Genomic DNA, 115,343 nt, shown 5'->3' on the forward strand with positions numbered 1-115,343 from the left:
GCCATGATCAAACTCTTCAATTTAAGATTTTGTCGGCTCAATGAATACTGAACATTACATAACGTAATGTTTGAATTGACTGTGCTGAATCCGAAGATTCAATGGTCACTTCGTWTCATTGAAACCTAATTTGAAGCCGAAGCTTCTAATTGGATTATCATCAACGAGTGCCCACACAGATTGATAGGTTTATATTGTTAAAGAACTATGTTTCGAGCTTAACTCAAAACGGACGGTCATTTTAGCGAGATAACTTATAGTGTCAAACACTTTTTCGTTATTTCTCTTAAAGTTAAATCAGATAACTCTAAGCCGTCTGTTGCCATCGCTTTTCAGTTCGGTATCCCGTGACAACGAGGGCGCATTATAGGGACTTAATCAGGTAGTACAAGCCTAAAATTAAAAAAAATGTCTCTTTTCAGTTTATTCGCTCGTAAATTAAACAAGACGGTATAAATAGCAGCAAAAAGGGCCACGAAGGCCCTTTTAGAATTACTGGTTATTGGTGTGCAATGATCTGATCTTTATTTACTAGAAGTTTAACCGGCTTATCAGGAACAACTTTCCCTGCCAGAATTGCTTTAGCTAATGGATTTTCAACGTTTTGTTGGATTGCACGTTTTAGTGGTCGCGCTCCAAAGACAGGATCAAACCCAACTTGAGCGATAAGCTCTAGAGCCTTGTCGGACACTTCTAACGAGTAGCCTCTCTCTTCCATACGTACGGATAGTCTATGCAGCTGAATAGATGCAATAGACTTAATGTGTTCCTGACCAAGTGGATGGAAAACAACACTCTCATCAACACGGTTTAGAAATTCAGGGCGGAAATGTTTGTTGACGACTTCCATCACCTGTTCTTTCATACCTTGATAATCTAAAGAGCCAAAGTTTTCCTGAATTCTCGCCGATCCTAGGTTGGATGTCATGATGACAACCGTATTGCGGAAATCAACGGTACGACCTTGGCCATCCGTTAAACGACCATCGTCAAGCACTTGCAACAGAATGTTGAACACGTCTGGATGCGCTTTTTCAACTTCATCTAATAAGATTACTGAATAAGGTTTTCTGCGCACTGCTTCAGTCAGGTAACCACCTTCTTCATACCCCACATAACCAGGAGGTGCGCCAACAAGTCTCGCTACGGAGTGCTTCTCCATAAACTCAGACATGTCGATACGAACCATGGCATCTTCACTGTCAAACATAAAGCTCGCCAGCGTTTTGCACAATTCTGTTTTACCTACACCTGTTGGACCTAAGAATAAGAAGGAACCAATTGGTTTATTCGGATCCGACAGCCCTGCTCGGCTGCGGCGGATAGCATTGGAAACCACTTCTACCGCTTCGGTTTGACCAATCACACGAGCATGCAGTACCTCTTCCATGCGTAAAAGCTTTTCTTTTTCAGCTTCTAACATCTTGGACACTGGAATTCCGGTCTGCTTGGACAATACTTCTGCTATCTCATTATCCGTAACTTTATTACGCAATAAGGTCATTTCCTGCATTTCAGCTTGAGTCGCCAAATCCAATTGTTTCTCTAGCTCAGGAATACGGCCGTACTGTAGCTCAGACATGCGGTTAAGATCACCAGCACGACGAGCAAACTCCATATCCATTCGAGCTTGTTCTAACTCAGCCTTAATATGCTGAGTCCCTGATAACGCGGCTTTCTCGGCGTTCCACACTTCTTCCAATTCAGCAAATGCACGTTCTTTATCATTCAGTTCTTCATTGAGATTACTTAAGCGCTTTTCACTGGCTTCATCATGCTCGTTGATCAGTGCTTGCTGTTCGATTTTAAGCTGGACAATTTTACGTTCCAGTTTATCGAGCGATTCGGGCTTAGAATCAATCTGCATACGGATACTAGACGCTGCTTCATCGATCAAATCTATCGCTTTGTCTGGTAACTGACGATCGGACACGTAACGATGTGATAAGCTTGCAGCTGCAACAATCGCTGGATCGGTGATCTCTACGTGATGGTGCAGCTCATAACGCTCTTTCAAGCCACGTAAAATAGCAACGGTATCTTCTACAGACGGCTCATCCACCAGTACTTTTTGGAAACGACGCTCTAACGCAGGGTCTTTCTCTATATATTGGCGGTATTCATCCAGTGTGGTCGCTCCCACACAATGAAGTTCACCACGTGCCAAAGCAGGCTTAAGCATATTGCCCGCGTCCATTGAACCTTCACCTTTACCGGCCCCCACCATGGTATGAATTTCATCAATAAAGAGAATGACGTTACCTTCTTCTTTAGATAATTCATTAAGCACCGATTTCAGGCGTTCTTCAAACTCACCACGATACTTAGCTCCCGCAACGAGCGCTCCCATATCAAGAGACAATACTCGTTTATTGCGTAAACCTTCAGGTACCTCATTATTAATGATACGTTGTGCAAGTCCTTCGACAATTGCTGTCTTACCGACACCAGGTTCACCAATAATGACAGGATTGTTTTTGGTTCGACGCTGTAGGACTTGAATCGTTCGACGAATCTCATCATCACGCCCAATAACCGGATCTAGCTTCCCTTGCTCAGCTCGCTCCGTTAAATCAATCGTGAATTTTTCCAAAGCTTGGCGTAATTCTTCCGCATTTTGATCATTCACTTTCTGACCGCCACGAATTTTATCAATGGCATCACTTAGCTTCGCCTCAGTTAAGCCTAACTCTTTTAAGAGCTCACCAAGTGGTCCACGGTCTTCAATCGCGGCCAAGAGGAAAACTTCGGAGGAAATGTAGGCGTCTTGCCGCTTTTGTGCGACTTTGTCACACAAATTAAACAGTGTTCCCATCGAACTGGATAACTGAACATCCCCACCAATACCACTAACTTTGGGCAAGCGATCTAGGATCTCACTTAGCTTAGAGCGTAAATGCGTAACATCGACATCAAGCATAGTCAGTAGTGGACGAATAGGACTGCCATTCTGATCCATCAGTGCCACCATCAGGTGTACAGGCTCGATGTATTGGTGATCACGGCCTAACGCCAGCGACTGTGCGTCAGATATCGCGATTTGAAATTTGCTTGTGAATCTGTCAAGACGCATATCTACCTTCCTAACCTCAACGGAATGAACTCTTATAATCAGTATGAGAGATGGATACGCAACAATCGATTTTCAAGGGGAAAGAACTAAGTTTCCTTAGTTAAAAAGAGGGTTATTTGTCTATCCAGATAAACGATGCCTGTCGGCCTGTGGCGCCATCACGGCGGTAAGAGAAGAAGCGTTGTTGATCAAGATATGTACACAGATCACTATAATACACATCAAACACTCCGACTTTGTTCAGGCGCTGAGTCACTAATAGATTCATATCTGCCAACCATTTCCCTTGCACCTCTCTCGACGAGAATGCTTGCTCGGCGGCGGGGTCAAAGGAAACAAATGCTTGAAGTACATCTTCACCGACTTCGAAGACTGACGCACCGATCGCTGGTCCAATCCAAGCCATCACTGGCCCATCAAACTTAGCTACAGCATTTTCAACAATACCACCAGCTAACCCTCGCCAGCCGGCATGAACTGCAGCCACTTGAGAACCTTGGGTATTGGTCAATAATACGGGTAAACAATCTGCCGTCATGGCAGAACATACCACTCCACGTTGCTGAGTAAACAAACCATCCGCATCTAACATATTTCGCGTTGGCTGGTCCGCTTCTAACACAAGCGTAGAGTGGGTTTGATTAAGCCAAATTGGCGAACTTGGCATGTGAGATTGATTCGCCAACCATTGCCGATTTTGCTCAACAATCTCTAATTCATCCCCAACGTGTGCACCGAGGTTCAAACCTTGATAAACACCCGTCGAAAACCCTTGCAGTCGAGTTGAAGCAAAAGCTTTCACGTTTTTTGGTGCAGGCCAGTTAGGGAGGATCATTTCCATATCAGAACTCGTCTTCTAGCCCATGCTGTTGAGTATCTTGACGAAGCGCTTCAGCCATTTCGACCATGTCATCAGGTACTGGCGCGTGGAATTCTAATTCTTCTCCAGTCACAGGGTGATCGAATTTTAACATCACGGCATGCAGTGCCTGGCGATCAAACTTGCGAATCATATCAGCCAACTCTTCCGAAGCACCGGAAGGAATGCGGGCTCGGCCACCGTATGCTGAATCCCCCAGCAAGGGATGCTGAAGGTAAGACATATGAACACGAATCTGGTGGGTACGACCGGTTTCAAGACGCAAGCGGATACGAGTATGCTCACGAAAATGTTCAGCAACACGATAATGGGTCACGGCAGGTTTGCCCATCGGACTCACTGCCATCAATGTCCGCTTAGTCGAATGGCGGCCAATAGGCTGCTCCACTCGGCCACCCGCAGTCATACGACCAATCGCAATCGCTTCGTACTCACGAGTAATATTGCGTTTTTGCAGTGCACGCACCAGACGCGTCTGAGCAGGCACCGTTTTCGCCACCACCATTAAGCCTGTGGTGTCTTTATCTAAACGGTGCACAATACCTGCACGCGGCACTTCGGCAATATCTGGATAATGATGTAAGAGTGCATTAAGAACCGTACCATCTGGGGTACCCGCTCCCGGGTGTACCACAAAATCACGAGGTTTATTGATGACCATAATATCATCATCTTCATAAACGATATCCAACGGGATGTCTTGCGCTTCCCAGCGCTCTTCGTCTTCCAACTCGGCTTGTAGCGTTATCGTTTCTCCGCCCATAACTTTAGTGCGGGGCTTAGTCACAACGTCTCCATTAACTTGGACTTTTCCATCCAAGAGCCACTCTTTCAGGCGAGAACGTGAAAAATCGGCGAATAATTCTGCAATTGCCTGATCAAGACGCTGACCTAATTGACTATCTTTTACTGTATTGGTTAATTCAATCTGCTGAGCCATATCGAACTTTTTTAAAAACTGTGAGACTAATTGTCACTAGTGTGGAAGAATATCGCTCCATTGTATCTGCTACCGACAAGAAAGTAACGGAAGCGACAGAAATATTTATCTCAAGGAATCGAATCCTGACATGAAAAAGCATACTTTATCTGGCTTATTGGCATTATCCGTTTTGGTTGGCTGTTCAAGCAGCGAAGAAATCGTCCCGGATGTACCGCCATCAGAACTTTACTCAGAAGCACAGGTATCGCTGCAAAGTGGCAATTGGTTAACGGCTATCGATAAGCTGGAGGCTTTAGACTCTCGCTACCCGTTCGGTGCTTACTCAGAACAGGTTCAACTTGACCTGATTTATGCCTACTACAAAAACGATGATTTAGCACTCGGTCTTGCAACTATTGAGCGATTTTCTCGTCTCAATCCAACTCATGAAAAGCTGGATTGGGTATTGTACATGCGTGGTTTAACTCACATGGCGCAAGATCGTAACTTTATGCATGATCTGTTTGATGTGGATCGTAGTGACCGCGATCCAGAGCCTGTAAAAAAAGCCTTTGCGGATTTCAAAAAGCTGCTCGAGCGCTATCCAAGCAGCCCATACGCCACAGATGCGCAAAAACGTATGGTTGCACTGAAAAACCGCTTGGCGGAATACGACCTTGCCACTGCTGATTTTTACCTGCGTCGTGAAGCTTGGATTGCAGCCATCAACCGAGCTCAGGAGTTACAAAAAACCTACCCTGATACGGAAGCTGCGCGTAAGTCTCTTGAGATTCAACTCGCTGCCTATGAACATCTAGGCTTAGAGGACGCAGCCAAGCGTACTGAACAGTTGATCGATTTAAACCCGCAATAACAGCAACGATATGAAAAAACCGCCTCTAATTACAGGCGGTTTTTTATTACTGTTTTTTGCTGAGTAATGGGTTAAGAACTACCTTTAATAGACGTTCTGTTGAGGGTAATTCATGAGTCGTACTGTATTGATTCTGATTTTGTTCACAGCTACATGGAACCATGCGACTGCTCTGTCTTTATCACCTTTACAAAAACACCTTACTTTGGTGATCTCGCTGAACTGGAAAAGAAAGGGGTGATTAGAGTTCTCGTTTCAGCCGATCTTGGCTTCTACTACATTGAAGGCGGTCAACCAAAAGGCATTCTCGCTGAGCTGTTATATCACTTTGAAAAAGAATTAAGGCAGCGCTCCTCTTACTTAAATCTGCAGATTATTCCCGTTCACAGAGACGAGCTGCTGCCCTCTTTAGAAAAAGGCTATGGCGATCTGATTGTTGCCAATCTGACAATCACCTCCTATCGCTCGGAGTATATCGATTTTAGTATTCCGGTTTTACAAGGCGTTAGCGAACTGCTCGTCACTCGTAGTACCACCCCAACAATCACTGACTTAAAACAACTCAGTGGTAAAGAGATTTGGGTCCGCGCCAGCTCTAGTTACTTCGAAAGCTTACAAAAAGTAAATCAAATGCTCGATGAGCATAATTTACAGCCTGTCACCATTCGTTTTGTCGAAGAAACGCTACAAGATATTGAAATCATAGAACTGGTCAATCAAGGTCATATTGATGCAACCGTGTTAGATAGCCATAAAACAGAGCTTTGGCTTAAAGTGATGGAAAACATCTCAGTGCACGATCAGGCCCCACTACGTACAGATGGGAAAATTGCCTGGGCAATGCGTAAACAAAGCCCTCTCCTCCAATCCTTCGTTAATCAATACCTCTAAAGAACCCGTTCAGGTACTCTACTGGGCAACGTTATTTACGACAAATACCTAGATCACACGGGCTGGTTGAAGCGCATTCTTAATCCAGAGCACGTGACGCGCTTAGATGCATTATCAGAAATATTCGCCAATTACTCAGCACAATACGATTTTGACCCATTGATGATCTCTGCCCAAGGTTTTCAGGAATCAGGCTTAGAGCAGAGCAAGGTGTCACACACAGGCGCAGTAGGCGTCATGCAGGTATTACCCAGCACAGCCAAAGATCCCAACGTCGCCATTCCTGACATCTATCAAGTGGACAACAATATCCATGCGGGCGTGAAATACATGTGTTTCCTTAAAGATCGCTATTTTAGTGATGATGACATCACGCCCGACAATCAGGTTTATTTTTCCCTTGCTGCCTACAATGCCGGGCCCGCCAATATTCGTAGAATGCGCCGCTTAGCTAGTCAACAGGGCTACGATCCAAATCAATGGTTTAGACACGTAGAAATAATCGCGCGGCGACACATTGGACGAGAACCCGTTCATTATGTTTCCAACATCAATCGCTATTTCATCATTTACAAGCAACTGAATGCATTAAAACAACAAGATCACACCCCATCAAGTAGTGCAGATATACCTGATTTATTTGTTCCTAACATCGACGAATAAGAACGCGAACGTGACAACACCATTCGTTACGGGGTGAAGAAAATAGCTGTGTGGATCTGATCACATAGAAGAGTGGACAATAAACAACCACCTGTTTTTGTTAGGTCGCATCTGAGCCCTAAAAAGCGGATGATTTTTAGTATGTTACCTCACCCCAATCTAGCGATATTTTTTATCCGTACAAGCTTTTTATCTGCTGAATACACTCAGTATTTGAGGTAGATCACGTTTAATTTCAATCCCAAAACACACTCACGAAACAGTGATTAATGTCACATTATTTTCCACTTAGACGAGTAACCTGAAGTTAAACCCATGAGGGATGCTACAGAGGAAAACATCTATGAAAGTAAATATCACTGGTAAAAACATCGACATCACCTCTGCAATCCGCGCTCATATCGAGAGCAAATTTAAAAAACTAGAAAAATGGCAAGTAGACATCATTGGATGTCAGGCAAGCTTCAGCGAGGAGCCAAACAAACAGAAGAAATTTGAAGCTGTTATTACTGTCCCTAAAGGCCAACTTGTCGCGTCAGCTACCCACGAAGACCTATACGTTGCTATTAATGACGTAGAACAGAAACTGGAGCGTCAGCTAAATAAATTGCGTCACAAACCAGAAGCCCGACGTACAGAAAAACCAGAGCTAGAAGAGATAGAAACGGAATAATGGTCCACTCACAATGATGAGTGACGTAAGATTTAAAAAGTAGCGCCAAACGGCGCTATTTTTTTGCTTGACGCTCACTAAGTGGTTGCTTATTGTGTTGACAGCATCACAACAAAGTAACGATTTATGGCTCTAAACACCCTGTTCTTTTTTGACTTCTTTTTTCTCCACTAAGTTTGGAGGCTCTCTCGTTTTCGAAAGAAAAGTCAAAAACGAACAGGAAGCCTCCCAAACGGGAGGCTTTTTTTATGAAGGAATACAGGATGACCGAACAAAAATACTCACTCGATGAAATTCGCTTACGTTTAAATGAGCTGGACGACGAAATGTTAAAGCTCTTATCCGAGCGAAGAAAACTAAGCATTGAGGTTGCCAAGAGTAAAGTTCAAACATCCAAGCCCGTGCGCGATGCAGCGCGAGAGCAACAACTGCTAGTCAAACTGATCAATGCTGGCCGTGACAAATATGAGCTTGATGCTCAATACATCACTAAATTATTTCATACCATCATCGAAGATTCTGTTCTATTGCAACAGTCTTACCTGCAGAATTTAGCCAACCCCGAGCTAAGTCGCAAACCCCTCGCTCGCGTCGCTTTTCTTGGTTCCAAAGGCTCATACTCTCATTTGGCGAGCCGCGAATACTTCAGCCGTAAAAATACCGAGCTTATCGAACTGAACTGTGAACACTTCAAAGAAGTGACCCAAACCGTCGAGTCCGGTCACGCTGACTACGGTGTTCTACCGATCGAAAACACTAGCTCTGGTTCAATTAATGAAGTGTACGACTTGTTGCAACATACCACTTTGTACATTGTGGGCGAAATGACGCTACCGATTGAACACTGCCTAGTCGCGACCTCAGACATTCGATTAGAAGAGATTAAAACTCTTTACTCACATCCCCAACCGCACCAGCAGTGCAGTGAATTCCTAAGCCGAATGAAAGGCGTAACGCTTGAGTCCTGTGCCAGTACGGCAGATGCCATGCAGAAAGTCAAAGAAATGAACCGCAGTGACGTGGCGGCAATCGGGAACGCCTCAAGCGGCAAACTCTATGGTCTTCAATCTATACAAGGCAACATTGCAAACCAAACCGAAAACCACACTCGTTTCATTATCGTGGCACGTAAACCTGTGGAAGTTTCTAGTCAAATTCCTGCGAAAACGACTCTTATTATGTCAACATCGCAAGAAGCCGGTTCTTTGGTAGCAACACTGCTAGTCCTGCAAAAATACGGCATCAATATAAACAAGTTGGAATCACGCCCAATTATGGGGAACCCATGGGAAGAAATGTTCTATGTTGATCTCGAGTCTCACCTCGAGTCAGAGGACATGCAGCAAGCGCTAAACGAGCTAACCCAGCTGACAAAACATTTAAAAGTGTTGGGTTGTTACCCAAGTGAGAATATCAAGCCAACCACAGTCAAACTTCAATAATTCAACAATACAGATCAAATAAATTACTGACAGGGACTGACACCAACCATAAATACACCTAATATTCCGCGCCTTGGTTGCATATTAGGTGTGGTGGCAGTCCTTCACTCTAATAGGCGTTATCTATTCATAGAACCGAAGGTCACTTCTTGGCTGATATGAGAACGATACTTCTATATTCCCTCACTCTTTTCGTACACAGCTTGCCTGCCCAAGCCAATCCCCCCCTCAATGTCTATATGTGGGAAGACACTCTCTCACCTAATGTCATCAATGACTGGCAATCCGCTACGGGAACACCGCTCAAGTTGTCCCATTTCGATAATGACGATGAGCGCAGTCTACTTATGATGAAAGGTGTACTGTTACCTTTTGACTTGGTCGTATTGGATAATGTTTCAGCACAAATTTACGGACGTTTGGGCTCTTTTGAGGACCTAACCCAACTGAGTAATCGTCAGCATAATGACGACAAATGGCTACGAGCCTGCGGTAATTATGCCGTTCCGTATTTCTGGGGCACGGTGGGGATAGTCTATCGAAAAGATATGGTCGAGAAACCTCCAACCAGCTGGCAAGAGTTCGTCAATCCGCCTAAAAATTTAGAAGGCAAGATTGGCATGATCAATGACAGCGTTGAAAGCTTCCTGCCTGTTTTTTACAGCTTAGGTATCGCTCCAACAGAGGAAAGTGAAACTCTTTTCCAGCAAGCCTACCCCGCTCTACAGGCATTTAGCGATAAAGTCCTAACCTACGAATATATTCTGAGTTACATCCGCAGTAATAAAAATGCTCAAAAGCTTGCTATGGCATTGGCTTATAGTGGCGATCAATATTCACTCAACCGATATTACGCAGGTAATCAGTGGGCATATACCATCCCCAAAGGTGAACTGTATCTTTGGGTCGATTGCCTAGCCATCAGCAGTCATTCAGAGAACAAACCAGCAGCAAAAGCCTTCCTAGAATACCTCATGGATCCCACTGTGGCTGCAAAAAATGCAACAGACATCAAAGCTGCAACACCAAACTTAACGGCGTTAAAACAGATGCCAGATTGGTATCTAGATGATGCATCATTGTTTCCAGAACAACAGCGAGTCGAGCAAGGACGTGTAGATAGCGAACTCTCGGCGTCAAACATCAGCTTACGAGCAAAAATAATAAATCGCATTCTGAAACACCATGAAGCTCAGTACTAGAGTTCTGTTGCTAGTCTCTCCAGTCATCCTAATCAGTGCTGCATTTTCTAGCTACGGTATCTACAACAACCAAAAAGACGCATTAATAAAGCGCGAATACAGCTACCTCCAACTTACGATGGAGAAGCTCGCCGGACACTTTCGTCAGTCGGTGGCATTACTGAACAGCTACTCTCTTACTCTGACAAAGAGTGACATTATTCGTCACTACTTCGGTCAACAAGATAACCCTTATCGAGAAATGGAGCTGATAGATAATCTGCAGACGACCATAGCTAACCTTCAGGCTAACCAACAGAATGATATTTCGGTCGCCATTTTAGACCATAATCGAGCCCCCAAGTTTTACGCAGATAATCAAACCGACCCCTTCTCTAAACTTGATCAAAATGTGTTTCATTTTGTCGATCGTACTTATCGTCGTACCGGCAATGCGTTCTACACTGGCTTTACAAAGAATCACCAAGGCCAAAGCATATTGGTTCGCTATGATGTACTGGATACCAACACGCTGATTTCCCCGCTCAGCTACAACACCGATAAGGTGTTCTTTATTGTGGTGTATCTGTCTTTGGATAAGTTTGATCAACTCAAGCACCTCATCGAGTTTGATAACGACAGCAGCATCTTTTTCACTGACCAGCCAGTCATTAAATCAGGCCTCACTCAGTCGGTCGAGCTCAAACCCAACTTATACGCAGTACTCGACCCTGCTCAGTATTTATTGGCAAAAAAACTCAACAAAATTGAACAAAGGTTGATGCTATTTTTTGGCGCATCCACCATAGCAACAATACTTATCTTGCTGTTCTTACTCCATCGACGAGTTATAAGCCCCATTACCCAACTTGAACGACAGCTTCAGGAAGTGGAACGGCATAAACGACAAAATATAGAGAAGCTCAATAGTAACGATGAAATTGGTCGCTTATCGGTGCGATTCTATGAGATGTACAAAGAACTCAATTCGAGTTATCAGAAAACCAAAGCGATGGCCGAAAATGATCACCTCACTCAATTAGCCAATCGCTATCAATTTCAAGTCTATGTGGAACGGACTATCGCGAATAAACTGCTGCATACTCATGCTTGGATCCTGTACATCGATTTAGATAACTTTAAATACGTCAACGATAAATATGGTCACCACCTCGGGGACTCGCTACTGGTTAATTTTGCCAATCATATTCGCGAGGTATGTCGTCAGTACGAACAGTCTCATGGCGTAAAATGTATTGCATCCCGGTTATCAGGCGATGAATTTGCCATTTTTATCGCCTCCGCTCATCAGAACGATTACCCTGACAAAGTGGCTCAAGCAGTGTTAGAGCCGATTCAAAATCCGCAAAGCTCATCGCTGGGCAGCTTTCCAATCACCGCCAGTATTGGGATTGCAACCTACCCTCAAGATGGCCAGGACCTCGCCAAACTGCTTTCTAATGCCGATACCGCTATGTATCAGGCAAAACGTGCTGGTAAGAATCAAGTCGCGCGTTATTCGGAGGAATTAGACCAAATTGTTCGTCGCCGAACTCAGATTGAGCATGCATTAAGAAATGGTGAATTTGATGACGAATTCCACCTAATGTATCAGCCCTACTTTGACCGCTCAGGGACAAAAATCGTCGGCGTTGAAGCTCTACTGCGCTGGGAGTCACCCAAGATGGGCAAAGTAAATCCTGGTGAGTTCATTCCTATTTCAGAAAAAACAGGGCTATTTGGAAAAATCGATCGCTGGGTCATAGAGCAAGCATTCAAGGACTTCGTCGTCTTGCAAAGCTGCTTTGAGTCGCCAATTCAGTTATCGATCAATCTCTCGTCTGCAGAGTTAGATTCACTACAACTGGCACGGGATATACAGCGCTCAGCCAAGCGACATCACGTTGTCCCAAGTCTGGTTGATTTTGAAATCACTGAAACCTTCGCCACCGATTCACAAAGCTATTCATTGCTACACGAACTTTCCTTAATGGGCTTTAAGCTTGCGATTGATGACTTCGGTTCCGGCTATACATCTATCACTCAGCTTGTAGAATACCCAGTACAGAAAATTAAGCTCGATCGTGAATTTCTCGCGGCACTGATCAAGACCAACAACCAGAAGGTGGTGAAACCACTGGTCGATCTGTGCCACTCACAGTCAATGATTGTTACAGCAGAAGGCATAGAGTCTAAAGAAATGCATCAATGGCTGGCGGAAAACCAATGTGACTACATGCAAGGGTATTTCCTCTCTCCGCCAGTTTCACTCTCCGAGCTAAAGTTCCTCAAATCATCAATACAAGGAAACCATCATGTCGATGAAGAAAGTTATTGTCGCTTCGCTTAATCCAGCCAAAATAAATGCCGTCAAAAGTGCGTTTCAAGCGACTTTTAGCTCCCAATCGTTTGAATTTGTTGGTGTGAATGTAGCCAGTGAAGTCGCTGATCAACCGATGAGCAATGAAGAGACACATACCGGAGCGCTCAATCGGGTTCGTAACGCCAAAGCCACTCAGCCTGATGGAGACTATTACGTGGGGCTTGAAGCTGGTATTGAAGATAACATCACGTTTGCCTGGATGGTGATCGAGTCTGACACCCACCGCGGCGAATCTCGCTCTGCCAGTTTGATGCTTCCACCGGTTGTCATTGAGAAGCTCGCTCAGGCCAACGAGCTCGGCGATGTAATGGACGAAATATTTGGCACAGAGAATATTAAACAAAAAGGCGGAGCGATAAGTTTATTGACGCAAGATCAACTGACTCGCAGCAGCGTCTATCATCAAGCATTGATATTGGCATTAATTCCATTTACCAATCCAGAGCATTTCCCCGCGAATCTCTGATAAGAATAAAGGTGCGAGAGCACCTTTATTTGGGTTCAAGTAACACTGAGATTTCAGCCTTTTCTGCTTCGCTCTTCGATTTCAGCTCATTGGATCCACGAGTAATAGTGGCGACCCCCACCCCTAACATCTGACTGATTTGACGCTGAGACAATTCACCTTTAAGCAATTCACGACATATATTGACCCTTGCGATTAAAGACTCTCTCTCATCAGGTGTCAGCAGCATCGTCAGCAACATTTCATGCTGATCGGACTCCACGCTACTTTTTATCAGGTCTAAGACCTGTTGCCAGTCAGTATACTCGGGTTGTGTTGCCATCTGTTCTCGCTACCTAGGAACGCCATAAAATCAGTACCTGGTGTCAATTTCATTTTGGTTGAGGAACGCACCATCGACCCCTAACAGGTTGCGATAATAGGTTTCAAACATCAAAACGTTTTGCACGTAACCACGAGTTTCCTTAAATGGAATAGCTTCGATAAATGCATAAGCATCCAACTTACCTTGGGTACGCTCGCGCCAGGTTTTCACTCGGTGTGGCCCTGCATTATACGCAGCAAACGCAAAAATTCGATTATTATCGTATCGTTCTAACAAGCCTTTGAGATAGTGGCTACCTATCTCGATGTTCTTACCGACCTCATATAAGTCGTTACTATTGCGATAGGCGAGTTGGTACTTACGTGCCGTATACTTGGCGGTTGATGGCATTATTTGCATAATCCCGCGAGCACCGACAGGAGAACGCGCTTCCACATCCAAACCACTTTCTTGCCTTGCCAAAGACATCAAAGTGATTGGGTCAATGCTGTGCTTTTCGCCATAGAAATTAAACCACCAACGATGCGCAACTGGAAAACGCAGCTCAAGGTTATCCCACATTTTCGCTTTAATGCTCGCAGTTACCGTCAAATGAGACCAATCTTTGTAAGAGGCATACGCTGCCAACATTTCCTTTTGCTGTGAATTGGCACGATTTAATAACCAGCGCCACTCACTTTTCGCTGCGGCTATTTTATCCCGCTCAATCAGCTCTTCAATACGAACTAAAGCCGTCCTAAATGGTTTGACCGTTTGCTGTTCAAAAGAAATGGTAGAGACAGGATAATTTATCGAGCGTTTAATCTCTTTAGCTGCCGCTACACTATAAAAATTCCGCTGACCAACCAACCCCTCAAGACGCTGACTGCCTCGAGTAGTGTCGCCTAGTACCACTTCGCTACGACCTAGCCAGTATTGCCAGCGTAAACTTTGCTGCTTTTCTTCAGACAAGTAGCTGATCCAACTTTCAACTCCGTGCCAGTCAGCTTCCTGTATCGCTAAGCGCACTCGCCGCTCTATCAGATTATCATTACTAGAGGTGGCTATCTTTTTATCACGCCATTTTGCCAGCGATTTAGACTCAGTATTCATTAGTCTAAAAGCAATATAATCCGCCAATTTCTGCTTTTCATCTTGGGGCATACTTTGGGCTTTAGTTGCTTTATCAAAGGCCTCTTGAGCCATTCGAACATCTTTTCGAGCCAGTTTCTTCAGCGCGAGACCAGTCTGAGCACGAGACAGATCGTTGTCCGGATGCTGGCGAGCAAAATTGACCACACTTTCTGGACGATTGAACAGTGCCTTCATGTCTAAAGCCTGTTGGCGAGCTTTATCTGAGTCCAATAGCTTCTTGAGATAGTTCATCAAAGATCCATTGCGCGCTTCGAACGCCAACAACATACGCTCAAGGATTTGCTGATCAGTTCTCAGCCCAGCTCTGTCCCAGGCATCAAATAGAGGGTCACAAGCATCAGCAATACTCTGCCCCGAATGCCAAAGTTTTTCCGCACCAGAAAATGCCTGATCTTTTTGACCCGTCTGGTAAAGCGCATGGTAGTAATGACATTGATAAGTTTCGCCACGAGGTTCAACCGTCTGAAACTCTATCAACTTCTGCCACTGCTTTTGTCTGGCAAGACTATCTATGTATGGTGCCCGAATACGACTTGAGAATGGCAAAGTACGGTTGCTCTCAATGAAAGCTTCAACTTCGGCTGGAGAACGCAGTCCAATATTCACTAAAAATGCACGATAGTCTGTGTAGGGTGTTAAAGGGTAGTCTTTGATCTGGTTACGGATTTTTTGATATTGAGTGACCTGATCATTATCGAGGTATTCTTGGGCCTGATCATAAATCTTCCGCTGTTGCTGGAGATCGCTCGCCATTGCTGAAGTGGCTATGCTTGCGCTGCAAACCATCGAAACCCAGGTCAGAATCGATGAAGGAATGCGATGCAGCGACTTTGAAAACGTCAGCATCATAAATTCTCGTCCCGTTGAGAATAAGTCATATGGTTATTCATTTATGCTTATTGTAAGCAGCCGTGTAAAGCGTATAGATGCAAATAATAATAAATTCACACAACTGTGACATAAGTTGCACCACAACAAATGATTTGTTCACTTATCCATCAATAACCTAATTAGTTCCTTGCCGACCTCATTTCGAAGGTAACAAAGCCCGTCATCTTGGTATAAAATGCTTCTTCTACGTGAATTGAAATTTTAGGAACGATCGGCAATGGCTGAATACGTATATACTATGTCGCGGGTGAGCAAAATCGTGCCACCTAAGCGTCAAATTCTGAAAGACATCTCGCTAAGCTTTTTTCCTGGCGCCAAGATCGGTGTTCTTGGTCTAAATGGTGCTGGTAAATCGACACTTCTTCGAATTATGGCAGGTATCGATACTGACATCGATGGTGAAGCACGCCCACAACCTGGATTGAACGTCGGTTACCTACCGCAGGAGCCTGTATTAGACGAGTCTAAGACCGTACGTGAAATCGTTGAAGAAGCGGTATCCGATGTTGCAGGAGCAATGAAGCGTCTTGACGAAGTATACGCAGCGTACGCCGAGCCAGATGCTGACTTTGATGCACTCGCAAAAGAGCAAGGTGAACTTGAAGCGCTAATCCAAGCCAAAGAAGGGCACAATCTTGAGAACGCCCTGGAGCGTGCCGCGGATGCACTGCGCCTTCCTGAGTGGGATCAAAAGATAGAACACCTATCTGGTGGTGAACGCCGTCGTGTTGCCATCTGTCGCCTGCTTCTTTCTAAGCCCGATATGCTGCTACTCGACGAACCAACCAACCACCTTGATGCAGAGTCTGTTGCTTGGTTAGAACGCTTCCTAGTGGACTACACAGGTACTGTTGTCGCTATCACCCACGACCGTTACTTCCTAGACAATGCCGCAGGCTGGATTCTCGAACTTGACCGTGGTGAAGGTATCCCATGGCAAGGTAACTATACGTCTTGGCTAGAGCAGAAAGATGCGCGCCTACAACAGGAAGCCTCTCAGGAAAAAGCTCGCCAGAAAACGATTGAAAAAGAACTGGAGTGGGTTCGTCAAAATCCTAAAGGTCGTCAGTCTAAATCTAAAGCTCGTATGGCTCGTTTTGAAGAACTACAAAGTGGCGATCGCCAGAGGCGTAACGAGACTAACGAGCTGTTCATTCCACCTGGTGAGCGACTAGGAGATAAGGTTATCGAAGTCAATAACCTGTCTAAATCTTTCGATGGTCGAGTACTGATTGATAACCTGTCGTTCAGTATGCCTAAGGGTGCTATCGTGGGTATTATCGGTGCTAACGGCGCAGGTAAATCGACTCTGTTCAAAATGCTTAGCGGTACTGAACAACCAGACTCTGGCACCATTGAAATGGGTGATACTGTTAAACTGGCCTCAGTTGATCAGTTCCGTGATTCTATGGATGACACCAAAACCGTTTACCAAGAGATCTCTGAAGGCGCAGACATCATTAAGATCAATAACTTTGAAATTCCAGCGCGCGCTTACTGCTCACGCTTTAACTTTAAAGGCAGTGATCAGCAGAAAGTCATTGGTGAGCTATCCGGTGGTGAGCGTAACCGCGTTCACCTAGCGAAGCTACTTAAAGCTGGCGGTAATGTTCTGCTACTCGATGAGCCGACCAACGATCTTGATGTTGAAACGTTACGAGCATTGGAAGAGGCCCTACTCGAATTCCCAGGTTGTGCCATGGTTATCTCGCACGACCGTTGGTTCCTTGACCGTATCGCCACACACATTATTGACTACCGTGATGAAGGACAGGTGAACTTCTACGAAGGTAACTATACTGAGTATATGGAGTGGCTGAAGAAGACCTTAGGTCCAGAAGCAGCGGAACCGCACCGAATCAAATACAAGCGTATTGCGAAGTGATTCTGCTTGAAGTTTGTGCAAAGGCCGCTAATATAGCGGCCTTTATTGTATATTGATTCACAATACGGGTGGTTTTTACCGTGTTTTAAATCAATAATGCGAACCGACGCGTATAGCAGTCAGTCCTGATTTGATAGCCTTATTGGATACCATTAAGAGAGACAACTATGATCGAACGCCGTCGTTTTTCGCGCATTGTTTACCAAACACAAGCCTTGCTATCTCAAGACAACAAAGTGGTGAAATCCTCTTTGTGCGATTTATCCTTGCATGGACTGCTGCTGACGTCGGATGACGCAGACTCGCTTGATGTCGACAGCATGGTAGATGTAACATTCTCGCTTCAAGATAGTGATATCACGATTGAGCTAGTCGGCAAAATTGTGAGCCTCCGTAACAATGTGATTCGTATGAGTATTGATCATATTGATATAGAAAGTATCGGACATCTTAAGCGGTTAATTGAATTGAATGTCGGTGATGATGAACTCCTACATAGAGACATCGAACACCTGTCAGACTTGGGTGAATACACCTAACCGAGCCGTATGTCCAAACAGATCATAATTTCTATCCCCTCGTCATCTGGGGAGCAACTTTTTCACGTTTCAAGAAAAGCCCTTCTTTTTACTATTATTGGCTCAATCAGTGTGCTTGGACTCAGTACGATGATCGCTTATTACAGCTGGTATCAACACAGCTCCTCCCGCTCTCAAGTGGCTCAATTACTCAAACAACTCCATCAAACCGAGCAACAATATCAGCAGCAAGTGGATGAAACTCACACCCTATCTCAGGAACTTGAAGAGAAGCGCGACCAGCTCCATACCTTAGGCAAACGAGTTTATGATGTAGAATCGGTACTCGGTCTAGCTGATGACACACAAGCAGAAGAAAACAACCTACTCAGTCGACTGGATGCCGCGGCTATCGACTCTGCAGTGCGAGCTACTATGTTTCGGATGATTCCCAACGACGCGCCAATGGATTACCTTCGTATCTCCTCCTCCTATGGTAAACGAACTAACCCTATCACGGGTAAACGTCATACCCATACGGGGATCGATTTGACCTGTAAGCGTGGAGAACCCATCTACGCTCCCGCTGATGGTGTTGTCGAAACAGTTCGTCCAAGCACAAAAGGCTTTGGTAACTTTCTAACTTTGAGGCACTCTTTTGGCTTTGTGAGTTCTTATGCCCACTTAGCTAAGTTTAAAGTTCGCAGTGGACAATTCGTCAGTAAAGGCGATCTGATTGCAGCTTGCGGCAATTCAGGTAACTCAACTGGCCCACACCTGCACTATGAAGTTCGCTTTCTCGGCCGTGCACTCAATCCGCAGTACATGATGGACTGGACACCAGAAAACTTTAATTACCTGTTTGAAAAAGAAAAGAAAGTGAAATGGGCACCACTGGTTAAGCTAATCAACAACACAGTTAGATTGCAGGTTAACCTGACTCATCAGCCCTATGAGGAGCAGTCGGTCCACACAGTAAAGAACCGATGAAGGGTAGATTAATCGACAAAAAAGAGCTGCCTAGGGCAGCTCTTACAATATCTGGTTAGGAGTTATAGGTTAGCCACGATGAATGGAATCATTTGCTTGCTTCAGTAGATTCTGGCTTTCATGCATAAACTGCTGCGAGTAGTCACCAAACCACTCACTCACTTTATTGAAGCTCGTAACAAACGCCTGCTTATCCTTACCATCCAGCACTTTTAGAGCTTCGCCAAAGCATTGATGGAAACGTTTGATCATCTCGATATTTTCATCGGAAGAAAGGATAATATCACCGTAAAGGTTAGGGTCTTGACCAAACAGTCGACCAACCATCGCCAGCTCTAATCGGTAAATGGGGGAGCTTAACTGCAGCAACTTCTCAATGTTCGGATTTTCACGGCTCAAGTGTAGGCCGTAAGCAAAAGACGTAAAGTGACGCAGAGCCTGAATCAAAGTCATACCATGATCGTGCTCTGAGGCATCAATCTGGCATAAGCTAGCACCCCAAATAGAGAACTGTTTCAGTAGCCACTGGTAATGCTCTTCACCGCGGCCATCACAGTACACAATTACCTGCTTTGCCAAGCTTGGAACATCGGGGCCAAACATTGGGTGAAGACCAACAACCGGCCCTTGGTGGACACTTAACATGCCTTGAAGAGGCTTAGACTTAATAGAAGTTAAGTCACACAAAAGACAATCTTTTGGTAGGTTACCCAGCTTTTCAATCACCCCCTGCGTTAGGTGAATAGGGACAGTTACGACAACCAACCCAGCCTCTGCCAACATTTCATCTGCTTTGTCCCAGTCCTGACTACCCAGCACTTTGACATCATAGCCAGACAATTTGAACATACGACCAAATAGCCCACCTAACTGGCCGTTACCACCCACAATCACCACAGAGCGCAATTCGGGGTTTAAGCACTTAAAACCAGAATCTTTTTCACTAGCGTACGATTCACGCATGGTGCGACGAAGAATGTCTTCAATCAACTGAGGCGGTACACCTTTCTTCTCCGCTTCTTCACGACGTGAAGCTAACATGGCCGCTTCACGATCTGGTGCATAAATCGGCAGGCCGTGTTCACTTTTCACTTCACCGACCTTCTCAACCAAAGTCAATCGCTGCGCTAATAAATCCAGAATCTGTTTGTCTACTGCGTCAATTTGATCACGCAATTCATTCAATTCAACGGCCATGATGTTCCTTGTTACTCTTCTCTTTTAACCTTTCAGACGGTCTTCCAAGAATGGGACCAGCTCTGTGTGTGCGTGACGCAATAGTGCCTCAGTTGTATCCCAATTGATACAGGCATCGGTAATAGATACGCCATATTGCATATCATTGAGAGGAATATCCGACGGCTGGTTACCTTCATTAATATGACTCTCAATCATTAGGCCGATAATCGATTTGTTGCCTTCGCGGATTTGATGGATGACGTCCTCTGCGACCAAAGGCTGGCGGCGAAAATCTTTGCGTGAGTTAGCATGGCTACAATCCACCATCAGAGAGGCATCAAGACCAGCTTTCGCCATATCCTGCTCACACTCAGTCACAGAGACTGAGTCATAGTTAGTTTGCTTTCCACCACGAAGAATCACGTGGCCATTTGGGTTGCCTTGGGTAGTGAGAAGCGCAACTTGGCCTTCACGACTGATACCCATAAAGCGATGACTTGATGACGCAGCCTGCATAGCATTGATGGCTGTTGCCAAGCTACCATCAGTACCGTTCTTGAAGCCGATTGGCATCGAAAGGCCGCTCGCCATTTCGCGGTGAGTCTGAGATTCGGTAGTACGTGCACCAATTGCCGCCCAACTGAATGTGTCCGCTAGGTATTGAGGACTGATCGGATCCAGCGCTTCTGTTGCGAGAGGGATTTCCATTTCAGCAAGCTCGATCAGAAGTTGACGCCCTACATGCAAGCCGTGCTCGATGTCGAAAGTGCCATCGAGATGCGGGTCATTAATTAAGCCTTTCCAGCCCACCGTAGTACGTGGCTTTTCAAAGTAAACACGCATAACAATGTAAAGTTGATCACTGAGCTGTTCAGATAAGGCTTTGAGTCGCTTCGCGTACTCTTTAGCTGCATCAATATCGTGAATTGAACAAGGGCCACAGACCACCAACAAACGGTGATCTTTCTTATGAATGATGTTGGCGATAGTCTGGCGAGACTCTTGAATGAAGCGACGTGCATTATCGCTCAAAGGCAGCTTAGTTTTCAGCTCTTCAGGTGTAATAAGAACTTGTTCTTCGCTAATATTAATATTGCTCAACTCACTTTTTTGCATAACTCAAACCTGTATTTATTTTTTTACACCCAATTAAATACATCTCTAATGGGCTGCGAATAAACATAAAATAACAGCCTAAAAACAAATTTCAAGGTGTACACATTAAAAAACATACTGTAAATTTAACTTTACATTATTATCATTTGAGCTAGTTAGTTGAAAAACTTCGACTCAAGCATATTTTCTTCCACTTATCTTTTCTAAAATAAGCCTATAACCCAGCATATTATTTCACTCATGGATCTCATTCTTTCCTTACTTCAGCAGATGTGTGTCTACTTAGTCCTTGCTTATATGCTAAGTAAAACCCCCATTTTCCTGCCATTGCTGAGTATCTCTAATCGCCTAACACACAAACTCAGTGTCTACGTACTGTTTTCCCTGTTTTGTGTCATGGGGACGTACTTTGGTTTGCAGATCAATGATGCGATTGCCAATACCCGAGCGATAGGAGCCGTGATGGGTGGTTTATTTGGTGGGCCTGTGGTTGGGTTCTTTGTCGGGTTAACAGGTGGTTTGCATCGCTACTCACTTGGCGGCTTTACCGACCTTGCTTGTGCTATCTCGACCACCGCAGAAGGTTTGATAGGTGGCTTATTACACACCTATCTGCTCAGGCGGGGCAAAGGTGCCCAACTCTTTAACCCAAGCGTGGTATTTGCGGTCACCTTGGTGGCGGAAATAGCCCAGATGGCGATCATTCTGATCGTCGCTAAACCATTTGATCAGGCATATTCATTAGTCTCTGCGATTGCAGCACCAATGATCATCGCAAACTCAGTCGGCGCAGCGCTGTTTATGAGCATACTGCAAGATCGAAAAACTATCTTTGAAGAGTACTCGGCGACCTTTTCACGCCGAGCATTAAACATTGCTGAGCGTTCGGTCGGTATACTCGCTTCGGGTTTCAATACCCATAATGCCGAGAAGATTGCGCGTATCGTGTATGAGGAAACCAACGTAGGGGCGGTTTCAATCACAGACAATGAGAAGATACTTGCCTTTGTCGGTATCGGCGATGACCATCACAAACCTGAAACCCCTATTTCATCACAAAGCACATTAGACGCCATTGCACGTAATGACATCATTTACCTCGATGGCAAAGACAAACCTTATCAGTGTTCCCTGTCTAAAAACTGCAAACTAGGGTCTGCTCTGATTATTCCTTTGCATGCAGGTGACAAGGTTATTGGCACCATTAAGCTGTACGAGCCTAAACGTAAGCTCTTTTCAACCATTAATATGTCCATGGCTGAAGGCATCGCTCAATTACTTTCCAGTCAGATCTTGTTTGGTGACTATCAGCAAAAACGTACCTTACTTTCCCAAGCTGAAATAAAGCTGCTCCATGCACAAGTCAACCCACACTTTTTATTTAACGCACTCAACACGATTAGCGCCGTGATTCGACGCGATCCCCCTAAGGCGAGGGAGTTGATTCAGCATCTGTCACATTTCTTTCGCAGCAACCTCAAACAAAATGTAGAAACGGTTACCCTTAAAGAAGAATTAGCGCACGTTAATGCTTATCTCACCATAGAAAAAGCGCGCTTTACCGACAGGTTAGAAGTAGACGTTGACATTGATTCCGCTCTACTGGAGAGAAAACTGCCCACTTTTACTCTTCAACCCTTAGTGGAAAATGCTATCAAACACGGCATTTCAAATCTTCTGGAAGGGGGAAGAATTCGGATTTACAGCCAGAAGTTGCCCCAAGGCTATCGGTTATGCGTTGAAGATAATGCGGGCATCTACACACCACCTGCAGATCATCAAGGCCTGGGAATGCAGATCGTCGACAAGAGACTGACTAACAAATTTGGCCCGGTAGCATCGATCAGTATCGAAGTGACGCCACACCAACTGACTCGAATGAGCTTCCTCATTCCCGAGAAAAATATCGATTAGGAAACAAACATGCTTTCTGCTTTAGTCATAGATGACGAATTATTTGCTCGAGAAGAGCTGACAGAGCTGCTTGAAGAATCAGGAAAGGTCACCGTCTTGGAGCAGGCAAGTAATGCTATTGAAGGCTTAAAAAAAATCAATCAACTTAAGCCCGATGTGGTGTTTCTTGATATACAGATGCCACAAATCACAGGCATTGAACTACTAGGTATGCTCGATCCAGACACCATGCCGAAAGTTGTGTTTGTCACCGCCTACGATGAGTTCGCTATTCAGGCGTTCGAAGACAACGCATTCGATTACTTGTTAAAGCCCATTGATACTTGTCGGTTAGAGAAAACCATTAAACGACTTCTTAGGTCTGTCACTCATAATACTCAACAACAAATCTCCGCTCTCACACCAACCAGCTTAGATCAGGTACCCTGTACCGGACTCAATCGGATTGTCATCATTCCAACTCAAGATGTAGAGTTTGCCTACAGTGATATCGGTGGTGTGCACGTCCAAACAGCAGAGCAGAAAGCCACTTCACAACTAACACTCAAAGTACTGGAAGAGAAAACCCCGTTAGTGCGCTGCCACCGCCAGTTTTTGGTCAACATCAAAGCCATAAAAGAGATCAAATTACTTGAGAATGGGCTAGCAGAAATCATCACAGTCAGTGATCACCCTATCCCCGTTAGCCGTCGTTATTTGAAAAACCTCAAAGAGATGCTTGGCTTCCACTAAAAAGAGCCGCGATTGCGGCTCTTGTTCACTCGTTACTTTCAACTTATCCAATAACGCGTTTCATGGCTTCGGATGCCTGCTTCCACTCGTCACTGCTACGCAGATCAGACAAAGTGAAAGATTGTTTCTTCAATAGCTGACTAGCTTGTGGTGTTTCCATTACAGGCAGGTTATCCAACACTTCAATCTGCGCATCACGCTGATTACACACTAGTACCATGTCACAACCCGAGGCCAGAGATTGATGCGCACGCTCGGCAGGGCCACCCATCACAGACGCGCCTTCCATCGTCAGGTCATCAGAGAAAATAATGCCATTGAAGCCCAATTGTTTTCTCAGCACATTCTTAAGCCAAAACTCAGAGCCACTGGCAGGCTGGTCGTCATAATGAGGGAACACCACATGCGCAGGCATCATGGCATCCAGCAAGCCAGCCTCGATCTGAGCTTTAAAAATCGCCATATCCTGTTCGAGAATGGTGTCTCGCTGATCATAGGGGGTTTCCAGATGCGAGTCCGCAATCACACCACCATGGCCGGGAAAGTGTTTACCTGTCGTTGCCATGCCCACCGCTTTCATGCCGCGCATGTAGGCATTGCTGTGACGGATGATGGTATCGACGTCTTCACCAAATGAGCGGCTACCAATCGCCTTACACTCATGGCCTTTATCGAGTACCGGAGCAAAGCTTAGATCAATGTCATGAGCAATCAACTCAGCTGCCATCAACCAGCCACCTTGCTCAGCCAACTTTTCTCCATTCGCTTGCTTGGCATAGGATTCCGCCGCAGGGATAAGGGAAAAGCCTTCCTTGAAACGTTGAACTCGCCCTCCCTCCTGATCAACGCCAATCAAGATGGGACGCTTCGCAGCCTGGCGAATCGACTTATTCAGTGCTAATAATTGCTCATTATCGTGGTAATTTCGTGCAAACAGAATCACTCCACCAACCGTTGGATGCTCAAGAATATTTTTATCTTCTGCGCTCAGTTCGCAACCTTCTACATCAAGCCATAAAGGTCCCATAATTATTCCTTACTGTTTTAAAGCCGCTACGGCGGATTTACTTTGTTCAATTAATTGATCCGCGCTCTCTTCCTGCTGAGTCACAGCAATGAAGAGCAGATCGGTCATCAAAAGCTGGCTATCACGCGCGGTAATAGAAGAGCTTCGAATCTGCTCTTCATCTGCGGCGGTCATCAGCTTAATGTCTGCGTATTTGTCCAATGGTGTAGGGGCAAGCTGGCTAATGATAATCACCTTGGCCCCCTTACTACGAGCCAGCTGAGCAATGCTCAAAACTTCTCGACTTCGCCCTGAGTAAGACAGCGCCACCAATACATCGTTTTCACTCAATGCCGCCGCATTCGCCACCTGAATATGCGTATCGTATTCACAATGGACGGCATGACCAATTTTGGTCAGTTTATAACTCAAGTCCTTTGCCACCAGCGAAGAAGCCCCTACTCCAGCGATTTGAATTTTACCCGCCAGATGCAAATACCCCGCTGCCCTCTGAATGGTTTGTTCATCATTGAGAGCAACGGTTCGGTCGAGCGATTGCTGCTTGCTTGAAAGGAGTTTAGCCATCACCAACGTCATGTTATCACTGCGTGAAATGGTGCCATGAATCGCTTTTTTTGAACTTGGCTGGTACGCCAATTCACTCTCATAGAGGCGGACTTTTAAATCGGAAAATCCGCTGTAGCCGATCTTTTGACTGAACTTAACTATCGTCGACTGGCTCACACCAATTGCTCTGGCTAGCTCTGGAGAAGAAAACTGTTTGACCTGTTGAGGATATTCGAGCAGATAACGGGCGATCTTGTTATCAGCAGGCGACAATTGTGGTAGCAATGCTCGAATTCGGGCTAAACCTTTCATCTTCCCTCTCCTTTTATATGGTTTGCAGTTTACTCAGGGCTATGTGGCTGGGGAATAGTTATTCCAAGTTAAACCCGTATTTGGAATAGGGTAACGCTTGAACTGAGAACAGGATCATAGAATCAAAGCGGTCATTATTCCACCATAGAATAGATTTAGGAATGAGTTATTCATATCAGCATACTGCTAAAAAACAATAAATAGATACCCTACATGATTCAAGCTATGGAGCTGCGATGAATTCTTTATTTACCTCTCTAGACTGGTTAGTGTTCGCCTTATATTTTGCGATCATTGCCTACACTGGCTGGCATTTCAGCCGAGTCAAAATCACCTCGACGAAGGACTACTTCCTCGGGGGAAATAGTATGCCTATGTGGGTGGTGGCAGTCTCTGTTCTGGCTACCTCACAATCCGCCGCGACCTTTTTAGGTGGGCCAGATTCCAGCTACCGTGGCGACTTAACTTACCTTGCAACGAACATCGGCGGTATTCTTGGCGCTCTGTTTGTGGCTTGGGTGCTGATTCCTCGTTTTTACCAAAACAAAGTCTCGACCGTTTATGAGTTGCTCAAAGTTCGTTTTGGTGAAAGAACCAAGCAACGGGCAGGCTTGATGTATCTTGTCGGGCGTGTGTTTGCTTCTGGCTCTCGCCTGTACATGGCCGCTATTGCCGTTTCTATGATCCTGTTTACCAATATTAATCCTGCCAGCGTTATTGCTTCCATCGTGATATTGGTTGTTGTCGGTCTCGCCTACACCTACATGGGGGGGATTCGCTCTGTTATTTGGAGTGATCTTATTCAGCTGATTGTGTACGTTGGTGCTGCTGTGGCTGTCATCATTTACCTGCTTGGACAAATTCCCGCCGATCTTAGTCAGATCATGCAGGTCTTAGACAAACCGGGGCCGGATCAGGCTTCAAAGCTTACCTTATTCGATTTCAGCCTCGATTTCTCACCCGCTGGTACATTTAGCTTCTGGGCCTGTATTACTGGCTTTGTGCTATTGAACATCGGTGCGTTTGGCCTCGATCAGGATATGACTCAACGTGTGTTAACCTGTAAGAATGCCAAGCAGGGCTCACAGGCCATGATCAATTCGATCATCTTTTCACTGCCAATTGTTCTGATTTTCATGACCATTGGTTTGCTATTGTACGTATTCTATCAACGTCCGGACCTAATGGGAGGAGAAGGGCAAGATGTAGTACAGAACTTCAATGGCGAGAGTGTCACCATCTTCATGTATTACGTTCTTAATGAGATGCCTGCGGGTCTACGTGGCTTAGTCACCGTAGGTGTGGTGGCTGCCGCGCTTTCAACATTAAATTCGGGTTTGAATTCAATGTCTTCTGTCGCCACTCAAGATCTTTACAAACCTTGGAAAGAAGCCCGTGATGGCAAACAAGATGATGCGCATTATGTCAAAGTTGGCCGATTGGGTATGGCAGCCGCAGCCATAGCACTTGGCAGCATGGGGATCCTGTGTTTTTACTGGCAACAATACACAGATATGCCACTACTTGCTTTTGCTCTCAGCGTGATGGTATTTGCCTACACAGGATTACTTGGCGTCTACTTCACCGCTTTGTTTACTGACCGAGGCAGTGAACGTTCCGTTGCCATGGCACTGGTGGCAGGCTTTCTAACCACACTGTTACTTCAAGCTTATGTCTGGGATAACACATTCGGCTTACTTAACCCTGACTGGGTTGGGCTGAGCCTAGCATTTCCTTACCAGCTGTGTATCGGTACTTTCGTTTCATTTGCGGTCTGCCTATGTGGCAAAGCACAGCCACAAGAGCAACTACAAGCGGCTCGCTTATGATTACGCACTTACTCGCTATAGATGGAGGCGGAACGAAAACCGCCTTACGTCTAACGTCAATAGACCCCCTAATGACGGACCCGATTTTTACTTTGACTCTGGGTCCGTCATCTCTCACACAACAAGGGGAGCAAGCTCATCAGCAACTACATCAAGCGATTGAGGCTTGCTTACAGCAAGTAAAACTAGCGGCCAGTCATGTTTCTATTGTGATTGGTGTCGCTGGGGCAGGTAACGCGAAAGCAAAGCTTGCTCTTGAACAATCATTGCAAATCTACCCTCATTGCGTAGTCACAACAGATGCACATATTTCATTGCTGGGCGTCAATCACGGTCAGGCCGTGAATTGCATTGCCATTGGTACAGGCAGCGTCGCCACACAACTGGATGCCGATGGGCACAGTAAGATGTATGGCGGCTGGGGGTTTCCAATTGGCGATCATGGCGGAGGTGCCTGGCTGGGACAACAAGCCGTTCAAGCACTCATTGAAGCGCTTGAACAAGAAACCTCCCACCCACTCACCGACTATTTGACCCAACACTTAGGTGGCCAACGGGGAGAGGTTTTACAATGGTTAACCACGGCCAATGCTTCACGCTTTGCTCAGCTTGCTCCTGCCGTATTGGACCACGCGCAACAAGGTTGCCCAGTAAGCACAGCAATCGTAAACAGAGGTCAACAACATATTGATAGCCTGGTGGCAAAGTGCTGTGATAATAACAAGCTAGACATCGCTTTTTTAGGCAGTTTGGGCGCATACTATCAACAACATCTCAGCCCCAAATGGTCCTCAAGACTCATCACTCCTAAAGGCGATGCACTTGACGGTGCGACTCTGCTAGCCAGACAACAGGTGGAAAATTACAATGAGTAAAGAACTTTATATTGGCATCATGTCTGGTACCAGTTTGGACGGTATTGATGTCGCTCTAATTGAAGTCATGAATGGACAGATTCAGTTAATCGACAACCAAGATTACCCGATTCCGTCATCAATAAAGCAACAGGTACTCGACATTTGTCTGGGTCAGCAAACTGACCTACAACAAATTGGGGCGCTCGACCATCAGCTAGGCCACTTATACGCCGAAGCAGTATTGGCTTTGCTTGAAAAAACAGGCCACAGTAAAGAGCAAATTACCGCGATCGGTAATCACGGTCAGACGGTTTTCCATCAGCCAACTGGAGAAACTCCGTTTACCACTCAGCTTGGTGATGCCAATATCATTGCAACACGAACCGGCATTACGACCATTGCGGATTTCAGACGCAAAGATATGGCACTGGGCGGACAAGGGGCGCCGTTGGTTCCCGCTTTCCATCGCGCTTTATTTGAATCAAACGAAGCCAGTACAGTGGTGCTCAACATTGGTGGTATCGCCAATATTTCCGTCCTTCGTCATGACCACCCTGTCATTGGCTACGATACGGGGCCAGGTAACATGCTAATGGATGCTTGGTGTGCGAAACACCGTGGTCACCCGTATGACAAAGACGCATTGTTTGCCCAGCAAGGTAATGTAGATTCAGATTTACTCAGCTCCTTACTCCAGGAGCCATACCTTGCAGCGAAAGCACCAAAAAGCACAGGGCGAGAGTTATTTAACCTACCATGGTTAGAAGCGATTCTCAGTCATCACAACTGCTCAGTTGAGGATGTTCAGCGTACCTTGTGTGAATACACTGCACGAACTATCAGCCATGAAGTCGACAAATACACTCAAGGTGAGCAACCACAGCTATTAGTATGCGGTGGCGGTGCCAACAATCCTTTATTAATGGCACGCCTTAAAGCCTTACTTCCCGGATGGAGTGTGAGTCCAACAGACTCACAAGGTGTCGACAGTCAAAATATGGAAGCGATGGCATTTGCTTGGCTTGCTTATCGCCGTATTCACAACCTGCCAAGCAATTTGCCAGAAGTCACCGGAGCAAGCCAAGAAGCTTCTCTTGGTGTGATGTACTTTGCCGATTAAATAAGGACGATTATGACCAACGATGCACTTATCGCAGCGCTTTCACATCTGGTTTCTGAAGGTCGTAACCCAGACACCATGGATATCGACTTGCTGCCCTCTCTGGAAATCGTTAAAAGAATTAACCAGCAAGATAAACTCGTTCCTCTCGCGGTAGAAAAAGTCCTGCCTGACATTGCTCAGGCTGTCGATAAAATCACTCAAGCCTTTCAATCTGGCGGTCGCTTAGTATACATGGGAGCAGGAACCAGTGGGCGCTTGGGAATTCTTGACGCCTCTGAATGCCCACCGACGTTTGGTGTCTCTGATCAAATGGTGATCGGACTGATTGCTGGTGGCCCAGAAGCGATCCTCAAAGCCAAAGAGGGCGCTGAAGATTCACCGGAACTTGGCGTTGCGGATCTCAAATCTATTGAGTTTAGCGAGAAAGATGTGGTGGTAGGTATTGCGGCCAGCGGACGTACCCCTTATGTTATTGGCGCACTGGAATACGCTAATGATATAGGGGCAACAACAGTGGCGTTATCGTGCAATCCAGATTCGGTCATTGCTGAAGTCGCTCAAATCGCCATCAGCCCAGTCGTTGGCCCTGAAGCGCTGACTGGCTCAACACGACTGAAGTCAGGTACCGCGCAAAAACTGGTACTCAACATGCTAACAACAGCAAGCATGATTCGTTTGGGTAAAAGTTATGAAAACCTGATGGTGGATGTCAAAGCCACCAATAAAAAGCTGGTTGCCCGCGCAGCGCGAATTGTCATGCAAGCCACAGACTGTGATAAGCAACAAGCCATCACGACACTTGAGCAAACTGATTATGACGTGAAACTCGCCATCTTAATGATTCTCACTGGGCTGGATGTCGACAGCGCAAAACAACAGTTAAGTCGTCAAGAGGGCTTTCTCAGAAAGGCAGTGGAAAACCACAGCAGCTAGAAATCTTACAAGTAAAATAGACAAGGCTTGGCCTCAACCAAGCCTTGTTTCATCAATAATACTTATTAGCGTGCTCATCCCAGCCACGCTTCCACTCCATGCGAAACTTCTGCGCCTCTTCAGTGCCCTCGCACACACCTTCATAATACTGCCCCGTTAAACCAATCTGATACGCAAAGTTAGGATTGCAGTATTCTTGGATTCCTGTCAGGTAGCCCTGATCATAATCCCCTTGTTTAACACTGCCTAAGCTGGCTAGCTCTTTAAAAGAACGCTGAGTGTGACCTCGGACACCATCTTGATAACCAATTTCGTACCAGTCTCCTTCCTCAGCCAATTGCTCTGGGCTTGCCGCACAGGCGACTAACGTAGATACCAACAACAAAAAAATGAGTTTTCTCATTGTTTTTCCTTGTTTTTATTAAAGCTATCTTAATCAAAACACTAAATGACCAACTTTGCCACCGAGATTGGTTAAAAACCGCTTAATGGTGTCAATTACCACTGGCACCGCCATACGACCACTCAACTCAAATTCGGATGAGCCTTGCTAATCAGAAGCGTAATATCGACGCTGAACTTATTAAATTATCACTAAGGAATGAGTGCTATGTTGTGGTTTCTAACCTGTGTTGCCGCTCTTATAGGCGGATACTTCCTCTACGGGGCTTTTGTTGAAAGAGTCTTCGGCATCAATGAAAAGCGCCAGACACCAGCTCATACCCAAGCGGACGGTGTGGACTACGTCCCTATGTCGACCAAGAAAGTCTATCTCGTTCAGCTTTTGAACATCGCAGGCGTAGGCCCGATTTTTGGTCCAATCATGGGCGCGCTTTACGGCCCAGCGGCTATGCTGTGGATTGTCATTGGCTGTATTTTCGCTGGCGCAGTACACGACTACTTCTCAGGAATGCTTTCCGTGCGCAACGGTGGCGCTTCCGTTCCTACCATTACTGGTCGCTATCTAGGCAATGGTGCAAAACATTTTATGAATATCTTTGCCATTGTCCTGTTGCTTCTGGTCGGTGTGGTATTCGTTTCAGCACCGGCAGGGATGATCACTAACCTGATCAATGACCAGACAAGCTTTTCTGTTAGCATGACTTCCATGGTCATTGCCATCTTTGCCTATTACATCATTGCCACGATTGTCCCTGTCGACAAAATCATTGGTCGCTTTTACCCACTGTTTGGTGCTCTACTTATCTTTATGTCGGTTGGCCTGATGACAGCGGTGGCACTATCAAGCGAGCACACCGTCATGGGTGATTTCCAAGTCACAGATATGTTTACCAACCTAAACCCTAATGACATGCCACTATGGCCTGCGCTATTTATTACCATTGCTTGCGGTGCTATCTCGGGTTTCCACGCCACTCAGTCACCTTTGATGGCGCGTTGTATGGAAAATGAGAAAAACGGCCGATTCGTTTTCTACGGAGCCATGATTGGTGAAGGTGTGATTGCGCTTATCTGGTGTGCGATCGCCTTGTCTTTCTTCGGCAACCTTGATGCACTGTCTGAAGCCGTGAAAAATGGTGGGCCAGGTAACGTTGTTTACAGCTCTTCATTTGGTCTGCTGGGGGTATTTGGTGGCGTGATTGCTTTCTTGGGTGTAGTTATTCTTCCTATCACATCAGGTGACACCGCATTCCGCTCTAGCCGTCTGATTCTAGCTGAATACTTCAATATGGAGCAGAAAACGCTGCGTAACCGTCTACTGATGGCTGTCCCTCTTTTCGTGATTGGCGGCATCCTAACTCAAGTCGACTTCGGTGTTATCTGGCGTTACTTCGGGTTTGCCAACCAAACGACTGCTGTCATGATGCTGTGGACGGCTTCAGCTTACTTGCTTCGCCATAACAAACTGCATTGGATCACCACAATTCCTGCAGTATTTATGACGACCGTTGTCGTGACCTTTATCCTCAATAACAGCACACTAGGTTTTGGTCTACCAATGAACGTTTCTACCATCGCTGGTATCTTGTTCTCACTTGGCGTGATGACTTATGTCATCAAGACCTCTAAGGGCAAAGGTGACTTGGATATGGCTGATGAAGAGAAGCCAAAAGCGATGACCAAGACTGCATAAGCAATAATTACAGAAACGTAAAGGGCTCCATTAGGAGCCCTTTTCTTTATCTCTATACTGAGTCATATCTATCTGACAAAGGCCAGAGACAAAAAAGGCGGCTTAGCCACCTTTTTAAATTCGACTATCGGTTAGTCGACTTGTTTAATCTGTAGCTCTTTTGGAACTTCAAAAAACATATTTTCTTCACGGCCCAATACTTCTTCTACTGATCGAGTGCCCACGAGTTCTTGAATTCGCTCTAAGATCTGATTCACCAATTCTTCTGGAGCAGAGGCACCCGCAGTGACACCAATCTTGATTTTTCCATCAAACCATTCAGGCTTAATATCTTCAGAACAATCGGTGAGATAGCCTGGTGTACCGAGTTTCTCCGCCAGCTCTTTCAAACGAGTCGAGTTTGACGAGTTCTTCGAGCCGACGACAATCACAACATCCACATCCGTTGCCATTTCACGTACCGCATCCTGACGATTCTGCGTGGCGTAACAGATATCGTCCTTACGTGGCCCCTGAATATCAGGGAATACACGACGCAGCTCAGTAATGACATCAGCGGTTTCATCTACAGACAGTGTCGTCTGACTGACGTAATGAAGATTACTCGGATCTTTGACTTTCTCTTTAAGAGAGACCACATCCGCTGGCGTCTCAACTAGGTACATACCACCTTCTTCGCTGGCATACTGACCCATTGTACCTTCGACTTCAGGGTGTCCGGCATGGCCAATCAAAACCACTTCCATATGACGGCGGCTTGCACGAGCCACTTCCATATGAACTTTGGTTACCAATGGGCAAGTCGCATCAAAGACCGTCAGATCGCGCTCTTTTGCTTCCTTACGAACCGCCTGAGAGACACCATGAGCAGAAAAGATCACAATATTGTCATCGGGCACTTCATGAAGTTCTTCCACAAAGATAGCGCCTCTTTGTTTCAGCCCCTCGACCACAAATCGGTTGTGCACGACTTCATGACGAACATAAATCGGTGGCTGGTACATTTCTAATGCACGCTCAACAATACTGATCGCGCGATCAACACCAGCACAGAAACCGCGTGGGTTGGCTAAAAGAATTTTCATTTCATTGCTCATAGTGATTATCTTATCGCTTCAGGTCGCTATTCTACTGACAAAATTTCAACTTCAAAAGTCACATCTTGCCCTGCTAGCGGGTGGTTAAAATCAACCGTCACTGAGTCACCGGCAATTTCAGTAATGATTCCAGGGATTTCCATACCATCAGGACCAGAGAAAGCCATGATTGTTCCCACTTCCACTTCCGCATCACCAACAAACTTCGCCCGATCCATATAGTGCACATTGTCTGGATTAGGCGCACCGAATGCATCTTCCGCTTTCAGTTCAATAGCCTTTTGCTCACCCACTTCAAGTCCCAACAGACACTGCTCAAAATTTTCACTCAAGCTACCATCACCGATGACTAGCTTAGCCGGCTTACCCATGTTGTGTGTACTATCGGCTACCGAACCATCTTTAAGCTTGATAGTAAAATGCAGTGTAACTGCGGATTCCTGGACAATTGTGGTCACAATAGTGTTTCCTTGTTATTGAAGATATCGGCTTCTATTCAATAGAGGCATCGTTATATTAAAAAGCGCTCTCTGAATCAACAGACAGCGCTTAGGGTTATTCGATCATTATCAGCTTACGCTTTTTTTTCAGCGTCTTTTTTACGAAATCCATCAAGAATAATCATTGCAGCGCCAATACAAATGGTACTGTCTGCCAAATTGAACGCTGGCCAGTGGTAGTCACCCCAGAAAAAGTCTAGGTAATCGACAACATAACCGTGTACCACACGATCAAACACGTTACCCACCGCACCACCGATGATCATGGCATAAGCCACATTGTTCCATTTCTCTTTTGCTGGCAGTTTACTCATCCAGTAAGTCAGCATAGCGGTTACCGCAAAAGCGATCCCCGTAAACAGCCAACGTTGCCAGCCAGCCTGATCGCTCAGAAAGCTAAATGCAGCACCGTAGTTATGTACGTAAAGCAGATTAAAGAAAGGCAATACCTCAATGCGGTTCGCCCAACCATAACCCATGTTATCCATCACAAACAGCTTAATACCGATATCCGCTAGAAAGATAACCAATGCTAGCCACAACCAGCGCACGCCTGATTGCTTCAAAGTGAATGCTTGTTCGCTCATACGATTCCTAAAAGTAACCCCAGTCAGTACTGGGGCTATATTATCTCAATAAAGTTCAACTTCTAGTTGCTATAAATTACGCGAAGCGACGTGTTTCACCTTCGCCATCAACGTTAGACACACAACGACCACAAATCTTCTCGTGACCTTCGATTGTGCCTACGTCTGGAGTGTGGTGCCAACAACGGTCACACTTCTCGTTTTCCGTTGCTTTCACTTCAACAAACAGACCTTCAACATCGGTTGCTTGTGCAGTCTCTGACTTCTCGCTTAGAGGCTTCACAACCGCGGCTGACGTCAGTAACGCAAAGCGTAGCTCATCTTCAAGCTTGCTTAGTTTAACCGCTAGAGCATCATCAGCATAAAGCGTCACTTCTGCTTGCAGAGAGCCACCAATGGCCTTCTCTTTACGAGCATCTTCTAGCAGTTTGTTCACACCGCCACGAACCGCTTGGATTTCAGCCCAAAATTCGTTGTTCAGCTCTTCACCTTCAGCTAGACCAAACAGATCTTCGTACCACTCGCCTGTGAATACAAACTTATCGCGTTCGCCCGGCATCTCGTTCCAGATCTCGTCTGCAGTGAACGACATGATTGGCGCCATCCAACGAACAAGCGCTTCTACGATGTAGTAAAGCGCAGTCTGACAGCTACGTTGAGCGTGGCCGCCACGTTTCGCTGTGTACTGACGATCTTTAATTACGTCTAGGTAGAATGAGCCCATTTCGATAGAACAGAACTGCATTAAACGCTGTGTTACTGCGTGAGTGTTGTACTCACCGTACGCTTTCACGATCTCTTCTTGAGCAGCCAGTGCACGACCTACAGCCCAACGGTCTAGAGCCACCATTTCTTCAGCAGGGACGAGATCTGTTGCTGGGTTGAAGCCGCTTAGGTTGGCAAGGAAGAAACGCGCAGTGTTACGGATACGACGGTACGCGTCTGCAGAACGTTTTAGGATTTCATCTGAAACCGCCACTTCACCCGTGTAGTCCGTTGAAGCAACCCATAGACGCAGAATGTCAGCACCTAGCTTGTTAGTCACATCTTTTGGCGCAACCACGTTACCGATAGATTTCGACATCTTACGGCCTTGACCGTCAACTACGAAACCGTGAGTAAGCACTTGCTTGTATGGCGCTTCGTCTTTCATCGCGATAGATGAAATTAGTGATGACTGGAACCAACCACGGTGTTGGTCAGAGCCTTCTAAATATAGGTCTGCCGACGCGCCTTTTTCTTCATTAGGGAAAATGTACTCTTCACGCGCATCCACTACTGAGTAATGAGTCACACCTGAGTCGAACCATACGTCTAGTGTATCCAGTACTTTCTCGTACTTATCCGCTTCTTCACCAAGTAGGTCAGAGATTTCTAGATCCCACCAAGCTTGAATGCCTTTCTCTTCAACTAGCAGAGCTACTTTCTCTACTAATTCGCTTGTATCTGGATGAAGCTCTGCTGTTTCTTTATGAACAAACAGAGCGATTGGCACACCCCAAGTACGTTGACGAGAGATACACCACTCTGGGCGACCTTCAATCATACCTTCAATGCGGCTTTGACCCCACTCAGGCATCCATTCAACACCTTTGATTGACTCAAGTGCTTTTGCACGTAGACCTGCTTGGTCCATAGAGACAAACCATTGTGGCGTTGCACGGAAGATGATTGGCGTTTTGTGTCTCCAACAATGTGGGTAGCTGTGCTCGTAAGCGTGGTGATGTAGAAGCGCACCTTTCTCTTTTAGCGTCTCAACCACTGCATCGTTCGCTTTGAATACATGCTGACCAGCAAATAGCTCAGTATCCGGTAGGTAAACACCGTTTGAACCTACTGGGTTAGCGACTTCTAGGTTGTACTTGTTACCGACCGCAAAGTCTTCTTGACCGTGACCAGGCGCTGTGTGAACCACACCAGTACCAGAATCCGTTGTTACGTGATCGCCAAGGATTGCAGGAACGGTGAAGTCGTAGAATGGGTGATTAAACTGAGATAGCTCAAGATCGCTACCTTTGGCAAAACCAAGGTTATGGAAGTGCTCGATGCCCGCACGATCCATCACGTCTTTCGCAAGTTCAGAAGCAACGATGATTCGCTCTTTAGAATCACCTTCAACTTGGATCAAGACATACTCTAGATCATCACGTAGACAGACTGCGCGGTTTGCTGGCAGAGTCCATGGTGTAGTTGTCCAGATAACGATAGAGATATCGCCTTCACCTTCATGCCCTTCGTTCAATGAGAACTTAGAAAGAAGCGCTGCTTCATCGGCCGCTTTAAAGCGCACGTCGATAGATGGCGATACTTTATCTTTGTACTCTACTTCTGCTTCAGCAAGCGCTGAGCCACAGTCTGTACACCAGTGAACAGGTTTGAAACCTTTCAGTAGGTGACCATTATCAGCAATCTTACCTAGAGCACGAATGATGTTTGCTTCGGTAGCAAAATCCATAGTGCGGTAAGGCTTGTCCCACTCACCCATGATACCAAGGCGTTTGAAGCTCTCTTTTTGACCTTCAACCTGGCCCGCTGCGTAATCACGACATTTCTGACGGAACTCAGCCGCGGTCACTTTTTGACCTGGCTTACCCACCTTTTTTTCTACCATTAATTCAATAGGTAGACCGTGGCAGTCCCAGCCAGGAATATAAGGCGCGTCAAAACCTGAAAGTGTTTTGGATTTAATAATAATGTCTTTAAGAATCTTGTTTAGTGCGTGACCAATATGAATGTCACCGTTGGCGTATGGAGGGCCATCGTGTAGAACGAAAGATTTTTTGCCTTTCTTCGCTTTACGGATTTCGCCGTAAAGGTCTTCTTTATACCAACGCTTAAGCATTTCTGGCTCGCGGTTCGCCAGATTGCCGCGCATCGGAAACCCTGTTTCAGGAAGGTTCAGGGTATCTTTATACTCACTCATCGATTCTTAATTCCGTTGTGTTGGGCGAATGTTAGACATTATGCCAAGCGGTGGACTAGACCGTTTAGCTATATACGCTGACGCAGCCACACCCTTGCTGCTTCAGCATCCAATTCAATTTGTTGTTTCAATGCTTCAAATGAGTCAAATTTATGCTCATCGCGAAGCTTATTTAAAAGTACGATTTCTAGCTGCTTGCCATATAAATTGGCTTGAAAGTCAAATAAATGTACTTCTAGTTGCTGGCGAACTCCGTTCACGGTCGGTCGGTTGCCAATATTTGCTACGCCCCCAATCGGTTTATCTCCAAGGCCTAGAGCCTCAACGACATAAACGCCTGATACAGGTGAAACGCAACGCTTCAGTGGGATATTCGCGGTAGGAAAACCAATGGTTCTTCCTAACTTACGACCGTGTGATACTCGACCACTAATGCTGTAATCTCGACCCAGCATCTCTGCTGCTGAGTGCAACTCATCACTTGCTAATGCTTCGCGGATCGCTGTACTGCTGACACGCAATTGCTCGAGACAGAAACTTTGTGTGCTAACGACTTCAAAACCGTATTTTTCACCGGCTTCTCTGAGCATATGGAAGTTGCCTTTTCGGCCTTTACCAAAGCAGAAATCATCACCAACAACGAGAAACTTAACACCCAATCGCTTCACCAACAAGTCGCTAATAAACTCATTTGCCGTCTGATTGGCAAAGCGCTTGTTGAAATTAACACAAAGTAAGCGTTCTATACTCAATTTACTCAACTGGACAAATTTGTCTCTCAATCGAGTTAGCCTCGCCGGCGCTCTCTCTCTTGCAAATAACTCCAAAGGCTGAGGCTCAAACGTCATGACCGTTGCAGGTAAGCCTAATTTAGCAGCCTGCTCAGACACTTGACGCAGTACCGCTTGGTGACCTAAATGCACACCGTCAAAGTTTCCTATCGTCAGGACACACCCAGCATGATGTGCTTTGATGTTGTGAATACCTCGGATCAATTCCATTGGAAGCTTCTAATTCCTGTCTTCTTTATTATTAGCAAAGTGTGAAACTGACGGATTATATACTAATCCCCCTTATTCTGTCGCTGCTTTTAGATCTTTTAAACGCACCCCTAACACAGCAAGTGTGAGCAGATAAACGACGGCTCCCAATCCGATCAAGATTGTCAGTGAAGTTACCCGCTCAAGCAGGCTCCACATAAGCCATACCGACATCTCCTCTAACTGCCAAAGAATGAATGTCACCATCAAGCCCCCAGCCAATACTAGCTTACATATGAAGATCAGGGTCTTGCGCGTCAGTGTATAGACCCCAGCAACATGTAACCCACGATACAGCAGCGACATATTGACAAATGCAGACAGGGCTGTAGCGATAGCCAAACCAACATAGCCATAGAACCAAGCAAAAATGGCATTAAAGACCATATTGGCTACCATCGCAATGATGCCATATTTGACCGGTGTTTTCGTGTCTTGGCGAGAGTAATAACCGGGAGCTAACACCTTGATCAGCATAAAGTTAAGTAATCCTGAAGCATAAGCAATCAGAGACAACGATGCGAACTGTACGTCCTGAGGACTGAACTCACCACGCATAAACAGCACCATCAACATTGGCTTTGCCAATACCATCAAGCCAAGCATTGCAGGTATTCCAAGTAACGTTACCATACGCACACCCCAATCCATGGTTTGGGCAAAGCCATCACTATGATCATCGACATGTTTACGCGACAACGCTGGCAGTATCACTGTGGCAATCGCGATGCCAAATAGTCCAAGAGGAAACTCCAACAAGCGATCTGAATAGTAAAGCCAACTGATAGAGCCAGTCTGAAGGAAACTGGCAATGAAGGTATCAAACAACAAATTAATCTGACTGACTGAAACACCAAATAGAGCGGGAATCATCAAGGTACGGATTTTGACCACTCCGGGATCGCGCCAACCCCATTTAGGTCTCACCATAACACCCGCCTTAATAAGGAAAGGGATCTGAAATAGAAACTGGACCAAGCCGCCTAAGAACACCCCAATCGCTAAGCCAATTTCAGGCTGAGTCATATTCGGCGAAATAAACCACGCCGAGAGGATGATCATAACGTTGAGAAATACAGGAGTAAAAGATGATACCGCGAACTTACCCATGGTATTGAGAATCGCACCAGATAAGGCCACAAAAGTAATGAACCATAGATAAGGGAAGGTAATTTTGAGAATGAAGCTCGCCAGCTCAAACTTTTCAGCCGATGGCCCACCATTCAACCAATCAAGAAACCAGCCAAAGCCAAATAATGCCGTTACCACACCAGAACCTAAAACTCCCAGCACAGTTACGATAGAGACAAGCACACCTAAGGTACCTGCGGCTCTGGCAATCAGTTGCCTCGTTTTATCCATGTCACCCGCAGCGTGATACTCCGTTAAAACAGGAACAAACGCCTGAGAAAATGCCCCTTCAGCGAATAGGCGACGTAAAAAATTGGGAATTTTATTGGCAAAGAAAAAGACATCGGCACTCGCGCCAGCCCCCATTAAATTCGCCACTACCACATCGCGCACTAATCCAAGCACACGAGAAATCAAAGTCATAGCGCTAACAATTAGGCCAGACTTGAGCAGACGTTTACTCACAGCTACCTCGGGAATCCTGCAATACTTTCAATAAGGCTCCACTCTATGACAGGAATGTCAGGACTAGAGAAGATTAGTATTAGCAATGAAAAAAAAATACTGATAGAATCCCCGCCATCTTAACCGTGAAGACCTTTCTAATCCAAAATTTGTTTGGTTCCGATTGGTTTTTGCACAAATCATTTGACATTTAGGCGCAAATGAGGGATATTCCTCGCCCTTAAATTGTCACCGAACTAAAGTTTTTGGGAGTTAGACCCTTGGCAAATAGTAAATCTGCTAAGAAGCGCGCTATCCAGGCTGAGAAACGTCGCCAGCACAATGCTAGCCGTCGTTCAATGATGCGCACTTACATGAAGAAAACTGTTGCTGCTATCGAAGCAGGCGACAAAGCTGCTGCAACTGAAGCATTTGCTACAGTTACACCAATCCTAGACCGCATGGCAACTAAAGGCCTTATTCACAAGAATAAAGCTGCTCGTCATAAGTCTCGTTTCGCTGCTGCAATCAAAGCTCTTTAATAGAACTCTGATTTCCCAGTGAAAAAAAACCGGCTCAGGCCGGTTTTTTTATATTTGAATTTCACAAAGTGAGTACCCAAGATCTAACGATGGTAGGTTAATCCGTCATTTCACTGCAGTATAAGCTGTGTAGTAAATGAATCATTGATTTCACTTCTTCACTGCTTAGTGTGTAAAAGACCGTTTGTGCTTCTTTGCGTGTATCAACTAAGCCATCACGGCGCAACCAAGCTAAGTGTTGCGACAGCGCTGACTGACTTAATTCGAGCTTGCTGCACAATTCCCCCACAGACAACTCTTGGTTATGTAATAAACATAAAATCTGCAAACGTCTCTCGTTCGCCATCGCTTTAAGTAGTACCACCGCTTTGGCAGAATTCTTTTCCATTTCTTGTAAATTCATCGGCTAGTACCCCTTGAAACAACAAAACATCAACAAATCTCAGCCTGTAATTAATAAATTGATACATTTATAGCTGATACTAATCTATTTACATCCAGTAATCTATTTGTAGAAATGAAAAAGGTTCTCACTGAAAGAGATTCGTGAAGTCTGCATCACAGACATTCTTCACTGCTGGGTGTTGAATCATACGCTCAGCGAAAATCACGTAATATTCTTCTTTAAGCTCATCAATATGACCGATCAACTGCAAAGGTAAATCACTTTCGACTTCCGACACATATAAAGAAGGGGCAAGAAAAATAACATCGTGATGGTAACGAGCAAAAGATTTCATTAAAGCGACATCATCAAACTCACCAAGAATGTTTGGTTGAAGCCCCTGGCGATCGAACCACTGCAGAACTTTCCGCCCCATTGCCGTTCGACTCCCCGGTATCAGTAATTTCCGCTGTTCAAGCACTGCAGGAAATTTTACCTGTTCAACACTTCGGCTAGAGAAGAAGCTCATATTGCACTCCCCTAACTTCTTGCTGTATAAGCCGGGACTTTGACTGGAGTCAACAGGGCAATCGGACAAGATCATATCCAGTTTATGCTGAGATAACTGCTCAAGTAGCATTTCATGAGTAGATTCAAAACAACGTAAATGGATACTGTTATCAGGGGGAACTGTGGTCATTAGAATTTTACTGACTAACCTTTTTGATAAGGCATCAGCAACTCCTACATCAAACAGTATATTGGATCGCTGGCTATAGTTGACAATATCCAGCATCTCGTAGCTTAAACCAAACATTCGGTCAGCGTATTTAAATACCAGTTGACCAAGCTCGGTTGGCTCGATACTTCGACCATTTCTTTTGGTCAGTTTACCGTCCATACGCTCTTCAAGTGCTTTGATCTGCCCAGTTACCGTCTGAGGAGTGAGGAATAACGCATCAGCAGCTTTGGTCACTGATCCCTGCTTACATACCATCCAGAAGTAATAAAGATGGTTGTAATTTAAATGCGACATGAAAAATCTCTCTGCTTTATGTATGGCTATGGTTATAGCAGAAGCTTCAAATGACAACAATCTTTCGAAAAAACCGAATTCATAACAAAAAAAACAAGATTTTACCGATAATCAATAAAAGTTATATGACAAAGCCATACTAGGAGGCTTGTTACAGCATGGTCAATTTGTGAAATAACTCCATTTTCCAACACTCTTAGAAAAGCTCAAAAACCAATAAAATCTCTTATTTTTCAATATAATAAAGACAGCGAGAAAGTAAATAAACATTGAAAATTGCGACGGAGAGACAAAAAAAATTCCATTACACATAACTGTAATATTAATGAAATATTTACCCTCTACTATCGCCCACAGTTTCAACAACCGACCAATACAAATTTATACGGTCCACGGAGAAAATTATGAACCAAGCTACTACTACAGCGGCGCCGATATCGAGCACTACTCGCTGGTTACGCTGGGCTAACTTGGCATTCATGTTATACCTACTGCTTCTGGCAGTATCTATGGTAGGCAGTGGCTTTAAATGGGCAACAGGCGATCAAGCTAAAGTTCTTTTCGAATTCGCTTCTCATCCAGTAGCAGGCCTGATGATAGGTCTTGTCGCAACCGCTCTTATCCAATCTTCAAGTACAGTAACATCGATCATTGTTGGCCTTGTGGCAGGCGGTTTACCAGTAGAAACCGCGATCCCTATGATCATGGGTGCCAACATAGGTACCACTGTCACCAACACCTTGGTCTCACTGGGTCATATCCGAAATAAAGAAGAGTTTAAACGTGCTTTTGCAAGTGCAACCATTCACGACTTCTTTAACCTTCTCGCGGTCGCAATCTTCCTACCACTCGAAATGATGTTTGGTATCCTTGAGAGAATTTCTCACTGGCTAGTATCACCATTCCTCGCGACTGGCGATATGAGTATGAAAGGCCTGAACTTCATCAAGCCAATCACAAAGCCAGTTGTTAACGCAGTAAAAGAGCCGCTAGCAACCTTTGGTGATACTGTCGGTGGCGTACTACTTATCGTGCTTGGTATTGCAACCATCTTCGTTGCTATCACTGTGATGGGTAAACTGATGAAGAGCCTAATGGTTGGCCGTGCTCGTGAAATCTTAAAGAGCGCCATTGGTCGTGGCCCTATTCACGGTATCTTTTCTGGTTCAGTCGTCACTATACTGGTTCAATCGTCTTCAACCACTACCAGCCTAATGGTTCCGCTTGTAGGTTCAGGTGTATTGAAAGTTCGTGATGTCTACCCGTTCACACTAGGCGCCAACATCGGTACGTGTATAACAGCGCTACTTGCAGCGACAGCAGCATCAGGTGAGTTCGCAGTATTCGCTCTGCAAATCGCTCTGGTACACCTAGCGTTTAATATCCTAGCGACTGTGTTTATCTTTGGTATTCCATTCCTACGTGAATTACCAGTCAAAGCAGCCGACGTCATCTCTGATATGGCCGTGAAGAATAAAGCCGTTGTTGCCGGTTACCTTATTGCGGTATTCCTTGTACTGCCAGGGACTATTCTAGCGCTCACCGCTTAATTCGAAATACCATCGTTTATTGAAAGCCCGTACCTTATAAGGTACGGGCTTTTTTCATTCAGGCAGATTGTGTGAAAGGCTTGGAGCTCGTATTGTTCTGACACAATCGTATTGATTACGTCACTCCCTTAGAGCCGCCTTACGAGGAGAATCATTCTTTAGGCGACAAAAAAGCCGCCCAATTTTAGGCGGTTGTTTAACATCTAGTGCGTATTAGACTGAGAATGGATATTGAATTGGGTCATGATGCTCGTAGCCCTCAACCCAAAAGTCATCCAATGTGACCCAAGTTTCCAAATCTTCTAGAGATTGAATTTCAGGGTTAATATGGAAAGTTGCCGACGCTAAAGGCTGACGTTTTAACTGTACATCTCGCATCAACTCCAGTTGATCTTCATAGATGTGCGCGTTAACAATCTTGTGGTAAGCCTGACCCGCTTTTTTACCAGTGATCTGAGCCATGATCGCTAAGAACACATACACTTGAACCATGTTAAAGTTGAGACCAAGCGGAACATCACAAGAACGCTGAGTACTGTTGAGGTACAGAGTATCACCTAATAATGAGAAATGATGGCTATACATACAAGGACGCAAGCACCCCATGTGAAATTCACCGGGATTGTAGAAGTTCAAGATCTCACCTCGATCATCCACACCTCGTGTCAAGTCATCGACAATCTTACGCAGTTGATCGATATGACCACCGTCTGGTTTCGCCCACGCACGTCCCTGAACACCGTAAACGCGGCCCATGTCGTCCTCACCTTTTCGATAAGGATTCTTAAGCCAAGCTTGGTTTAGGTTTGCATTCGCATCCCAAGTTTTGGTACCGAGCTTACGAAAAGCTTCCGCGCTGTCGTAACCACGTATATAACCGAGTAGCTCAGCTACCGCAGCTTTCCAAAAGCTTTTACGCGTTGTCACTAATGGGAACTGGTTGTGGCCAACATCATAAGTCAGATCAGCGTTGATGACCGTCAGACAGCGTTTTCCTGTACGTTCATTTTCAATCCACTCACCATGCTCAACGATACGCTGACAGAGATCCAAATACTGTTTCACACCAATTCCTTACTTCATTTGTTGTGGGATTTCATCTTTGTAGTGACCACGCTTGTAAGCCCAAACCATCATCAGGATACCAACGATAACCATAGGTAGAGACAGGATTTGCCCCATTGAGATAAATCCGCCAAACAATCCCAGATGGGCATCAGGCTCACGAACGTATTCGACAAGGAAACGGAATGTACCATAACCCGCTAAAAATAGCCCTGATACTGAGCCTAGTGGGCGAGGTTTTTTAATAAACCAATTGAGAATGAAGAACAGCACAATACCTTCTAAGAACATCTCATAGAGCTGGGAGGGATGCCGAGGTAAAGGCCCGCCATTAGGGAAAACAATCGCCCACGGCACATCGGTAACACGTCCCCATAACTCACTGTTCATAAAATTGCCTAAACGCCCCATACCTAAGCCAAACGGTACAAGCGGTGCAATGAAATCAGCAACACCAAAGAAGGTACGGCCATTCTTCTTGGCATACCACAACATCGCAGTAATGACACCCAATAAGCCACCGTGGAATGACATTCCACCCGTCCATACTTTAAATAAGTAAAGCGGATCTTGTAGGAACAAATCGAAGTTATAAAAGAGCACGTAACCCACTCGGCCGCCAATCACGACGCCAAGAAAACCGGCAAACAATAAGTCTGACACTTGCTCGCGTGTCCAGCCGCTGTCTGGCTTATCTGCACGGCGATTTGCCAGCCAAAGTGCAAAAGCAAAACCAACCAGATACATCAGCCCGTACCAACGAATGGACAGGGGTCCAATCGCAACTAAAACGGGATCGATATTAGGAAATTCAAAATATCCCTGAGACATAAAATTATACTCTTTCGGTATTCAGATAATTAGGTGAGATTCCACTACAGCAACATAGTTCCAGCAACAAAGAGTAAAAATACTGCAAAAATTTTCTTCAATGTTGCGGTGGGTAATGAGGTGGCGAGTTTGGCACCGACACGGGTCGTCAACATTGAAGTCGACGCAATCGCAATCAGCGCTGGCACATAAACATATCCCAAACTGTAAGAAGGCAACGATTGTGCCTGATAACCATGCAAGATGAAACCAATCATACCGGAGATAGCAATAAAGCAACCACAAACTGAGGAGGAGCCAACCGCTTTACGCATTTCAATCCCATGTCGGTTCAAAAACGGGACAGATAAAGAGCCTCCACCGATGCCCGCTAGGCTCGAGACCATTCCAATCCCGGTGCCAATTGTCAATGTTGCCCCATTACCCGGCATGACTCTCTGGCTCTGCCCTTTGATGGAAAACAACATTTGTATGGCTAAACACAGCACAATCACACCAAACACCTTAGGCAGATACTGAGAAGGGATCCATTCAGCCACATTGGCTCCAAGAAAACCACCAACAACCACACCAGGCATCAACCACTTCACTACATACATGTCTACGTTACCGAGCTTAAAATGGTTTAAAGCAGAAGAACCGGAAGTGACAATAATTGAGGCAAGAGAGGTCGCCAAAGCGATTTGCATACTGATAGCAGGGTCAATGCCTGCCATAGGTAGTAAAAAGAGCAAAGCAGGTACAACGATTAATCCGCCACCAATGCCGAGAAGCCCCGCCATAACCCCAACAATACTGCCTAGAAGGAGCAGCAAGACCACAAATTCAATATTCACGTTTTTCCTTATCGTTTACCTGCGCGGATAAAACCTGCAAAGCCTTTCTCTTCAAAGAAAGTTTGCATCATTGTATAAATATCATTGCCATACGGTTGCATCAATGCTTTGTCAGCAAGTTGCCTTAATTCACCACTGTCAGTGTGGCGCAGCAAATATTTGACCTTAGCCACGTTGGACGTATTCATACTCAAACTACGATAACCCAAGCCAACCATAAGAAGTGCGCCAATAGGGTCACCAGCCAATTCACCACAGATACAAACTGGCAGTTGCAGTTGCTGGCATGTCTGCTGAATATGATCTAAAGCCATGATCACTGCGGGGTGCATCGATTCGTACACATCAGAAACCCGTGCATTATTACGATCAACGGCCAGCAGATATTGGGTCAGATCGTTGGTCCCGATAGAAACAAAGTCGACTTTCTCTGCAATCAAAGGCAGCAAATAAATCATCGACGGCACTTCAATCATCACACCAATCGCAGGCATCTCAACCCTATCATCCAACTCTGAAACTTCCTGATAGGCACGCTCGATGAGATCGATCGCACCATCCAGCTCTTGAGCACCAGACACCATAGGCAGAAGGATACTCAAGTTATTGTGATCAGCACTGGCACGCATCATAGCCCGAATTTGCATTAAAAAGATATCTGGATGATCTAGAGTAAATCGAATGCCCCGCCAGCCTAAAAATGGGTTATCTTCCTCGATAGGTAAATAAGGTAAAGCCTTATCTCCACCCACATCCAGCGTACGCATAACGACACGTTTATCGGGATATGTGTTAAGGACAGATTGATACTGCAACGTTTGTTCATCTTCAGAAGGGAATCGATGTTGGAGCAAAAAAGAAATTTCAGTCCGATACAAACCTACGCCATCAACCCCTTGGTTCACCGCGATATTGGCATCCGCGCTTAAACCAGCATTAAGCATCACCTCGATACGAACCTCATCACTTGTACAAGCCGGCTCAAGAATTCGTTGATTAACCATGCTCGCCAACTCACTCTCTTCATGAGCCAGTTCACGGTATTCTCTGAGTAGCTGCTTCCCCGGAGAGACAAAAATCTTGCCACTATAACCATCAACAATGCCACGCTTACCATTGATTGGCTTAGGGTTAAGCGTCACCCCCATCACTGCTGGGATCCCTAAAGCTCGCGATAAAATCGCTGCGTGGGAATTCGCGGCCCCTTCTAGAGAGATCACCGCTAGCAATTTGTCTTTAGGGATAGAAGCCAGTAAAGTCGCCGTGAGTTCACGCACTACCAAGATAACGGGTTTATCGATCTCGGGTTGATCCTTCTCTGTATTATGGAGAAAGAACAATAAGCGCTGTCCCAGCTCTTTTATGTCCTGTGCTCGCTCTCTGAGGTAGACATCCGACATACGAGCAAATCGGTTAGAGTAGCTCTCAACAACTTGTCTTAACGCCCAATCGGCACGGTCCCCTTTTTGGATCTGTGCTTTGAGATCTTTACGCAACATCGGATCGTTCAGCAAGTGCGTAAACAAATCGAAAATAGCCAGAGTGTCTTTGTTAATTTCACTATCGAGCTTCTTACGCATTCGACGGAAATCGCTCAGCGCATCTTCAATTGCCAGCAATAACCACTCTTGTTCACGGTCAACATCTAAGGTTGATGCGGGATACACCTCGGTCAAATCTGGTTGAGTATCATCCCACCAAAACTCACCAATCGCGACCCCAGACGAGGCTGGCACACCTTTGATGGCATGCTGCTTTTTCTCTAAGCGCCAGTGACCTTGCGTTTGAGCATGAGCGATGATCACCGCTAGCTGGGCCGCCAGAGTCACCAGAAAGGACTCTTCCATCTCATCAAACTGACGGGGCTGCTTTTGCTGTACAACCAGAACGCCTAAGACTTGCTTGCGATAGATAATAGGCGTGCCAAGAAAACTTTGATAAACCTCTTCGCCGAGCTGGGAAAAGTATTTAAAGCTAGGATGCCGAGAAGCTTCAGCAAGGTTGAGAGGTTCAGCGCTACGTTTGACCAAGCCGACCAAACCTTCGCTGAAATTGATATGAATTTTATTACCTTTAAAACGAAGGCCTTGAGTTGCCATTAACTCAAGGCGTTGCATTTCTTCATTAGCGAGATAGACAGTACAACACTCCGTGTTCATGGCGCTGCATGTTTGCTTTACTAAAACCTTTAGTGCCTGATGCACATCTTCGACTTTAGATACCCGTTCAACTATGTCCCTTAGTTGAGAAAGCATGTCTATCCTCTTTTATGTTTGCGTTTACCTTTCGCTCTGCGTTCTTTAAATGGCATTGCGACAGAGGCAAATTCCTTCATGGCTCGACGATACACATCACGCTTAAAGGATACGACTTGCCTGACTGGATACCAGTAACTCACCCAACGCCAACCATCAAATTCAGGGGAATTCCCTCGCTGCATATTAATTCGTGATTCATCACAATCCAGACGAAGAAGGAACCATTTCTGTTTTTGTCCGATACAGACAGGTTTCGAATCCCAGCGCACTAATCGTTTTGGTAGTTTATACCTTAACCAATGACGGCTAGTGGCTACAATTTTTACCTCTTTTTTAGTAAGACCAACCTCTTCGTAGAGCTCCCGGTACATTGCCTGCTCAGGAGTCTCACCGTCGTCAATTCCTCCCTGAGGAAATTGCCATGAATGTTGCCCGTATCGTTTAGCCCAGAAGACCTGACCATGGTTGTTACAGATTACAATTCCCACATTTAAGCGGTAACCATCGCCATCTATCACTGGCCAACCTCTAATAAATTCTTAATTACAGTGATTTTTCCACATATCCCCAGATGTAGCAAACTTACTAGTGTGACTGATACGTAAAATATGGCTTAACTTGCCTTTCATGGATAACTTTTAGCCTAAAGCTAGGTTATACACACAAAGGTGAGACTCAGGCCACATTTATACACCTTTTCTGTGTATAACCATGTGTAGAATCTTAGTGAAAGTGATCATTGTTTATCCATCACACCTTAAAACTCGATAAAACCTTAAGTCAAAAACCAAAAAAGAAAAATAAAATCAAAAAGATAAGTAAAAAGTGATAATTTACATCATGCTGTAATGATCAAACAGACAATCCCAAACACGATCGGTTAAAGATCCATCAGCACTATATTTATCCACAAAAAAAATAACAAATACAATTAGCGTTGGAAAATTCAAGTAAAAATTCGCATTAAAAGTACTGTTTATTCATACAACATGGAAAAATTACAACTAGCACACGACTAATTCTGTGGATAACTCATTAACCGATGATCTTTTCAACTCTAAGATCAATTTTTCACCAGTCACATTTGGATCAAATTCCGTTACAATGACCATCACGTTTGACCAAGCCGATAACCCCACATGAAACCTGAACCCAAGTCAGAAACAGAGCTGCTTGACCGAGCAAGGGAGATTGCTGGTATCAGTTTTCAAGAGCTTGCCGCAGAAGCTGAGCTTACCATTCCACCTGATTTGAGAAGAGACAAAGGCTGGGTTGGACAACTACTCGAGTGGCATCTAGGTGCCATAGCGGGTAGCAAACCGCAACAAGACTTTGAACAACTCGGCATAGAGCTTAAAACAATCCCAATCGGTCATAGCGGCAAACCCTTAGAAACCACTTTTGTTTGTGTCGCACCATTAATAGGAGTTCAAGGTTTAACTTGGGAAACCAGTCATGTCCGCAACAAGCTATCACGTGTTCTTTGGGTCCCCGTACAAGGAGAGCGAGAAATTCCATTAGCCGAACGTCGAGTTGGCTCACCTCTTATTTGGTCACCAAACCAAAGCGAAGAGTGGCAGCTCAAAACGGATTGGGAAGAACTGATGGAGATGATCGTTTTAGGAAGAGTCGAACAAATTACAGCGCGCCATGGCGAAGTCCTTCAACTAAGACCAAAAGCAGCCAACAGTCGTGTTTTAACCGAAGCCTATGGGGCGAGCGGCAAACCTATAATGACGTTGCCGCGCGGATTCTATCTTCGTACTCAGTTTACTGCCAAAATTCTTGAACAACACTTTGTCTAAATTAGTGCGTCGTTAGTGACAGCTCTACATCATGATAAAGTGGTGCATCCCCTGAACCACATTCGTCATAGGCATTATGTAACCTGAGATAAGCCCTTTCGACACCGAGCCGCAATAGCTCCTCTTTGACAGAGTCTAATGATTCGAAATGAATCGTCTCATCATCTTGCTTAATAGGTTCCAATTTGTGCTTATACTCCACCGCGAGAAGGTAGTGTGAGAGATCTGAGCAACCAATGACAAACACTTTAGGTGATTGATAGCTGTCTTTATGGTGCCCATGAATCCATTTATCTAATTGGCTTTTTTGCATAGCTTACCTCCGTATTTAAATTCTAGTTAACTACGCAGATTTTGCGAAATTGTTATCGTTCCCGTTTCATCTCATGTGACGATGCCCTATATTGGGATAACAAAGAGATATTGAGTAAGGAAGTTCAATGCAATACAACAAGTTACCGCATTCCACTCTTGAAATTAGTAAAATCTGTCTCGGTACCATGACATTTGGCGAGCAAAACACTGAACAAGAAGCATTTAGTCAGCTTGATTATGCGCTTGAACGTGGTGTGAATTTTATCGATACCGCTGAGATGTATCCGGTTCCACCTCAAGCAAATACTCAAGGTCTAACCGAGCAGTACATTGGTAACTGGCTGAAAGCATCGGGAAAGAGAGAGAAAGTCGTATTGGCCACCAAAATTGCAGGGCCAAGAAATGTTCCTTACATCCGTGACAATATGAGCTTGAATAGACGTAATATTCATCAAGCAATAGACCAAAGTTTGCAACGGCTGCAAACTGATTACGTTGATCTGTACCAGCTGCACTGGCCTCAACGCAAGACAAACTGCTTCGGACAACTCAACTATCCGTATCCAGATGAGCAGGAAGAAGTCACGTTAATTGAAACTCTCGAGAGTTTGGCGGAACTGATTAAAGCCGGTAAGGTTCGCTATATTGGTGTATCGAATGAAACCCCTTGGGGCGTTATGACGTTATTACGTCTGGCAGAAAAACATGAACTGCCACGTATTGTTTCCATTCAAAACCCATACAACCTGCTTAACCGCAGTTTTGAAATTGGCTTATCTGAAATTAGCCATTACGAAGGTGTTCAGCTTCTTGCCTACTCACCTTTGGCATTTGGTTGTTTGAGCGGCAAATACCTCGATGATGCACGTCCACAAGGTGCAAGATGTTCGTTGTTTGAGCGCTTTGTGCGTTACTTTACACCGCAAGGCATCCAAGCAACGCAAGCTTACGTCAACCTTGCCAGAGAGCATGGGCTCGATCCTGCTCAAATGGCCTTAGCATTTGTTAATCAACGACCGTTCGTTGCCTCCAATATCATAGGAGCCACAAACCTGGAACAGCTCAAGTCTAATATTGACAGCCTTGATGTCGTATTAAGTGAAGAATTGCTTCAGGGACTTCAAGAGATTGGCACGACCTATTCCAATCCTTGCCCTTAACAAGAAACCAGCTACTGCATCAGTAGCTGGTTGATAAGGTTCGGGCCAGCGAAGCAGACTGGCCCTTTTAATTACGTCGGTATTCGCGCACTGAGTACTCGACGAAGATGACGAATACGGCGTTCAGCTTTTACGCTATCTGGCTCTGTATGACCGACAGGGCGACCGTCTCTTTCTAAACCTATATCACGTAATAAACGCTCATTTTCCCATGGGATATGGAAGGCACTGCGTCGAACTCGACGCTTCCACTCACGCTCTTCACGACGTAGGTCAGCTTTCACCAATAGCGTAGCAAGTTTTAGATATACAGAATGGCTCATGATAATTCTCCAGTTGGATGATAGACAGCTGGGAAAAGATCAACGAATAAACTGACAACAAAATGAGGACACTTTTAATTCGCTGCTTTTCCGCAGCCAATTAAAAATAAAAGGATACGGACTAATTACATTACTCGGGTAGATCTAGGATCACATGCAACAGACTTATCTTGTTTAGTCGCCGCTGAGTGATCGCAAGACGCAATGTTCAATGAAGTAGCTTTGAAATGTTTCATTGTGCGCCTCCTAAGTAACGTATTAATCCAAATAGAAAAGTGTTTCGATTTATGAGCGTGTGCTCATGGTTAAATTCTATGCATCAACGATGATATTTCAACCACTTTGTTAGATAAAATTTAAATACAAGGTATTAACCTAAAAATAACCCAATAAAGCTTAATGACATAAGATATTCCACTAAGCAATATCAGATTAATCGACATATTCACTAGAGATAATATAAATACACACCAGTTAGCGTGTGACTTTATATAGCTAAAACAATTATTTATACCGTTGTGTCACTAATGAGGTTGTGCTTATTTAGCAATCGGTACATGGTCGCGCGTGATACACCCAACTCTTTTGCTGCCATCGACACCTGCCCAGAATGGGACTCTAATACCAGCAATAAAGCATCGCGCTCACTGCGCTCACGAATACTCTTGAGGCTACGCTTACCATCGCTACGTTTAGGTAAATCTAGGTGTTGCTCATCCAACATCACCGTTTCAGACATCAAAACAATGCGCTTAATTTGATTCATTAACTCGCGAACATTGCCTGGCCAGTGGTAGCGAGTCAGAGCGCGGGTCGCTTCCTCAGTGTAGCTGCGAGCCTGAGCATTGTATTCTTTCGAATATTCCTGCAAGAAATGACGCGCCAATATCGCAATATCCCCAGCCCGCTCTTTTAAGCTTGGCACATTGATGCGCAAGACATTGATGTAGTGATAGAGCTCTTCATTAAAATCACCATCGATCAAGGCTTTTTCAATATCTGCTGAATTTGCCGCTAGGATACGCACATCTACTTCTTGGCGACCATTTATCGTTTCTATCGTACCTTCCTGAAGGAAGCGCAATAAATTCAATTGCTGGGATTTAGGTAAGGTCAGAATATCGTTGAGCAGTATGGTGCCGCCATTGGCTTTCTCAAGAATCGAAGGCTCTGAAGCGTCATCACGATTAATACCAAACAAGTCACTTTCAAGACGCCTTTCTGACATTGCACGGCAGTTTACTGAGATAAATTCTTTCTGCGCACGTGAAGAAGTTTTATGAACCGCTCGAGCCACAGTCTCTTTACCAGTACCACTCTCACCATAAATAAGAATACTGACATCAGTAGGACCAATACGCTTGATCTGGTCACGTAAACGCTTCATGGGGATCGACTCACCAATCAACCCCATATCGTTATTGCTGCCATAATGTGGCCAGACTTTTTTCTCTAGTTTAAGCATTCCAAGTTGATGACCAATCGTGCCCAATAGCTGAGCATCCGGAATCGGCGCAGTGAAGAAATCGATACAGAAGTTAACAATAAACTGGCAAATGGTATCTGAGCTTAACTGCGATTCACGAATAAATGCGAGCCAACGGACTTGCTTGTGTGTGCTAACCAAATTCGCAATACCATTGAGGCTGAACTCGTCATGGCTAAGATCGACGATGCCAATACAAGGCCCTGTTTCACTGAACAAAGCATCTGCTTTGCGTAAATCTGCACATTGAGTGCAACGCCATCCAACTTGCTCTAACACCGACAGCCAGGGCTCGTACGTACCACCGACAACGACAAGTGAACCAGGAATGGAGTCCATTCGGAACTGATTAGCCATGAAATGTATCCCTATTGATTCAAATTTTAATGCAATGCCCAGAGGCACATGAAATTCAGCCGTTACATTATAGAGACTCGGCAAGATAATCTGTCTCATCTATAAGACTAGCCAGTGAATTATATAAATTCCAAACAACAATTCGAACAACATTCAAAGTGAATATGCATTTCCAAGCACAAAAAGAGAGATTGAGCCAAAGCTGCTGTGCAATCCTCCTTGATATTGCAGGCATCAGAAACGAAAAAACCGGTATAAGTCTCACCTATACCGGATTCATTGCAAACACGACTTCTATTAAGCCATCACGTGTTCTGTCTGTTGTGTGTGATAGCGACGTACATCTCTTAATAGCATTAGCAACACCACAATACTGAGGGCAATATTGGATAATGGGTAAGCAACCCAAATACCCGGCACCCCCATCAGTTTCGGCATAACGTAAAGAAAAGGCAGTTGAATCAGCATATTACCTATAGTAACAAACATGGCTTTACTGCCTTTGTTAATCGCTTGGTAGTAGGCGCCTGTCACCACAAGGAATCCATCTAAAGCCAAGGCAAACATATGTAAACGGACACCCAATATCGTGTTTTCAATCAGTTTTTCATCGGAAGAATTAAATACCGAAACAAACTCGTTCGGAAAAATATTCAGCAATATGACAAAAACTAGGCCTAGCATCACAGAACTCACCATTGCGACCTTAAGCAGCTTGCGAATGTTTTCTTGATGACGAGCACCATGGTTAAAACTCACCAAAGGCTGCATCCCATTGGCAATACCTTCCGCTGTTAAGTAGTAAACTGTAACGATGTAACCTAATATCGCGTAGGCACCAATCATGAGTTGATCGCCATACTGAGCAAATAAGCTATTATGCAATGCCACCATCACTGAACCATAGGCATACATAAAAAAGCTTGATGTACCAATAGAAAATATCTTTGGAACCAGTGCGACTCTCAATTTCAGCTCATGAAACCGAAGACGCAATTTGGCTCTCTCGGAAAAGAAGTACCCCACGCCCAGCAAAGTGACCACCATTTGGGCGATCCCTGTCGCGATTGCTGCTCCTGTTAATTCCCACTCAAGCCAAGCAATAAATAAGTAGTCGAGTATGATATTGATCACCGCTCCAACAACCATCAACAAAGTCGCGAGATTTGGGCTATCGTCGTTACGCAGCAAAAATGGCATCGCTATCGAACCAAGTGTAAACACACTGGCACCAATCAAAATATGCAGATACTGCAATCCCAATTCGAAAACTCTCTCTTGCGCGCCTTGCCAATACAAAAAGTCATCCGCAAAGAAAAACAGCACACCTGATACCACAGGCGTGAGCGCAAGTAGCAACACTAAGCCTGTCGCCAAGGTTTGCTTTGCTCCTAAGGTATCCTTTTCCCCCTGACGAATAGACGTCATCGCTCCGGTACCCACTCCCACCAGCATACCAATACCAAGAATGGAACCAATAACCGGCCAAGCAACGTTGATGCCTGCTAATCCATCGGCACCGACGTAGTGGCCAATAAATACACCATCAACAACTTGGTAAAGACCGTTAACCAACATAGCGGCCACGGTTGGAATGGTGTATTTCCAAAATTGTTTATATATGGACGTTTGCATTTTCTCACCACAAGTTAGCCATGCTAACTAAATAGTTAAATTGAAAGGCAGTTTTCCCATTAGCCTTTCAATGATTTTTCCAACAAAGACACGAGCTGTCCTGCTTCTTTGTCATTTAATTTACCCTTCATCGCTTGAGCAATATGTTGATATACCACCTGCTCTTTAGATAAGTCTTTTAATACCTGCTCACTAAGTACAACTCGCTTTGAGCGTGCATCCTCATGACAAGCCACACGTACAACCAAACCTTTCTTTTGTAGCCGAGCCACCATGTTTGACGCAGAAGGTTTGGTGACTTTCATCTCGTTAGCCAAATCGGTAATTCTGACCCCTTCCGGATGCTCTTCAATGGCCCGCAGATAATCATACTCGTTGAAACTCAATAACGATAATGGGTCTTCTTTTGCGTGCACACGCCACGCTTTAGCACAAAAACGCTCCAGTTCTACCAAACAATTCTCTAGTTCCATAACAAACCCAGAATATAGTTAGCAAGGCTAACTATGTTAATCTTAGAGTAGATTTTTGGCAATAAAAAACCGCTGCAAGGCAGCGGTTCCAATTGAAATATCTAGTGACTACTTTAAACGGGCCTGTTTATTTTGGGAATCAGCCATCCCCTTTTGATGCGCGTCATCATAGATGCCCTGTAGTTCGAGAAATGCGTAGCGATGTTCAACATACTCAAAGACATTGAAAGAAATAGCCAGTTTATAGAATGATATCGCTTTCGCTAGACCTTCATCGGTTCCTTGAGCTTGATAACGTTTACCTAAATAGAAATAAGCTTCCGTCAAGCGCTGAGCCAAAACAGTACGCTCCTTACTGGCTTCCGTGATGGCTTTAAAAGCCTCTCTCTCGGACACCTCACCTAAAACAATCCCGACTAAAAACCACCCCCACTGGTTGTCACGGTCCGCGTACCTAGACAGTAACTCTTCTTTCGCAACATGAGGGGAAACTTCAGACTTGACTATATATAACCAAAGCGCTCGGAATGGGTCACTGGGGTCTTGATCATAATGTAACTGCATGTCTTCAAGCGCTAGTTCAATTCGATCACCATAGTACAAAGCAATAGCACGATTTCTTGCCGCATATGAGTTATCAGGAGCTAACTCTAAAGCAGAATCAAATGCATCATAGGCAGCATCAAAGTTTCTATTCTCTGTGAAATAGACTCCTAACAAATTGAAGAGATCCGCCTGAGCAGGGTAGATTGCCAATGATTGCTCATAATCCAATCGAGCTAAGTTTCTCAGGCCAACATTATCATAATGATTTCCCCTTTCGTTAAGCATTTTAGCTCTCGTTTCATTGGGTAAATCGGGGCGCTGTAGCAGTTGGCTTAATCGAGCTATCTGTACTTCTTGTTGCAAAGTAGGCTGTAACGCTTCAACCATCGGCGGCAATATCCAATCAGGCTGCTGATCGAATACAGACGCACAACCGCCCGTCACTAACAATGCCAAACTAAGTGTTGCGGTTTGAAACCATTTCACAAATAAATACTCCTGTTGCTGAGCCTTTAACCCAGACTGGTCCGCATTAAAAAAGGGAGCGTAATGCTCCCTTTATAACATGCTTTTAGCACAATAGGCTAATACGCCTATAGTTGACTAAATTATGCGTCAGCTACTGGTTTTTCTTCCGTTGCTTCTTCAGTCTTTTCTACGGCTTCTTTCATGCTTAGACGAACGCGGCCTTGGCGGTCAATTTCAAGCACTTTCACTTGAACTTCTTGACCTTCAGCTAGGTAGTCCGACACTTTCTCTACTCGCTTGTCAGCAATTTGAGAGATGTGTACTAGACCATCTTTACCTGGCAGGATAGTTACGAATGCACCAAAGTCAGCTAGACGCGCTACTTTACCTGTGTAGATGCGGCCAACTTCAACTTCTGCTGTGATCTCTTCAATACGACGGATTGCTTCTTTCGCAGCAGCGCCTTCAGCAGAAGCAATCTTAATAGTACCGTCGTCTTCGATTTCGATAGTTGTACCTGTCTCTTCAGTTAGAGCACGGATAACTGCACCACCTTTACCGATAACGTCTTTAATCTTCTCTGCGCTGATCTTCATTGTGTGAATACGCGGAGCGAACTCAGAGATATCTTCACGAGCACCAGAGATAGCTTCATCCATTACAGATAGGATGTGCTTACGTGCACCTTGCGCTTGGTTAAGAGCAATTTGCATGATCTCTTTAGTGATACCTTCGATCTTGATATCCATCTGAAGTGCAGTAATACCAGTGTTAGTACCTGCTACTTTAAAGTCCATATCACCTAGGTGGTCTTCGTCACCAAGGATGTCAGAAAGAACAACGAAATCGTCGCCTTCTTTAACAAGACCCATTGCGATACCCGCAACAGAAGACTTGATTGGAACACCAGCATCCATAAGCGCTAGAGACGTACCACATACAGAAGCCATTGAAGAAGAACCGTTAGATTCTGTGATTTCTGATACTACACGTACTGTGTATGGGAATTCGTCTACAGATGGCATTACTGCAGCAATACCACGCTTAGCTAGTTTACCGTGGCCGATTTCACGACGCTTAGGAGAACCTACAAAACCAGTCTCACCTACACAGTATGGAGGGAAGTTGTAGTGTAGTAGGAAGTGATCTTTACGCTCACCAGTTAGCTCGTCGATGATTTGAGCATCGCGCTGTGTACCTAGAGTCGCCGTTACTAGCGCCTGAGTTTCACCACGAGTAAATAGTGAAGAACCGTGAGTACGTGGAAGAACGCCAGTACGTACGTCTAGCGCACGAACCATGTCTTTTTCACGACCGTCGATACGTGGGTTACCTGCGATAATGCTGCGACGTACAACTGTCTTCTCTAGATCGTGGAAGATAGTGTGAATTTCTTTCGTGTTCGCTTCAGGATCTTCAGCAAGTAGCACTTCGTTTACTTCTGCCGCAATCTCATGGATGCGGTCGTAACGAGCCATCTTCTCAGTGATTTGGTAAGCTTCTACTAGCTTAGCTTCTGCAAGTTCAGCAATCTTGTTTACAAGCGCAGTGTTCTCTTCTGGAGCAACCCAATCCCAAGCAGGAGTAGCCACTTCCGCTTTAAACTCATTAATCGCCTTGATCACAACTTGCTGTTGATCGTGACCGTAAACTACAGCAGATAGCATCTCTTCTTCAGTTAGGTTGTCAGCTTCTGACTCAACCATTAGAACAGCGCCTTCAGTACCTGCAACGACTAGGTCTAGCTTAGAATTTTCAAGCTCAGTGTTGCTTGGGTTAAGCACTAGTTGACCATCTACATGACCAACACGCGCTGCACCGATAGGACCGTTGAACGGGATACCAGAGATAGCAAGTGCTGCTGAAGTACCGATCATAGTTACGATGTCAGGTTGAACGTCTGGGTTTACAGACACAACTGTCGCGATAACTTGAACTTCGTTTTTGAATGCGTCTGGGAATAAAGGACGGATTGGACGGTCGATCAGACGAGCCGTTAGCGTTTCGCCTTCAGATGGACGGCCTTCACGCTTGAAGAAACCACCTGGGATTTTACCTGCAGCGTATGTACGCTCTTGGTAGTTTACTGTTAGTGGGAAGAAGTCTTGACCTTCTACCGCTTCTTTTTTACCAACTACAGAAACGAATACTGCTGTATCGTCCATAGTCACCATTACTGCTGCCGTCGCTTGACGTGCGATAACGCCAGTTTCTAGAGTAACCGTGTGGTTACCGTACTGGAACGTTTTAACAACTGGTTTTTCGAACATTGTTATTCCTTGTTTCTAAACACATCATAATCATATGAATGTATTTAGAGTGTATTGATTGATACTCAAGGCATTACAAATCGCGACTAGTAAAAGTGAACTGAGATAGGTTGAATTCACTTTGAATAGTCGCGACCTTTTGGTCGACGTGGTTGACTGTAATGCTATGAGCTTTGTGAACAGACTCTGATCTTTTATTAAAGCATCGAGAGCATGCGGGCGTATTATAGCGGGATTAATTATGTTTGGCTAAGTTATACCAACCAAAATAAGTAACTGGCAACAAAAAAGGGGCTAAAAGCCCCTTTTTCGACAAACTGCTCTATGCAGTCGCTAATTAGCGACGTAGGCCTAGACGCTTGATTAGGTCGTGGTAACGATCTAGATCTTTACCTTTTAGGTAATCTAGAAGCTTACGACGACGAGAAACCATACGTAGAAGACCACGACGGCTGTGGTGATCGCCTTTATGCGCTTTGAAGTGACCTTGTAGGTGGTTGATAGAAGCAGTCAGTAAAGCTACTTGTACTTCTGGTGAACCTGTGTCGCCTTCGCCACGTGCGTAATCAGCAACGATTGCTGCTTTAGTTTCTGCATTCAGAGACATAATTCTCTCCTAATAAGAGTAGGTTAAACGTTGTGCCAGCCAATCTCTGATTCAGCCGACACGAGGAGCGCGAATTATAGGGGATGAGCTCGGGTTAAGCAATAAGTATTTGGGGAGAACCAATCCAGCACCTATTCTTAACGATTAGGAAAACTCGCTTGAACAATAACGTCAGCCATTCTCAGTAAACAAACTCCGTACAACCCTATCGGGGCTTACATGAAGTCCATTCCGTTATGCCCCTTTTCTGTTACACTTAGCCTATCCAAACCTACCTATTTGAATTAACAGGATTCCTTATGAAAATCGGCATCATCGGTGCAATGGAGCAAGAAGTCTCTATTCTTAAGCAAGCTATTGAAAACTGCCAAGAAGCGTCTAAAGCAGGCTGTACTTTCTACGCAGGTCAGCTTAACGGTGTAGAGGTGGTGCTACTTCAATCTGGTATTGGTAAAGTCGCGGCTGCGATAGGAACCACTATTCTGCTGGATGAATACCAGCCTGACGTCGTGATTAATACAGGTTCTGCTGGTGGCTTTGACTCTAGCCTTAACCTTGGTGATGTTGTGATCTCAACGGAAGTTCGTCACCACGATGCAGACGTGACGGCCTTTGGCTACGAAATGGGGCAAATGGCTGGTCAGCCAGCGGCTTTCATGGCAGATGAAAAACTGATGGATGTCGCTGAAAAAGCACTGGCGAAAATGGACGACAAACACGCCGTACGTGGCTTAATCTGTACTGGTGATGCATTTGTCGCAAGCGCAGAGCGTCAAGCCTTTATTCGCAAATACTTCCCTTCCGTTATTGCCGTTGAAATGGAAGCCTCAGCGATTGCTCAAACCTGTCACCAGTTCAAGGTACCATTTGTTGTCGTGCGTGCTATCTCTGACGTCGCAGATAAGGAAGCGGGCATGAGCTTTGATGAGTTCCTGCCATTAGCGGCTAAGAGCTCATCAGAGATGGTAGTAAAAATGGTTGATTTGTTAAAAGCTTAATCCTCTAGAGAGTGACTGATATTCATGGAAGAACTTTTTCATCAGTTGTACTCAAATGGAGCGCTCCTCGTATTATGGGGCGCTTTGCTGTTTCACCTTATCCTTCCTTTCCCTCGAGAAGCCCACCCTGCTATTTTATGGCATAAATTTGCTGAGCAACTGGCTGACAAGGTCAACACCAACTCCAGTTATTCGCAGAGTATGATCTCCGGTACTTTAGCGTGGTTGTTGATGACCATTCCTATGCTTATCGTGTTGATCGCCCTAAAACCTCTTGTCTGGCAAGCTCAGCTGTTTGAGCTGACTCTGCTCTTGCTGGCCATTGATTGGCGCAACACCGATAAATTCACCGCACATTTTGTCGAAGCACTCGCAAGAGAGGATAAAGAACACGCAAGAATGCTGCTCAAGCCAATAGTAAATCGCTCAACCGACTCACTATCGCTACTCGGCTTAGGTAAAGCGGGCGCAGAAACCTTAATCATGTCCTACGGGCGCAATGTCGTCGCTGTCCTTTTCTGGTACGCCATCGCAGGGGGGATTGGTGCCTTCATTTATCGTATGACCGTAGAACTGGCTCGCGCTTGGTCTCCATCTCGAGAGAAATTCTCTCCTTTTGGTCTACCTGTTATCCGTGCTGTCGCGGTATTAGACTATATTCCACTTCGCCTATTTGCACTGGTCATAGCGTTAGGAAAACGAACCAGTGAAGTGTTTGCACTGTTGAAACAGCAAGCAAGTAATTGGCCACTTCCAGGACCATCTTGGCTGATCATTTCAGTGGGTGCGAAGCAAGAACTATCGCTCGGAGGGCCTGCCATTTACGACGGGAAGAAATCAGTGCGAAGTAAGCTAGGTGGCAGAATAGCCCCTTCTGCGATCCACATTGCTCAGGTACAACGCTTACTGGCTTGGCGGATGTTTGCCTGGATATTAGTACAGAGTGCGATCATGGGTTTAATCTATCAAGGCATTTAAATAATGACACGACTGTCCCTTATTTTATTTCTACTATTTCCAACCTTCAGCCACGCCGGGCCAGCCAAACGTGTAATCAGTTTAGCCCCCCACGCGACTGAAATGGCTTTTGCAGCTGGTCTGGGGGATAAACTTATCGCCGTGAGCGAGCATAGTGACTATCCCGAACAAGCAAAGGAAATAGAAAAAGTTTCTAACTATCAGGGAATTAAGCTAGAGCGCATTATTGCTCTTCAACCAGATTTAGTCATCGCATGGCCTGCTGGTAATCCCCCAAGAGAGCTTGAGAAGCTCAAACAGTTTGGTCTCAATATTTACTTTTCCACCACAAATTCACTGGACGATATTGCCAAAAATATTGAGCAATTGAGTAAATATGCAGAAAATCCATCGATTGGTATCGAAGCCGCACAGCAATTCAGAGCTCAACTCGCCGAATTCAAACAACGCTATCAAACTGAAATTCCGGTTTCGTATTTCTATCAGCTTAGCGAACAACCCATGATTACTGTTTCAAAACGAAGTTGGCCAAGCGAAGTGTTTTCCTTTTGTGGCGGCATCAATGTCTTTGAGAGCAGTTCAGCACCCTATCCGCAAGTGAGCACAGAGCAAGTCATATTAAAAAACCCGGATGTTATTTTCACTTCACAATCGGCCATAGCTAACACTCATCCATGGAATAAATGGAATCAGCAGCTTTCTGCCGTGAAGAACCACCACGTTTGGTCTCTCAACTCTAACTGGTTGAACCGCCCGACCCAAAGAACGCTCAACGCGATCGAGGAAGTTTGTGAGCACTTCGATACAGTGAGACGAAATCGCTAACTTCTATACGCTCTGTTACCATACAATCCGCGTCGTTTTGTCACTCAGTCTACTGAGCCTTTGTAAGAGATATTAACCCCGTGAACTCCATGCTGCTTTATAGTGTCGATTTATTCGGCACCGCTATTTTCGCTGTATCAGGTGTACTACTCGCTGGCCGCTTAAAAATGGACCCTTTTGGTGTCGCCGTATTAGGCAGTGTGACTGCCATCGGTGGAGGTACAATTCGAGATATGGCTTTAGGCGCAACCCCTGTCTTTTGGATCACTGATACCAACTATTTGTGGACCATTCTCATCACTTGTCTGTTGACCATGATCATCGTCCGTCGCCCCAAACGTCTGGCTTGGTGGATTCTTCCTGTCTGCGACGCGATTGGCCTAGCCGTTTTCGTTGGTATTGGTGTGGATAAAACCATGACCTATCAAGATTCAGCTTTGGTTGCCATCATTATGGGTGTGATTACCGGGTGCGGTGGAGGGATCATTCGTGATGTTTTGGCTCGCGAAGTTCCTATGGTGCTGCGCAGTGAAGTGTATGCGACGGCCTGTATTATCGGCGGTGTTTTTCATACCACAGCCCTCGCCATGGGCCATGATTCCGACACGGCTTTCTTGGCCGGCGTATTTTCTACCCTATTAATTCGTTTAGGCGCTATTCGCTGGCACTTGTCTCTGCCAACATTTGCGCTCAATCGTTAATTAAAACGTTTAAACATAAAAAAGGTCACCGAGGTGACCTTTTGGCTTTGAGCGATAAATTACTTTTGCACTCGACGCAGAACGTCTTTCAGTAAATCGAAGTCATTGGCTAAGTCTTCAGAAAGCAATTCCATCTCAGCGTGTTTTGCGAGCGGTCCTGGTAGAGCGATATCTGAATCAAGAATCTCATCAACAACTTCTTTGAATTTTGCCGGGTGAGCGGTGCAAAGAAATAACCCTGTTTCCCCATCTTGCAACTGCTCTTCAAGGACGCGGTATGCAATTGCACCATGCGGCTCACAAAGATAACCAAGCGAGTACAACTCTTTGACTGACTGCGCACTTTGCTCATCTGAAACCGCACCTTTACCTAATGTCTCTAGGCCCCACTCTTTCACGCGGCATAGCTCTTCGATACGTGGCCAGTTGTTTGGCTGGCTTACATCCATCGCATTCGATGTGGTTGCCACTGTTGGTTTTGGCTCCCAGTTACCTGTCTCTAGGTAACGCGGCACAGTATCATTAGCGTTTGTTGCCGCAATAAAACGTTTAATTGGCAGGCCAAGTGCTTTCGCCAGTAGACCTGCGGTTAAGTTACCAAAGTTACCGCTTGGCACAGAAACGACCAAGTTTTCGCGCTCTTCCTTACTCATTTGCGCTGCGGCCTCAAAGTAGTAACAGATTTGCGCCATCAAACGACTAATGTTGATTGAGTTTGCAGAGTTCAGGCCTATCTCTTCACGCAGTGCCGCATCATCAAACGCCTGCTTAACTAGCGCCTGACAAGCATCGAAGTCACCATCGATCGCTACGGTGTGAATATTTTTACCAAGCGTGCAGAATAATTTCTCTTGCAGTGGGCTGATCTTGCCTTTCGGGTACAGAATCACCACATTGATGTCTTCCATACCGTAGAAAGCATGCGCGACTGCGGCGCCCGTATCCCCAGAGGTGGCAGTCAAAATGGTAATTTTACCACCGTCTGAAACCGCGGCTAAGGATTGCGCCATAAAGCGGCCACCAAAGTCTTTAAACGCTAGAGTTGGACCATGAAAAAGTTCAAGAGCGTAAACGCCTTGTTTGACTTCATTGATTGGTGCCGGAAATTGGAATGCCGCATCAACCATAGAGTGAACTTTATCTTGCGCCAGTTCATCACCAATCAATGCAGACAAAATCTTGGTGCTACGAGAAACAAAGTCCTCAGCTAAAAGTGTATCCACATCATCAAACCTCGGCAGTTCTGACGGGAAAAAAAGGCCTTGGTTACGGCCTAACCCTTGGCAAACGGCTTGACCAAAGGAAACTTGTTCATCATTTTCTTTTATATTGTAAAGCTTCATAGCTCACTTCCTGTAACGATTGAGCCCTGCTTGTCTAAGCGACAAACATGGACAAATCCTTCTTGATTTTGTACGTAATTTTGTTCTAACCAGCGAGCAACTCGCTCAGCGACATCTTTCTCTTTGCAAATACTAAATAGCGTCGGGCCACTTCCTGAAATCCCGGTTGCCAAAGCACCTGCTGTTGCCGCGTATTTACGTGCATCAGCAAAGCCCGGTAGCAGTTTCTCACGATACGGTTCAGCGATCACGTCTTTGATCATCTTAGCCGCTAGCTCTGGCTGATTGGAATGACAAGCATGAATAAAGCCCGCCAGATGTCGGCCATGAGCAATGATATCCTGACGACGATACTGAGAAGGTAGGATCTCACGTGCTTCCGCTGTTGATACCTTAATGCCTGGATACGCCATCACCCAGTACCAATCGTCAAAGCAAGGGACTTCTTGGCTGATAATGCCAAGCTCTTCAAGCATTAGTTGCACACCACCAAGGTAGCATGGAGCAACGTTATCATAGTGAATGCCACCTGAGATCTGCCCTTCCATTTCACCCATTAACGCCAATAGCTCAGTTTGATCCAATGGATTGCCATGGAATTGGTTTAGCGCATCCAGAGCCGCGACAATCGAACAAGCACTTGATCCTAACCCAGAGCCAATCGGCATGTTTTTCTCAAGCGTCATCTCTAGCGGTAGCAAAGTCACGCCCTTTTTATCCAACTCTCTCACAAAAACTTGCCAGCAATCATAAACGATATTTTCTTTAGGATTTTCCGGTAACTTAGAAACAAAATTGCCTGCCGTTTTGAGGCTAAAAGACTCGTTTCCAGCTTTCACCATCACGCGATCACCCAGCAAGGTGCCATCAATAGGCGATACCGCTGCCCCCAACACATCAAAACCAACGCTCACGTTACCGATTGACGCTGGAGCGTAAACCACCACATCCATACCACTACTCATCCGTCTTAAACCCCTAGCTTCCATCCTAAAGTACGCATCACATCCGAGAAAACCCCAGCCGCCGTCACTTCTGTACCTGCGCCATAACCACGCAGCACCAATGGAATAGGCTGGTAATAGCGACTATAGAAAGCGAGTGCATTTTCACCATCCTTGATCTTGAACATAGGATCATTTTCATCCACAGCAGCCATACTAACACGACATTGGCCGTCATTGATTTCACCGACATAACGCAGCACTTTACCTTCTTGTGCGGCCTTGGCAGACAACTCTTGGAAGTAAGCATCCGCCTCAGGCAATCGCGCCATAAACTCATCTACGCTGCCTGAATCATCAAAACCTGGTGGCAATGCTTGATCAACAATCACATCTTCCAGCTCTAAATTCATACCAGCTTCACGTGCCAGAATTAGTAGCTTACGAGCGACATCCATACCAGACAGATCATCACGTGGATCTGGCTCCGTAAAGCCATTGTCTTTCGCAATATTGGTCGCCTGACTTAGCGTCATACCGTCATCAAGCTTACCGAAGATGTATGACAGCGAACCTGACAGAATCCCGCTAAAACGCTCAAGTTCATCCCCTGCGGAAATAAGATTTTGCAGGTTTTCTATCACTGGTAGACCAGCACCAACTGTTGTTTCATACATTAACTTGCGACGTGAACTACGGGCGATATCTCGTAGCTGGTGGTAATACGCCATGCTCGCTGTGTTGGCTTTTTTATTTGGTGTGACAACGTGGAACCCCGCCGCCAAGAAGTCCGCATACTGGTTAGCGATAGATTCCGAAGAAGTACAATCCACCAGAACAGGGTTGATAATGTGGTTGCGCTGAACCAGAGAAATCAACCGTGCAAGGCTAAACTCTTCAGTTGCATCGTTCATACGGTCACGCCAGTGTTCTAAGGGTAGACCTTCACTATCGAGCAGAAGGCCTTTGCTGTTCGCCAAACCACACACTCTTAGAATGATGCCTTTTTCCGCCAGTTTCGCTTGCTGACGTTGGATTTGATCTACCAGTTCACCACCAACACCACCAACACCGACCACAAACACATCCAAGAAGTGTTTAGAGTTAAACAGGTTCTCATGACAAGCTTTGATCGCTTCAGAAATTTTATCTTCAGGAATCACAGCAGAAATTGCACGTTCCGATGAGCCTTGTGCGATAGCAACGATGTTCACGTTCACTTCGGCTAAAGAAGAGAAGAACTGAGAGGCGACACCACGGGAAGTACGCATACCATCGCCAACCAGTGTCACAATGGCTACATCGTCCATAAACTCAACTGGCTCGAGCAGACCATCTTTGAGCTCCAATTCGAACGAGTCGCTGAGCGCTTGCTGAGCGATGGCTTTATCTTCCGCTTCGATACAGAAACTAATGCTGTACTCAGAAGAGGACTGGGTAATCAACACAATCGATACGCCCGCTGAAGACATAGCACCAAACACACGACTCGCCATGCCAACCATGCCTTTCATGCCTGGGCCAGAGACGTTAACCATAGTCAGATCACTGAGCGTAGTGATGCCTTTGATCGCTAGATTGTCTTCGCCCGTATCTTGACCGATTAATGTACCGGCTCCTTGAGGATTAAAGCTGTTTTTGATCAAACATGGGATGTGGAATTGGGCAATTGGAGCGATGGTTTTCGGGTGAAGGACAGAAGCGCCAAAGTAAGACAGCTCCATCGCTTCTTGGTAGCTCAACGATTTGAGTAAACGCGCATCATCGACTAAGCGTGGGTCACAGTTGTATACACCATCGACATCTGTCCAAATTTCACAGCAATCAGCACGTAAACACGCAGCTAAAACCGCCGCCGAATAGTCTGAGCCATTACGCCCTAGAGTGACGAGTTCACCCTCTTCGTTACCCGCGGTAAAGCCCGGCATGATGTTAACGTGCCCCTGTGGTAATGGATTCTGACGGAAATTCTGAGTCGAGACTTCAACGTCAACCATCGCCTCTAAGTGTTCACCGTTTGCGTAAAGGTATTTAACTGGATCAATCAGGCTGGCAGGTTGACCTTTTGCTTCCAATACCGCTTTCATAAGCTGAATGGAAACACGCTCACCTTTACTGATGATGCGAGCATTAACGTTATCTGGGCACATCCCTAATAAATCGATGCCATGAACAAATTGGCGTAGCTGGGTCAGAGACGTTTTGACTTGATTGTCATAGCCAGAGCCATCAATGTTAGGTAAAACTTGCTTGATATCCTGATACAGATCGCGAAAAGAATCTTCCAACTCCGCGATTTGTAACTCCGCTTGGCCATTTTTCAGTGCTCCCTCAATCACGGCCACGAGTTTATTGGTTGTCTTACCCGGTGCTGAAAGAACCACAGCGACCTCTTCCTGCTGTGCATTATTAGCAATGATATCTGCTGCTCGCAAAAAACGATCAGCATCTGCTAATGATGAACCTCCAAACTTTAATACACGCATCCCTTTCTCCAAATGTCTGTAAATTGGTATAAAAAAAGGCCTGTATCTTGTGGGATACAGGCCTTTTCTTTGAATTTCTTTCGCTTAGCAGCCTGCCCCAACATGTGTGATGTCGGTAATAATAATGGTTGTGGTCATTACTACTAGGCTATGGCTGTACATATATTTTTTGTTGCGATTGTGTGTTTGCTTACCCATACGTTTAACCTATTTGTTTAGCATGAGTCAACGAAAAGTTTTTATTTTTTGTTTACACTTCGTTCGGATCGTCTTCTGTGAGCCAGTTCAATAAGTTACCTTTTATATCTAAAGTATAAACAAGATTGCATATCAGCTAATTCACGAAATTACTGAAAAAGTGACTACCAGAGCTGAGGTTTTATGCTTTAATTGATCTTGCGGTGGATAAGTAACAATCAAGGAGTGGCAAATGAAAACAACACTAAGCCTTTTGCTTACTCTTGTTGCGTGCTCATCGATGGCAACAGAGCTTCCAGCTTTGCCATCACAGCAAAAAAACTCTCCGCACAAGTTGTTCCTATCTAGTGAAGCTAATCAACACGATTTTGATACTTGGAAAATTGATGGTGGCTATTCATACAATGTTTTCGATAATATCGATCTTTACGTTGGGGCTAGAGTTAATCAAGGGAATCACACCAATGAAAGTGGTTTTTTAAGTGGTGTTAGCTATCAGATAACGCCAAGAGTCTCAGTAAAAAGTACTCTGCACTCCTACAATGAAGACAGCACTGAGGAAGGGACTGACAAAGTTATCTCAGCCGAAGTATCTAGCCGTATGAGGTTAACTGAAAACCTTGATCTTCACGCCACCCTCGAACATCAAGAGTGGCAACAAGAACTAGAAGTTGGTATCGGCTTTCGATTCTAACTCCAATCCAATAATTCAGTAGACATTAGCACCCCATTCCAATCGGCGTAGACATAATCGCCTGGCTGAATCATTTGGTTATGAACCGTCAGTGTCACATTTGTATCGCCAGCTCCTCGCTTCTCCGTCTTAAATGGGCTAGTCCCTAAAGCTTTTACACCAAGTTCCATTTCAGCCATTGCAGCAGCATCTCGAATAGCACCATACACAATTACGCCTTCCCAATGGTTATCAATTGCAAGAATCGCCAGTTGATCACCAAGTAAAGCTTTCTGACAGGAGCCATGCCCATCGACGATCAGCACTTTTCCCTTGCCGTCCTGACTCAAGGTTTCTCTCACTTTGGAGTTATCGTGGTAGCAGCGAACCGTGACAATTTCTCCCCAGAATGCACTTTTGTTACCAAAAGTGTGTAAGGGCAAATCCAACGACGTTACTCTATCTTCATGTTTATCACATATATCCGGTGTTATATCTTTCATTTTTCCTCCATGAATATGGCTTTAATTTCTTATCTGCATCGATACTTCCACTCACCTAAACTGACTTTCGCTTTGTCAGCCAAACAGGAGAGTAAAAACAGCTCATTACCATCAACATAGTAAATCGCGTTCTGCTGATATTTACGCCCTAGCTCTAGTGCCTGTAGCTCATCAATATCGACGGCGAAACTCTCTTCAGCCCAACCGAAACTTTCATCTCCCACTAACACTTCAACAAAGTAAGTATGGCTAAATTCTTGAACTAAGTAGCGATTATTTCGTTCATTTTGTTGTTTGGACAACCACTGACTCGCGGGGTTCCACGCCGTGATAATGGCAAACTGATGACAGCTCAGCGAGCGGATAAATTTGAAGTAAGGGTCTGAATATTCTTGCCAAAGTTGTGCATCAACCATCATATAAACCACAGTTTTACATTTGTTTTAGACTATTAATATTTGTTACATTCGAACTCTTGATATAAATCAACAAAGTGCATGGAATTAACATTATGACGTTGTTAGCATGCTGTTAACATTATAGAATCCGCCTCAAAGACTAATAGAGCGTGTGAGGAAAAGGGACCTCAAGAAGCGAATTGGGACCAAGGAAGGCGGGCAATCAAAGAAACAATGTATTTTTACAGTCTTTGGTTTATTATCAACATCACATTACCTGTATGTTAGGTTTTTGCCTAGAATTTATTCTATTAGCACAATTTTTTCACAAGTTTAGGTACCGCCAATGCAAACCCCGCACATTCTTATTGTTGAAGATGAGCAAGTAACTCGTAACACTCTAAAGAGTATTTTTGAAGCAGAGGGATACGCTGTTTTCGAGGCCAGTGACGGTGAAGAGATGCACCAGGTGCTGTCTAACAACCAGGTCAACTTGGTTATTATGGACATCAACCTTCCAGGTAAAAATGGCCTTCTGCTGGCACGTGAACTGCGCGAGCAAGCGAATGTGGCATTAATGTTCCTGACTGGTCGTGACAACGAAGTTGACAAGATCCTAGGTCTTGAGATCGGTGCAGATGACTACATTACCAAGCCATTTAACCCGCGTGAGCTAACGATCCGTGCCCGTAACCTACTAAATCGCTCTATGAGCACCAGCGTGGTCACGGAAGAAAAACGCAGCGTTGAAAAATACGAATTCAACGGCTGGGTATTGGATATCAATAGCCGCTCACTAGTGAGCCCAAGTGGCGATGGCTACAAACTGCCTCGTTCTGAGTTCCGTGCCCTGCTTCATTTCTGTGAAAACCCAGGCAAGATCCAGACACGTGCTGACCTGCTTAAGAAGATGACTGGTCGTGAGCTTAAGCCACATGACCGTACTGTAGATGTGACTATCCGTCGTATCCGTAAGCATTTTGAATCAGTCTCAGGTACACCAGAAATCATCGCGACGATTCACGGTGAAGGTTACCGATTCTGTGGTGATTTAGAAGAATAATCACCAAGACAAAGATAGAAAAATGGAGCCAATTGGCTCCATTTTTTGTTTTTTCTTTGTCGGCTGTGACTTAAATGGTAACAAGTTATGAACAAAGTTTGATTCAGGCAGAGCTCAATAACGAGCTGCCTGATGTGTCTTTAGCCTTTGCCGCCCTTGATGGCGTCAATGATCTCAGTCGTTGAGCAACCATCTTCAAAGTTGAGTACTTTAACTTCACCACCATTGGCAATCACTTCTTTACCACCCGCAATTTCTTCAGGCTTGTAATCACCACCTTTCACAAGCATGTCAGGCAAAACTTCTGAAATCAGGCGTTGAGGCGTTTCTTCGCCAAACGGGACAACCCAATCTACCGCACCAAGGCCAGCCAGAACTGCCATACGGCGATCGGTCGGGTTAACCGGGCGACCAGGGCCTTTCAAGCGCTTAACAGATTCATCGGTGTTCACCGCGACAATCAGGCGGTCACCCAATTCAGCAGCATGGTTCAGATAAGAAACGTGTCCAGCGTGCAGAATGTCGAAACAACCATTGGTCATCACTACCTTCTCGCCCTTCGATTGTGCGTTCTTCACCGCTTCAATCAGCGCTTGTTCAGTGATAACACCAAAATCAGTGTCTTGACTGCCATGAACCGCTTCAGCTAGTTCAATGGTGGATACGGTTGATGTACCCAGCTTACCGACTACGACGCCTGCTGCAGCATTTGCCAATGCGCAAGCTTCGTCAAGGGGCTTACCCGCCGCCACTGATGCCGCCAGCACAGAAATCACGGTATCACCTGCACCCGTTACGTCATAGACCTCTTGTGCAAGAGTTGGTAGGTGGAATGGTTCCTGCCCACGGCGCAGCAAGGTCATACCGTGCTCACTGCGCGTCACCAATAATGCATCAAAATCGAACTCTTCAATCAGCGCTAAGCCCTTCTCAACCAAGTCTTGTTCCGATTTTACTTTCCCCACAACCAGCTCAAATTCAGCCATGTTAGGGGTCAGTAATGTTGCGCCGCGGTAGCGTTCAAAGTCTGCGCCTTTAGGGTCAATAAACACAGGAACCTTGGCGGCTCGTGCTTTCTGAATAAATTGCTGAACATGCTCCAATGCACCTTTCGCATAATCAGACAGAACAACCGACTTCACTTTTGGCAACGCTTGCTCCATACGATCTAAAATTAGCTCGGCATCGGTATTTTCAAATTTGTCTTCGAAATCTAGGCGGATCAGCTGCTGACCACGGCTCAAAACGCGAAGTTTAGTAATGGTTGGATAGTTTGGCAGAGCAACAAAGTCACACTTTACTTTCAGTGCAGATAGCGTCTCATTAAGCACTTTAGCTGGCTCATCAATCCCAGTTAAACCCACGATATGCGCATGGCCGCCCAAAGAAGCAATATTCATTGCCACATTCGCTGCACCACCTGGACGCTCTTCGTTATTTTCTACTTTTACTACAGGAACTGGGGCTTCTGGGGAAATGCGTCCAGTCGGACCATACCAGTAACGATCAAGCATGACATCACCGATGATCAATACACCAGAATCACTATAGTTCGGTAGGATTGGTTTCATTATGGGTCTCCAAATTCTAATTCGGACAAGAGTTTAACACAGGGGATAAGGACCCTAAACCTATTCTAACCACTCATGCCAAAGCGCTTTAACCAGCTCTCGCTCTCTGACAAGTTTTTCTTCAGCCACATCGGCCTCAAGATTCAATAAATTGCGATGATGAATTTGATCGCGCATCGTTGTGTATGCCTGAGTCAATGCCATCGCAGGAGCTTCATCCATAATGCCTTGTGCCATCATGGATTCAAAGATTCTGACGTTATCACTCCATCGAGTCAGCTTAGGTTTTTCATGGCTGTACCTTAAGACCAGGTACTGAGCAAGAAATTCCACATCGGTAATACCACCGGGATCTTGCTTAAGCATAAAGCGACCTGCTTTTTTCCCACCAAGGTGCTCTCGCATCTTGACTCGCATCTCCGTGACATCCTTTTTGAGCTTTGACTCTTCTCTTACCAAACTCAAAATATTATGTCTTGTCTGAGAGAACGCGTGTTGCAGTGGCTGATCCCCATAGATCATTCGTGCTCTTACCAGTGCCTGATGCTCCCAAGTCCACGCCTCTTTATGCTGGTATTCATCAAAGGCATCTGCAGGACTAACCAACAACCCTGAAGCACCTGAGGGGCGCAGTCGGGTATCCGCTTCGTATAAGATGCCTGACGCCGTTCTTGTTGAAAATATATGAATGATGCGCTGGGCCAAGCGTAAGTAGAATTGGCGACCATCAATCTCTTTTTTTCCATCGGTATAGGCATGAACTGGGCAATCATGCATAAACACAATATCCAGATCCGAGTTGTACCCTAGCTCCCAGCCGCCTACTTTTCCGTAACCAATCACAGCAAAACCTCGACCCTCTCTATCTTTTAGATGTGTTGGCTCACCATATTTCTCTGCCATTTGCAGCCACGCCTGATTGACAACCGACTCCACAATAGCCTCTGCCAGATAAGTGAGGTGATCACTCACTTTCATAACAGGCAGTACTCCTGCAATGTCTGCGGCAGCGATGCGTAAAATACAGATCTGCTTAAACTGACGCAGCGCTTCCATCTGTTGCTCCATATCGTCTTCCGGGATACGAGCAAGGAAATCACGCAGTTCAGTACGGTAGCTTTCCAATGGTACGGGATTGTATAACTGCTGGGGATCAATCAGCTCATCAAGCAGAATCGGATAACGTCCAAGCCGCTCAGAAATCATCGGGCTGGCCGTGCACAATCGGACTAGCTGCGTCAACGCTGCAGGGTGCTCATCCAATAACTCCAAATACGTTGTTCTAGTCACGATCTTATGCAGCAAATGTAAGACACGGGGTAAGCCATATTTGGCATCTTGATGAGAATAGATCGCCGCAAAGATCTTTGGCATTAAACGGTTCAGAACTTCTCGACCACGAGGCCCCAGTGTCTTCTTCGCAAGATCTTGTTTAAATTGAATAATGGTTGATGCCATTTCAGTAGCATCGCCGCTCGCAATATCCTGCTCAAGTACCGCTTCAATTACATCTGGCTTCTCCACCATATCCCACAGCTCATGAAAATGCTTGGCGACCTCGGAGCATTCCTCTTCTTCATCGCCAATCAAACTATTGAATACCTTATGGACATTGCGCATATGCTGACGCACTTGCTCGATCAGTGAAGTCCAATCCGAGAATCCCATTGCAATAGCAAGTTGAAGCTGTTCAATCTCACTTTCTGGTAGAGTTTGCGTTTGTTTATCAGCCATTGCTTGAAGCAGGTTTTCCAAGCGACGAAGGAACTTGTACGCATGTTTGAGATTACTCACTTCTTCACTGGTTAGTTGCTCCAGCTCTTCAATTGCGTCGAGAGTCATCAGTAATCCTCGGTGACGCAGGTTTGGCTCACGGCCTCCTCGAATCAACTGAAATACCTGAGCGATAAACTCGATTTCCCGAATGCCGCCCGCTCCTAGCTTGATATTATTTGTTAAACCACGACGACGAACTTCACTGCTGATCATTGACTTCATGCGCCGTAGTGACTGAATCGCACTGAAATCAATATAACGACGGAAAACAAACGGGCGCAGCATCTGACGTAATTCCTGATATTGCGGATACATCTCACGCCCCATCACACGCGCTTTGATCATCGCGTAACGCTCCCAATCTCGTCCTTGCTCTTGGTAATAGTCCTCTAACGCCGCGTAACTCATCACCAACGGGCCACTGTCACCAAAAGGACGTAACCGCATATCGACGCGATAGCAAAAACCATCAAACGTCTGCTGGTCGAGCGCTTTGATGATGCGTTGTCCCAGGCGAGTAAAAAACTGAGCATTGGCAATACTGCGACGAGCACCTTGAGTGTCACCGTTTTCTGGGTAAGTGAAAATAAGATCAATATCTGAGGAGAAGTTCAGCTCTCCGCCACCAAGCTTACCCATGCCAATAATCAACATTGGCTGCGCTTCACCCGCTTCATTACAAGGAGTTCCCCACAAATCACAACACGCTTTGTATTGCCATTGGTAAGTCTCAAAAATCATCGCCTCCGCCAACTGAGACAAGTGCTCTAGGCTTTGTTCAAGCTCCCAACTGCCTATGAAATCTCGCCATGCAATGTATGTCATCTCGCGATTACGAAACTGTCTGAGTACTCGGTGACCTTGCATTTCATCACTGCATCCGGCCAATAACTCTTCCAGACGCTGTCGATATGCTTCGTGCCGAGACTCTGCCTCCAACATCTCAGGCAAATGTTGATGCAAATACTCATCTTGCTGCAGGGTGTCGACAATAAACTGACTCAACCCAGCCACATAGCTGAGCTCCTTACGATAAGATTCAGGCCACTCTTGAATAGCCTGATGTTGCAGTAGGGATTCCAGAGCCGTCTGAGAAACAGAAGCAAGACTTGCAGGCAATTGCATGGTTCTTCCTTGGTTCGATAAATTCTTTGATAGCGTTTTATACCAATAAAAAACGCCCACTAACACTGAGTGGGCGCTGATTCATAGGACTTGTGACTATTAGACTTTAAAGGATGTGATCTTGGCATCTAAGGCTTCAGCATTTTTCTGCATGATCTCTGAAGTTTCAAGTAATTCTGATACCACTGTCACCGACGCTTCCACCAGCTCACGAACGTTCGTGAGGTTTTGATTCATCTCTTCTGCCACACTACTTTGTTGCCCTGCGGCGGTCGCTATTTGGAAATTCATATCGTTAATTTGGTTAACTTGCGTGACGATACCATCCAACTCACTACCGGCATTGGTGACCAAATCCACGCCTTCAGCCGCCTCAACCACACTTTTTTCCATCAGCTCAACTGCAGAGCTCGCACTGGATTGCAGCTGAGTGATCATATCCTGAATTTCTACTGTCGCGTTCTGAGTACGCTGGGCTAGGCTGCGAACTTCATCTGCTACAACGGCAAATCCGCGACCCGCTTCCCCCGCCCTCGCAGCTTCAATCGCAGCATTGAGTGCCAACAGGTTTGTTTGCTCTGAGATACCTTGAATAGTGCCAACCACACTGCCGATTGACTCGACACTCTCCTCAACCTGATTCACAGCCTGTGCTGAAGCGGAAATATCTCTCGATAGTTCGCTGATTTTATGAACGGTATCCTGAACAAACCGCTGACCACTTTCCGCCTGACCGGAAGCATTCTCAGTCAACGAAGACGCATTTTGCGCATGATCCGCGACGGTTTGGACCGTTGATGACATCTCACTCATTGCCGTAGCCAATTGATCAATCTCGTTAAACTCTTCTTGCGCTGACTCTTTGGTTTCCGACATGCTCAAGGTCATGACTTCTGTTAAGCCTGCCAGTTCCTGTGATGCTTCAATTTGCAGTTTGATCATGTCCTGCAGTTGCACTCGCGTCTTTTCCAATTCACGAGCCACGTCACCGTATTCATCCTTACAGTCCATTTCAATTGGCACCGATAAGTTACGATCTGCCATTAATTTGATCGCATCACTAAGATATTGAGTTTGACGTAACATGATCCGTGCAGCGAATAAAAGCAAGACAACAAACACAATTATCATAGTGGCCGTTTGCCACGCCACCTGCACCATGTAAGCCTCATAGTGTTCCTGCGCAACCTGAACATTTTTCGTAGCGGCGAGAAGAGAATCATAAAAAGTACTCGCATCCCATAGTTGTTTGCCGATGATCAAAATGGTACTGAACACCATCAACATCACCATTTTGGGAACCAAACGAATATCCGTTATCACTCGTTCCCATGGCTTAAATGCCATCTTGGTCATTGTTAGTTCTCCGCTAAGTCTTATATATTTGTTTTTCCTGATCACAGTCAGGAGGCTGTACACTGCCGCTCGTGACTATCGATAGATAGCGAATACATATTTATTTTGAGCCTCGTATGAATATAGATGATATCAAATCTGATACAAAACCAATGAGCTTACTGTCACTAATCCTGTCTTTCATGGCACTATTTGTGATCTCTGGCCTGTTGTTCTTCCCACTCAGCACTCAAACGCGACAAGTTCTTATCGGCTTAGACTTTATTATCTGTAGCGTCTTTCTCCTTCAGCTAAGCGTAGATTTGATCCGCTCTACAGATCGCATGCAATTTATGAAACGACACTGGATTGACTTCATCGCCAGCATCCCAATGATCGAGCCACTACGCTTTGCTCGGTTATTCCATATCCTGCGCGTGATTCTGGTCATCCGTTCGAGCAAACTTCTCATCAAGCAGCTACTTGTGAATCGTCGTGAAACGACTCTGGCTTCTATCCTATTACTGATGGTGGTCTTGCTCACCATAGGCTCAAGCATGATGCTATTCGTGGAGGGAAAATCACCGGAGGCCAATATTCAAACGGGAGGGGATGCGATGTGGTGGGCATTGGTAACCATCTCTACCGTAGGCTATGGCGATCACTTTCCGGTGACTGATGCAGGAAAGATCCTTGCCTCAGGTCTGATCATCTGTGGGGTGGGTATTTTTGGTATGATTTCCGGTTTGATCACTTCGCTGATCACTTCACCTACTGAAGTCCAAGCCAAACGCTCTGAGAACAAAGAACGCTTACTATTAGAGTTGGTAGAGAAACAAAACGAAATCTTGCACCGCTTAGAACGCTTGGAACAACAAGATCAACAAAAACGGGAGCCATAAGGCTCCCGCTTCCATCCTAGTAAACCGCTTAGTCTTGCCAATAGGGTTCCGCTTCAATACAAATGATGCGCGTTTGCTCCATGGCATGGAGGATTGAACGCTCCTGTCGAGACAACCAGCGTTGAAGCTGTTCTTGCTCCTCACCTTCCAGTTTATTCACCATCTTGTCTAAGGTACGCAGTTTAAGTAGATCATCGATACCATGTAGCAAATCGCTCCAAGGCAAACGGAAGCTATTGCGCTCCTCGAAGTCAAATAGACTCGCAAAACTGACTCCGGTGTATAGGTTGCGCATCAGGCGATACTGCTGATCGATATAGTCCTGACTGCTCAAGGCACGCTCTGGCGGAAAAGCTTCCATTAACTCAGCCCAAGTGCGATCCAACTGCTTGACAGAGAAAGGTTCAATCGTCAGTGACATCTTATCGCGCGCTTTCTCATCGAGAAATGGTTGCCAACCACGCGTTAAAATCCAACGACTTAAATCCAGTAAGAGTCCTGTGTATCTGGCCGAATTTAACAGGGTCAGTATTTCTTCACGAGCAGGTAACGCTTCCTGAATCACTTTGAGTTCTTCCAGCAGAAACTTACGCGCATCCAGTTTGCGCAGTGCATGGCCTTTATCGTCGAGCAATGCTTCAAGGTAGTCATAGTCATGTAACCACGCTAGCTCTTGCTCAAGCCACTTAAGTTCTTGACGTACTAACGCACTCGCTCGGCGCGGCACCACGCCGCCATATACAGTCAAAACTTGACGAATAAAACTTATGGCGTTTTTAATCTCATGTAAGGCTTCGATAGATTCACGTTCAGCATAAATTTGTTCGTGATAATGCCAATGAGATAAACCATGTTCCAGAGAGCTGATAAAGCAAGACTCCACTGTGTCGTGTTTATCTGTACTCACCAACGCCATAGGTTTCACTTCATCTCCAGTATAACCACTAGCAAGGCGATAACCTTTCGCCGCTTTACTCAAGTTACCTAGGCGCATGCCCCCCTCTTCAGAAAAACGACGGGCTAAGGTAAATAAGGCATCGGTTTGACCGGATTTCAGTTCCAGTTCCACTTCGCAAATCGGATCTTCTTTATCACCAGACTCTACATTGCCTTGGTCAAACGCAACTTCGATTTGGCTGCCATCAGGCATCGCAATCAACCATTGTTCACGAGTAAAATTGGTTGAGAAAAGCGGGATAAGTTCAGATTGGAGTGTGTCTGCGTCTTTACCGGTTGGCCAGATATCTGACGGGTGAAGAGAAAGAAGTGGCTCGTTACTGTCATGTTCAGCGTTAAACTCTGGTCGTTGATGTAACCCAGCGACGACACGCCCGGAAGTCTTGACCGTCTGAACGTAAACATCATCAAAACGACGGATTCTTAAGCCAATGTCATGCTGACGTAACCAATTGTCGGGAGTATCAAAGTAGGTATTTCCTAGCTCACGACAACTGTGCTGAAGTACTTTTGCTTGGGCGATTTTATTTCGCAAAGTCTCTGAAAAATCAGGAGAAACAAAAAACTTCAGTTCTATCTCGGTTTCCATAGCTATACCTTTTAAAACAGATACGAACAGGATATTGCCAATTTTCGCACTGGGCAAGAAAGAAATATCGCCGTAATGATGATCTAAAACAGTTTTAATGATGGATTTAATGCGTTACCATGCGCGCCTTTATAGCCATCGTTCAACATTTCACCACGAATGGTGTATGTTATTTTTAGGTTATATTAATTAGGTTGAATGACCATGCCAGTAAATACAATTATGGGGTTATTTGCAAAGTCCCCTATTAAGCCTTTGCAGCGCCACGTTGTGTGTGTTAACGAATGTTGTTCTCATCTGGTTAATTTCTTTGAAGTCAGTTCAAAGGGTGACTGGGAGAAAGCTTCAGAAATTCGAGCACAGATTTCTCACCTAGAGAAAGAAGCTGACGTACTTAAGCGCGAAATTCGCCTTAAACTTCCTCGCGGTTTGTTTATGCCAGTAGATCGTAGCGACATGCTTGAACTGCTGACTCAGCAAGACAAACTGGCAAACCTAGCAAAAGATATTGCGGGCCGTGTTTACGGTCGACAATTGACTATCCCAGAGCCACTCCAGGAAAACTTCATTGCGTATGTTAAACGTTGCCTCGATGCAGCGAATCAAGCGCAAAAAGTCATCAATGAGCTCGACGAGTTATTGGAAACGGGGTTCAAAGGCCGCGAAGTAACACTTGTGGCTGAAATGATACACCAACTGGATGTGATTGAGGACGACACAGACGCGATGCAGATTCAACTTCGCCAACAACTGATGGTGATTGAAGGCGATCTGAATCCGATTGATGTGATGTTCCTTTATAAAATTCTTGAATGGGTAGGTGGCATAGCAGATCAGGCGCAACGTGTTGGTGCGCGTCTGGAACTCATGTTATCTCGCTCATAAACAAATAAGTTAACCAAATAACGAAGAGCATCTTAATAGCACTCCTCTGATAGGCGTTAAATAACGAGGCGCCGAAGGGGCTTTGTCGTGCCTAATTTGCTCCGCTTGTTATCAACAACTAGGTATTACGATGGATATCCTTGCGAACTACGGCACTGTCCTGATTATTATTGCAGCAGCTTTTGGATTTATGATGGCGATTGGTATTGGCGCGAATGACGTGGCCAATGCAATGGGTACATCGGTAGGCTCTAAAGCTCTCACCGTAAAACAAGCGATCATTATCGCGATGATCTTTGAATTTGCGGGGGCATACCTTGCAGGCGGTGAAGTCACCGACACTATCCGTAAAGGCGTCATCGAAACGTCACTTTTTGCCAGCCAGCCTGATGTGCTTGTCTTTGGCATGATGTCCGCCCTGCTTGCTGCGGGAACATGGCTTCTGCTTGCTTCTTACATGGGTTGGCCAGTATCAACCACTCACTCTATCATTGGTGCCATCATCGGCTTTGCCTGTGTATCTGTGGGGACAGAAGCGGTTGATTGGGGCTCAGTTCAAGGCATCGTTGGTAGCTGGATCATTACTCCAGTTATTTCAGGTTTCTTTGCCTACGTGATTTTCGTCAGCGCTCAGCGCCTGATCTTTGATACTGAAAAGCCTCTCTTTAACGCTAAGCGTTTCGTCCCAGTCTACATGTTCATCACCACCATGGTGATTGCACTGGTAACGATCAAGAAAGGCCTTAAGCACGTTGGTCTTCACCTTTCAGATGGTGAAGCGTGGATGTGGGCTGCGGGAGTATCGGCACTGGTTATGACAGGTGGCTACTTCTACATTCAGAAGAAATTTTCAAGCCGCGAAGATGACCACGGTTTTGCTGGTGTTGAAGGTATCTTCAGCGTACTCATGGTTATTACAGCGTGTGCGATGGCATTTGCTCACGGCTCAAACGACGTTGCTAACGCAATTGGTCCTCTTTCTGCTGTTGTCTCTACGGTTGAGCACATGGGTGAAATTTCTGGTAAGAGCACCATTGCTTGGTGGATTTTACCTCTTGGTGGTTTCGGTATTGTTGTTGGTCTGGCAACGCTTGGTCACAAAGTAATGGCAACTGTTGGTACAGGTATCACTGAACTGACACCTAGCCGCGGTTTCGCAGCTCAGCTAGCAACAGCGTGTACTGTTGTTCTGGCATCAGGTACTGGTCTTCCTATCTCGACCACACAAACACTGGTTGGTGCGGTATTAGGTGTTGGTTTTGCTCGCGGTATCGCAGCATTGAACCTAGGTGTTGTACGTAACATCGTTGCATCTTGGATTGTGACCCTGCCTGCAGGTGCACTACTTGCGGTTGTGTTCTTCTACGCAATTCAGGCAATGTTCATCTGATGAGCAAGTCAATGATGTGTTAACACACTGTCATTATTGACTCAAATCCACAGAAAGGGAGGCTCAGCCTCCCTTCTTTGTTGCAGAGATTGGGGAAACTACTTACTATTTGGCACTAGCAAGTGATAGACAAAAGACTGTTAAAGGATTTACCGTGAAAAAACTGGTTTGCTTCGTTCTAGCATCAATGCTCGCTGTTCCAGCAGCAATGGCTCAAGACCGATACATTTCTGATAAGCTATTTACCTACATGCACTCTGGTCCTAGTAACCAATTTCGTATCATCGGCAGTGTCGATGCCGGTGACAAAGTGAAGCAACTTTCAACCAACCGCAATACGGGCTACACGCAAATTGAAGATGCCAAAGGCCGCAAAGGCTGGGTAGAAAGCCGTTTCGTGACCAGACAAGAAAGCATGGCACTTCGTCTACCGAAGCTAGAAAAAGAACTGGCTGAAGTAAAAGAAAAACTTGCCAATGCACGTTCGAATGCAGACCAAGAAAAAGCCGGCTTAGCCGACTCACTAGAAAACCGTAATCGCCAGATTGCCGATCTTGAGAAGAGCTACGGTGAAATCAGTCAACAGCTGACAGCTTCGCAGGAAGAAGTCCGTAATCTACGTGCCAAGCTAGATACACAAAAAGATGACCTGCTGTTGAAGTACTTTATGTACGGCGGTGGTGTCGCAGGTATTGGATTGCTATTTGGCTTACTGTTGCCGCATATTATCCCACGTAAGAAGCGTTCCCCTTCTGGTTGGGCATAAAGACAGAACACCAAAAAAAGGTCGCGAATGCGACCTTTTTCTTACCCTTTCCAATCATATAAAGCTGGCACTTCAATAACAGAACCGTTGAATGATATGGTGCTACGTTGCGGTTCAATATGCTGTAACTGAATGTCATTACGGATCCAGTCACCTTCACGATATTCCGTGCCATTTATTTTCACCCAACGCTTCTCTGGGTTACTCGAATACACATGAGTCTGAAAATTCAGCGCAGGTAACTTACCTTGCCAATCCCTACTGTGTACCGCCAGATCTGAAGCCCGACTCTTGGTACGAGAAGCTGGTGGTTCACGGGACTCAAGAGCTGATTCAACACGCATTGCTAGCTCAGGTGAAAGCCCTGACAAATCCAAACCTTCCAATAAAGCATTATTTTCTGGCTGAGTTTGAGGTTCAATACGTGACTCAACCACTTGTGGAAGCTCTACATCCTCTAAAGCCGCTTGGCTGACTAATTCAACCTCACTCACAGAGCCCACAAAATCATGTGTCTCACGCAGCTCAGTAAATGACGGGTAAGGTAAACTCTGATAAGCAAACGGTACTTCCAACACCTGCGTTTTCGCCTGATTATTCACCAGCCACGCCTCTCGCTGCTCTGTATAGCTCTGATAAATCCCAGCCCCACCAGTCAGTAATGCCGGCGCGACGACAACCGTGACCAATAGCCAACCGGGTGCAGTACGAGTTATCGAAGAGCGTTTGGCCACCTCAAAGTGGTTCATTGCATTCAACGCTTGGTGGTTTTGTTCAGAGCGCTCTAAAGCCTGCAATACTTTCGACATTATGCTTTCTCCTCTGAAACATTTAGGCTAGGTGCATTATCTTGTGAAAGCTTTTCTAGACGTTGCAGAGTTTGACGCCCAGCGATACCATCCACATGCAAGCCTTGCCACTGTTGGAATAGCTTTACTTTACGCATCAATTCTTGGTCATAGACATCGGATTGCCTTTGCGATTCTCCCAATACCTCGGACAGCCTTTGATCGAGAGCTGCAATCGCTTGACCTGACATACGAGGTTTTAATGTCTGACGCCAATAACTTTGCCAAATCTGGTAATACTGCCCTTGCCAAAGTTGATTGAGCTTAGCAATAGGCAACTCAATTCGCTCAGTGCCTAGTAGTAATTGAGCAGTATCATGGCTTAACTTATACAGTACTGCATAACTCTCTAGGCCATCTTTTCTTAACGATAAGAGTACAGGCACATTCGCTTGTTTGAGTTCAGTCAGTGTACCGTTTGACTCCGCACAACGGAAAACACTCTGATCAGTTGGCTGACACAAACGTTCAGCCACAGAAGCATTCAGCCCCCAAACATGGTAAAGCTCTGCGATCCCTTGCTGGAAATTGGTTGAGCGCGCCAATGTTGCTTGCAATTGCGTTGGAAACACTTCTTTTTCCTCAGTGATCGACTGCTGAGGTGGGTAAGCCCCTCGAAGGTGATCCTGAATTTGTTGATTCACCAGCTGAGGAGCCAACCAATAACTACCAACGGCAAAGATAGCGCCGACGGCACTCGCTAGGGCTAATGATGAACGGCGACGCTCTTGCTGCGCAGCTTGTGGTGGATGGTAAGACGTCTGAAAACTCATGATTTCTTCACAAGCTTGCTCAACACTAGCATGGCTTGGAATCGTTTCACCAATACTGTATGCACGCTTCAAAGCCGCATCGCAAATTAGGTTGATCAGGCGTGGAATCCCTAATGACTGTTGGGCAATATGTTTGAGTGACCTAGCAGAAAATAGGCTCGGCTCGCCTCCAGCTAACTCCAATCGATATTGGATATAACTGGACGTCTCTTTAATATCTAAAGGCAACAGATGATAGCGGCCTGTAATACGCTGTGCCAATTGACGAAGTTGTGGCATTTGCAACTTCTGCTGTAGCTCAGGTTGGCCAACTAAGAGCACTTTGAGCAGTTTCTGATTGTCGGTCTCAAGATTGGTCAGTAGCCTCAACTGCTCCAATACTTCGGCAGATAAATGCTGAGCCTCATCAATGACCAGTAGGGTCTGCACACCATTCGCATAACTGCTGAGAAGGAACTCATGGATTTTTTGATTGAGCTGCTTCAGTGTTGACCCCATCTGGTACTCAATCGAAAACTCATCGCAGATTGCTTCAAGCAGTTCTATGCTTGAAAAGGTGGGGTTTAGGATCAATCCTGGCTGAGTATCACTTCCCAATGATTTTAGCAACGCACGAGCAACGGTTGTTTTACCTGTCCCAACTTCGCCCGACAGCATTGCGAAGCCACCGCCTTCTCCTAGGCCGGCTTGCAATCGAAACAGCGCTTCTTTATGCCTCTGGCTTTGAAACAGAAAACGAGAATTCGGCACAATCGAAAACGGCAGCTCTGTGAATCCAAAATGTTGTTTATACATACTTCTCGTCTCTGGGAATTTACCGATAAGAAAAGTACCATTGCTGAAGTGAATAGCCAATTCTAATATCCGAATTTAAGAGAGACATCTGTGCAAATATTTCTGGTTGGCGGGGCAGTCCGCGATAAATTGCTGAATATAGAGGTTTACGACCAAGATTGGGTGGTAGTTGGTGCCTCGCCTCAAGAATTGCTCGCTCAAGGCTTTATCGCGGTTGGAAAAGACTTCCCCGTCTTCTTACATCCTAAAACCAAACAAGAATATGCCCTAGCAAGAACCGAACGCAAAACTGGTTCAGGCTACAAAGGCTTTGATTGTTATTTTGCTCCTGATGTCACCCTTGAAGAGGACCTGATTCGCCGAGACCTGACTATCAATGCAATGGCAGAAGATAAGCAAGGCCGGATTATCGACCCTTACGGCGGCCAAAAAGATCTCAATGAGCGCATTCTTCGCCACGTTTCAGATGCTTTTACAGAAGATCCTCTTCGCGTACTCAGAGTCGCACGCTTCGCGGCGAAACTACACCACCTTGGTTTTACCATCGCCCCAGAAACTCAACAGCTAATGGCTCAGATTGTCGAGTCTGGAGAGCTAGCTCATTTAACGGCTGAACGTGTGTGGCAGGAATGGCACAAATCGCTCTCAACCCAAGATCCGCAGGTTTTTCTATCGGTCCTGCGTGACTGCGGGGCCCTCAAAGTGATACTTCCTGAACTGGATCGCCTGTTTGGTGTACCTCAACCAGAACAATGGCACCCGGAAATCGATACCGGGATTCATAACCTTCTAGTCGCTAAACAAGCCGCTCTGCTTAGCCGATCACCCACAGTGCGTTTTGCCGCTCAAATGCACGATTTAGGTAAAGGAGTCACCCCAAAGGAGGAATGGCCCAGCCATAAAAAGCATTGCTACACTGGGCTTAAAATCATTAAACAGCTTTGTGAACGTGTACGTGTGCCTAATGAATACCGCGATCTCGCCTTAATGGTGTGTGAGCAGCACTCCAATGTTCATCGTGCCGCTGAGCTTCGAGGTAAAACCATACTTAAGGTTCTCAATAGCTTTGATGTTTGGCGTAAACCTGAACGTTTAAAAGACATCTTACTATGTTGTATGGCTGATAACCGAGGTCGTACAGGGTTTGAAGATGCCGAGTACCCTCAAATGGATCTTTTCGAGCGAGCCTACCAAGCGGCTTTAGCCGTTGATGTACAAGACATTATCCAAGATGGTTTTAAAGGTGCTGCCATTCGTGAAGAGATGGAGAAACGACGAGTGAAAGCGATCGAAGAAGCAAAGGCTTAGGCTTAGGCTTAGGCTTAGGCTTAGGCTTAGGCTTAGGCTTAGCAATTCAAGAGTCGTGTAAATACCTTCATTTTCTCGACAAAAGTCAGCTAAGACTCTAAAAGTTTTTAGAGCCTTAAACGCAAAATGCCCCACTAAAAAGTGAGGCATTCATTAAAGCTTTAAGCTAGTAATTCAAACTATGAATTACTGACCTTTAACTTCTTTAAGACCGTTGTAAGGAGCTTTAAAACCTAGAGCTTCTTCGATACGGATTAGCTGGTTGCTTTCTTTTAGGTATAGCAGCAACGCGGTCAGAACGGCTCATTGCTCATAGAGCTCTAAAAGCCTTAAACACAAAATGCCCCACTAAAAAGTGAGGCATTCATTAAAGCTTTAAGCTAGTAATTCAAACTATGAATTACTGACCTTTAACTTCTTTAAGACCGTTGTAAGGAGCTTTAGAACCTAGAGCTTCTTCGATACGGATTAGCTGGTTGTACTTAGCAACACGGTCAGAACGGCTCATAGAACCAGTCTTGATTTGACCTGCAGCTGTACCTACTGCTAGGTCAGCGATAGTTGCATCTTCAGTTTCGCCAGAACGGTGAGAGATTACTGCTGTGTAACCTGCGTCTTTAGCCATCTTGATTGCAGCTAGAGTCTCAGTTAGAGAACCGATTTGGTTGAACTTGATAAGGATAGAGTTAGCTACGCCTTTCTCGATACCTTCAGCAAGGATCTTAGTGTTAGTAACGAATAGGTCGTCACCTACTAGTTGAAGCTTGTCACCTAGTAGTTCAGTTTGGTGCTTGAAGCCATCCCAGTCAGACTCGTCTAGACCGTCTTCGATAGAAACGATTGGGAATTGGTTAGCTAGCTCAGCTAGGTAGTGGTTGAACTCTTCAGAAGAGAAAGTCTTACCTTCGCCTTTCATGTTGTAGATGCCAGCTTCTTTGTCGAAGAACTCAGATGCAGCACAGTCCATAGCTAGAGTAACGTCTTTACCTAGTTCGTAACCAGCAGCTGCAACAGCTTCTGCGATAACTTCTAGAGCTTCAGCGTTAGACTTAAGGTTAGGAGCGAAACCACCTTCGTCACCAACTGCAGTGCTGTAGCCTTTAGACTTAAGAACTTTAGCTAGGTTGTGGAATACTTCAGCACCGATACGTAGACCTTCTTTAAGAGTCTTAGCGCCAACTGGTTGGATCATGAACTCTTGGATGTCAACGTTGTTGTCTGCGTGCTCACCACCGTTGATGATGTTCATCATTGGTAGAGGCATAGAGAACTGACCAGCAGTACCGTTTAGCTCAGCAATGTGCTCGTATAGAGGCATGCCTTTAGCCGCTGCAGCAGCTTTAGCGTTCGCTAGAGAAACAGCTAGGATTGCGTTAGCACCGAACTTAGATTTGTTCTCAGTACCGTCTAGCTCGATCATTACTGCGTCGATTGCAGCTTGGTCTTTAGCGTCTTTACCAGTTAGAGCTGTAGCGATTTCGCCGTTTACCGCTTCAACAGCTTTAAGAACACCTTTACCTAGGAAACGAGCTTTGTCGCCGTCACGTAGCTCAAGAGCTTCACGTGAACCAGTTGATGCGCCAGATGGAGCAGCAGCCATACCTACGAAACCGCCTTCTAGGTGTACTTCAGCTTCTACAGTTGGGTTACCACGTGAGTCGATGATTTCACGACCTAGAACTTTAACGATCTTAGACATTAATGTTTCCTCTCGTTCAAATATAAATGTCAAATTTAAAAGGCAGCAGCACAACCTTCGCCACTGCCCGTATCCTTTTTACTTCTCTAATTCGCTGCGTTGGAATTCACCAGCCGCTTTTACGAACCCTGCGAATAGTGGGTGACCATCGCGAGGTGTCGAAGTGAACTCTGGGTGGAATTGAGCCGCTACAAACCATGGGTGAGCTGGATTCTCAATAACTTCCACAAGTTTCTTATCTGCTGATAGGCCTGACACTTTTAGGCCCGCTTTTTCAATTTGTGGACGCAGATTGTTGTTCACTTCGTAACGATGACGGTGACGTTCATGAATCGTCGCGCTACCGTAGAGTTCACGAGCTTTAGTCCCTTTCTCTAGGTGACATAGCTGCGAACCAAGACGCATCGTACCGCCTAGGTCAGACTTTTCGGTACGTTCTTCAACTTTACCTTCGCCGTCTACCCACTCCGTGATCAAACCTACCACAGGGTACTTGGTATCTTTGTTAAATTCTGTTGAATGTGCACCTTCCATACCCGCAACATTACGCGCGTACTCAATCAGTGCCACTTGCATGCCCAGACAAATACCTAGGTAAGGAACCTTGTTTTCACGAGCGTATTGCGCCGCACGGATTTTGCCTTCCACCCCACGGTCACCGAAACCACCAGGTACCAAGATAGCATCTAGACCTTCCAGCGCTTCTTCACCTTTGTTTTCTACGTCTTGTGAGTCAACGTACTTAATCTTAACGCTCAAACGGTTCTTCAGACCTGCGTGCTTCAGCGCTTCGTTGACTGACTTATAAGCATCCGGCAGTTCGATGTACTTACCAACCATACCAATGGTCACTTCTGCCGTTGGGTTTGCTTCTTCATAGATAACCTGTTCCCACTCAGTAAGATCTGCTTCAGGAGCAGAAATACCGAAACGAGAACAAACTAGGTCGTCAAGACCTTGAGATTTGATCAATTGAGGGATCTTGTAGATTGAATCTACGTCCTTCATAGAGATAACCGCTTTTTCTTGTACGTTACAAAAAAGAGCGATCTTCTTACGCTCGTTCGCTGGGATCATGCGATCAGAGCGACAAACGAGAATATCTGGTTGGATACCGATAGACAGCAGCTCTTTCACTGAGTGCTGAGTCGGTTTCGTTTTCACTTCACCTGCTGCGGCAAGGTAAGGAACCAGTGTCAGGTGCATGAACATAGCACGCTCACGGCCTAGCTCTACAGCCAACTGACGGATTGCTTCCATAAATGGTAGAGATTCGATATCACCAACGGTGCCACCAACTTCAACGATCGCAACGTCATGGCCTTCAGAGCCTGCAATAACGCGGTCTTTGATTGCATTAGTGATGTGAGGGATAACCTGAATGGTTGCACCTAGGTAGTCGCCACGACGCTCTTTACGTAGCACGTCAGCGTAAACACGACCGGCGGTGAAGTTATTACGCTTAGTCATCTTAGTGCGAATAAAACGCTCGTAGTGACCAAGGTCTAGGTCAGTTTCGGCACCATCTTCTGTAACAAACACTTCACCGTGCTGAGTTGGGCTCATTGTGCCTGGGTCAACGTTGATGTAAGGGTCAAGCTTCATCATAGTCACTTTAAGACCACGAGCTTCAAGAATAGCGGCAAGAGATGCTGCTGCAATACCTTTACCTAGAGAGGATACAACCCCGCCAGTAACAAAAATGTAATTTGTCGTCATGTTTAACCTGAAATTGGTTGAATGAGGGAAATGGATTTCTTCTGGACGGGAGATAAATATACCAGAAGACCCTTATCGCCACAACGTGAAATCTATCACACTGTAATTTTTTATTTTTTGCTTCAAATCAAATTCGATCGGCAAGATACACTATGATTACGGCTTCGATTCGCGGCGTTTTACTTCGTCCCACATGCTATCCAATTGTTGTAAATCAAAATCTGTCAGTTGCTTACCTTGCTCTGCCACCATAGCTTCAACACTTCTAAATCGTTGAGAAAATTTGAAGTTTGCTTTGCTTAAGGCCGATTCAGGATTTTGGCCTAAGTGCCGACTTAAATTGACGGTAGCAAACAGTAAATCGCCTAACTCCAACTCAATTTTCGATTCATCAGGGGAAACTTGAAGTGCCTCTGCCATCACTTCATCAACCTCTTCTCTCACTTTGTCGACTACAGGCCCTAATGAATCCCAATCGAAGCCAAACTTGGCGCACTTCTTCTGAATCTTTGTCGCACGCGACAAGGCCGGCAGAGAATTCGGTATTGAGTCTAGAATACTTTGTTCCATTCTGCCTACTTCAGCTTTTTCTTTGGCTTTTTCAGCTTCCCAGTTGGCGTTGATTTCTTCGTCCGATTCAAATTCAACATCAGAAAAGACATGGGGATGACGACGCGTGAGCTTTTCATTCAGCGTGTCGACCACCTCTGAAAAATCAAACAAACCCTGTTCTTTAGCTAGCTGACTATAGAAAATAACCTGAAACAATAAATCCCCGAGTTCTTCCTTAAGGTTTGGCCAATCGCGATTGTGGATGGCATCTACGACTTCGTAGGTTTCCTCAATGGTGTGAGGAACAATCGTGTCAAAGCTTTGTTTTAGGTCCCACGGACAGCCATTCTCAGGATCACGAAGCTGCGCCATAATCGCTTCTAATTGTTCTATCGGGTGATTCATGTTCTCTTTTCCTTTAAGCCTTGCTATTTAAAGAAAAAGGCGAGCAGTCCAAACCACTCACCTTCTACATTGTATTTTCTCAGCGGCTTTCACTAAGTAATTGTTACTTTTACAAGAAAACGTAGTTAACACCGTAAAAGTGACACGTACGACGTGAAAGTTAGCCTAAGCGTTTAACACTCATAACATCTCGGATCTGCTCTACTCGCTTCGACACACGCTGTAGAATTTCGATATTCGTCACCTCAAGATCAAAGTCCATAATCGACAACTGCTTACGGTAGTCAACACGACTCTTCATGCTGGTGACTTTGATTTTCTCGTTGGCAAACAGCGTCGTGATGTCTTTGAGTAACCCACTGCGCTCCATGGCTTCTACGCGTACCGTCAGTATATAAGACCCTACAAAACCACTACCCCACACAGTATCTATGATACGTTCTGGCGCGTGATGACGCAGCTCTTCCAGTTGTTCACAGTCCGCTCGGTGGACAGAGATCCCCCGCCCTTGTGTGATATAACCAGAAATCTCATCACCCGGAATGGGCTGACAGCATCGTGCAAGGTGCGTCATCAAATTATCTACACCTTCAACCACTACGGCATCTTTCTTCGGACGACTTTGCGCAGGCGCTTTAGTTTTTGCTTCCTGCAGTTTTTCGAGCGCCTGCTGATCTTCTTCTTCAGCGGTTGGCTTGTTCACCAAAGCATTGATGTGATTAATGATCTGGTTAATACGCAAGTCGCCGCTGCCAACACCGACGTATAGCTCATCGGCACTGTTAACATTAAAACGTTTCAGCGCATATAGCTCTGCATCTTTCAGTGTTGCACCGATTTTTGCCAATTCGACTTCAAGGATCTCTCGACCCGCTTCTAAGTTCTTCTCACGTGACTGTTTGCGGAACCAAGCATTGATCTTGGCACGTGCACGGCCAGAAGTGACAAACCCCATTGACGGGTTGAGCCAGTCTCGCGAAGGATTGGGTTCTTTCGCCGTGATGATCTCGACCTGATCACCCATAGAAAGCTTGTGAGTAAACGGTACGATGCGACCTGCGACTTTCGCTCCAATACAGCGATGACCAACTTCAGAATGAATGTGATAGGCAAAATCAAGCGGTGTCGCGCCCATCGGCAAATCAACAACATCCCCGCGCGGGGTAAAGGCATAAACGCGATCATCAAAGACCTGACTGCGGACTTCATCCAGCATCTCACCTGAATCTGACATTTCTTCCTGCCAATCAAGTAGCTTACGCAGCCAAGTAATTTTCTCGTCGTAGCCACTTCGACCACCACCACCTTCTTTGTACTTCCAGTGCGCAGCAACCCCCAACTCCGAGTCTTCATGCATGTCTTTAGTACGAATCTGGATTTCGATGGTTTTTCCTTCAGGGCCAAGGATCACGGTATGAATTGACTGATAACCATTTGGCTTGGGGTTTGCCACGTAATCATCAAACTCACTTGGCAAATGCTTATACTTAGTATGCACCACACCTAGGGCGGCATAACAATCCTGAAGCTTATCAGCAATGATTCGAACCGCACGCACATCAAACAGTTCATCGAATGCCAAGCTCTTCTTCTGCATTTTGCGCCAGATACTGTAAATATGCTTCGGACGGCCACTCACTTCCGCATTGATGCCTGACGATGTAATTTCATTCGACAGGTCATCCACAAAATCTGTGATGTACTGTTCACGGACGATACGACGCTCAGACAGCTGTTTGGCGATTTGCTTATAAGTTTCTGGCTGTTGATAACGGAAAGCATAATCTTCAATTTCCCATTTCAGCTGACCGATACCTAAGCGATTCGCCAAAGGGGCATAAATGTTTGAACACTCTTTTGCCGCTGCTTGACGAACTTCATCCGGGGCTTTCTTCACCTCAATCAGATTACAAATACGCTCGGCAAGTTTGATCACCACGCAGCGAAAGTCATCAACCATCGCCAGTAGCATGCGACGCACATTATCGACCTGAGCAGAAGCAGCGCTGCCTTCCATTGTGACGTTGAGTTGGCCCAATGCCGCCATTTCTTCAACACCATCAATCAATTTTATCGTTTCCTTACCGAAGTCCTCCTCCAGCGCTTCACGTTGATACGCACCGCTAGAAACGACGGGGAACAATAAGGCGGCGACTAGCGTTGCTTTGTCCATGGAGAGGGTAATGAGGATTTCGATCATTTCACGGCCACGCCATAATAACAGTGGGCCTTGGTCGTTATTTTCAAGAATCGTTTCGCAATGGCGATACACTTCTTTAAGACGCTTCGCGACTTTTGTGTCCTGCTCTAGGCTAGCAATCCAATTATCTAGATCAAACTGTTCGTCTTGGTTCAAATGTGCGCTTCTTACCGCAACCATTGTCTTCGTCCTGTTAAACTTTTTTCTTCGACCTACCCCGCAGTGAGACTGCGCTTGAGAGAGTAAGTTCGTATTAATCCTTCACAAAAAGCGCCATGGATTCTAAGTGACTGGTGTGTGGAAACATGTCTAGCATTCCCAATCGTTGTAACTTGAATCCCTGACTTAGCAAGCTCTGAGAATCTCGCGCTAGAGTAGCAGGATTACAAGAAACATAAACGACTCTTGTCGCACCTAGCGATGAAACTTGCTCGACAATACCACTGGCGCCAGCTCGTGCCGGATCCAGCAGTATTTTATCAAACTTTTCTCTCGCCCAGAGCTGACCAGACATATCTTGTTCCAAATTCGCCTGATAAAACTGTGCATTCTCAATCTGGTTCACTTGAGCATTATGAGTGGCTTTACTAACCATCTCATCGATCCCTTCCACGCCCGTCACACTCTTCACCTGCTTAGCAATAGGGAGGCTGAAATTCCCTAGCCCGCAAAATAAATCTAACACTCTGTCTTGCTCAGATAACGCCAGCCAATCCAACGCCTGAGCCACCATTTGCGCATTCACTTGTTGGTTCACTTGAATGAAATGGTTTGGTTCAAACGGAACAATCACACCAGCTTCCCGATAAACACCCGCCTCACCGGTTTCTAGCACCAGTTGTTCATTGTTTGGCATTAGATAAAGCGTAACTTTATTGAGCTTGGCAAATTCAAGCAGTGCAGTATGATCTTTATCTTTCAGTGGCTTGAGATGACGTAAAACCACAATCCGTGTGTTGTCAGCTTTTACCAACTCGACATGGCCGATGTTCTCTTGTTGAGAAAAGCGTGATAACAGCGCATATAACTCAGGCAATAACTCATCCAATTCCGGTGTCAAAACGGGACAATGAGTTACGGTGACGATGTCTTTACTCTGCTTCTTGCGAAAACCGAACTGCAGTCGGCGCGTTTTTTTATCCACCATGACACTGATTCGGGCACGGCGTCGGTAACCTTTTGTGTCCCCCACAATAGGCGCATCTAGGTTCAGTGTTTGCCCCGCAAATTTACTCATCAACTGGCTCAATGTTTGCTGCTTATGCGTTTGTTGATGCGCACTGCTCAAGTGCTGCATGTTACAACCGCCACATTGCTGATAGTGAGGGCAGAAAGGCTCAACACGCTGTTCACTGGGTGTCTGAATTTTGATTAAAGATGCGCGAGAAAATTTACTTTTGCTTTCTGTTAATTGTGCGATGACCTGCTCTCCAGGCAATGCACCATCGATGAAAATTGGCTTTTTGTTCTGGTAAGCAATTCCGGCACCGTGGTGATCGAGTTTTTCGATCTTCAACGATTGATGCTTAGTATTGAGTTGAGTTTTCTTTTTCGGTTGGAAGAAACGCGCCATGCTTTACTCTGTGCCTTTTAACTATTGCTCTGTATTGATGTTCAGGCGCACCTTTTCAGGCCTGAATCATTGTCTGAGCCGAACGAGTTTATTATGCTTAAGGATTCGACGGCTTCTTCTATTTGTGGAAGTTATTTTCCCATATCCACACCACGATGTTTAGATAATAATGACAAGATATGGCTTACGCGCCCGCGTTATTACCCTCACACTCGCACCGACGTTGATCATTGGCCTGTTACTGAGTGCATTTTTCTCTTTTAACCGCTATCACGATCTCGAAAAACAGGTTATCAATTCAGGGTTAAGTATCATCGAGCCTCTGGCGATTGCCAGTGAAGAGGGATTGAAAAACAACAGCCGCGAATCTGTCCGTCGAATTATCAGTTATGCGCATCGTAAAAACTCTAAGTTCGTCCGCAGTATTGCGGTTTTCGATTACAACCACGAATTATTCGTTACTTCTAACTTTCATCCGAACTTCGAATCTCTGACATTCCCGGGCAATGCGCCAATTCCACTACTGGTCACTTCTGACTTACAGGAAAACACACTGATCCTACGTGCGCCGATCATCGCTGAATCAGGGCTGATATCAACACAAAAAGGACAAAACACCAACCAAGCTCTAGGCTACATTGCGGTAGAGCTGGATCTTTCTTCCTTACGTTTGCAACAATACCAAGAGATTTTTTCCGCTTTTCTGGTTCTACTCTCAGGGCTAGGGCTATCCGCGATGTTCGCTTACCGATTGATGCATGATGTCACGCGCCCGATTTCTCATATGAAAAACATGGTCGACAGAATCCGTCGTGGACATTTAGATGTGCGAATTGAAGGTAAAATGCATGGAGAGCTCGATTCACTCAAAAATGGTATCAACGCAATGGCAGTTTCGTTGTCAGAATATCATGTGGAAATGCAGCATAGTATTGATCAGGCTACTTCCGACTTGCGAGAAACGCTTGAACAGCTCGAGATCCAAAACGTTGAATTGGATATTGCCAAGAAACGAGCCCAAGAAGCCGCGCGAGTGAAGTCTGAGTTCCTCGCGAATATGTCTCATGAGCTACGTACACCATTGAACGGTGTGATTGGCTTTACTCGACAGATGCTCAAAACCAAGCTGACCAACAGCCAAGCGGATTATTTGCAGACCATCGAAAAGTCAGCTAACAACCTGCTCAATATTATCAATGACATTCTGGACTTTTCTAAACTGGAAGCAGGCAAGTTGGCATTGGAAAATATTCCATTTGAGTTTCAGGAAACGCTTGAAGAAGTTGTGAGCTTGCAAGCCACCAGCGCCCATGAAAAAGGCCTCGAATTAACCCTTAAAGTGGATCCTAAAATCCCTGCAGGTCTGGTCGGAGACCCGCTACGTATTCAGCAAGTCTTGACTAATCTGGTAGGCAACTCGATCAAATTTACCGAGCGTGGCAACATCGATATCAGTGTTGAGCTACGCTCACAGAAAGAAGACTCAGTCGAGCTTCAGTTTATGGTGCGGGACACCGGCATTGGTATTTCAGAGCGCCAGCAATCACAATTATTTCAAGCATTCAGCCAAGCGGACGCCAGTATCTCTCGTCGCTACGGTGGTACGGGGCTTGGCTTAGTCATTACCCAGAAGCTGGTCAGCCAAATGGGGGGAGAAATCAGCCTAACCAGCCGCTTGCACCAAGGTTCCACCTTCTGGTTCACTCTGAGATTGAACGCCACGGATATGCCCGTGAGCGATTTGATCGAAACTCAGGTTCTCAAGCAGAGAACACTGCTGTTGGTAGAGCCAAATATGCAAGCCGCTTCTGTCACTCAACAAACTCTTGTACAAGAGGGCTTGATTGTTACCTATCGCTCTTCCGTGCCTGAAGAAGCCAACAAATACGATTATGTGCTACTGAATCTTGCGCCAAATAAAGCCAACGAGCCTGAACTAATCGAGCAATGGGTGAAACAAGCACAGCTATGTGCTCCTCAAGTTGTGGTCGGTATTCCAAGTACGGCTCTGGCATTGTCTGATCATCTGATTCAGACCCATCATGTCCATTGTATTACTAAGCCATTATCTCGTCGCAAACTGCTGCAAACACTGGCAGCAAATCAAGAAAGTTTACCTGTTATCGAAGCAGAACCCGCCTACAATGAAACCCTGCCACTTACCGTTATGGCCGTCGATGACAACCCGGCTAACCTTAAATTAATCAGCGCCCTATTAACAGAGCGGGTCGAAAAAGTCGTCACTTGTACTAATGGCTTAGATGCCGTGACTCAGGCGGAAGCTCAGCATTTCGATATTATATTAATGGACATTCAAATGCCGCACATGGATGGTGTGACCGCTTGTGGCAAAATCAAGCAAACACAACTGAATGCCAGCACTCCAGTGATCGCTGTGACAGCCCATGCTATGAGTGGCGAACGTGATAGATTACTAGGAGCGGGTATGGATGATTACCTGACCAAACCGATTGAAGAGCATGTACTGCAACAAGTACTGATGCACTGGAATCCATATACTTCTGAAACACAAATGGAGAAGATCGACTTACCTTCTGATATCGAACCTGATGAACACACTAGCGCGCCTATCATTGAGCACGACAACATCATTATTGACTGGCAAGCAGCGCTTAAACAGTCGGCAAACAAGGAAGACCTTGCACGCGATATGCTGCAAATGCTGATCGACTATATTCCCGAAGTCAGCGCAATCGTTGAAGCGGCGTTGGAAGAGGAAAATGTGGACAGTGAAAACCTCATCCACCATGTACACAAACTGCATGGCAGTAGCTCTTACTGTGGTGTCCCTAGATTAAAGAAAGTCTGCGCGACAATAGAGAAAGCTCTACGTTCAGGCGCCAGTATTGAAGATATAGAACCAGAGCTGTTTGAGCTACAAGATGAAATGGAAAAGGTCACCGCAAGTGCGGCGCCTTATTTAGATTCGTAGATAACGGTAGCCACGGCATAGTGACGCTCATCGGAAATCGACAGGTGGATATGCTCCACCTGTTTTTTTTGAGCAAATTCCAATGCTTTGCCAGATAAGGACAACAGTGGCGCGCCATGTTCGTCATTGGTAATGGTGAAGTCATGGAACGTCACCCCCAATGCAATACCAGTGCCCAATGCTTTTGATGCGGCTTCTTTAGCCGCAAAGCGCTTAGCTAAAAACCGCCCCTGCTGCTTCAGCAATTGGAATCGTTGTAGCTCAACATCCGTCAAAATACGTCGAGCAAACGCTTCTCCACTACGAGTTAGTGCTTTCTCCACTCGCTCGATTTCTGCAATATCTGTCCCTAGACCAACGATCGCCATTGTGGTTATTTACGCGCTTCAACCATCAGTGCTTTCATATCTGCCACCGCCTTATGCAAGCCATCAAATACTGCACGGCCGATGATAGAGTGACCAATGTTCAGTTCGTAGATCTCTGGAATAGCAGCAATAGGGGCCACGTTGTGATAAGTCAGGCCATGGCCTGCATTCACGGTAATGCCTAAGTCAGCCGCATAGCTTGCACCAGCAGCGATTTTCTTTAGCTCATCCTGCTGATCAGCATCATTTTCGGCATCCGCATAATGGCCAGTATGAAGCTCAATGTATGGCGCACCACACGCTTTGGCTGCATCAATCTGTTCGCGGTCAGCATCAATAAATAGGGACACTTTAATACCTGCGTCCGTCAATGTTTTAGTGGCAGCTTTAATCTTCTCTAAGTGACCAGCCACATCTAAGCCGCCTTCTGTGGTTAATTCTTCACGTTTTTCTGGTACAAGGCACACGTATTCAGGCTGAGTTTGCAGGGCGATCTCAACCATTTCATCCGTCACGGCCATCTCAAGGTTCATACGAGTTTGGATAGTTTCACGCAGAATACGTACATCACGATCAACAATATGGCGGCGATCTTCTCGCAAATGAATGGTGATACCGTCCGCTCCAGCACGCTCTGCCACTTCTGCTGCATGAACCGGATCTGGGTACTTAGTACCACGAGCGTTACGTAATGTCGCAATATGATCGATGTTAACACCCAGGTAAATTGAACTCATTTTCCAATACTCCGTGATTTGGGCGCTAAAATTTGCATAAATAGCTCCCGACTCTTTAATGGTTTGCCGCCAAGATACGGCTTTAATGCTATACGTGTAAAGCGTTTTGCCGCTTTAAGTTGTTCTTTTGTGGTGAACCTTCGCTCACTAATCGCAATCAGTTCATTCCCCAAAAAGGTTAAGTTATCGCGTCGGACAGAGGCGATAAAACCCTTCTGCTCCCGATAGCGATAGGTCATGTCTGGATCAATCGCATCTCCAGTGCCCGCACAATGTAAAAAATCAACGCCATACCCCATGGCTGACAGCATAGCTAACTCGAAACGTCGCAATGCCGGTTCTGGATTATCACACTGAGCCAACTCAGTCAGCGCATGAAGGTAATCATGGAATAAGGCTGGCATCGGTACTTCTGCCATCAAGATACGTCCAATCAACTCATTTACGTACATCGCTGAATACAGGTTGATTCCGCTAAGAGGCAATCCAAGGCTGATAGGTTCTGCTTGGCGCAGTGTTTTCATCGAACCTTTCCCAGACCACTTGAGAAGTAAAGGTGTGAATGGTTGCAACGCCCCTTTGAGGTTGGAGCGTTTGCTGCGCGCCCCTTTTGACATCAATGTGACGCGTCCAAACTCCTCACTAAAGACATCGAGAATTAAACTCGATTCACTGTAAGGACGACGATGAAGAACAAAGCAGCGCTGTAGGCCTTCTGAAGTCATAGAGAATGCCAAATCAATGTTACATAAAAAATAAGGAGCCTATAGGCTCCTTATGCTAACTCATGTTGGAGCGAAGTGAATTCGCTGCCAAACTTATAAATCGTCGATGTAGCCTAGTGAACGCAGTGCACGTTCATCATCAGCCCAGCCGGATTTCACTTTAACCCAAGTTTCTAGGTACACTTTACGACCAAACAGCTCTTCCATGTCCAGACGTGCTTCACGGCCTATGGTCTTAATTTTCTCGCCGCCTTTACCAATCACCATTTTCTTCTGGCCATTACGTTCAACCAAAATCAACGCATTGATATGGAAACCATCGGTTTCAGGGTTGTAGTCAAAGCGCTCAATTTCTACCGTCACCGAATATGGCAGCTCTTCTCCTGTGAAGCGCATGAGTTTCTCACGCACAATTTCCGACGCCATAAAACGCTGAGAACGGTCCGTAACATACTCTTCTGGGAAGTGATGCGCCGCTTTGGGTAGGTGCTCACGTACATGCTTACGCAGCACATCGATATTTTTGCCTTGCTTCGCGGAGATAGGCACCACATCAACGAATTCCATCTTTTTCGACATGTCCATCATGTGCTGCATCACTTCGTTACGATCTTGTACGTTGTCGACTTTGTTGACGCACAACACCACTGGGAAGTTCGACTTCTGCAGCTTAGTCAGCACCATTTCGTCGTCTTTGGTCCAATGTGTGCCATCGACCAGAAAGAACACCAAATTCACATCACTCAGAGATGAGTTAGCCGCGCGGTTCATTAAGCGGTTGATCGCGCGCTTTTCTTCAATGTGAAGACCTGGAGTGTCGACGTAAATCGCCTGATAATCGCCTTCAGTGTCAACCCCCATAATACGGTGACGCGTTGTTTGGGGTTTACGAGAAGTGATCGAAATTTTTTGCCCAAGAATTCGATTGAGTAGTGTTGATTTACCCACATTAGGACGACCAACAATAGCCACAAAGCCACAATGTTGGTTTTCCGGTGAGCTCACTTCACCACTCGATGAGAAAAACGCATCGATATCGAACTCGTTGTTATCTGTTGAATCAGTCATTGCTCAGTTGCTCTAATGCTAGTTCTGCAGCCGCTTGTTCTGCCTTGCGGCGGCTGGTGCCTTTACCTATTACAGGTGATCCGACACCTGCAACTTCACACGACACAGTAAACTGCTGGTTGTGTGCTTCACCTTTAATATTAGTCACTGTGTAGACAGGAAGTGGTTTTCTTCGTCCCTGCAGAAACTCTTGAAGACGTGTTTTCGGGTCTTTCTGAGAAACACCCGGTTGAATCGCTTCAAGGCGTTGCTTATACCAGCTAAGGATAATGCCACGTACCACTTCAATATCACTGTCTAAATAAATGGCACCGATAATGGCTTCAACAGCGTCAGCTAAAATTGAATCACGACGGAAACCACCACTCTTCAATTCACCTGGACCTAATTTTAAGTGATCTCCCAGTTCGAATTCTCGACCGAGCTCCGCCAGCGTGTTACCACGAACAAGTGTCGCGCGCATACGGCTCATATCCCCTTCATTGACTTTAGGGAAACGATGATAAAGATCGTCAGCAATGACAAAACTTAAAATTGAATCGCCCAGAAACTCAAGACGCTCATTGTGTTTTCCATGAGCGCTACGGTGAGTCAGCGCTAAATTAATAAGCTCAGCATCATTGAATTGATAGCCGAGCTTTTTCTCTAGTTTGGCAATAGGAGAATTCATGCTCTCTCAATAATTTCATTTCATTTCTCGTTCAAATGGCGCGACTACTTGAGCCAACGCCACCCATCACGAGAAGTTAGTTAATACCACCGATGCGGTTGAATCTCACACCAGTTGGAATCCATGATGGTAAAACACTATCTGCATCACGTTCGAACTCGAAGCTGATCCAGATACCAACCGCTTTACCAACCAAATTTGCCTCTGGAACAAAGCCCCAATAACGGCTGTCAGCACTATTGTCACGATTATCACCCATCACAAAGTACTGACCTTTAGGTACCACCCACTCATTTACACCACTGCGAGGCTGGTAAGCCGAAACACGGTTAGGGAGTAATGGGTTAACCAAAATCTGGTGTTCAACCTCCCCCAGTTTTTCGTTCAGTTGAATCAGAGGTACGCCATCTTGGATAAATGGGCTTTCTTCCACATTTGATAAGGGAACCTGAGTACATTGGCTCTCACCTTTAGGCTGAATACATACTTCTTTCTTATTGCTGTAGCGAACCGTATCACCCGGTAGGCCAACAACGCGCTTGATGTAGTCAATGTTTGGCTGAGGTGGGTATTTGAATACCACGATGTCACCACGCTCTGGCTTACCCGTTTCAACTAGTTGTGTACGCCACACTGGGTCCTTTAGACCGTATGCGTATTTCTCAACCAGAATGAAATCTCCCACCAATAAAGTCGGCATCATTGAGCCTGAAGGAATCTGAAATGGTTCGTAAATGAAAGAACGAAGCACTAACACTGCCGCAATGACAGGGAAGATAGAAACACTGTTTTCAATCCACCATGGTTGTTTTTCCACTTGCTCTGCGGTTTCAGCATCAAGACCATTGGTTTGAGCTTCAACAGAGGCGAGCCGAGTTTGACGCTTTTTCGCAAATACCAGCTTTTCCAGCACCCAAACAATACCGGTCACCAGAGTGACAATAACCAGAATCAGTGAAAATGTATTTGCCATTGACTTCCCTTACCTAAAAAATACGAAAGTGAAAGAGCCGAAACCCTTTCACTTAACAAGTTCTTATATTGAGTCGTTACCCAACAAATTAATCTTTACCTACGTGTAAGATCGCTAAGAAGGCTTCTTGAGGCAGTTCTACGTTACCGATCTGCTTCATACGTTTCTTACCTTCTTTCTGCTTCTTCAGTAGCTTTTTCTTACGGCTCACGTCACCGCCATAACATTTTGCGATCACGTTCTTACGCAGCTGCTTAACTGTAGAGCGGGCAATAATATGGTTACCAATCGCAGCCTGAATCGCAATATCAAACATCTGACGTGGAATGAATTCTTTCATCTTCTCTACCAGCTGACGACCACGAGTCTGAGATTGATCTTTGTGCGTAATCAATGCCAGTGCGTCCACTTTGTCACCGTTGAGAAGTACATCTACACGAACCATGTTAGACGCTTCAAAACGCTGGAAGTTGTAATCCAGAGACGCATAACCTCGAGAGGTTGATTTCAGACGATCAAAGAAATCGAGTACTACTTCCGCCATCGGAATATCGTAAGTCACAGCGACTTGGTTACCGTGATATACCATATCAACCTGAACGCCACGCTTCTCAACACATAGAGTAATCACATTACCTAAGTAATCTGAAGGTACAAGGATGTTACAACGCGCAATCGGCTCACGAATTTCTTCTATATCATTCACTGCTGGTAGCTTAGCTGGGCTATCAACGTAAAGAATTTCGCCATCCGTTTGCTCTACTTCGTACACTACCGTTGGCGCAGTGGTAATCAGGTCAAGATCGTATTCACGCTCCAGACGCTCTTGGATGATTTCCATGTGCAGCATGCCAAGGAAACCACAACGGAAACCAAAGCCTAGTGCAGCTGAGTTTTCTGGTTCGTAGAACAGAGACGCATCATTTAGGCTCAGTTTACCTAGTGCATCACGGAAGTTTTCGTAGTCATCCGAAGAGACTGGGAATAGTCCGGCGTATACCTGAGGCTTCACTTTCTTAAACCCTGGCAACGGCTCTTCACAGCCATGCTTTGCTAGCGTTAGCGTATCACCAACAGGCGCACCTAGGATATCTTTGATACCACAAACAACCCAACCGACTTCACCCGTTTGCAGTTCTGTCGTGTCTTCCTGCTTAGGTGTGAAGATACCAAGACGATCCACACCCCAAACTTGGCCAGTGCTCATCACCTTGATCTTATCGTTCTTCTTCAGGACGCCATTTTTAATACGGACCAGAGATACAACACCTAGGTAGTTATCAAACCAAGAGTCAATGATCAAAGCTTGCAGTGGTGCTTCTGGATCACCTTCTGGTGCCGGAATTGCAGAGACTATGTTTTCTAGTACGTCTTCAATACCTAGGCCTGTCTTAGCCGAACAGCGCGTGGCTTCCATCGCATCGATACCAACAATTTCTTCGATCTCTTCTGCTACTCGCTCAGGATCCGCAGCAGGTAGATCGATCTTGTTCAGAATTGGCACCACTTCCAGATCCATTTCGATCGCGGTATAGCAGTTAGCCAACGTCTGAGCTTCAACACCCTGACCGGCATCAACCACCAGCAACGCACCTTCACATGCAGCTAGAGAGCGAGACACTTCGTAGGCAAAGTCAACGTGCCCTGGAGTATCGATGAAGTTCAATTGGTAGGTTTCACCGTCTTTAGCGGTATAGTTGAGTGTCACACTTTGAGATTTAATAGTGATGCCACGCTCACGTTCAAGGTCCATGGAGTCCAGAACCTGAGCTGCCATTTCACGGTCACTCAATCCACCACAGTCTTGGATCAAACGGTCTGATAGGGTCGACTTACCATGGTCGATGTGGGCGATAATCGAAAAGTTACGAATGTGCTTCATGATTTGGTGTGACTAAACTCTTTAAAATAGGGACATAAGAAAGCCGTCTTGTGACGGCGTTTCAATCAAGTTGGCAGATTCTACCCAATTTCTGTGCACTTCGCACTAGCTAATTGGTTCTCCCAAAACCCGAAGTAATATAACGTCTCGCAGTGACTGGCGCTCAAAATTGGCGGCTAGAGTTTTTGCGCCATAAATGCCTACCACAGTAAAGATAGCAGATGTCAGGATGGCGATACCCTCGCCAAGACCAAACGCAGGCGCTAATAGCCACTGTCCAACAACAGCCCCTAGGATCAAGGCAAACAATGGGACTAAATAAACCACCGCGGCAGATTGCAGCAGGCTTTTTTCCGGCAAGCCAATTTCCACCACTTGGCCTTCTTTAACTCTTTTACTGGTCACTAGGTGCCAGTGCAGAGACTTGTTCCCCACCGCTTTCGAAACAATGCCGGTACCACAGCTTTTTTGCGATGAGCAGCTGCTGCAGCTGGTTTGCTGTTCACAACTCAGCTCCACATCATAGCCCTTAGGTCCTGATTTCACTGCAGATACTGTCGCTAAAGCAGTCATCATTGCGTGGCACTCGCTTGTTTATTGATGGTAACCGATTGAGCAATTCGCTTAGCGGTTGCAGGTGGGATATCCCCGATCACAGAGATCTCTTTGTCACCTTTTACGAAGCTGTGAAGTGTACGGCGCCCCTGACGAACCAGTTGACCTTTAAGTGAGTAATTGTCACTCTCAGACACATAGATGGAAAAACTAAACAGACCATCAGTGTACATCTGAGTTTCGACCATGCGGTTAGTATTCGCCATTCGATAACGGTTCAACTCTTTGGATTCAAACCCTTTGGGAATCCAGCCGACCGTCCAAAAGCTTTTCTCTAGCTCGCCTTTTGGCAGAGACAATACGTCGGGCAATTTAACGGTATTCAAACCGCTAAGAATGTCAGAAATCTGATCATTCACGCTGTAAGAAATCGTACGAAACTGCTCAAGCACTTCGCCATCACGGTCCACCAGATCAGCCCTCAGAGGCAACTTAGTTTGTTCATCAATCCACAGAATGTAGGAGTAGCGTAGTCCATCTTTTGGCGCAACTCTCAATACCTGACAGGCCGTTCCTGCCTCACGCGCTCGACCAACTTGAACAAAGTCATAGAACTCACTCAATTCATCCACATTGGCATCCAAAAGAGGGATAGTTGGGGCGACCATATTACCCGATTCAATCGTAAATGGCTCAACGCCAGGCTCTATGTAGCTGACCTCATCACCACGACGAATGACTTCTCGTACTGGGCCACTGAGGTAAATAAGATGGGCAAGTTGCTGTTCTTCATCACGAGCGTGACGATACAGCAAAGGTTCGATGCTGTTTTTCTTAATCAGGATATAAGACAGTTCATAATTGAGATGCTGACTGGCTTCGTTCATTTGATGCAACAAAGCCTCTGCAGGTTTGTCTTCTGCAAAGGCTAGTGGCGAGCTCAAACTGAACAGTGTCAGCGCACTGATCAGAAATTTTCTCATTCAACTACCGTTTCTGGGTTGTCATTGTGCTCTGCGGTACTGTCGCTATTTAAACGCAACTGTAACTCATAGTCCTGAAGCATAGCGTTGATACGACGACGTTGCTCCTGAACATTTGCTTCGCTCGTTGCTGATGGTTGTTCAACCGATGAGCGCGTTAAGCTCACTGGCTCTGCGCTACCAGTAAATGGGATAGTTTGTAGCACTGGGAGTTGCTCAGTATCCTGTTGGCCCGATTCACTGCCACCATACTGCTGGACACCGAGAATCACCGCCAATGACACACATGCTGCAACAGCTACTTGACCAAATTGACTGAGCCAAGCAGGTAATTGGCGACGAGCTTGAGAAGGCGTAGGCTGAGCTTCAGTGCGTTGCTCATTGATGTCTGTGACTTTACCTGAAGTAAACGTCGAATGCGCAGGCTCATCTTCTAAAGCAAGTGCAACACTATCGGCAATGTTCCACTCCGGTTTTTCCGGTGCTTCACCTCGCATCACATCACCAATCAAATGGTAATTTTTCCAGATTTTCAGGCTACCTTGGTCATGCTCTAATTCACTAATTAAAGCCTTATCAACCAACTCTCCATCCATGAGTGCTGAAAGTTTTTCTTTGTCAGCCATTCTTTTCACCATTAATGTTACTGGTACTAGCGTTGCAAAAGGGGTTGAATCTTTTTCTCAACCGCTTCACGGGCTCGGAAGATACGTGAACGTACCGTTCCAACAGGACAATCCATCACCGCAGCGATTTCTTCGTAACTCAAGCCATCAAGCTCGCGCAACGTCATTGCAGTTTTTAAGTCATCGGGTAGTGCTTCAATCGCACTGAAAACTACTTGCTTCAATTCCTTGGACAACGTTAAGTTCTCAGGGTTCGATATTTCTTTTAATGCACTACCAGTTTCGTAATATTCAGCTTCTTCAGTATCCACATCTTGCGCAGGCGGTCTTCGGCCTTGAGCAACAATATGGTTTTTCGCAGTATTAACAGCAATTCTATATAACCAAGTATAGAAGGCACTTTCGCCACGAAAGCTTGGTATGGCGCGATATGCTTTAATAAATGCTTCTTGTGCTACGTCAGGCACATCTCCCGGATTGTTGACGTAGCGGGAAATAAGGTTGCACACTTTATTTTGGTATTTAGTGACCAATAGATTAAATGCTTGCTTATCTCCATTCTGAACTCGCTCAATTAACACCTGATCGGTCAGCTGCTCGTTCATTCGAGCGGGTACTCCTATTGTTATTAACCCCTATCTTGTCAGATATGAGCATTAATTATGCAAAATGTAGTATTGACACCACTGCTTACTTGAGCACTATTGTGACTCAGCAATAAATATAAAGTTCAAACTTTCTTCGAATTTTATTTGAGAAGTGATGACCCTATAACTTCTGCCCCAGATTGTGGGGACGAAAGAACTTAAAAGCAATGTTATTTACCAAGAATTGCATTCATTCCAATGCTACTATAGTGAGCTAACTCTGATATTTTCAGGGTTCATGTTGCAATTTAAAAATTGATTTAAAGAGCGAAGCCGCTCTATTACTGACGCTAAAAAGTTGGATTGGCGCCAGTACAACTTAACTCGGGAATTTAAAAGTTTTATGAACGCAAACCGTGAACATCAATGTGATGTGTTAGTGGTAGGTAGTGGCGCAGCCGGTCTGTCTTTAGCGTTACGTGTAGCAGAACAAGGCAAAGTCATTGTATTGAGCAAAGGGCCGAGAAGTGAAGGGGCAACTTATTATGCTCAGGGCGGTATTGCTGCTGTTTTTGATGAGTCAGACAGCATTGAATCTCATGTTCAGGACACACTCGTCGCGGGTGCTGGTCTGTGTGAGCAAGAAACCGTCGAATTTATCGCAAAGAACGCGAAAGAGTGTGTTCAATGGTTAATTGATGGCGGCGTACCTTTTGACCGCGAAGACGGTGATAGTGATGACCAACCTCGTTATCACCTCACACGCGAAGGTGGACATAGCCATCGCCGTATTCTGCATGCTGCTGATGCGACAGGCATGGCCATGCAGACTTCATTGCAAGATAACGCTCACAATCACCCAAATATTACGGTATTAGAACGGCATAATGCCCTAGACCTAATCTGCGAAGATAAGGTGGGTGGCGATAAAAATAAAATTGTTGGTGCTTACATCTGGAACCGAAATCAAGAGCACGTTGAGACGGTGCGAGCAAAATTTGTGGTACTAGCTACGGGTGGCGCATCTAAAGTATACCAATACACTTCAAACCCTGATGTATCCTCAGGGGATGGTATTGCGATTGCTTGGCGAGCGGGCTGTCGAGTCGCCAACATGGAGTTCAATCAGTTCCATCCAACTTGCCTGTATCACCCTGAAGCGAGAAACTTCCTGCTCACCGAAGCTCTGCGTGGAGAAGGCGCTTATCTGCGTCGTCCAGATGGTACTCGCTTTATGCCAGACTTTGATGAAAGAGAAGAGCTGGCACCACGCGATGTCGTCGCGCGTGCAATTGACTTTGAAATGAAGCGATTGGGTGCAGACTGCATGTATTTAGACATCAGCCATAAACCTGCCGACTTTATCGAAAAGCATTTCCCAACCATATATACCCGCTTGATGGATCTTGGTATCGACATGACCAAAGAACCAATTCCGGTTGTACCGGCAGCTCACTACACATGCGGTGGCGTCATGGTCAATAAGCAAGGTGAAACGGATTTATCTCAGTTGTATGCCATTGGCGAAGTCAGTTATACCGGATTGCATGGCGCCAACCGAATGGCATCGAACTCATTACTAGAATGTGTTGTTTATGCATGGTCGGCGGCTAACGATATCATCCGACGTTTAGACGACGCAGAGCTTCCCCCTTCATTACCTGCTTGGGACGAAAGCCAGGTAAGCTGCTCAGATGAAGAGGTGGTAATTCAACACAACTGGCATGAACTGCGCCTCTTTATGTGGGATTACATGGGTATCGTTCGTACCGATAAGCGTCTTGAACGGGCTTTACGCCGCATCCAGCTACTGCAGCAGGAAACCCATGAGTATTACAGTAACTTCAAGGTTTCTAACAACTTACTTGAGCTACGTAATTTACTTCAAGTCGCGGAACTCATGGTTCGCTGCGCTATGGAGCGTAAGGAAAGCCGAGGTTTACATTACACTCTCGACTACCCAGAACTGGCACCGAATAGTGGCCCCACTATTTTGGAACCGAAGAAAATCCAGTTATAAATCGAAGGGGGAACTTAATGTTCCCTTTTTAACAACACTAGTAATTGTCGGTAGTGCTCTTCTGCAACACTATCTCGCCAGAGAATACGTTTTTGCCCACTTTCAAACCATATCAACACACCAAACATAGCCAAGCTCAGCACACTTCTTTTAATATCTAACGGTTTTCCGTCAATCTCACATGTGTAAGCAGAAGAGAAGGTTAAATGGCCTTGTACAGGTTCAGTAATCCATGTTGCTTCACTGTGGTATTGAATCAGTCTAATAAGGATAAAGACTGTAGCAAGCAGAGGTAGATCAGAAGAAATAACAAGGCAACAGGCCAACATCAGGAAAATAGCATTAGCCTGTTGAAATAGAAATGACTTGGTGGCGAAGAGATTAACGCACTTTACTGAGGTTGTGGGCAACAATCTTATCGACCATGGATGCATGACCTAAGTTTTCACTACGACCATGACCCATGATCCAAGTAAACAGATCGGGGTCGTCGCACTCAAGTAACGACACAAAGTCTCTTTGCTCATTGTCTTGGAGTTCGTCAAAACACTCTTCAAAAAACGGCATAATCACGACGTCCAATTCTAGCATTCCGCGGCGGCACGCCCATTTGATTCGCGCTTTTTCTTCCGTGGTGTACATTCTTATTCCTCACCTATTCGGTTGTTTGCGCCGAGTGTAACAATCAAAATTGCCCACAACTACTAACTCAGTCACACTCCCGAGCAAGCTAACAGATTTACACCATTTATCCCTATCACTTCAAAGGTTGTTTCCATCACTCTTTCAGCGCTAACATAGCGCTATTCGATAGCATTCAGGTAATCATCATGGAATGGCAACAAGATTTTGCACCTCTTTCTCTCTCTAGTTCAGATTCTCTTCCCGAACTTGTTCTCACCCACTTAACGTCATGGGGAATGATCACCGCACAAGGCGATGATAAAAAATCTTACCTGCAAGGTCAGGTAACCTGTGATGTGGTTCAACTTGCCGAAGACGAGACAACATTCGGTGCTCACTGTGATGCGAAAGGCAAGGTTTGGAGTGTATTTCGTCTGTTCCACCACCAAGGCGGTTACGCCATGCTACAGCCCAAGTCGGCAATCGAAACAGAGCTGGCGGAATTAAAGAAATACGCCATTTTCTCAAATGTCGAGTTTGCTGAAAGCCACGACGTATTGCTTGGCCTGATTGGTACTAACGCCAATCAAGTCATTGAGGAACTGTCACAGCAAAGTGGAGATGTACGTGCTATCGAAGGTGGCACGGCCCTCAAAATCGACGAACTACGATGGTTGTTAGCCGTTGATAGCGCAACGGCTGCCCAGCTATACCAGTCCATCAATGCGACCAAGGCTTGCGAAGATATCTGGACTTGCCTAGATATTAATGCGGCGATCCCTGCTGTCAGCAAAGAGCACCAAGGCGAACATATTCCACAAGCGTTGAATGTTCAGGCTCTTGGAGGCATCAGCTTTAGCAAAGGTTGTTATACCGGCCAGGAAACCGTCGCTAGAGCAAAATACCGTGGCATGAACAAACGCGCCTTACAGCTCCTAAGAGGTCACTGCGAATCAGAGCTCAAAGCAGGAGCCGAAATAGAGCGTTCCGTCGGTGATAATTGGCGTAGTGCAGGACAACTCATGAGTCATTATCACTTTAATGATGGTATCGCTATTGGCCTTGCGGTTTTACCAAATAACCTCGACGCCGACACACAATTCCGCTTAAAAGATGAACCTAACACCATCTGGACTATGCGACTCCTTCCTTATTCTCTTGAAGATGATGAATAAGGTCGAAACCAAGCTCACCCGCTACTTGACCGAGCAGCGGGTTTCTTTCCAGCTCCTCCCGCATCAATCCCCAGCGATTACGATTGATGATGCCGCTCGGCAACGAGGAGTTAGACCTGCACAGATGGTTAAATCGATCCTATTGCGTGATATGGGTAACTTGTATGCGTTAGCTTGTGCACCAGGTGACCAATCAGTTGATCCTAAAAAAGTGCGGTCATTGCTTGACTGCCGACGAATGACCTGTGTGGATTTATCTATGGTGGAAGCGCTTACAGGTTATCAAATTGGCACCGTCACACCCTTACTGCTTCCGGTTAACATGCCGATCATTTTTGATAACCAAATCTTAAACGAATCCAAAGTCACCATAAGCAGTGGCTCAAATATGGCAGGTTTAGCCCTCCACAGAGACGACTTGATCCGGCTCTGCAACCCGATCTTTGCCGACATCTGCAGGTGATATAACCATCATTTACCTCTTTTGTCACTCATTCCATTTGCATAAAATCGTGATAAACCACTCAATAAAGCACTCCAGTAAAATAAATTATTATTCAAAAATAAAGAATACATAGTCACAATCAATATTTTAGATTAAGCTTATTTTCGTTGGGTAAAGTACGAGCGAATTATGATGTATAGCTTGGTATGTTTAGCTGCTGAGCGATTGAATAGTAATAAGCATACAAATCCTTCTCCAACGAAAAAGTGAATCCACTGATTGTTTCAGGACATCCACTTTTTGTGTAATGCATCTGTGACTATTCGCCCGCATTTTAGCGGGCTTTTTTTATACAAAAAATTTACCGTAAGTTGGCATATTATAAAAAAGTTAAACTATTCTTATAAATGTCATAAATCTCCGGTTTACTATTGCGCTGAGTGATAAGCCGAGATGAGTTCCAGAACCAGAACATAACTGAGGTAATTGTCACAATAAAATGGATATTTATCCGCAGTTTTGCCTACAACAACACAAATATCCAAACAAACACATTTAACTGCATATTCCTCCACCATAATCACATAAAAAACAGGCGGAAAATCGTATACTTTGCAGTGCTTGCTAAACATAAGGATTACTCTATGAGACTGTTTAAGCGCTATACACCAAGTATGATTGCTAAACACGTAAGTCGGCTCTTTAAGGGAAGGATTTATATCTACGGTATTGGTAAGTTTGAATTTGATAACGGTAAACTCGTATTACCGGAAAAGGCTGAGCGACGACATTTCCAGACAGTCAAAGAAGTGAACCAAGAAATAATGAGACTACGCTGCGCATACGCGTAAATAGGAATTAGAAAGGGTTGGCTTTAGCCAACCCTTTGTGATTTACCACAAACAACTAAGGTAATGTCGCCTCATGATATTGCGCTAGCGCTGGGAGCTCACCTTTCAATCCAAGAGCACGTTTCATGATTTCATCTTTCGCTCCTGGCAATTGCCCAACCAACGCCATACCAATGCCTCTCGCCAGCTTCTTCGCAGGGTTATCCCCAGAAAACAGATCTTTAAATCCTTGCATCGCTGCGATCATTTTCGCGGCTTCAGATTTTCTCCAGCGCTCGTAACTACGGAGATTACGTTTAGCACCAATGTCTTCACCTTTACGCCATAGCGTCATCACCTCTTGGGCAAGACTCGCAGCATCCAACAAACCAAGGTTGACGCCCTGCCCCGCTAGCGGGTGAATGGTATGAGCCGCATCCCCCACGAGGGCAACTCGCTCTACGGCAAAGTCTCGCGCATAACGCATTTTGAGTGGGAAAGCGAAGCGTTGTCCGACGACCTCACATAATCCTAGTCGAGCATCAAATTCAGCCGTCAGGGCTTTATTGAATTCAGCATCAGACATTGCCACTAAACTGTCGGCTCGATTCGGTTCGGTAGACCAGACAATCGAACTCATATTGCTTTCACCCATAGGTAAAAAAGCCAGCGGTCCTTGTGATGTAAAGATCTGACGCGCAACTCTGTCGTGCGTTTCTGCTGTCCAAACATTCGCTACAACAGCGCTATGCCCATAGTCCCAGTGCGTTAAAGGAATATCTTGCTGCTTACGCACCCAAGAATTAGCCCCATCCGCACCAACAACCAACTTAGCAGTCAGGGACTGACCGTTATCCAACGTTAACCAAGCTTCACTTTCACCAATGGCCATCGAACTGCATTTTGTTGGCATAAATAAGCTAACGTTTGACTGCTGCTTGACCTGCTCAAGCAATGATAGCTGAATCACACGGTTTTCAACAATATGCCCCAAGTCTGGCTGGGCTAACTTCTGAGCATCAAACTCAATCCGGGCAAAGCTATCTTGCTCCCATACTTCCATGGCTGAATACGGTGCGGCGCGACGCTGAACGATGCCATTCCATGCGCCTAGGTTACGTAATATATTTTCACTTGAACGGCTCAAAGCTGAGACGCGGACATCTGGTAGCTCAGCCAGTTCACTATCCGGAACACGGCTTTCGATTACTGCTATACGCAGGTCAGTCTCTTTAAACGCCGCCGCCAAAGCTAGACCGACCATGCCTCCACCGACAATTGCAATATCAACGCTTTGCATCATCTGAATTCAATCCTTATTCAATCTGCTAGCGAAAAACTAAACCCAAAGTTCTCGCTAATAAAGGGGCTTTTAAAGCTGGAATATTGTCCATCGCTGCTAAACTGACATTTCGGCCAATACGCATCGAAAGGTAGTCATTGGAAAAAATATGCACCAAAGACGAAGTCAAAGTGATGGTCGCGCGGCGGTCACTCTCACGACGATGCTTAAACTGGCGTAAAACCGAGTATGCACCTGGATCATGCTCATGATTGGCAATCGCTTCGGCTAATGTCGCAACATCCCGGATCCCTAAATTGAAGCCTTGTCCAGCGATTGGGTGCAGCGTCTGGGCAGCATTCCCCACAAGGGCAAATCGATGAGAAGTGTTCTGCGATCTGTAACGTAACAGCAATGGATAGTCAGCTCGTTGTCCGACTTTTTCCAGCTTACCCAGTCTCCAGCCGAAAGCCTGCTGCAACTCTTCAAGAAATGCGTCTTCACTCAGAGACATGATTCGCTGTGCATCATCTGAGCTTAAACACCAAACTAACGACATTCGCTGTTCGCTCATTGGTAACAAGGCGACTGGACCAGATGCAGTGAACCTCTCAAACGCACGACCTTGGTGAGCTTGAGCTGTTTTGATATTGGCAATCACTGCTACTTGCTCAAAATCATGCTCGTTGAGCTCTAATCCGATTTGCTGGCAACAGGTTGATACCGCACCATCAGCAGCGACTAATAGCTTTCCACTGATCACCTGCCCATTATCAAGAGAAACATGCACTTCTTCCTGCAAACGTTCAACACGGTTCACCGATGCAGGGCAAAGCAGAGTAATATTAGGATCTTGAGCCGCTTTATCATGATACAAGCGACCAATATCCGCTAACTCGACCACATAGCCTAGAGCTTCTACACCCACTGCTTTATGGTCGATGTCTGTCATGCCTGCATGCGAGCGATCGGATACATGAATATGTTCAATGGCGGTCGCGAATTTTGAAATGTCTTCCCACAGCTCGAATTGCTTTAAAATATTTACGGTGCCATATGATAGAGCGATAGAACGGGAGTCAAAGCCTGGGTGAGCTTGGTGATCAGCTTTATAAGGCTCAATAACTGCAATAGAAATCGGCCGTCGAGAAAGTGTATTAATCGCTAATGCCAGCGTCATACCCGCCATTGCACCACCAGCAATTACAACATCAAACTGCTTCATGGGAAGTCCTGATTAGTGGATAGTTGGTGCTTTTTGTTCTGCTGGCTTTTGGCCAAATTCAGAATGAATAGTCAGCGCACAAGCTTTAACGTGCTCAATCACTTGCTCCAATAACAGCGCCTGCTCTTCCATGTCATCATCTTCATCAATGCCAAGCTTGGCAATCTCTTCCAGATCGGCCAGCGCTTCTTTGGCATCCTTAGACGCTTTCTTCAGCTCAGCACCAACTAACCCCAGACCCGAAATGAAGTGATTGACCCATTCTGCGACACCATCTGCTGTGTCAAACAAGCTAGCACTAGCTTCTTCGTCTGGAATCAACATCGAAATATTCATTCCTGAACCTGTAAACTCTACGATCGTCGCCTCTAATGTAGCTTCAGCCAACTGCAAAGATTTTGTCGGCCAGCCCATACCATCATTGGTGTAATCAAAGATAAGAGGTTGCCAGCTTTTGTCGGTTAAACTCAAACCACCACTTAACATTCCAGCCAATAAGCCGTGCAGTTCCGAAGGGTTGACGGCCAATCCAGCTGACTGAAGTTCACTTGCCAAAGTTAGGTATTCTGGCAGATTGCGTTCGCTCATAAAGAGACCCAAAATTTGCTAAATAATGCCAATCCTACCATTTACCAAGAGCAGCGAAAACGAGCGATTACGCAATTGTGGGTAGCTTTTACACAATTTGCCCAATTACTGTGTTATTGCGTTATGATTTGTTCACCTTAGCGGGGAAAAGCTTGAATCTTAACAAGCCTTTTCCTATAGTTTCCCCCTCGGTGATTGTCTGCACATCACCCCTACTAACGCATT

Annotated in this window: 98 protein-coding genes, 1 pseudogene and 2 other annotated features; of the genes and pseudogenes, 37 read left to right on the top strand and 62 right to left on the bottom strand. The window is 45.5% G+C overall.

Translation table 11 applies throughout. The features are described 5' to 3' along the window. Nucleotides 1-499: 499 nt before the first annotated feature. From clpB to rluD, 3 genes are all read right to left on the bottom strand, one after another. Nucleotides 500-3,073 carry an ATP-dependent chaperone ClpB gene (clpB, locus tag L1D31_RS18095; RefSeq protein WP_239838456.1) on the bottom strand — a complete coding sequence of 858 codons (2,574 nt, stop codon included), beginning with the start codon at nucleotides 3,071-3,073 and terminating at the stop codon, nucleotides 500-502. Nucleotides 3,074-3,185: 112 nt separating this feature from the next. Continuing rightward, nucleotides 3,186-3,914 (bottom strand): peptidoglycan editing factor PgeF, encoded by a 729-nt coding sequence (pgeF, locus tag L1D31_RS18100; protein ID WP_239838457.1) that lies wholly within the window; start codon nucleotides 3,912-3,914, stop codon nucleotides 3,186-3,188. Nucleotide 3,915: 1 nt separating this feature from the next. Beyond that, the gene (gene rluD, locus L1D31_RS18105; protein WP_239838458.1) at nucleotides 3,916-4,893 is read right to left on the bottom strand and encodes a 23S rRNA pseudouridine(1911/1915/1917) synthase RluD; all 978 of its coding nucleotides are present in this window, start codon (nucleotides 4,891-4,893) and stop codon (nucleotides 3,916-3,918) included. Nucleotides 4,894-5,023: 130 nt separating this feature from the next. Between rluD and L1D31_RS18110 the strand changes: the two genes are divergently transcribed. From L1D31_RS18110 to yjjX, 7 genes and pseudogenes are all read left to right on the top strand, one after another. Next, nucleotides 5,024-5,749: an outer membrane protein assembly factor BamD gene (locus tag L1D31_RS18110; RefSeq protein ID WP_239838459.1), complete on the top strand. Its 726-nt coding sequence runs from the start codon at nucleotides 5,024-5,026 to the stop codon at nucleotides 5,747-5,749. Nucleotides 5,750-5,861: 112 nt separating this feature from the next. After that, a pseudogene (locus tag L1D31_RS18115) lies at nucleotides 5,862-7,303 on the top strand (lytic transglycosylase F). A 343-nt stretch (nucleotides 7,304-7,646) separates the two neighbouring features. After that, entirely contained in the window at nucleotides 7,647-7,976 is a 330-nt protein-coding gene (raiA, locus tag L1D31_RS18120; RefSeq protein WP_239838460.1) for a ribosome-associated translation inhibitor RaiA, read from the top strand. 128 nt (nucleotides 7,977-8,104) lie between these two features. Next, nucleotides 8,105-8,226 (top strand) — a sequence feature (Phe leader region). Nucleotides 8,227-8,239: 13 nt separating this feature from the next. Then, nucleotides 8,240-9,418: a prephenate dehydratase gene (gene pheA / locus L1D31_RS18125; RefSeq protein WP_239838461.1), complete on the top strand. Its 1,179-nt coding sequence runs from the start codon at nucleotides 8,240-8,242 to the stop codon at nucleotides 9,416-9,418. A gap of 158 nt (nucleotides 9,419-9,576) precedes the next feature. Next, nucleotides 9,577-10,620: a spermidine/putrescine ABC transporter substrate-binding protein gene (locus tag L1D31_RS18130; protein WP_239838462.1), complete on the top strand. Its 1,044-nt coding sequence runs from the start codon at nucleotides 9,577-9,579 to the stop codon at nucleotides 10,618-10,620. Continuing rightward, nucleotides 10,604-12,949 carry an EAL domain-containing protein gene (locus L1D31_RS18135; RefSeq protein WP_239838463.1) on the top strand — a complete coding sequence of 782 codons (2,346 nt, stop codon included), beginning with the start codon at nucleotides 10,604-10,606 and terminating at the stop codon, nucleotides 12,947-12,949. Before L1D31_RS18130 ends, L1D31_RS18135 begins: the two co-directional genes overlap by 17 nt. Then, entirely contained in the window at nucleotides 12,915-13,448 is a 534-nt protein-coding gene (yjjX, locus tag L1D31_RS18140) for an inosine/xanthosine triphosphatase (RefSeq protein ID WP_239838464.1), read from the top strand. The genes L1D31_RS18135 and yjjX overlap by 35 nt, the downstream gene beginning before the upstream one ends. 25 nt (nucleotides 13,449-13,473) lie before the next feature. Here the strand turns inward: yjjX and trpR are convergent, their stop codons facing one another. Beyond that, a complete protein-coding gene (trpR, locus tag L1D31_RS18145) occupies nucleotides 13,474-13,770 on the bottom strand; it encodes a trp operon repressor (RefSeq protein WP_239838465.1) in 297 nt (98 codons plus the stop codon). Between the two features lie 30 nt (nucleotides 13,771-13,800). Further along, complete coding sequence (gene sltY, locus L1D31_RS18150; protein ID WP_239838466.1) at nucleotides 13,801-15,756, bottom strand: murein transglycosylase; 1,956 nt, start codon at nucleotides 15,754-15,756, stop codon at nucleotides 13,801-13,803. Nucleotides 15,757-16,015: 259 nt separating this feature from the next. Between sltY and ettA the strand changes: the two genes are divergently transcribed. From ettA to L1D31_RS18165, 3 genes are all read left to right on the top strand, one after another. Further along, nucleotides 16,016-17,683: an energy-dependent translational throttle protein EttA gene (ettA, locus tag L1D31_RS18155; RefSeq protein WP_239838467.1), complete on the top strand. Its 1,668-nt coding sequence runs from the start codon at nucleotides 16,016-16,018 to the stop codon at nucleotides 17,681-17,683. Between the two features lie 167 nt (nucleotides 17,684-17,850). Further along, a complete protein-coding gene (locus L1D31_RS18160) occupies nucleotides 17,851-18,222 on the top strand; it encodes a PilZ domain-containing protein (RefSeq protein WP_239838468.1) in 372 nt (123 codons plus the stop codon). 9 nt (nucleotides 18,223-18,231) lie between these two features. Beyond that, nucleotides 18,232-19,191, top strand: coding sequence for a M23 family metallopeptidase (locus tag L1D31_RS18165; protein ID WP_239838469.1), 960 nt, complete (start codon nucleotides 18,232-18,234; stop codon nucleotides 19,189-19,191). A 69-nt stretch (nucleotides 19,192-19,260) separates the two neighbouring features. On the opposite strand, the gene tyrA is transcribed toward L1D31_RS18165, so the two are convergent. Both tyrA and L1D31_RS18175 read right to left on the bottom strand, forming a co-directional pair. Next, nucleotides 19,261-20,388 carry a bifunctional chorismate mutase/prephenate dehydrogenase gene (gene tyrA / locus L1D31_RS18170; RefSeq protein ID WP_239838470.1) on the bottom strand — a complete coding sequence of 376 codons (1,128 nt, stop codon included), beginning with the start codon at nucleotides 20,386-20,388 and terminating at the stop codon, nucleotides 19,261-19,263. Between the two features lie 24 nt (nucleotides 20,389-20,412). Further along, nucleotides 20,413-21,486: a 3-deoxy-7-phosphoheptulonate synthase gene (locus tag L1D31_RS18175; RefSeq protein WP_239838471.1), complete on the bottom strand. Its 1,074-nt coding sequence runs from the start codon at nucleotides 21,484-21,486 to the stop codon at nucleotides 20,413-20,415. 240 nt (nucleotides 21,487-21,726) lie between these two features. Here L1D31_RS18175 and L1D31_RS18180 point away from each other — a divergent pair, with 240 nt between their 5' ends. Next, the gene (locus tag L1D31_RS18180; protein ID WP_239838472.1) at nucleotides 21,727-23,400 is read left to right on the top strand and encodes a sensor histidine kinase; all 1,674 of its coding nucleotides are present in this window, start codon (nucleotides 21,727-21,729) and stop codon (nucleotides 23,398-23,400) included. A gap of 9 nt (nucleotides 23,401-23,409) precedes the next feature. Next, a complete protein-coding gene (btsR, locus tag L1D31_RS18185; protein ID WP_239838473.1) occupies nucleotides 23,410-24,132 on the top strand; it encodes a two-component system response regulator BtsR in 723 nt (240 codons plus the stop codon). 43 nt (nucleotides 24,133-24,175) lie between these two features. Here the strand turns inward: btsR and nagZ are convergent, their stop codons facing one another. Together nagZ and L1D31_RS18195 are read right to left on the bottom strand one after the other, a co-directional pair. Continuing rightward, entirely contained in the window at nucleotides 24,176-25,159 is a 984-nt protein-coding gene (gene nagZ / locus L1D31_RS18190) for a beta-N-acetylhexosaminidase (RefSeq protein WP_239838474.1), read from the bottom strand. A gap of 9 nt (nucleotides 25,160-25,168) precedes the next feature. Continuing rightward, nucleotides 25,169-26,017: a MurR/RpiR family transcriptional regulator gene (locus L1D31_RS18195; protein ID WP_239838475.1), complete on the bottom strand. Its 849-nt coding sequence runs from the start codon at nucleotides 26,015-26,017 to the stop codon at nucleotides 25,169-25,171. 236 nt (nucleotides 26,018-26,253) lie between these two features. On the opposite strand from L1D31_RS18195, the gene L1D31_RS18200 reads away from it, so the two are divergent. The 4 genes from L1D31_RS18200 to murQ are packed head-to-tail and all read left to right on the top strand — an operon-like array spanning nucleotide 26,254 to nucleotide 30,759. Further along, on the top strand, nucleotides 26,254-27,846 hold the full coding sequence (locus tag L1D31_RS18200) for a sodium:solute symporter (RefSeq protein WP_239838476.1): 1,593 nt from the start codon (nucleotides 26,254-26,256) through the stop codon (nucleotides 27,844-27,846). Then, on the top strand, nucleotides 27,843-28,721 hold the full coding sequence (locus L1D31_RS18205) for a BadF/BadG/BcrA/BcrD ATPase family protein (RefSeq protein ID WP_275666172.1): 879 nt from the start codon (nucleotides 27,843-27,845) through the stop codon (nucleotides 28,719-28,721). Before L1D31_RS18200 ends, L1D31_RS18205 begins: the two co-directional genes overlap by 4 nt. After that, nucleotides 28,714-29,823, top strand: coding sequence for an anhydro-N-acetylmuramic acid kinase (locus tag L1D31_RS18210; protein WP_239838478.1), 1,110 nt, complete (start codon nucleotides 28,714-28,716; stop codon nucleotides 29,821-29,823). Before L1D31_RS18205 ends, L1D31_RS18210 begins: the two co-directional genes overlap by 8 nt. A gap of 12 nt (nucleotides 29,824-29,835) precedes the next feature. After that, nucleotides 29,836-30,759, top strand: coding sequence for an N-acetylmuramic acid 6-phosphate etherase (murQ, locus tag L1D31_RS18215; RefSeq protein ID WP_239838479.1), 924 nt, complete (start codon nucleotides 29,836-29,838; stop codon nucleotides 30,757-30,759). Between the two features lie 52 nt (nucleotides 30,760-30,811). Here murQ and L1D31_RS18220 read toward each other — a convergent pair whose 3' ends face one another. Beyond that, complete coding sequence (locus L1D31_RS18220; protein ID WP_239838480.1) at nucleotides 30,812-31,162, bottom strand: DUF2799 domain-containing protein; 351 nt, start codon at nucleotides 31,160-31,162, stop codon at nucleotides 30,812-30,814. 207 nt (nucleotides 31,163-31,369) lie between these two features. On the opposite strand from L1D31_RS18220, the gene L1D31_RS18225 reads away from it, so the two are divergent. Further along, nucleotides 31,370-32,854 (top strand): carbon starvation protein A, encoded by a 1,485-nt coding sequence (locus L1D31_RS18225; protein WP_239838481.1) that lies wholly within the window; start codon nucleotides 31,370-31,372, stop codon nucleotides 32,852-32,854. A 131-nt stretch (nucleotides 32,855-32,985) separates the two neighbouring features. Here the strand turns inward: L1D31_RS18225 and ispH are convergent, their stop codons facing one another. From ispH to murJ, 6 genes are all read right to left on the bottom strand, one after another. Beyond that, complete coding sequence (gene ispH / locus L1D31_RS18230) at nucleotides 32,986-33,951, bottom strand: 4-hydroxy-3-methylbut-2-enyl diphosphate reductase (protein WP_239838482.1); 966 nt, start codon at nucleotides 33,949-33,951, stop codon at nucleotides 32,986-32,988. Nucleotides 33,952-33,977: 26 nt separating this feature from the next. Beyond that, the gene (fkpB, locus tag L1D31_RS18235) at nucleotides 33,978-34,409 is read right to left on the bottom strand and encodes an FKBP-type peptidyl-prolyl cis-trans isomerase (protein ID WP_239838483.1); all 432 of its coding nucleotides are present in this window, start codon (nucleotides 34,407-34,409) and stop codon (nucleotides 33,978-33,980) included. A 116-nt stretch (nucleotides 34,410-34,525) separates the two neighbouring features. Continuing rightward, complete coding sequence (lspA, locus tag L1D31_RS18240; protein WP_239838484.1) at nucleotides 34,526-35,038, bottom strand: signal peptidase II; 513 nt, start codon at nucleotides 35,036-35,038, stop codon at nucleotides 34,526-34,528. 76 nt (nucleotides 35,039-35,114) lie between these two features. Further along, the gene (gene ileS, locus L1D31_RS18245) at nucleotides 35,115-37,961 is read right to left on the bottom strand and encodes an isoleucine--tRNA ligase (protein ID WP_239838485.1); all 2,847 of its coding nucleotides are present in this window, start codon (nucleotides 37,959-37,961) and stop codon (nucleotides 35,115-35,117) included. 68 nt (nucleotides 37,962-38,029) lie between these two features. Continuing rightward, nucleotides 38,030-38,962 carry a bifunctional riboflavin kinase/FAD synthetase gene (ribF, locus tag L1D31_RS18250; protein WP_239838486.1) on the bottom strand — a complete coding sequence of 311 codons (933 nt, stop codon included), beginning with the start codon at nucleotides 38,960-38,962 and terminating at the stop codon, nucleotides 38,030-38,032. A 72-nt stretch (nucleotides 38,963-39,034) separates the two neighbouring features. Next, nucleotides 39,035-40,597 (bottom strand): murein biosynthesis integral membrane protein MurJ, encoded by a 1,563-nt coding sequence (murJ, locus tag L1D31_RS18255; protein WP_239838487.1) that lies wholly within the window; start codon nucleotides 40,595-40,597, stop codon nucleotides 39,035-39,037. A 260-nt stretch (nucleotides 40,598-40,857) separates the two neighbouring features. Here murJ and rpsT point away from each other — a divergent pair, with 260 nt between their 5' ends. After that, a complete protein-coding gene (gene rpsT, locus L1D31_RS18260) occupies nucleotides 40,858-41,118 on the top strand; it encodes a 30S ribosomal protein S20 (RefSeq protein WP_004410238.1) in 261 nt (86 codons plus the stop codon). A 97-nt stretch (nucleotides 41,119-41,215) separates the two neighbouring features. Here rpsT and L1D31_RS18265 read toward each other — a convergent pair whose 3' ends face one another. Both L1D31_RS18265 and nhaR read right to left on the bottom strand, forming a co-directional pair. Continuing rightward, nucleotides 41,216-41,521 carry a metalloregulator ArsR/SmtB family transcription factor gene (locus L1D31_RS18265; RefSeq protein WP_239838488.1) on the bottom strand — a complete coding sequence of 102 codons (306 nt, stop codon included), beginning with the start codon at nucleotides 41,519-41,521 and terminating at the stop codon, nucleotides 41,216-41,218. Nucleotides 41,522-41,648: 127 nt separating this feature from the next. Continuing rightward, a complete protein-coding gene (gene nhaR, locus L1D31_RS18270) occupies nucleotides 41,649-42,539 on the bottom strand; it encodes a transcriptional activator NhaR (protein ID WP_239838489.1) in 891 nt (296 codons plus the stop codon). A gap of 404 nt (nucleotides 42,540-42,943) precedes the next feature. On the opposite strand from nhaR, the gene L1D31_RS18275 reads away from it, so the two are divergent. After that, nucleotides 42,944-44,089, top strand: a complete 1,146-nt coding sequence (locus L1D31_RS18275) for a Na/Pi symporter (protein WP_239838490.1) — start codon at nucleotides 42,944-42,946, stop codon at nucleotides 44,087-44,089. A gap of 213 nt (nucleotides 44,090-44,302) precedes the next feature. On the opposite strand, the gene L1D31_RS18280 is transcribed toward L1D31_RS18275, so the two are convergent. Genes L1D31_RS18280 through rppH form a run of 5 tightly spaced genes read right to left on the bottom strand, consistent with a single transcriptional unit; the run spans nucleotide 44,303 to nucleotide 49,597 of the window. Next, nucleotides 44,303-45,154 (bottom strand): thymidylate synthase, encoded by an 852-nt coding sequence (locus L1D31_RS18280; RefSeq protein WP_239838491.1) that lies wholly within the window; start codon nucleotides 45,152-45,154, stop codon nucleotides 44,303-44,305. A 9-nt stretch (nucleotides 45,155-45,163) separates the two neighbouring features. Beyond that, on the bottom strand, nucleotides 45,164-45,985 hold the full coding sequence (lgt, locus tag L1D31_RS18285) for a prolipoprotein diacylglyceryl transferase (RefSeq protein ID WP_239838492.1): 822 nt from the start codon (nucleotides 45,983-45,985) through the stop codon (nucleotides 45,164-45,166). A 44-nt stretch (nucleotides 45,986-46,029) separates the two neighbouring features. Beyond that, nucleotides 46,030-46,821: a sulfite exporter TauE/SafE family protein gene (locus L1D31_RS18290; protein ID WP_255906151.1), complete on the bottom strand. Its 792-nt coding sequence runs from the start codon at nucleotides 46,819-46,821 to the stop codon at nucleotides 46,030-46,032. 8 nt (nucleotides 46,822-46,829) lie between these two features. Continuing rightward, entirely contained in the window at nucleotides 46,830-49,076 is a 2,247-nt protein-coding gene (ptsP, locus tag L1D31_RS18295) for a phosphoenolpyruvate--protein phosphotransferase (RefSeq protein WP_239838493.1), read from the bottom strand. A 2-nt stretch (nucleotides 49,077-49,078) separates the two neighbouring features. Continuing rightward, nucleotides 49,079-49,597 carry an RNA pyrophosphohydrolase gene (gene rppH, locus L1D31_RS18300; RefSeq protein WP_239838494.1) on the bottom strand — a complete coding sequence of 173 codons (519 nt, stop codon included), beginning with the start codon at nucleotides 49,595-49,597 and terminating at the stop codon, nucleotides 49,079-49,081. A gap of 621 nt (nucleotides 49,598-50,218) precedes the next feature. Between rppH and mutH the strand changes: the two genes are divergently transcribed. Continuing rightward, a complete protein-coding gene (gene mutH / locus L1D31_RS18305) occupies nucleotides 50,219-50,884 on the top strand; it encodes a DNA mismatch repair endonuclease MutH (RefSeq protein WP_239838495.1) in 666 nt (221 codons plus the stop codon). A gap of 1 nt (nucleotide 50,885) precedes the next feature. Here the strand turns inward: mutH and L1D31_RS18310 are convergent, their stop codons facing one another. After that, complete coding sequence (locus L1D31_RS18310) at nucleotides 50,886-51,197, bottom strand: DUF6482 family protein (protein ID WP_239838496.1); 312 nt, start codon at nucleotides 51,195-51,197, stop codon at nucleotides 50,886-50,888. 127 nt (nucleotides 51,198-51,324) lie between these two features. Here L1D31_RS18310 and L1D31_RS18315 point away from each other — a divergent pair, with 127 nt between their 5' ends. Next, entirely contained in the window at nucleotides 51,325-52,359 is a 1,035-nt protein-coding gene (locus tag L1D31_RS18315; RefSeq protein WP_239838497.1) for an NADP(H)-dependent aldo-keto reductase, read from the top strand. Nucleotides 52,360-52,430: 71 nt separating this feature from the next. On the opposite strand, the gene L1D31_RS18320 is transcribed toward L1D31_RS18315, so the two are convergent. The 7 genes from L1D31_RS18320 to rpsO form a co-directional block, all read right to left on the bottom strand. Continuing rightward, nucleotides 52,431-52,682, bottom strand: coding sequence for a DUF1127 domain-containing protein (locus tag L1D31_RS18320; RefSeq protein ID WP_239838498.1), 252 nt, complete (start codon nucleotides 52,680-52,682; stop codon nucleotides 52,431-52,433). A 508-nt stretch (nucleotides 52,683-53,190) separates the two neighbouring features. Continuing rightward, complete coding sequence (gene vpsR / locus L1D31_RS18325; protein WP_239838499.1) at nucleotides 53,191-54,525, bottom strand: cyclic-di-GMP-binding transcriptional regulator VpsR; 1,335 nt, start codon at nucleotides 54,523-54,525, stop codon at nucleotides 53,191-53,193. A 297-nt stretch (nucleotides 54,526-54,822) separates the two neighbouring features. Next, entirely contained in the window at nucleotides 54,823-56,160 is a 1,338-nt protein-coding gene (locus L1D31_RS18330) for an MATE family efflux transporter (protein WP_239838500.1), read from the bottom strand. Between the two features lie 59 nt (nucleotides 56,161-56,219). After that, nucleotides 56,220-56,633: a MarR family transcriptional regulator gene (locus L1D31_RS18335; RefSeq protein WP_239838501.1), complete on the bottom strand. Its 414-nt coding sequence runs from the start codon at nucleotides 56,631-56,633 to the stop codon at nucleotides 56,220-56,222. Nucleotides 56,634-56,741: 108 nt separating this feature from the next. Further along, a complete protein-coding gene (gene nlpI, locus L1D31_RS18340; RefSeq protein WP_239838502.1) occupies nucleotides 56,742-57,665 on the bottom strand; it encodes a lipoprotein NlpI in 924 nt (307 codons plus the stop codon). Nucleotides 57,666-57,787: 122 nt separating this feature from the next. Continuing rightward, complete coding sequence (gene pnp, locus L1D31_RS18345) at nucleotides 57,788-59,917, bottom strand: polyribonucleotide nucleotidyltransferase (RefSeq protein WP_239838503.1); 2,130 nt, start codon at nucleotides 59,915-59,917, stop codon at nucleotides 57,788-57,790. Nucleotides 59,918-60,254: 337 nt separating this feature from the next. Further along, the gene (rpsO, locus tag L1D31_RS18350) at nucleotides 60,255-60,524 is read right to left on the bottom strand and encodes a 30S ribosomal protein S15 (RefSeq protein ID WP_006957756.1); all 270 of its coding nucleotides are present in this window, start codon (nucleotides 60,522-60,524) and stop codon (nucleotides 60,255-60,257) included. Between the two features lie 299 nt (nucleotides 60,525-60,823). Here rpsO and mtnN point away from each other — a divergent pair, with 299 nt between their 5' ends. The 4 genes from mtnN (at nucleotide 60,824) to L1D31_RS18370 (ending at nucleotide 64,026) form a co-directional block, all read left to right on the top strand. Further along, nucleotides 60,824-61,522, top strand: a complete 699-nt coding sequence (mtnN, locus tag L1D31_RS18355; protein WP_239838504.1) for a 5'-methylthioadenosine/S-adenosylhomocysteine nucleosidase — start codon at nucleotides 60,824-60,826, stop codon at nucleotides 61,520-61,522. A gap of 24 nt (nucleotides 61,523-61,546) precedes the next feature. After that, on the top strand, nucleotides 61,547-62,500 hold the full coding sequence (locus tag L1D31_RS18360) for a cobalamin biosynthesis family protein (protein WP_239838505.1): 954 nt from the start codon (nucleotides 61,547-61,549) through the stop codon (nucleotides 62,498-62,500). A 3-nt stretch (nucleotides 62,501-62,503) separates the two neighbouring features. Further along, nucleotides 62,504-63,325 (top strand): vitamin B12 ABC transporter substrate-binding protein BtuF, encoded by an 822-nt coding sequence (btuF, locus tag L1D31_RS18365; protein WP_239838506.1) that lies wholly within the window; start codon nucleotides 62,504-62,506, stop codon nucleotides 63,323-63,325. 80 nt (nucleotides 63,326-63,405) lie between these two features. After that, nucleotides 63,406-64,026 carry a TRIC cation channel family protein gene (locus L1D31_RS18370; protein WP_239838507.1) on the top strand — a complete coding sequence of 207 codons (621 nt, stop codon included), beginning with the start codon at nucleotides 63,406-63,408 and terminating at the stop codon, nucleotides 64,024-64,026. Between the two features lie 59 nt (nucleotides 64,027-64,085). Here L1D31_RS18370 and thrC read toward each other — a convergent pair whose 3' ends face one another. From thrC to thrA, 3 genes are read right to left on the bottom strand one after another with little or no spacing between them, the layout of a single operon-like run. Next, entirely contained in the window at nucleotides 64,086-65,369 is a 1,284-nt protein-coding gene (gene thrC / locus L1D31_RS18375) for a threonine synthase (RefSeq protein WP_239838508.1), read from the bottom strand. Next, a complete protein-coding gene (thrB, locus tag L1D31_RS18380) occupies nucleotides 65,366-66,322 on the bottom strand; it encodes a homoserine kinase (RefSeq protein WP_239838575.1) in 957 nt (318 codons plus the stop codon). The genes thrC and thrB overlap by 4 nt, the downstream gene beginning before the upstream one ends. Nucleotides 66,323-66,339: 17 nt before the next feature. After that, a complete protein-coding gene (gene thrA / locus L1D31_RS18385; protein ID WP_239838509.1) occupies nucleotides 66,340-68,799 on the bottom strand; it encodes a bifunctional aspartate kinase/homoserine dehydrogenase I in 2,460 nt (819 codons plus the stop codon). A gap of 29 nt (nucleotides 68,800-68,828) precedes the next feature. After that, nucleotides 68,829-68,948, bottom strand: a sequence feature (Thr leader region). Nucleotides 68,949-69,229: 281 nt separating this feature from the next. On the opposite strand from thrA, the gene L1D31_RS18390 reads away from it, so the two are divergent. Continuing rightward, a complete protein-coding gene (locus tag L1D31_RS18390; protein ID WP_239838510.1) occupies nucleotides 69,230-69,691 on the top strand; it encodes a hypothetical protein in 462 nt (153 codons plus the stop codon). Here L1D31_RS18390 and L1D31_RS18395 read toward each other — a convergent pair. Together L1D31_RS18395 and L1D31_RS18400 are read right to left on the bottom strand one after the other, a co-directional pair. After that, on the bottom strand, nucleotides 69,688-70,173 hold the full coding sequence (locus tag L1D31_RS18395) for a putative 4-hydroxy-4-methyl-2-oxoglutarate aldolase (protein ID WP_239838511.1): 486 nt from the start codon (nucleotides 70,171-70,173) through the stop codon (nucleotides 69,688-69,690). The two genes, L1D31_RS18390 and L1D31_RS18395, sit on opposite strands and share 4 nt — an antisense overlap. Nucleotides 70,174-70,202: 29 nt before the next feature. Further along, nucleotides 70,203-70,592 (bottom strand): DUF3293 domain-containing protein, encoded by a 390-nt coding sequence (locus L1D31_RS18400; RefSeq protein ID WP_239838512.1) that lies wholly within the window; start codon nucleotides 70,590-70,592, stop codon nucleotides 70,203-70,205. Between the two features lie 325 nt (nucleotides 70,593-70,917). Between L1D31_RS18400 and arcA the strand changes: the two genes are divergently transcribed. Beyond that, nucleotides 70,918-71,634 carry a two-component system response regulator ArcA gene (gene arcA / locus L1D31_RS18405; protein ID WP_239838513.1) on the top strand — a complete coding sequence of 239 codons (717 nt, stop codon included), beginning with the start codon at nucleotides 70,918-70,920 and terminating at the stop codon, nucleotides 71,632-71,634. A 140-nt stretch (nucleotides 71,635-71,774) separates the two neighbouring features. On the opposite strand, the gene hldE is transcribed toward arcA, so the two are convergent. From hldE to L1D31_RS18420, 3 genes are all read right to left on the bottom strand, one after another. Continuing rightward, nucleotides 71,775-73,205 carry a bifunctional D-glycero-beta-D-manno-heptose-7-phosphate kinase/D-glycero-beta-D-manno-heptose 1-phosphate adenylyltransferase HldE gene (hldE, locus tag L1D31_RS18410; protein ID WP_239838514.1) on the bottom strand — a complete coding sequence of 477 codons (1,431 nt, stop codon included), beginning with the start codon at nucleotides 73,203-73,205 and terminating at the stop codon, nucleotides 71,775-71,777. A gap of 60 nt (nucleotides 73,206-73,265) precedes the next feature. Next, nucleotides 73,266-76,106: a bifunctional [glutamate--ammonia ligase]-adenylyl-L-tyrosine phosphorylase/[glutamate--ammonia-ligase] adenylyltransferase gene (gene glnE / locus L1D31_RS18415; RefSeq protein ID WP_239838515.1), complete on the bottom strand. Its 2,841-nt coding sequence runs from the start codon at nucleotides 76,104-76,106 to the stop codon at nucleotides 73,266-73,268. A 99-nt stretch (nucleotides 76,107-76,205) separates the two neighbouring features. Then, nucleotides 76,206-77,462 (bottom strand): methyl-accepting chemotaxis protein, encoded by a 1,257-nt coding sequence (locus L1D31_RS18420; protein ID WP_239838516.1) that lies wholly within the window; start codon nucleotides 77,460-77,462, stop codon nucleotides 76,206-76,208. A 116-nt stretch (nucleotides 77,463-77,578) separates the two neighbouring features. On the opposite strand from L1D31_RS18420, the gene L1D31_RS18425 reads away from it, so the two are divergent. Then, complete coding sequence (locus tag L1D31_RS18425; protein ID WP_239838517.1) at nucleotides 77,579-78,343, top strand: potassium channel family protein; 765 nt, start codon at nucleotides 77,579-77,581, stop codon at nucleotides 78,341-78,343. A gap of 28 nt (nucleotides 78,344-78,371) precedes the next feature. Here the strand turns inward: L1D31_RS18425 and L1D31_RS18430 are convergent, their stop codons facing one another. Beyond that, on the bottom strand, nucleotides 78,372-79,889 hold the full coding sequence (locus tag L1D31_RS18430; RefSeq protein WP_239838518.1) for an inorganic triphosphatase: 1,518 nt from the start codon (nucleotides 79,887-79,889) through the stop codon (nucleotides 78,372-78,374). 204 nt (nucleotides 79,890-80,093) lie between these two features. Here L1D31_RS18430 and L1D31_RS18435 point away from each other — a divergent pair, with 204 nt between their 5' ends. The 3 genes from L1D31_RS18435 to L1D31_RS18445 all read left to right on the top strand — a co-directional run bounded on the left by L1D31_RS18435 (nucleotide 80,094) and on the right by L1D31_RS18445 (nucleotide 82,930). Beyond that, a complete protein-coding gene (locus L1D31_RS18435) occupies nucleotides 80,094-80,774 on the top strand; it encodes a TIGR00153 family protein (RefSeq protein WP_239838519.1) in 681 nt (226 codons plus the stop codon). A gap of 130 nt (nucleotides 80,775-80,904) precedes the next feature. Next, nucleotides 80,905-82,164, top strand: coding sequence for an inorganic phosphate transporter (locus tag L1D31_RS18440; protein WP_239838520.1), 1,260 nt, complete (start codon nucleotides 80,905-80,907; stop codon nucleotides 82,162-82,164). Between the two features lie 154 nt (nucleotides 82,165-82,318). Further along, the gene (locus L1D31_RS18445; protein ID WP_239838521.1) at nucleotides 82,319-82,930 is read left to right on the top strand and encodes a TIGR04211 family SH3 domain-containing protein; all 612 of its coding nucleotides are present in this window, start codon (nucleotides 82,319-82,321) and stop codon (nucleotides 82,928-82,930) included. Between the two features lie 41 nt (nucleotides 82,931-82,971). Here L1D31_RS18445 and L1D31_RS18450 read toward each other — a convergent pair whose 3' ends face one another. Further along, nucleotides 82,972-83,739, bottom strand: coding sequence for a general secretion pathway protein GspB (locus L1D31_RS18450; RefSeq protein WP_239838522.1), 768 nt, complete (start codon nucleotides 83,737-83,739; stop codon nucleotides 82,972-82,974). Then, nucleotides 83,739-85,346, bottom strand: coding sequence for an ExeA family protein (locus L1D31_RS18455; protein WP_239838523.1), 1,608 nt, complete (start codon nucleotides 85,344-85,346; stop codon nucleotides 83,739-83,741). Before L1D31_RS18455 ends, L1D31_RS18450 begins: the two co-directional genes overlap by 1 nt. 90 nt (nucleotides 85,347-85,436) lie before the next feature. On the opposite strand from L1D31_RS18455, the gene L1D31_RS18460 reads away from it, so the two are divergent. Beyond that, the gene (locus L1D31_RS18460) at nucleotides 85,437-86,654 is read left to right on the top strand and encodes a multifunctional CCA addition/repair protein (protein WP_239838524.1); all 1,218 of its coding nucleotides are present in this window, start codon (nucleotides 85,437-85,439) and stop codon (nucleotides 86,652-86,654) included. 400 nt (nucleotides 86,655-87,054) lie between these two features. On the opposite strand, the gene eno is transcribed toward L1D31_RS18460, so the two are convergent. The 5 genes from eno to rlmD form a co-directional block, all read right to left on the bottom strand. Then, entirely contained in the window at nucleotides 87,055-88,353 is a 1,299-nt protein-coding gene (gene eno, locus L1D31_RS18465; protein ID WP_032549795.1) for a phosphopyruvate hydratase, read from the bottom strand. A 78-nt stretch (nucleotides 88,354-88,431) separates the two neighbouring features. Beyond that, nucleotides 88,432-90,072 (bottom strand): CTP synthase, encoded by a 1,641-nt coding sequence (locus tag L1D31_RS18470; RefSeq protein WP_239838525.1) that lies wholly within the window; start codon nucleotides 90,070-90,072, stop codon nucleotides 88,432-88,434. A 156-nt stretch (nucleotides 90,073-90,228) separates the two neighbouring features. Next, nucleotides 90,229-91,029, bottom strand: a complete 801-nt coding sequence (gene mazG, locus L1D31_RS18475; protein WP_239838526.1) for a nucleoside triphosphate pyrophosphohydrolase — start codon at nucleotides 91,027-91,029, stop codon at nucleotides 90,229-90,231. A 160-nt stretch (nucleotides 91,030-91,189) separates the two neighbouring features. Further along, complete coding sequence (gene relA / locus L1D31_RS18480) at nucleotides 91,190-93,409, bottom strand: GTP diphosphokinase (protein WP_239838527.1); 2,220 nt, start codon at nucleotides 93,407-93,409, stop codon at nucleotides 91,190-91,192. A gap of 73 nt (nucleotides 93,410-93,482) precedes the next feature. Next, nucleotides 93,483-94,802 (bottom strand): 23S rRNA (uracil(1939)-C(5))-methyltransferase RlmD, encoded by a 1,320-nt coding sequence (gene rlmD / locus L1D31_RS18485; protein ID WP_239838528.1) that lies wholly within the window; start codon nucleotides 94,800-94,802, stop codon nucleotides 93,483-93,485. Between the two features lie 169 nt (nucleotides 94,803-94,971). Here rlmD and barA point away from each other — a divergent pair, with 169 nt between their 5' ends. Beyond that, the gene (gene barA / locus L1D31_RS18490; protein ID WP_239838529.1) at nucleotides 94,972-97,755 is read left to right on the top strand and encodes a two-component sensor histidine kinase BarA; all 2,784 of its coding nucleotides are present in this window, start codon (nucleotides 94,972-94,974) and stop codon (nucleotides 97,753-97,755) included. Here the strand turns inward: barA and acpS are convergent. From acpS to rpoE, 11 genes are all read right to left on the bottom strand, one after another. After that, a complete protein-coding gene (gene acpS / locus L1D31_RS18495; protein WP_239838530.1) occupies nucleotides 97,740-98,123 on the bottom strand; it encodes a holo-ACP synthase in 384 nt (127 codons plus the stop codon). The two genes, barA and acpS, sit on opposite strands and share 16 nt — an antisense overlap. 5 nt (nucleotides 98,124-98,128) lie before the next feature. Next, a complete protein-coding gene (gene pdxJ, locus L1D31_RS18500; protein ID WP_239838531.1) occupies nucleotides 98,129-98,860 on the bottom strand; it encodes a pyridoxine 5'-phosphate synthase in 732 nt (243 codons plus the stop codon). After that, nucleotides 98,857-99,585: a DNA repair protein RecO gene (recO, locus tag L1D31_RS18505; protein ID WP_239838532.1), complete on the bottom strand. Its 729-nt coding sequence runs from the start codon at nucleotides 99,583-99,585 to the stop codon at nucleotides 98,857-98,859. Before recO ends, pdxJ begins: the two co-directional genes overlap by 4 nt. 93 nt (nucleotides 99,586-99,678) lie before the next feature. Beyond that, the gene (era, locus tag L1D31_RS18510) at nucleotides 99,679-100,653 is read right to left on the bottom strand and encodes a GTPase Era (protein ID WP_239838533.1); all 975 of its coding nucleotides are present in this window, start codon (nucleotides 100,651-100,653) and stop codon (nucleotides 99,679-99,681) included. After that, nucleotides 100,646-101,323 (bottom strand): ribonuclease III, encoded by a 678-nt coding sequence (gene rnc / locus L1D31_RS18515; RefSeq protein ID WP_006957792.1) that lies wholly within the window; start codon nucleotides 101,321-101,323, stop codon nucleotides 100,646-100,648. Before rnc ends, era begins: the two co-directional genes overlap by 8 nt. 76 nt (nucleotides 101,324-101,399) lie before the next feature. Beyond that, a complete protein-coding gene (gene lepB / locus L1D31_RS18520; RefSeq protein WP_239838534.1) occupies nucleotides 101,400-102,296 on the bottom strand; it encodes a signal peptidase I in 897 nt (298 codons plus the stop codon). 88 nt (nucleotides 102,297-102,384) lie between these two features. Then, nucleotides 102,385-104,178 (bottom strand): translation elongation factor 4, encoded by a 1,794-nt coding sequence (gene lepA, locus L1D31_RS18525; RefSeq protein ID WP_064488703.1) that lies wholly within the window; start codon nucleotides 104,176-104,178, stop codon nucleotides 102,385-102,387. A 105-nt stretch (nucleotides 104,179-104,283) separates the two neighbouring features. Continuing rightward, nucleotides 104,284-104,754 (bottom strand): SoxR reducing system RseC family protein, encoded by a 471-nt coding sequence (locus L1D31_RS18530; RefSeq protein ID WP_239838535.1) that lies wholly within the window; start codon nucleotides 104,752-104,754, stop codon nucleotides 104,284-104,286. Further along, nucleotides 104,751-105,716 (bottom strand): sigma-E factor regulatory protein RseB, encoded by a 966-nt coding sequence (gene rseB, locus L1D31_RS18535; protein ID WP_239838536.1) that lies wholly within the window; start codon nucleotides 105,714-105,716, stop codon nucleotides 104,751-104,753. Before rseB ends, L1D31_RS18530 begins: the two co-directional genes overlap by 4 nt. Continuing rightward, nucleotides 105,713-106,342, bottom strand: a complete 630-nt coding sequence (locus tag L1D31_RS18540; protein ID WP_239838537.1) for an RseA family anti-sigma factor — start codon at nucleotides 106,340-106,342, stop codon at nucleotides 105,713-105,715. The genes rseB and L1D31_RS18540 overlap by 4 nt, the downstream gene beginning before the upstream one ends. Before the next feature lie 26 nt (nucleotides 106,343-106,368). Next, nucleotides 106,369-106,947: an RNA polymerase sigma factor RpoE gene (gene rpoE, locus L1D31_RS18545; protein WP_006957798.1), complete on the bottom strand. Its 579-nt coding sequence runs from the start codon at nucleotides 106,945-106,947 to the stop codon at nucleotides 106,369-106,371. A gap of 385 nt (nucleotides 106,948-107,332) precedes the next feature. Here rpoE and nadB point away from each other — a divergent pair, with 385 nt between their 5' ends. Further along, complete coding sequence (gene nadB, locus L1D31_RS18550) at nucleotides 107,333-108,949, top strand: L-aspartate oxidase (RefSeq protein WP_239838538.1); 1,617 nt, start codon at nucleotides 107,333-107,335, stop codon at nucleotides 108,947-108,949. 381 nt (nucleotides 108,950-109,330) lie between these two features. On the opposite strand, the gene L1D31_RS18555 is transcribed toward nadB, so the two are convergent. Further along, complete coding sequence (locus L1D31_RS18555) at nucleotides 109,331-109,591, bottom strand: succinate dehydrogenase assembly factor 2 (RefSeq protein ID WP_239838539.1); 261 nt, start codon at nucleotides 109,589-109,591, stop codon at nucleotides 109,331-109,333. Between the two features lie 188 nt (nucleotides 109,592-109,779). On the opposite strand from L1D31_RS18555, the gene ygfZ reads away from it, so the two are divergent. The 3 genes from ygfZ (at nucleotide 109,780) to L1D31_RS18570 (ending at nucleotide 112,044) form a co-directional block, all read left to right on the top strand. Beyond that, nucleotides 109,780-110,748 carry a tRNA-modifying protein YgfZ gene (ygfZ, locus tag L1D31_RS18560; protein ID WP_239838540.1) on the top strand — a complete coding sequence of 323 codons (969 nt, stop codon included), beginning with the start codon at nucleotides 109,780-109,782 and terminating at the stop codon, nucleotides 110,746-110,748. Then, nucleotides 110,738-111,211, top strand: coding sequence for a YbaK/EbsC family protein (locus L1D31_RS18565; RefSeq protein ID WP_239838541.1), 474 nt, complete (start codon nucleotides 110,738-110,740; stop codon nucleotides 111,209-111,211). The genes ygfZ and L1D31_RS18565 overlap by 11 nt, the downstream gene beginning before the upstream one ends. Before the next feature lie 626 nt (nucleotides 111,212-111,837). After that, nucleotides 111,838-112,044 carry a DUF1107 domain-containing protein gene (locus L1D31_RS18570; protein WP_239838542.1) on the top strand — a complete coding sequence of 69 codons (207 nt, stop codon included), beginning with the start codon at nucleotides 111,838-111,840 and terminating at the stop codon, nucleotides 112,042-112,044. A 55-nt stretch (nucleotides 112,045-112,099) separates the two neighbouring features. On the opposite strand, the gene L1D31_RS18575 is transcribed toward L1D31_RS18570, so the two are convergent. The 3 genes from L1D31_RS18575 to L1D31_RS18585 are packed head-to-tail and all read right to left on the bottom strand — an operon-like array spanning nucleotide 112,100 to nucleotide 115,118. Beyond that, nucleotides 112,100-113,326 carry an FAD-dependent 2-octaprenylphenol hydroxylase gene (locus L1D31_RS18575; RefSeq protein ID WP_239838543.1) on the bottom strand — a complete coding sequence of 409 codons (1,227 nt, stop codon included), beginning with the start codon at nucleotides 113,324-113,326 and terminating at the stop codon, nucleotides 112,100-112,102. A 25-nt stretch (nucleotides 113,327-113,351) separates the two neighbouring features. Then, nucleotides 113,352-114,530: a 2-octaprenyl-6-methoxyphenyl hydroxylase gene (ubiH, locus tag L1D31_RS18580; protein WP_239838544.1), complete on the bottom strand. Its 1,179-nt coding sequence runs from the start codon at nucleotides 114,528-114,530 to the stop codon at nucleotides 113,352-113,354. A 12-nt stretch (nucleotides 114,531-114,542) separates the two neighbouring features. Next, nucleotides 114,543-115,118, bottom strand: coding sequence for a YecA family protein (locus L1D31_RS18585; protein ID WP_239838545.1), 576 nt, complete (start codon nucleotides 115,116-115,118; stop codon nucleotides 114,543-114,545). Nucleotides 115,119-115,343: the final 225 nt, after the last annotated feature.

Source organism: Vibrio sp. Isolate23 (assembly GCF_022398095.1).
Classification (GTDB): domain Bacteria; phylum Pseudomonadota; class Gammaproteobacteria; order Enterobacterales; family Vibrionaceae; genus Vibrio; species Vibrio coralliilyticus_A.

Excerpts from the sequence above, each read along its gene's own strand:
- clpB (WP_239838456.1), bottom strand. The coding sequence starts at position 3,073 with ATGCGTCTTGACAGATTCACAAGCAAATTTCAAATCGCGATATCTGAC.
- pgeF (WP_239838457.1), bottom strand. The coding sequence starts at position 3,914 with ATGGAAATGATCCTCCCTAACTGGCCTGCACCAAAAAACGTGAAAGCT.
- rluD (WP_239838458.1), bottom strand. The coding sequence starts at position 4,893 with ATGGCTCAGCAGATTGAATTAACCAATACAGTAAAAGATAGTCAATTA.
- L1D31_RS18110 (WP_239838459.1), top strand. The coding sequence starts at position 5,024 with ATGAAAAAGCATACTTTATCTGGCTTATTGGCATTATCCGTTTTGGTT.
- raiA (WP_239838460.1), top strand. The coding sequence starts at position 7,647 with ATGAAAGTAAATATCACTGGTAAAAACATCGACATCACCTCTGCAATC.
- pheA (WP_239838461.1), top strand. The coding sequence starts at position 8,240 with ATGACCGAACAAAAATACTCACTCGATGAAATTCGCTTACGTTTAAAT.
- L1D31_RS18130 (WP_239838462.1), top strand. The coding sequence starts at position 9,577 with ATGAGAACGATACTTCTATATTCCCTCACTCTTTTCGTACACAGCTTG.
- L1D31_RS18135 (WP_239838463.1), top strand. The coding sequence starts at position 10,604 with ATGAAGCTCAGTACTAGAGTTCTGTTGCTAGTCTCTCCAGTCATCCTA.
- yjjX (WP_239838464.1), top strand. The coding sequence starts at position 12,915 with ATGTCGATGAAGAAAGTTATTGTCGCTTCGCTTAATCCAGCCAAAATA.
- trpR (WP_239838465.1), bottom strand. The coding sequence starts at position 13,770 with ATGGCAACACAACCCGAGTATACTGACTGGCAACAGGTCTTAGACCTG.
- sltY (WP_239838466.1), bottom strand. The coding sequence starts at position 15,756 with ATGATGCTGACGTTTTCAAAGTCGCTGCATCGCATTCCTTCATCGATT.
- ettA (WP_239838467.1), top strand. The coding sequence starts at position 16,016 with ATGGCTGAATACGTATATACTATGTCGCGGGTGAGCAAAATCGTGCCA.
- L1D31_RS18160 (WP_239838468.1), top strand. The coding sequence starts at position 17,851 with ATGATCGAACGCCGTCGTTTTTCGCGCATTGTTTACCAAACACAAGCC.
- L1D31_RS18165 (WP_239838469.1), top strand. The coding sequence starts at position 18,232 with ATGTCCAAACAGATCATAATTTCTATCCCCTCGTCATCTGGGGAGCAA.
- tyrA (WP_239838470.1), bottom strand. The coding sequence starts at position 20,388 with ATGGCCGTTGAATTGAATGAATTGCGTGATCAAATTGACGCAGTAGAC.
- L1D31_RS18175 (WP_239838471.1), bottom strand. The coding sequence starts at position 21,486 with ATGCAAAAAAGTGAGTTGAGCAATATTAATATTAGCGAAGAACAAGTT.
- L1D31_RS18180 (WP_239838472.1), top strand. The coding sequence starts at position 21,727 with ATGGATCTCATTCTTTCCTTACTTCAGCAGATGTGTGTCTACTTAGTC.
- btsR (WP_239838473.1), top strand. The coding sequence starts at position 23,410 with ATGCTTTCTGCTTTAGTCATAGATGACGAATTATTTGCTCGAGAAGAG.
- nagZ (WP_239838474.1), bottom strand. The coding sequence starts at position 25,159 with ATGGGACCTTTATGGCTTGATGTAGAAGGTTGCGAACTGAGCGCAGAA.
- L1D31_RS18195 (WP_239838475.1), bottom strand. The coding sequence starts at position 26,017 with ATGAAAGGTTTAGCCCGAATTCGAGCATTGCTACCACAATTGTCGCCT.
- L1D31_RS18200 (WP_239838476.1), top strand. The coding sequence starts at position 26,254 with ATGAATTCTTTATTTACCTCTCTAGACTGGTTAGTGTTCGCCTTATAT.
- L1D31_RS18205 (WP_275666172.1), top strand. The coding sequence starts at position 27,843 with ATGATTACGCACTTACTCGCTATAGATGGAGGCGGAACGAAAACCGCC.
- L1D31_RS18210 (WP_239838478.1), top strand. The coding sequence starts at position 28,714 with ATGAGTAAAGAACTTTATATTGGCATCATGTCTGGTACCAGTTTGGAC.
- murQ (WP_239838479.1), top strand. The coding sequence starts at position 29,836 with ATGACCAACGATGCACTTATCGCAGCGCTTTCACATCTGGTTTCTGAA.
- L1D31_RS18220 (WP_239838480.1), bottom strand. The coding sequence starts at position 31,162 with ATGAGAAAACTCATTTTTTTGTTGTTGGTATCTACGTTAGTCGCCTGT.
- L1D31_RS18225 (WP_239838481.1), top strand. The coding sequence starts at position 31,370 with ATGTTGTGGTTTCTAACCTGTGTTGCCGCTCTTATAGGCGGATACTTC.
- ispH (WP_239838482.1), bottom strand. The coding sequence starts at position 33,951 with ATGAGCAATGAAATGAAAATTCTTTTAGCCAACCCACGCGGTTTCTGT.
- lspA (WP_239838484.1), bottom strand. The coding sequence starts at position 35,038 with ATGAGCGAACAAGCATTCACTTTGAAGCAATCAGGCGTGCGCTGGTTG.
- ileS (WP_239838485.1), bottom strand. The coding sequence starts at position 37,961 with ATGAGTGAGTATAAAGATACCCTGAACCTTCCTGAAACAGGGTTTCCG.
- ribF (WP_239838486.1), bottom strand. The coding sequence starts at position 38,962 with ATGGAATTGATCCGAGGTATTCACAACATCAAAGCACATCATGCTGGG.
- L1D31_RS18265 (WP_239838488.1), bottom strand. The coding sequence starts at position 41,521 with ATGAATTTACAAGAAATGGAAAAGAATTCTGCCAAAGCGGTGGTACTA.
- nhaR (WP_239838489.1), bottom strand. The coding sequence starts at position 42,539 with ATGTCGCATTTAAATTACAACCATCTTTATTACTTCTGGATGGTATGT.
- L1D31_RS18275 (WP_239838490.1), top strand. The coding sequence starts at position 42,944 with ATGAACCAAGCTACTACTACAGCGGCGCCGATATCGAGCACTACTCGC.
- lgt (WP_239838492.1), bottom strand. The coding sequence starts at position 45,985 with ATGTCTCAGGGATATTTTGAATTTCCTAATATCGATCCCGTTTTAGTT.
- ptsP (WP_239838493.1), bottom strand. The coding sequence starts at position 49,076 with ATGCTTTCTCAACTAAGGGACATAGTTGAACGGGTATCTAAAGTCGAA.
- mutH (WP_239838495.1), top strand. The coding sequence starts at position 50,219 with ATGAAACCTGAACCCAAGTCAGAAACAGAGCTGCTTGACCGAGCAAGG.
- L1D31_RS18310 (WP_239838496.1), bottom strand. The coding sequence starts at position 51,197 with ATGCAAAAAAGCCAATTAGATAAATGGATTCATGGGCACCATAAAGAC.
- L1D31_RS18315 (WP_239838497.1), top strand. The coding sequence starts at position 51,325 with ATGCAATACAACAAGTTACCGCATTCCACTCTTGAAATTAGTAAAATC.
- L1D31_RS18320 (WP_239838498.1), bottom strand. The coding sequence starts at position 52,682 with ATGAGCCATTCTGTATATCTAAAACTTGCTACGCTATTGGTGAAAGCT.
- vpsR (WP_239838499.1), bottom strand. The coding sequence starts at position 54,525 with ATGGCTAATCAGTTCCGAATGGACTCCATTCCTGGTTCACTTGTCGTT.
- L1D31_RS18330 (WP_239838500.1), bottom strand. The coding sequence starts at position 56,160 with ATGCAAACGTCCATATATAAACAATTTTGGAAATACACCATTCCAACC.
- L1D31_RS18335 (WP_239838501.1), bottom strand. The coding sequence starts at position 56,633 with ATGGAACTAGAGAATTGTTTGGTAGAACTGGAGCGTTTTTGTGCTAAA.
- pnp (WP_239838503.1), bottom strand. The coding sequence starts at position 59,917 with ATGTTCGAAAAACCAGTTGTTAAAACGTTCCAGTACGGTAACCACACG.
- rpsO (WP_006957756.1), bottom strand. The coding sequence starts at position 60,524 with ATGTCTCTGAATGCAGAAACTAAAGCAGCAATCGTTGCTGATTACGCA.
- mtnN (WP_239838504.1), top strand. The coding sequence starts at position 60,824 with ATGAAAATCGGCATCATCGGTGCAATGGAGCAAGAAGTCTCTATTCTT.
- L1D31_RS18360 (WP_239838505.1), top strand. The coding sequence starts at position 61,547 with ATGGAAGAACTTTTTCATCAGTTGTACTCAAATGGAGCGCTCCTCGTA.
- btuF (WP_239838506.1), top strand. The coding sequence starts at position 62,504 with ATGACACGACTGTCCCTTATTTTATTTCTACTATTTCCAACCTTCAGC.
- thrC (WP_239838508.1), bottom strand. The coding sequence starts at position 65,369 with ATGAAGCTTTACAATATAAAAGAAAATGATGAACAAGTTTCCTTTGGT.
- thrB (WP_239838575.1), bottom strand. The coding sequence starts at position 66,322 with ATGGATGTGGTGGTTTACGCTCCAGCGTCAATCGGTAACGTGAGCGTT.
- thrA (WP_239838509.1), bottom strand. The coding sequence starts at position 68,799 with ATGCGTGTATTAAAGTTTGGAGGTTCATCATTAGCAGATGCTGATCGT.
- L1D31_RS18390 (WP_239838510.1), top strand. The coding sequence starts at position 69,230 with ATGAAAACAACACTAAGCCTTTTGCTTACTCTTGTTGCGTGCTCATCG.
- L1D31_RS18395 (WP_239838511.1), bottom strand. The coding sequence starts at position 70,173 with ATGAAAGATATAACACCGGATATATGTGATAAACATGAAGATAGAGTA.
- L1D31_RS18400 (WP_239838512.1), bottom strand. The coding sequence starts at position 70,592 with ATGATGGTTGATGCACAACTTTGGCAAGAATATTCAGACCCTTACTTC.
- arcA (WP_239838513.1), top strand. The coding sequence starts at position 70,918 with ATGCAAACCCCGCACATTCTTATTGTTGAAGATGAGCAAGTAACTCGT.
- hldE (WP_239838514.1), bottom strand. The coding sequence starts at position 73,205 with ATGAAACCAATCCTACCGAACTATAGTGATTCTGGTGTATTGATCATC.
- glnE (WP_239838515.1), bottom strand. The coding sequence starts at position 76,106 with ATGCAATTGCCTGCAAGTCTTGCTTCTGTTTCTCAGACGGCTCTGGAA.
- L1D31_RS18420 (WP_239838516.1), bottom strand. The coding sequence starts at position 77,462 with ATGACCAAGATGGCATTTAAGCCATGGGAACGAGTGATAACGGATATT.
- L1D31_RS18425 (WP_239838517.1), top strand. The coding sequence starts at position 77,579 with ATGAATATAGATGATATCAAATCTGATACAAAACCAATGAGCTTACTG.
- L1D31_RS18430 (WP_239838518.1), bottom strand. The coding sequence starts at position 79,889 with ATGGAAACCGAGATAGAACTGAAGTTTTTTGTTTCTCCTGATTTTTCA.
- L1D31_RS18435 (WP_239838519.1), top strand. The coding sequence starts at position 80,094 with ATGCCAGTAAATACAATTATGGGGTTATTTGCAAAGTCCCCTATTAAG.
- L1D31_RS18440 (WP_239838520.1), top strand. The coding sequence starts at position 80,905 with ATGGATATCCTTGCGAACTACGGCACTGTCCTGATTATTATTGCAGCA.
- L1D31_RS18450 (WP_239838522.1), bottom strand. The coding sequence starts at position 83,739 with ATGTCGAAAGTATTGCAGGCTTTAGAGCGCTCTGAACAAAACCACCAA.
- L1D31_RS18455 (WP_239838523.1), bottom strand. The coding sequence starts at position 85,346 with ATGTATAAACAACATTTTGGATTCACAGAGCTGCCGTTTTCGATTGTG.
- eno (WP_032549795.1), bottom strand. The coding sequence starts at position 88,353 with ATGTCTAAGATCGTTAAAGTTCTAGGTCGTGAAATCATCGACTCACGT.
- L1D31_RS18470 (WP_239838525.1), bottom strand. The coding sequence starts at position 90,072 with ATGACGACAAATTACATTTTTGTTACTGGCGGGGTTGTATCCTCTCTA.
- mazG (WP_239838526.1), bottom strand. The coding sequence starts at position 91,029 with ATGAATCACCCGATAGAACAATTAGAAGCGATTATGGCGCAGCTTCGT.
- relA (WP_239838527.1), bottom strand. The coding sequence starts at position 93,409 with ATGGTTGCGGTAAGAAGCGCACATTTGAACCAAGACGAACAGTTTGAT.
- rlmD (WP_239838528.1), bottom strand. The coding sequence starts at position 94,802 with ATGGCGCGTTTCTTCCAACCGAAAAAGAAAACTCAACTCAATACTAAG.
- barA (WP_239838529.1), top strand. The coding sequence starts at position 94,972 with ATGACAAGATATGGCTTACGCGCCCGCGTTATTACCCTCACACTCGCA.
- acpS (WP_239838530.1), bottom strand. The coding sequence starts at position 98,123 with ATGGCGATCGTTGGTCTAGGGACAGATATTGCAGAAATCGAGCGAGTG.
- pdxJ (WP_239838531.1), bottom strand. The coding sequence starts at position 98,860 with ATGAGTTCAATTTACCTGGGTGTTAACATCGATCATATTGCGACATTA.
- recO (WP_239838532.1), bottom strand. The coding sequence starts at position 99,585 with ATGACTTCAGAAGGCCTACAGCGCTGCTTTGTTCTTCATCGTCGTCCT.
- era (WP_239838533.1), bottom strand. The coding sequence starts at position 100,653 with ATGACTGATTCAACAGATAACAACGAGTTCGATATCGATGCGTTTTTC.
- rnc (WP_006957792.1), bottom strand. The coding sequence starts at position 101,323 with ATGAATTCTCCTATTGCCAAACTAGAGAAAAAGCTCGGCTATCAATTC.
- lepB (WP_239838534.1), bottom strand. The coding sequence starts at position 102,296 with ATGGCAAATACATTTTCACTGATTCTGGTTATTGTCACTCTGGTGACC.
- lepA (WP_064488703.1), bottom strand. The coding sequence starts at position 104,178 with ATGAAGCACATTCGTAACTTTTCGATTATCGCCCACATCGACCATGGT.
- L1D31_RS18530 (WP_239838535.1), bottom strand. The coding sequence starts at position 104,754 with ATGATGACTGCTTTAGCGACAGTATCTGCAGTGAAATCAGGACCTAAG.
- rseB (WP_239838536.1), bottom strand. The coding sequence starts at position 105,716 with ATGAGAAAATTTCTGATCAGTGCGCTGACACTGTTCAGTTTGAGCTCG.
- L1D31_RS18540 (WP_239838537.1), bottom strand. The coding sequence starts at position 106,342 with ATGGCTGACAAAGAAAAACTTTCAGCACTCATGGATGGAGAGTTGGTT.
- rpoE (WP_006957798.1), bottom strand. The coding sequence starts at position 106,947 with ATGAACGAGCAGCTGACCGATCAGGTGTTAATTGAGCGAGTTCAGAAT.
- nadB (WP_239838538.1), top strand. The coding sequence starts at position 107,333 with ATGAACGCAAACCGTGAACATCAATGTGATGTGTTAGTGGTAGGTAGT.
- L1D31_RS18555 (WP_239838539.1), bottom strand. The coding sequence starts at position 109,591 with ATGTACACCACGGAAGAAAAAGCGCGAATCAAATGGGCGTGCCGCCGC.
- ygfZ (WP_239838540.1), top strand. The coding sequence starts at position 109,780 with ATGGAATGGCAACAAGATTTTGCACCTCTTTCTCTCTCTAGTTCAGAT.
- L1D31_RS18565 (WP_239838541.1), top strand. The coding sequence starts at position 110,738 with ATGATGAATAAGGTCGAAACCAAGCTCACCCGCTACTTGACCGAGCAG.
- L1D31_RS18570 (WP_239838542.1), top strand. The coding sequence starts at position 111,838 with ATGAGACTGTTTAAGCGCTATACACCAAGTATGATTGCTAAACACGTA.
- L1D31_RS18575 (WP_239838543.1), bottom strand. The coding sequence starts at position 113,326 with ATGATGCAAAGCGTTGATATTGCAATTGTCGGTGGAGGCATGGTCGGT.
- ubiH (WP_239838544.1), bottom strand. The coding sequence starts at position 114,530 with ATGAAGCAGTTTGATGTTGTAATTGCTGGTGGTGCAATGGCGGGTATG.
- L1D31_RS18585 (WP_239838545.1), bottom strand. The coding sequence starts at position 115,118 with ATGAGCGAACGCAATCTGCCAGAATACCTAACTTTGGCAAGTGAACTT.